This is a genomic window from Rania fehmarnensis (assembly GCF_056494185.1).
Genome location: NZ_CM151398.1, coordinates 6764178 through 6879520, shown reverse-complemented (window position 1 = coordinate 6879520; position 115343 = coordinate 6764178). Strand labels below are relative to the sequence as shown.

The window sequence follows — 115343 nt, the reverse complement described above, 5'->3', positions numbered from 1 at the left end:
ATGGTTGGAAAATCGAAGCGCGCCGGTGGCCTACCACACCAGCCCACAACCAAGTGGTGCTGGAAAACTGGAATGGAGAGGATCGGGCATTCTTTTCTAAAGGACTCATGTAATGCTGAAGCGTTTATTCCTGTCGATCACCTGTTGTGCTTGCGTGGCCATGTTGGCGGCTCCCCTGTCCGCCCAGACCAAACGCGGCAAAGCCAAAGCGGCCCCCGAAATCCTGGAAGAAATTGAGATGTTCCAGGGCATCGAAGAGGGCAAGTTGGAAGTGAAGTTGATTCCAACCGACTCCTCAGTCGGTACCGTCGTCATCAAGAACAAGGGCACCAAGCCCGTCAACGTCAAGCTGCCTAATACCTTCGCAGCCGTGTTACCTCAATTCGGCGGCATGGGCGGCGGAATGATGGGCGGCATGGGTGGTGGAATGGGCGGCGGCATGGGAGGCATGGGCGGTGGAATGATGGGTGGCGGCATGGGAGGAGGCATGGGTGGTGGAATGGGCGGCGGCATGCAAGGCATGGGCGGCGGCATGGGCGGCATGGGTGGTGGAATGGGCGGCGGCATGGGAGGCATGGGCGGCGGAATGATGGGCGGCGGCATGGGTGGAATGGGCGGCATGGGTGGCATGGGCGGCGGCGGCATGTTCCGCGTTGCACCTGAAAAGCCCGGTAAGTTCCGCATCCAAACCGTCTGCCTGGAACACGGCAAGACCGAACCTAACTCCCGCGTGCGCTACGACCTGATTCCAATCGACAAGTTCACCCAAGATCCAGCTGTTGCCAAAGTTTGTGAACTGCTTGGACATGGCCGCATCGGTCAACACACTGCCCAAGCAGCCGCCTGGCACATCGCCAACGGTCTGAGCTGGGAAGAGCTGGCTGTGAAGAATCGTTCGGAATCGCAATACACCGGCAATGTGCCTTACTTCCACACAGCCGAACTGAACGCAGCCATGCAAGTGGTGACCTCGATTCGCTTCGAGCAGCATCAAGCAGCCATGCTGGCGAGTACTGGAGCGGATGGTAAAGGCGGCAGCCTGGCCGACACCAAACCTGCTTCGTACGAAGAAAAGAAGTAGTCTCAGTCGGTAGCCAAAGCTCCGAATTAAAAGTTACAACAGCCCAGCAGTGACCCTGCTGGGCTGTTTTGCTAATGTGGCATAGGCTTCCAGCCCGTGTTACTTCGTCAGAGCCTTCTACGTTCAGAATTGACACAGGCTAGAAGCCTATGCCACGGACACAGGCTGGAAGCCTATGCCACAGGGCGCGGCCCCCTGCGACCAAACGTCGCTAATTGTTGACCCCGGAGGGTGCGGCGTTTATTCTCTGCTACTTCAATATGGTCTCATCACTTGGCGGGGTGGTCATGGCAGGTCGATCGCAAGAGGATCCGCGTACGGTCCGAAATCGATTGATCTTCGAAGACGCCTCTGCTTGGATCGGACGCATCTTTGCCATCATGTTGTTCATGATTGGCCCGGCTGCGCTCGGTTATTGGTTGGACCAGCGAATGCAAACCAAGTTCATGGCGGCGATCGGAGTGATTGTCGGCATGGCCTTGGGGATCACTGCGTTGCTGGTTCTGGTCAGTGTCAAGCGGCCCACGCTCGAGGATCAGGCGGACAGCCGGTTCGAGAGTAAACCTGAGGGCAGCGGTGGCGATGCTGACAAGCCGCGATGAAACACCTGCTGGTAGTCGCCTATGGCGACAATCGGTGGGCCTGCTGATCGTCTTGGCCATGGTGGGCCTGGGCTGCTACGTAACGATGCGACAGCTATCGATCAGTTGTGATGGAGCAAGTGTAGCCATGGCTACACTAGCCGTAGCCGTGGCACTTGTGCCCCCGCTGTGGTTGGAAAAATTGTTTGGGCCGATGGTGGCAGCGCCCTTAGCGACAGTCGCTTGGCGATTGGGGGTTTTGCTGCCGACGATTGTATTGAGTAATCGTTGTGTTGAACCGGTAAGAAATTGTGTGCTTGTGACGTTGCTGGCCTGTTATTTAATGACGTTGCCATTAGAATCATGGCTCCTCATTCGGCAGGCTCCTGCAGATCATCGGCCACGGCGATCGCGAGCCTCGCGAGGCTCTGACCAGAACGACACTGTTGTTCACTGAATCAGGGCGTTAACCCCTCCAAGCTTCTAATCGACTTTTTCTAGAGCACTGGCTTCATGGCCGCTGACATACTACACATTAAAGACGGTTACTACTTCGAGGTGCCGCACGCACTTTACCCAGTGCGCTACACCAAAGCCGAAGAGTTCCGCGATTCTGTTGGTCACTGGTTCGTGCGCAATGACGACGATTATCAGGACTGGGAAGCCGATCATATCATCGCCGGCTTGAGCAAGATCGGCGTCGATGGCGCCGATACTGAGCACCTGGTTGAAAAGTGGCACTCGTGGAAGCATGGCAACGAAATGCGCCATGGCCGTCCGCTGGATCGCTACATCAACGAGAAGATCGCTGGTCTGGAGGCCAAGGCGGCAACTTGGGTCAAGGCTCAAAAGGCCAAGGATCCTAGTATCAATGTTCAGGTTCCGCTTCAGGCCTACATTGCCTCCAATCCAGCGGTGCAAGATGCCTGGATGACGAAGCTAACGCTCGATCCTGAAAAGTCCAAGGCTTGGAAGGCTCTGCAGCGCGATATGGATGCCCACAAGATGGTCGACGACTACGTCGCCTCTGATCGTGGCAAGTGGGGTCAGGAAAAGATCAACGCTTATAACAAGTATTTAGCGGGCAAGGTATTCATACCTCAGCCCTTTGGTGAGATTCGCAACGGCTACGAGCGTGAGTCGGGCTTTGCGATTTCGAAGTTCATGATCATTGAAGTGGTCGTGGCGCTTTTGGTCTTCGTGGCTTTCACCTGGTTGGCCGGTAAGGTCTCCAGTGGTGCAGCCCCGAAGGGTAAGCGATGGAATCTGCTCGAAAGCTTTTTGACGTTCATTCGCAATGACGTGGTGTTGCCCGGTATGGGTGAGCACGACACGGATCGGTTTATGCCGTTCTTTTGGACGATCTTTATGTTCATCTTGGGTTGTAACCTGATGGGCATGTTGCCGTGGGTCGGCGCGCCGTCGGCGTCGTTGGGTATGACTGCAGCCTTGGCGATGATTGTGTTTGTGCTCGGGCTGTTTTTGGGTATCAAGAAATTTGGGGTATTTGGTTATCTCAAGAATCTGATGCCATCGCTGGGTTTGCCTATGTACCTGGCAGTGGTCATCGTGCCGATGGTGTGGGTCATTGAATTTGCTTCGCTGTTTATCAAGCACGGTATCTTGGCGATTCGGTTGCTAGCCAACATGGTCGCTGGTCACATGGTGCTGTTGGGTATTCTTGGCTTGGCTGTCGGTACGCATGCGGTCAGTATGGGGATGGCACAGTGGTCGCTGATCGCTGTGATTTCGGTGCTGGCGACCACCGCGCTGAGTTTCATGGAGTTGTTTGTGGCGTTCTTGCAAGCGTATGTGTTTACGCTCTTGGCTGCCATGTTTATCGGTAGTTCGATTCATCATCACTAAATCACTAAAGTTGCGATTGCAACTGCTGTGTTCGCAAATCAAAGTGTGTTTTCCCTTCCAACATTGGAACAATCGTTAGCCCTTTCCTGCTTGAGGAGATTTGTCAGTGTTTAACATCGCGCGCGTTTGTTTTTGGGCTTTGGCTCTGACCCTGATCAGTGCACTTCCTGCTTCGGCTCAAGACGGCACCGCTGCTTTCAGCATGCCTGCTCAAATTGGCGCTGGTCTGGCTGTTATCGGTGCCGGCATCGGTATCGGTCTGTTGACCAAGGGTGCCGTCGAGGCAACCGCTCGCCAGCCTGAAGCATTCGGCGATATCCGCATGCTTATGATTATTGCTGCCGCTCTGATCGAAGGTGTGGCTCTGTTCGCCGTTATCGTTTGCCAAGGCTAGTTGGCAGGTGCACGCTTTTGTTGCGCCGCTGGGGTGTGCGTATATGACGCGCTTCCTCTGGGTGTGCAGCAGATGCGGTTATTGGCTTGGGTGCAGTTGTGGTTGATAGCCCTCGCTACAGCGCTGGGTGGTGGTTGGTTGAGTGCTTGGTAATCGGAGATTAGGTGCGCTATGTCGCTCTCACGTTTAGTCGCTTGGTCATTGATGCTGGTCGTGTCGCTTGTGGTATCTTCTGCCGGCAATTCGCTGATGGCAGTCGAGCAGCAGGCTGACGCTGGCCATAGTGCCGAGCACGGCGAACACGAAGTTTCCAATCCAGTGCACGGCAACACGAACGATGCAACCTACAACGCTGTAGATTTCCGCGAAGATGTCAATATCTTCACCGCGGTTGTCTTTTTGCTGTTGTTGACTGGTTTGTACTTCGCAGCCTGGCGGCCGATCATGGAAGGTCTCGAAAAACGCGAGAAGACCATCGCCGGCAATATTCAAGCTGCTGAACACGCCAAGGCACAAGCCCAAGCCAAGCTGGTGGAATACGAAGCCAAGCTGGCTGCGGCTTCGGAAGAAGCCACGCGAATCGTCGCCGAAGCCCGCAAGGGTGCCGAATCGGCAGCGGCTCGTATCGAAGCTGAAGCTCAAGAAGAAGCTGCTCGCCATCGCGAACGTACGGCTGTTGAAATTGATGCCGCCAAACGTGTAGCCCTAGGTGAACTGGCAACCAAAAGCACCGATGTCGCTATGGCCTTGGCCCAGCGCATCGTCGGTCGCGAAGTCAAAGCTGCTGATCACCAGAAGCTAATCCAAGACATGCTGTCCCAAATGCCAAGCAAGAATTAAGTTTGAGCTGATGGAAGAACAAAAACTTCATCCGACAGTCTTCGACACCGAAGATCAACAGGTCGCAACCTTGTACAGCAAAGCTCTTATCGGGGCCGCTGGCGAGAAAGTAGATTTGATCGTCGACCAGTTGGAGGCGGTGGTCCGCGACTGCCTGGATCGCAATCCAAAACTGGAGCTGGCTTTGGCCTCGCCCCAGATTAGCGAAGAAGAAAAAGAGGCCATGCTGGGTCGCATCTTCGGTGGCAAGATCGATACAGTGCTACTGAACTTCCTCAAAGTGATGGCTAGGCGTCGGCGTTTAAGTGCGCTGCGGGCTGTACACGCTGCAGTGGCTGTGATGCGCGACGAAGCGCTCGGTCGGCTGCGTGTGAAGGTCTCTTCAGCTCAGCCCCTGACCGATGCGCAGAAGAAGAGTATCTCGACTCAGCTGCAACAGACCTTCGGCAAAGAGCAGGTTGTGCTGGTCGAAAAAGTTGATCCAACGCTGCTGGGTGGCATTGTCCTGCGAATCGGTGATCGCGTTTACGACGGCAGCGTCCAGGGTAAACTGCAAAACCTGCGGCGTGCTGTTAGTAGCGGTGTCGAAAAAGCCATTCGCGATCAGTACTCGTCGTTACTATCGTAGCCAGTTATCCGATGCTCACGCATCGAGCTAACTACTAAACAACCATTTGAATATTTTACGCAACATTTAACGCAAACCTGCTTTCGAGGTGTGGTATGAAGTTCAACTCGGACGAAATTGCCTCGGTCATTCAAAAAGAAATCGAGACGTTCGAGAGCCAGATGGACGTGCGCGAAGTCGGCACGGTGCTGGAAGTCGGTGACGGTATCGCTCGTGTGTATGGCCTCTCTGGCGTCATGGCCGGTGAGATGGTCCAGTTCCCCAGCGGTGCGATCGGCCTGGCATTTAATCTGGAAGAGAACAGCGTCGGTGTGATCATTCTGGGTGACTACCTGACCATTCATGAAGGCGACGAAGTCCGCGCCCTGGGTACCCTGTTGAGCGTGCCAGTTGGTGACGGTGTCATCGGCCGCGTGCTCGATCCGCTGGGCAACCCTCTGGATGGTATGGGCCCGGTTGAATCCAACCAACAACGTCCCGTAGAAGTCATCGCCGCCGGCGTGGCCGAGCGACAGCCTGTTAAGCAGCCGCTGCAAACCGGTATCAAAGCCATCGATGCCATGACCCCAGTTGGTCGTGGCCAACGCGAACTGATCATCGGTGACCGCAAGACGGGTAAGACGGCCGTGGCCATCGATGCGATCATCAATCAAAAGAATACTGGCGTTAAGTGCTTCTACGTGGCGATCGGCCAGAAGGACAGTTCGGTGGCCCTGGTAGTCGAAGCCTTGCGCAAGTACGGCGCGATGGATTACACCACCGTGATCGTGGCTGGTGCCTCCACTCCCGCTCCGTTGCAGTACATCGCTCCTTATTCCGGTACCGCGATGGCTGAACACTTTATGTTCAATGGCCAGCATGCCCTGATCGTGTATGACGACTTGAGCAAGCAAGCTACCGCGTATCGTCAGTTGTCGCTACTGATGCGTCGTCCTCCAGGCCGCGAAGCTTATCCGGGTGACGTGTTCTACTGCCACAGCCGTTTGCTGGAACGTTCGGCCAAGTTGTCCGATGAAATGGGCGGTGGTTCGCTGACCAGTCTTCCGATCATCGAAACGCTCGAAGGCGAAGTTTCCGCATATATCCCGACCAACGTGATTTCGATTACCGACGGTCAAATCTACTTGCAACCTGACTTGTTCTTCTCAGGTGTGCGACCTGCGATGAACGCTGGTATTTCGGTTTCCCGCGTGGGTGGTAATGCTCAAACCAAGGCGATGAAGAAAGTCGCCGGTGGTCTGCGTCTTGACTTGGCCGCTTTCCGCGAACTGGAAGCTTTCGCGCAGTTGGGAACGGAACTGGATCCAGTTACGCAATCGAAACTGGACCGCGGTTACCGAATGGTGGAACTGCTCAAGCAAGCTCAGTACAAGCCGATGAGCGTGACGGATCAAGTGCTGAGCCTGTTTGCTGCTACCCGCGGTTACTTGGACGATGTACCAGTGACTGCCGTACGCCAATGGGAGTTGGACTTCTTGCAATTCATTCATGACCGCAAGACAGAACTTCATACCAAACTTGCTGACGCAGGCGACATCAGTGAAGAAATCGAAAAAGGCATTCGCGCCGCTATCGATGAATTCAAACGCGGTTACAAACCCGGTTAATCCGCTCAGTAGAGTCCAGGCAGTAGACGGCAGAAGAACAGTTGTGCAGTTGAACTAGATCGTAGATAGCAGGATTGAGTTTACATGGCCAATGCACGTGCCCTTGATAAGCGGCGCAAATCAATTCGCAACATCCGCAAAATTACGCGGACGATGGAGCTGATTGCCACTGCGCGTTTCAAGAAAGCCATGGATCGCGCTGCCGCAGCTCAGGATTACACCGACCGCATCACCCAAATTGTTCGCGATTTGGCCAGTGCGGGTTTGGAGGTATCCCATCCCCTACTGGCCGATCGACCCGATCCAAAATCTGCCTCGATGCTCATGCTCACCAGCAATCGTGGACTGTGCGGTGGCTATAACGGTTCGGTGATTCGCGCCGCCATGCTGCGTCGCGCCGAAGTCACTAGCTCGGGTACGAACCTGGCCTTCGAGATCAGTGGCAAACGCGGTATTTCAGCGATGAAATTCCGCCAAGTTGCCATCGACCAGATGTATACCCAGTTTGAAGATAGCCCCAAGTTTGAAGACGTAGCTTTGATCGCTGATCGCTTGATGGAAGAGTTCATCAGCGGCAAGATCGATCGCCTGGATGTGGTCTACACCAAGTTTGTTAGCATCTCCAAGCAGACCGCAGTTTCGGAAACGTTGTTACCTTTTTCTCAGCCTGCGACCAGTCAGTCCACTGACGCTGGCGGTTCGAAAGCCGACTACGAATTCTTGCCCTCGGCAGAGTCGATTTTGGAAGAGGTCGTACCGGCCAGCTTCCGCGTGAAACTGTTCAAGTGTTTCTTGGATGCTGCGGTCAGCGAACAGATCGCCCGCATGGTCGCCATGAAGAGCGCCACCGAAAACGCAGGCGACATCATCAAACAACTTTCGCGCACTTACAACCGGGCTCGTCAATCGCGTATTACCCAAGAGATTATGGAAATCATCGGCGGCGTAGAAGCCTTGGAATCGTAGAAGTTAAAGTTCGAATCTGAATTACTTTCACCTTACACCTAAATCCCTTACACCCTAAAAAAACTCATGTCGACAACAGCCAAGAACATTGGACGCATCACACAGGTTATCGGCTCGACGTTCGATGCTGAATTCACTGCAGAAGCCCTGCCGCCGATTTACAATGCGGTGCGTGTAACCAGCAAAGCCAAAGGCGTGGACATCGATTTGACTGGCGAGATCCAGCAGCACTTGGGTGGCGGACGAGTTCGCTGCGTGGCGCTGGGTAGCACCGAAGGTTTGATGCGTGGACTGGATTGCGTCGACACTGGCAAACCAGTATCGGTGCCCGTAGGTGCCAAGACGCTGGGACGCGTGTTCAATGTGTTGGGCAATCCTGTCGATCGTCGCGGCGACGTGCAAGCTGATGACTACTGGCCAATTCACCGCCATGCACCAGCTCTGGATCAACTGTCGACCAACACGGAAGTGTTTGAGACCGGTATCAAAGTGGTTGACTTGCTGACCCCGTTCGTCCGCGGTGGTAAGGCTGGTCTGTTCGGTGGTGCTGGTCTGGGCAAGACGGTTATTCTGCAAGAGTTGATCGCTCGCGTGGCCAGCACTCACGGTGGTTATTCGGTATTCGCCGGCGTGGGTGAGCGAACTCGCGAAGGCACCGACTTGTGGTTGGAAATGCAAGAAACCGAAATCGGTACCACGGGCCGCAAGGTTATCGAGCAAACGTGCATGGTGTTCGGCCAGATGAACGAGCCACCAGGAGCTCGTCTACGCGTCGCGCTGGCAGCCTTGACGATGGCCGAGTTTTTCCGCGATACGACCGGTAAGGACACGCTGCTGTTCGTCGATAACATCTTCCGCTTCTCACAAGCTGGTTCGGAAGTGTCCGCTCTCTTGGGACGTATGCCCTCTGCCGTAGGTTATCAACCGACGCTGGCCACCGAGATGGGTGCGCTCCAAGAACGCATTACGTCAACCAAGAGTGGTGCTATTACCTCGGTGCAAGCTGTGTATGTTCCGGCTGACGACCCGACCGACCCTGCTCCCGCCACCGCCTTCGGTCAGCTGGATGCGTTCATTTATCTCGAGCGATCGATTTCGGAAAAGGGTATTTACCCTGCTATCGATCCGCTGGCTTCCAACAGTCGTATTCTCGATCCGCAATACGTGGGTGCTCGGCACTATGCGATTGCTCGTCGCGTGCAAACTACGCTTCAACGTTATCGTGAATTGCAAGACATCATCGCCATTCTAGGTATCGACGAACTGAGCGAAACGGACAAGTTGATTGTGCATCGTGCTCGTCGTATCGAACGCTTCTTGTCGCAGCCGTTCTTGGTGGCCGAAGTGTTCTTGGGCATTCCAGGTGAAATTACACCGATGGCCGACACGATTCGCAGTTTTGAAGAAATCTGCGATGGTAAGTGGGATCACCTACCCGAAGCGGCTTTCATGTACGTAGGCTCGATTGAACAAGCCGAAGCCAAAGCCAAGAAGATGGCTACCAAGAGCTAGCGCTCTTTGAAAAGAGTTGATACTAGAGAGTAGTCAGTAGAAAGTAGAGCTATGAGCGATCTACGTTGTGTCATCGTGACGCCCGAACGAACTGAAGTTGACGTGACTGCCTCGGCGGTGACCGTCCCCCTGTTCGATGGCGAGATGGGCATCCTCAAGAATCACAGCCCGCTGGTCGGCCGGTTAGGCTATGGCGTGCTGCGTATCAAGAATGCCACTGGTAACTCTGATCGCTATTTTGTCGAAGGTGGTTTCGTGCAAGTGGCTGAAAACGTGATCTCGGTTTTGACCGATCGCGTGGTCAAGCACGAGACAGTCACCAAGTCTTCAGCGAACGAAGCGCTGCGAGCCGCGCTGGACATGCCCAGCACCACTCCCGAGCAAAGTGCCCTGCGCGACAAAGCCGCAGCCCGCGCCCGCGCCATGCAACGCGTGGCCAAGTAACTCACGTAGCAGCGTCTCTCCGAGACGCTGACTAGCTACTGACAGAGTCTTGCGATGATTCGCGATGCGAGTCTCGGAGAGACTCGGCTACGTGGCACGTAGCAGCGTCACTCCGAGACTGTGAATAAGATCAAGGCGAAGACTAGGATGCTAGTAATCCGAGTCTCGGAGAGACTCGGCTACGTGGTGGTCGCACTACCCACGACCGATGACCAGTAGGCACATATCGTCGGCTTGAGTTGTGCCTTCGATGTATTTCAGCACCGATTCGGTCAAAGTGGTACCGATTTCGTTCACGTCTTGGCTGGCAGCTGACAACAGTTTTTGAATCGCGGGAATACCATACAGGGTACCATCAGCGTTAGGAGCTTCGTTGATGCCGTCGGTGTACAGCACTAATCGTTCGCCGGGTGAAAGTGTCATGGTGGCCAGTTCGTATTCGAAGTCCTCCATGATCCCCAGCGGTACGCCGGCCTGCTCTTCACCTGGTTGTTCGATCGTGCCGTTGCGGCGCCACATGGGAGCCATGTGGCCAGCATTGACGATTTCAATATTGCCGGTGTTGCCATCCAGTACCAGACACAGGAAGGTGATGAACTTCTCAACTCCCAACCCGGCGATATGGTGATTCAGGCGATTGATGGCTTCATTGAGCGTTGGCGCGGAGGCTAGGGCGAATCGTGTTTCGGCAGACAGTTTGGCCATCAACATGGCGGCCGATACGCCGTGGCCCACGACGTCGGCGACGATAATGGCGGTGCGATTATCCGATAGGGGTACGTAGTCGAAGTAGTCACCGCCGATCTGTTGGGCCGGTTGATAGAAGTGATAGAAAGAAAATCCCGGCAAGTCAGGATGTTTGGAAGGCAAGAACGCTTGCTGGACGCGCTGGGCAAGATCCAAGTCTTGTTCCAGTAGCCTTTGTTCGACCAGTTGTTCATGCAATTGCGCATTCTCAATGGCGACGCCTGCTTGGGCAGCCACGGCGGCCAGGATTTCCAAGTCGGATTCTTCGAAGCGGCGGCGTTGATTGAGCGTATCCATTTGAATAGCCCCAATCGCTTCGCCATCGCTGCTCAGGAGCGGAGCGACAATCATCGAACGAATGCGAAAGTCGGCAACACTCTCGGCATATTCAAAGCGTTCATCGCTGGAGGCATCTAACGAGATGAGCGCTTGACGGTTATCCATGACTTCTTTCATCACGGTGCGGCTGATGCGAAACGTTTCTTGCATGTCTGCTTGCCGCGTCTTGAGCCATTTAGGAACCAGGGCTCCTTGGCTATTACGAAGCACAATAAAGCCGCGGTCGGCTTGAACAAAGATGCGAAACAGCGTGTCGAGCACTTTGGGCAAGACATCATCCACCACGACCGCTTTGCCCAAGCTTTGCACAATGTCCAGCACCGCGCCCAATCGCACTTCTGCGGTTGTGGTCAGTTGCGAACCGGCGCCCGCTCCGCGTACATCGATCTTATTGGTCACAGCTCGCGACGAACCATCGGGGTCGTCGACCAAGACCACGCCGAAGGTTGACGAGCCATCTTTGATGACGGTCGAATCGTACAAATTTTGAACTTCGTTGACGTGAAAGGTGAATTCCAAGTCGCAGATGCGTATGTTATCGCCATCGGAGATGCCAGTCGGTTCGGCGATCAACTGGCCGTTCAAATAGGTGCCGTTGCGACTCTTGAGATCTTCCAATAGCAACTCGTCACCGCGGCGTACGATGCGTGCATGCTGGCGCGAGACAGCCGCGGCTTCGAGGATCACGTCGCATTCGGGATGTCGGCCAAGAATTGTCAAAGGTTTGATCAATTCATAGCGAGTACCTTGAGCGGAGCCATTGACTGCGGTCAGGTGCGCCATGGTGCAAACAAATCTCTAGAAAAGTATGTAATGTGTGGGATACCACCCTGTGTGGCATAGGCTTCCAGCCTGTGTGGTAGGTTGGCAATGTTACACAGGCTGGAAGCCTATGCCACATGCCACACAGGCTGGAAGCCTATGCCACATGTTACACAGGCTGGAAGCCTATGCCACAGCACACAGGCTGGAGGCCTATGCCACTACTATTTTACTGAAAGAGCTTGATCGATTAGCCCCCGAAATACTTCGGGCACACTTTTTTCGAAGGGCTCGGTGGGGACTTTCATACCGTCGACAAACTTTTCGGCCCGCGCGAGAAAATCGCGAATATCTTTGGCGGCCAGTTTTTCGTTGATTTCGGGGCCTTGGCCGTCGGGGCGTGTGTGGGTGCACATTTCGAGCATGAACATCAAATCGTTTCTACCCAGCTTGCGCTGGGCGGCGGCATTCAGCAAACGTTGTTTGATATGCTCTCCGGCTTCTATTTCAACTGCGGACAAACCGGCCTCTTCGGCTTTGGCCAGTACGCCTTCGACGGTCCCCCACAGCAGCACTGGATTGTCTTCCAGCACGGTTCGCAAGCGTGTTAGTTGGCGACTGGTTAGTTCGCGCGAACGAACCTTATCTACTACATCGACCAAGTCGCTCAAGATTTGCTGTTTGTAGACGGGTGCCAGGTCGCTTGACTCAACCCAGGGAACCAACATTCTGTTGATCCCTTGTTCGGCCAAGGCCGGCTGATCACGAAAGACGAAGAAGCTGGCGATCGAACAAAAGGCGATGAAGGCGGCCAGAGCCAGAACGATCACCACCAGGCAGGCTGGACCGAGTGATGGTTCTTGTTTTTTTTCTGTCGATTCGCCGTCAGATGTAGGATTGTTGTCGGCCAAGGGACTGGCTACTCCAGGTCACGGTAAGCGATGGAAAGTATTTCGAAACGAAGCTTCCCCTTAGGAACCGGAATTTCTAGCTTGGTGCCAACTTTTTTTCCTAACAAAGCAGCGCCAATTGGGCTACTGGAGAGGATTTTGTTGCTGTCGTAGTCTTCGTCACCCAAGCCGACGATGGTGTATTCTTCTTCATCGCCAAAGTCGAGGTCTTTGACGGTGACGGTCGCTAACAGTCCGACTTCGTCTTTGGGTAGTTTGCCTGGATCGATGATGAAGGCGTTGGCTAGCTTAGCCTTCTTATCATTGATACGAGCCTGCATCAGTCCTTGCCGCTCGCGCTGGCCATGGTACTCGGCGTTCTCTTTCAAATCGCCTTCAGCCCGCGCTTCAGCAATTTTCTCAGCAATATCAGGCATGACCACATTTTCTAAGTGGTCGATCTCCGCCTTAATTGCGTTGTACTTCTCACGGGTCATCGGAACTTGTCCGGACATCCCAGCTACTCCCAGGTTGGACTGTGCAATGAGAACCGATAAAAAATAAGACCTCTTTTCAAACGCGGAAAAGAGGTCAGGCTCGTTAGCGAATCGTTCTCGGCCTTATATGGTTGGAGATTAAGGGCGGATTGTCAAGCGTTTATCGGCCAGCTGTCAATCTTCCAGGCCCGGCAACATTTCTCCGGCAGGTTTGCGTCGACTTGCGCGGGGCTTGGATTCTCCCAGTTTTCGACCTTGGGCCGTCGCGGGGGCGGAAACTCGCGGTTCAGGGGCACCCTCCAACGCATCGCCCACCCCGACCGAATCCAGCCGAGCCAAGCCCAACCGTTGATATTCTTTCGATAGTTCGAAAGATAAAAACTGTCGCCCCAATTTCTTGGCCACTGCCACGGTGGTCGAACTGCCCGAGAATGGATCGATCACGATCTCGCCCGGGTTGGACGAAGCTCGAATGATGCGCCCCAACAGTTGCTCAGGCATCTGGCAGCCATGAAATCCGGCTCGTTCTTTGAACGTGCCAGCTACGCGAGGAAAATACCAAGTGTCTTCTTCGCTGCCAAAACCCTCGCAATCCTGCGGCCGCAGGATCCACGTGTCATCGGGCGTGCGTCCTTTGGGATTGGCTCGCTTGTCGCCATAGACCAGCTGCCGGGCCGAGGGCACGCTGATATCGTCGAAGTTGAAAGTAAAGACCTTAGGGTCTTTGACGAAATAAAACAGATGAGCGTGTGAGCGGGTGAATTTGTGGCTGCAATGCACACCAAAGGTGTAGTACCACACCACCCAGTTGCGACAGTGGAAACCCACTTGTTGAGCTGCGATCTTTAATTCGGCTGCATATTCGTCGCCGATGGCCAGCCAGAAGGTGCCGTTGCTTTTGAGCACGCGATGGACTTGTCCAATCCACTGCGCGCTCCACTGCAGGTACTTCTCGCTCTCCAAGCGGTCATCGTATTCGTCGTATTGATAACCGATGTTAAACGGCGGATCGGCAAAGGCCAGATCAATCGAACCATCAGGCAGCGCAGCCATGCCGGCGATGCAATCTCCCTGATGAATTGTTCCCAGCATTTCTTGCATACAGCCTAACAATCTTATCATACCGACTACGAAATCCGTTTCAGCTTAGAAGGGCTGAAAGCGACCAGCAGCAGTTTACTACTGGCCTGAGCTTGGCGAAAGCCTTGATGGCAACTGGAAAAAATCTGCGGGCAACGATGGAATAAAGTTGGCCCGAGCGGACTCTACTCTTTCTGGATCGATGTACCGCCGGCACCCGCCGCCGGTCAGATACGCTTATTTCTTTCTTGGAGAAGACTCAGATGAAACGCTTTGCACTGTTGGCAGTTCTTGGACTGGGCGCGATGGGATGTGCACCGGCAGCAGCCCCTGCACCATCGAATTCGACCCCGCCGGCCATCGAAACGCCAGCCCCAGCTGACCCAGCCCCAGCCACTCCACCAGCCGACCCAGCCGCTGCCGCGCCTGCCGAAAGCAAGTAGTTCACTGCTTTGTAGAGCGGCTGTCCCCAGCCGCTCTGCACCCGGCAAGTCGTTTGCCTGTAACGCTAGTCGTTGTAGAGCGGCTGTCCCCAGCCGCTCCGAACCCGGCAAGTCGTTTGCCTGTAACGCTAGTCGTTGTAGAGCGGCTGTCCCCAGCCGCTCGGCACCCGGCAAGTCGTTTGCCTGTTACGCTAGTCCTCAGGTTTGATGATACCTCGGTTAGCAGGTTCTGAGCAGCTGAGGACAGCTGCTCTACGCGAGGGTTCTGAGCAGCTGAGGACAGCTGCTCTACGCGAGGGTTCGGAGCAGCTGACGACCGATGCTCTACGTTTAGCTGCTCTACGTTCTACGGCTTTCCGCCGCCCGATCGATACCATAGATTATTAGCTTGCCCGGCTGATCATTTACAATCTATGTTTCAAGGCAACGAGCGATGAGTGGCTCAACGGATTCTCCGTCCAGTGCGGACGAACTTCGCCGACGTTTTGCGGTGTGGACCCTGGCGATGATGGGCACGCTCTCCAGCAGCGGCGCTGTCCAACTCCGCTCGCAGCTGTGGGCTGCGGACGAACCGCCGTCCGGCATGCCCCAAGATGCTGAAAAATCTGCTGCTGAAAAATCTGCTGCTGAGAAATCCGCCGCCGATGCAGCGGCAGAGCTCCCCAAACTCACTCGGCAATCGCTGCAGCAACTCATCACCCAAAAAGACTTCGATACAGCCAAAGCACTGGTTACCGAAGCTCTCCAAAGCGAGCCGACCGACGAGCAGTATTACCTGAGCGTCAATTTGGCATCCGCCCTTTCGCGTCAGAAACCTGACGAAGCCAGAGCGCTGTATGGCGTCATTCTTGATGGCTTGAATACCAAGCTCAATGAAGACAGCTCGGGGCAACTGGTTGCCAGTTTCGTCCTGGCTTCGCAGGGCCAGAGTGTTCTACTAGAAGACGCCGGGCAAGTCGACCAGGCCATCGCCACGCTGCAGTCCTCGATAGCCCGCCTGGCCAACTCGCACAAGGACTCATCGATGAGCAACGCTTTGCCAGTGACGCTGGCACAGCTGTTTGTCGAGCATGACCGCATTGTCGATGCGCGCCAGTTGTTGTCTGATAATGTTCAGCAAGCCAAGACGCGGTTGTCGGAACAATCTACCGCGGCCAATCGTCAGCGACTGGCGACAGCTACCAGCAACTTTGTGCGCATCGTGGGCGAATATCTGGCCGACGAAGCCCGCTCGCTGATGACAGAAGTGCAGCCACAACTGTTGGAAGCAGTTCAGCACGAGGATGCATCGGTAGAGGACTATCGTGCTTATCAATCGTTGCAATTGGCCCTGGCTACGTATGTAGCGGAGTCCGATCCGCAGCAGGCGCTCGACATTCTCGAAGAGCTCAAACCGCTGGCCGATTCGTTAGCCGAGCGCTTGGACGAAGCCCAAACAAAACAGCTCCGAGGCTCGCAATCAACACTTAATAGTGCGCTCACTAGGACCAAGAGCAAGTTGGTTCACCGCCAATTGATTGGCCAACCCGCCCCAGACTTTCAAATCGAAGCCGTTCTCAATACGCCCAAAGTTGATTGGCCGTCACTCAAAGGCAAAGTTGTGCTGATCGATTTCTGGGCTGTCTGGTGTGGCCCATGCATTGCCACCTTTCCGCATTTGAGGCACTTGCACGAGACTTACTCTGACCAAGGTCTCGCCATTATCGGAGTAACGCGTCAGTATGGATATGTCTGGGATAAAGACGCGGGCAGTCAAGTGGCCGACAAAGAAGCCACCTTGGAGCAAGAGCTGGAAATGCTCGAGCAATTTCGACTTAAGCACGAATTGCCTTATGGTCTAGTCGTGACACCCAAAGTCAGCGACTACAATAAGTTGTTCGGTGTCTATGGTATCCCACAAGCTGTGGTGGTTGATCAGCAGGGCAACGTTCAGCTAATCGTTACCGGTTCTGGCCAAAAGACAGCCCAACAAGTTGAAGAGAAGATCAAGAGCCTACTTGAGGCCAGGGAGCCATCGGGAAGTTGAAAAAGAGTTTTACTGTCGACCAGCGCATTCCCCTGCCGGCTCGAAATCTTTTGGCATTGGTTCAGTCCTATTTGAAAGTTCCTAAGGGGATCGCTTCAGAATTGGTCCATGATGGACTGGTGACTGTCAACTCACGCGTGGTGCGTCAGCCACACTGGAAGCTGGAGCCCGGCGATTTTCTCGAGATCGATTACGCCCCACAGCCTGTTGCTACTCCCAGTAAGAAACAAAAGTCTGCGCGTCGCGAGCCGTTCGAGGTTGTCTACGACGACGAGTATGTGATGGTAGTCGTCAAGCCAGCGGGATTGCTCACGGTTCCCACGCCCAAACGCGAGAGCAACACACTGCTGGGCAATATCAACCGCTATCTATCGCGACTGCAGCCCGGCACCGAAGCCTACTGCGTGCATCGACTGGACCGTGGCGTTTCGGGTTTACTGATCTTCGGAAAATCGCTCCCGATGGCGTTGAAACTACGGGATCAGTTTCAAGCTCGCAAGCCGCAGCGCAAATACACGGCCATCGTTATCGGGCAACTCGAAAACCAACGTGGCACCATTCGCAACTACCTGGCCACCGATAAAGACTTGAATCGGTATGCCACCAGCGATCCTGAGGGGGGTGAATTGGCCATCACACATTACGAAGTGCGACAACAACTCAGCGACGTCGCCATTCTCACGGTTCAACTGGAGACCGGCCGGCGCAATCAGATTCGCGTTCACCTGGCAGACTTGGGGCATCCCATTCTCGGCGATCCGCGTTACCACACGGACCAGGCGCAGCATCGCTTTTGGTCGTACTCGCGATTGGCACTGCACGCCGAGACTCTGGGCTTGCAGCATCCCGTTTCTGGTGAGATGCTGCAGTTTGTTGCTCCCTGGCCACAAGAGTTCAGAGACTTTAGAAGACACTTCAAATAAGACACTTCAAATAAGACACTGTTCAAGTATCGATTGTCGGACTCACGATCTCTGAAGGCAAAGAGTGAACCTACGCAGAGGCGTTGGGTAATGATCGCACACAGTAAACAGGAATTCCGCAGTGGGACTCATCGCTGACCAACTTCGTTCCGATCCTCGTATTGCCCAAGCCAAGCAATTGTTGGCCAGCGCCCTGGCAGATGCCCAAGCACACTTGCAGGGTCCACATGGCCCTGACGAGGCGTTGGTTGCCTATTACAAACAACTGCTCGATCGCTTGGCCTTAGCCCGCGGTGGCGCGACCTACTTTCCTTACTTGAGTAGTGGTCTGGGCCATGGACCGCTGGTCGAACTGGCCGATGGTAGTGTCAAGTTCGACTTCATTACTGGCATCGGTGTGCATGGACTGGGCCACAGCCATCCACAGCTATTGGATGCCGCCATCGATGCCGCCCTGGAAGACACGGTCATGCAAGGCAACTTGCAGCAGCACCCGCCGGCCCTGGCGCTAGCTGAGCGCATGCTCAAGTTAGCCAACGGCACCGGTGCCCAGTTGAGCCACTGTCTGCTGTCGACCAGCGGTGCCATGGCCAACGAGAACGCGCTGAAGATCGCTTTTCACAATCGTCACCCCGCTACACGTGTGCTGGCCATCGACAATTGTTTTGCAGGGCGATCGATTGCCACCGCCCAGCTAACGGATCGGCCGCAATATCGCCAAGGGATTCCGACGGCCCTGGCCGTGGATTACTTGCCCATGTTGACGACCGAATCTTCACCGCACCAGATCGAAGCCGGTTTGGCCACGCTAAAAAAACTAGTGGCTCGCTATCCTGGCCAGCATGCGACCGTGTGGCTGGAACTGATCACAGGTGAAGGCGGTTATTACGCAGCCGCGCCCGATTATGTGCGCGGCATTGCCGAGATCGCTCGGCAAGCTGGCATCCTGGTGATCTTTGATGAGGTGCAAACTTTTTCACGTCTGAGCCATCCCTTCGCTTTTCAGCATTTTGGATATGACCAGTACGCCGACATCGTGACCTTCGGCAAGATCACGCAGGTTTGCGGCACGCTGTATCGACCAGAACTGAAGCCCAAGGGACCGCTGCTGAGTCAAACTTTTATTGCTGCCAGCAGCAGTATCGCTGCGGGTTTGCGCGTGCTGGATTGCTTGGAAGCGGCCGAGTGTTTTGGAACAGGTAGCCAGAACATGCAACGTCACGAGGTCTATGCGCAGCGCATGCGCGATTTGTCCGCGCGTTATCCAGGCAAGATTAGTGGTCCTTATGGCTGCGGGATGATGTTTGCCTTTACACCTGGCGATGGTTCCGACGCCTTCGCAGCCCGCATGGTTCACGGGCTATACGAAGCTGGATTGATGAGCTTTGTGGCTGGCCATGATCCGGCGCGGATTCGCTTCTTGCCACCGCCCGGAGTGACTACGATCGAGCACATCCATCAAGCATGCAATATAATTGAGCGTGTAGTTCAAACATATTGAGGTGCCTATGATCATCGTTCGCGCGGCTACGTTAGAAGATGCCGATCAGTTGTGGAAATTGATCAATCAAGCCACCTTTGGCATGACCACGCTGCAAATCACGCGCGAACAACTGAACGAACGCATCGAATGCTCTCACTTTGCCTTCACGCGCAAGACCGAGCGGCCCGGCAGCGACCTGTACGTCTTTGTGATGGAAGATCTGGCCAAACATCAATTGGTGGGCACGTCTTGTATCTTCTCCAAAACGGGCGGATACGAACCCTTTTATAGCTACCGCCGCGTGTTCGAGACCGCACGCTGCGAACTACTGGGTACGAGCCAAGATTTCGAATCGTTGCAATTGCAGAAGATTCACGATGGCCCCACCGAGATTGGCAGCCTGTTTCTCGATCCCCCGTATCGCGGCCGCGGCCGCGGGCGTTTGCTGAGTCTATCGCGATTCATGTTCATTGCCCGCCACCCCAAACGCTTTGCCGATCAAGTCATTGCCGAAATGCGGGGGGTGGTCAACGGCGATGGTACTTGCCCGTTCTGGGAGGCAATTGGAAGGCACTTCTTTGCGATGGAGTTTCCGCAAGCCGACAGTCTTTCGACGATTGACAAGCGGTTCATCGAAGACCTAATGCCGCGGCACCCGATCTATGTGTGCTTGTTGCCACCTGAGGGTCGCGCGGTGATCGGTCAGGTTCATCCGGACACTGAGCCGGCATTAGCCATGCTGCGCGAAGAGGGTTTCAACATTGTTGACATGATCGACATCTTTGATGGCGGCCCGGTTGTGCAGTGTGCACGTGATGAGATTGCCGCTGTCCAGCGCGTCGTAGAAGCCCCCATTATCGAAATCGCGGAGAAACTCGATGCACCTGAGGCAATCTTGGCCAGTCGTCAGGGTGGTTTTCGAGCTATGATTGGTCCAGCCCGGCAGACCGACACCGGGATGATTATCCCCGACCTGGTGGCTCTGACTTTGGGTGTTCGCGAAGGTGATCCGCTGGCGGTGCTCAGTCCAAAAGCAGCGGTTTGAAGCGCGGGCTGAACGAACTTACTAGTCACTTACCTTGACTGCAGCCGCTTATTATACTTAAGCAGCTTTTGAACCTTACCTGTAGACATCTTGAAAAAGAGGCAAGCCAATGGCTGACCGTCGCCGCATAACCGTCTCCGCAGTTGGAGATTTGGCCTTGGTACGATTCCTGGACCGCAAGATCGTTGATCCATCGAACATAGAAGAAGTCGGTGATGAACTGTTCCAGCTGCTGGAAAAAGATAAGTTCAAGAACATCATCCTCAACTTCGATAGCGTCGAGTTCTTGGGGTCCGCTGCGCTGAACAAGCTGATCATGATGGACAAGAAGGTCAAGGCTGGCGGCGGCAAGATGCGACTGTGCTGCCTGCGGGCCGAGATCATGGAGATCTTTACGATCACCAAGCTGAGCCGCGTGTTTGACATCAAGAAAACCGAACCCGATGCCCTCAAGGCGTTTGGTGTGGACATCTAATTCGATCCATTGACGTAACCTCCGCCTCTTGTCTATCGAACCTTTTCTGGAGCGTACGCGATGGCTGATCCAGCCTGGGAGTGGAGTCTGCATGAGCAAATTCCTAGCTCGTCAGACTCTGGCCACGAATTGATTGAGCGCTACGTAAAGGTGCTCGAACAATTTGGATGGGAAGGTCGCGACTTGTTCCATGTTCAGTTGGCAGTCGAAGAAGCGATAGTCAACGCCATCACCCATGGGAACAAAGAATCTCCCGACAAGACTGTCGATGTGGAACTGCACGTTTCGCGCAAAGCCACTTCGCTGCGCATTCGCGATCAAGGCGAGGGCTTCTGTCCCGATACCTTGCCTGACCCAACCGACGACGATCATCTGGAAACCCCCCACGGTCGCGGCGTCATGCTCATGAAACAAATGATGGACGAAGTCGACTACAACGACGTCGGCAACCAAGTCACCATGCTCAAACGTCGCAGCGAATAGTGGTCGTAGAGCGGCTGTCCCCAGCCGCTCAGCACCCTCTAATAAAATTCTCTACCGACCGCGTGACCGGGAGGGCGAAGGGGGCGAAGGTCCTCCTGAGCCAAACACCGTTACGAAGCACGACAACGCACCGGGGATCCACTCGGCTCGCAGGATCGCCATCATGGACATGCGGTGTGAAGAAATTTTGGTTAGCGGGTTCTGAGCAGCTGAGGACAGCTGCTCTACAGCTCAGGAGGACCGTCGCCCTCCCCCGGAACGCTCTACATTACCCATCTTTACACGCTAAAAGCGTTTTAGATTTTTTTCTCGTTGTAGGCTCGCCAAGCTCTATTGCTAGCATTGTTCATTGATTCTTCACAAATCCTTGCAGGCTAGTCAGTTGCAGCGAGCAACGCACTGGACACTCCTCGGTGGGGTAACGATTCAGCTCGCCCCAAGTCCCTATCGAGCCATCACTTGCGACACTCCACCAACAAAGTTTGACATCCCTTGGTGACTCGCTAAGATTCCTCTCGCTGCTACATGTAGTGCTGTCATTTGTTCGTGTACACTATAGGTAGTGGTCAATCCCGTGGTCTCGGCGGTAAATAGGAATCTTTGACAGCGGACGGAAACGCCGCGGTGGCAACGATACACCACGCCCCAGAGCCGGGTTATTTCAGGATGTTTTGCGGGAGCGAACACTTACTGGTTTGTAGCAGTTTTCATGGGGGCCGATCCGCTGTTTTGCGGTGCCTACGTGGGCTGATGACAGACCGAAGGTGTCAGTCGATCCGCGAGACTCCGCAGAATCACTTTTCTAGATTGTTGATCGGTAAGGAGTTTTTCAGGATGGCCACTGTCGAATTGGGACGCAGTCAACGTCGGGCTCGTTTTTCTTCCAAGTTGCGAGGCAATCGCATGGGCTTGCAGATCGATGATCGATTCTGTCCGGCTGGTGCAGTCGACCCCTTTGAGACCGTCGACTGGGAGATTCGCAAAGCAGTTATCAAAGACGAAAGCGGCAAACCGCTGTTCGAGCAAACCGACTGCGAGATCCCGGCCAGCTGGAGTCAGTTGGCGACCAATGTTGTTGTTAGCAAGTATTTCTACGGTGAACCAGGTACCCCGCAACGCGAAAAGAGCGTCCGCCAACTGGTGCATCGCGTTTCGCGCACCATCACCGACTGGGGATTGGAAGACGGTTACTTCGATTCACCAGCTGATGGCGAGCGATTCTATCGTGAACTCTCTTGGTTGTGCCTGCATCAATACGGTTCGTTTAATTCGCCCGTGTGGTTCAACGTAGGCTTGTACCAACAATACGGCGTTGTCGGTGCCAAGTGCACATATCGCTATAACCGCGATACCAAACAAGTCGAACAACCCGATAACCCTTACGAATATCCACAAGGCTCGGCATGCTTCATCCAAAGTGTTGAAGACAACATGGAAGACATCATGCGGCTGGCGGCCAGCGAAGCCAAGCTGTTCAAGTTCGGTAGCGGTACGGGCACCGACTTGTCGACCATTCGCAGCAGCCGTGAAAAGCTCTCGGGTGGCGGCACTCCATCGGGTCCTCTGTCCTTCATGCGCGTCTACGATTCGATCGCTGGCGTCGTCAAGAGCGGTGGCAAAACCCGCCGGGCGGCCAAAATGCAATCTTTGAAGGTCTCGCACCCAGACATCATGGAGTTCATCGAATGCAAGTGGCGCGAAGAGCAAAAGGCTCACGCACTCATTCGTGAAGGCTACGAATCTAACTTTAATGGCGAAGCCTACTCGTCAGTCTGTTTCCAAAACGCCAACTTGTCGGTCCGCGTCAGCGATGCCTTCATGGAAGCGGTGCGGGACAGCCAGAAATGGCAAACCACTTGGGTCAGCGATAAAGCTCGAGGCACTCCACCAGAATATGAAGCTCGCGAGGTCCTGGCCCGCATGGCCGATTGTGCTTGGCACTGTGGCGATCCAGGGGTGCAGTACGATACCACGATCAACAAGTGGCATACCTGCAAGAACTCAGGTCAAATCAACGCCAGCAATCCTTGTTCAGAGTACATGTTCCTGGACAATACGGCTTGCAACCTGGCCAGCATCAACTTGATGAAGTTCCGCCAGGCTGATGGCAAATTCGATGTCGAGGGCTTCACGTCAGCTTGTCGCATCTTCTTTATCGCTCAGGAAATCCTGGTCGACCATGCCAGTTATCCGACCGATCGCATCGCGCACAACAGTCACAAGTTCCGGCCGCTAGGTTTGGGATATTCCAACCTGGGCAGTCTGATCATGACCGCTGGTGCCGCGTACGATTCGGATGAAGCTCGTAGTATTTGCGGTGCGATGACCGCGCTGCTGCATGGTGCTGCCAATCTGACCAGCGCCGAAATCGCAGGTGTAGTCGGTCCATTCGAAGAGTACCAGAACAACTGCGAACCGATGCAAGATGTTATGCACATGCATCGCGACGCAGTCGACTCGATCAACGATTCCGGTCCAGCTTACTTGAAGGAAGCCGCCCGCGATCTGTGGGACAAGGTGCTCGAACTGGGTGAGAAGTACGGTTTCCGCAATGCGCAAGCGACTGTGCTGGCTCCTACCGGTACGATTAGTTTCATGATGGACTGTGATACCACTGGTATCGAACCTGATATCGCCTTGGTCAAGTACAAACAACTTGCTGGCGGTGGCATGATGAAGATCGTCAACCGCTCGGTGGCGCTGGGCTTACAAAACATGGGCTACACGCCCGAGCAGATCAAAGCGATCATCGAGTACGTCGATGCCAACGACACGATCGAAGGCGCACCGTTCCTCAAAGACGAAGACCTGATCGTCTTCGACTGCGCTTTCAAACCAGCCAAGGGTACGCGCAGCATTCCGTGGCAAGCACACGTGCAGATGATGGCTGCCGCGCAGCCGTTCCTCTCTGGTGCCATTTCCAAAACGGTCAATATGCCCAGCGATGTCACTGCCCAAGACATTGCCGACGCTTACTTCTGGGGTTGGGAACTCGGCCTGAAAGCCATCGCCATCTATCGCGACGGTTCCAAGCAGAGCCAGCCACTGTCGACCAAGACCGAAGGCGACAAGGCAGCTGAAAAGACTGTCGAGAAGATCGTTTACAAGCCGCGGCGTGAACGACTGCCCGATACCCGGCAATCGATTACGCACAAGTTCAACATCAGCGGCCACGAAGGCTACTTGAATGTTGGCCTGTACCCCGACGGTCGTCCGGGTGAACTATTCATCACCATGGCCAAGGAAGGGAGTACGGTTGGCGGTCTGATGGACAGCTTCGGCACGGCCATCTCGCTGTCGCTGCAATATGGCGTACCGCTGGAAGTGCTGGTCAACAAGTTCAGCCATACTCGGTTTGAGCCGATGGGTCACACGACCAATCCTGACATTCGCATCGCCAAGAGCATGGTCGATTACATCTTCCGTTGGATGGGAATCAACTTTATCGCTGGCTATCGCGAAGCCATGACCGGCACGCTCAAGAGCGAACCGAGCCACGTAGCCGAGTCTCTCCGAGACTCGGCTACAACGACCACGTCCAAAGCGGAACCCAAACTCGATGCGACAGCGGAACTCAAAGTTGAATCCAAGGCCGAATCCAAAGTCGATGCCAATGTCGATGCTAAAGACACGACCAAGCCAGCAGCCAAAAACTCGCGCGGCAGTTCACTCAGCGGCAAACTCGGTAATGCTCCCGAAGCCAAAGCCGCGGCTGATGCCAAGGCCAAGTCGACCTCGAGCAAGCCTACTGCCAAGAAGGTCGATGGCAATGGCGGGCCTGTGTCCGAAGAAGCGATCACCACCGCCGCTCGCTTCAATCGCAGCTTGACTGTGATTGACAACGAGACCCTCGAGCGGGCTGGGGCCATGTTCAACGAAACCGGCGTCGTTGGTAACAATCGCAATTCGCAATTCGCGCGCTTCCAATCGGACGCGCCGACCTGCGACAACTGCGGTTCGATCACCGTCCGCAATGGCAATTGCTACCTGTGCCACAACTGCGGCAACTCAATGGGCTGCTCGTAAGTCTGGCCTAGGCTTCCAGCCTGTGCCCATGTGGCATAGGCTTCCAGCCTGTGTCTCCTTGTGGCATAGGCTTCCAGCCTGTGTCTTCAAAACGCAAAGACCGCAGAGGATTTTCCTCTGCGGTCTTTTGTTTTTAATCTTCGGCGTTAACTCTATTTCCCGGCTATAAGCCCACAGGCTGGAAGCCTATGCCACAGGCTGGAAGCCTATGCCACAGGAAGACACAGGCTCCTATGCTACGTTTATCCCGCTCGGTCGGCGACGAAGACTTTTAGGCTGCGGTACTGCAGCTCTTCTTGTCGCGAGGCAGCGGCTGGTGGGCCATTGTGCTCTGGGAAAACATCGTTGGGCGAGTCAGCGCCGGTGTCGATCAGTAGGCTCCAGCGCAAGCCGCGGGTGGGTTCAGGAATCACGAACTTGCGATTCTCACCCACACCGTTGAACATCAGCAGCAGATCGCGCCCGGTGCCTTGCGGATCATCGTGTACCGCTGGCGCTGGCAGCCAGCAGCTGAGCGATCCATCGGGGTTATCCCAGTTGACACCAAGACCCAGGTGATTGAACCAATTGACGTCAGGCACACCACGCGAATCAAATGCTCGGCCAGTCAAGAAACGCGTGCGGCGCAAAGTCGGTTGACTCTTGCGAATCTCGATTAGACCTTGCACAAACTTGATTAGGTCTTCGTTGCGTTTCACAAGCGACCAATTGAACCAGGAGATGTCGTTATCCTGGCAATAAGCATTGTTATTACCGCGCTGCGTGCGGCGACATTCGTCGCCCATGACGATCATCGGTACACCTTGGCTGAGCATCATCGTGCTCAGCATGTTCTTGATCTGACGCACGCGCAGTCGCTCGACTGGTTTGCGGCGTGTGGGACCTTCGATGCCGTAGTTATCGCTACAGTTATTGTTGTCACCGTCGCGATTGCCTTCACCATTGACCTCGTTGTGTTTGTCCTTGTAGCTGACCAGGTCGTTCATCGTAAAGCCGTCGTGGCTGGTGATGAAGTTGATACTGCAATAAGGAGCGCGGCCGGCGTGCTCGTACAGGTCGGACGAACCAGCCAAACGAGTTGCCAGCGGACCGGTCATACCACCATCACCGCGCCAGTACCGACGCACGTCATCGCGGTAGCGACCATTCCACTCGGCCCAGCGCAGATCACCGAACGATCCGACTTGATATGCGCCGGCTGCATCCCAAGCTTCCGCAATGATCTTGGTATCAGCCAACATAGGATCTTCGGCGATCTGTTCGACCAAAGGTGGGTTGGGCATCAAGTTGCCATAACGATCGCGCGACAGAATGCTCGCCAGGTCAAAGCGGAATCCATCGACGTGATAGTTGTGAACCCAGTGTCGCAAGCAGTGGAATATCAACTCGCGACAAATCGGGTGGTTGCCATTGAACGTGTTACCGCAACCGGAATAGTTGCTGTAATGGCTACCACCGCTGTTGAGAATGTAATAAACCTGGTTCTCAAGTCCTTTGAACGATAGGACTGGACCAAGTTCATTACCTTCGTTGGTGTGGTTGAACACCACATCCAAAATCACTTCGATCCCAGCCTGGTGCAAGGCCTTGACCATTTGTTTGAACTCGACCACTTGGGCTCCTGGCTCGCCGCTGGCAGCATAACCGCGGTGCGGAGCAAAGAAGGCCATAGGGTCATAGCCCCAATAGTTTGGCCGATCCAACTTGTTTCCATGAATGTCGAAAATCGGGAACTCATGCACCGGCATTAGTTCGACCGCGGTCACCCCCAGCGACTTGAGGTACGGGATTTTTTCGATCACGCCCAGGTAAGTGCCTGGATGTTTGCATTCCGAAGTTTTACTCTTGGTAAAACCGCGCACATGCATTTCATAGATGACCGTGTCGGCCAGTGGCCGACGCAAGTGGCGATCGCCTTCCCAATCGAAGTAGTCATCGACCACGACACACTTGGGCGGCCGCAAAACACCATCGGTGCTCTTTTGAAAGCAGCCAGCCAGCGCTTTGGCAAATGGATCGATCAGACGTGCATTGCCATCGAACCACTGTCCGGATTCAGGGTCGAACGGTCCGTTGGCTTGGAAGTGATACAGTTGGCCAGGGCCAATGCCCGGCACAAAAGCACTCCACACATCGCCCCAGCGATCGGTATCGCGATCAAAGTCGATGATTTCGCTGGGCTCGCGATCATCGACGTGATCGTACAGCAGAACGCGCATAGCGGTAGCGCTGCGGCTGAAGACTACAAACTGCACACCGCGGTCAGTGACCACGGCTCCGAAAGGTAATTTGTAAGCAAATTGTAACTCTGGGTGCGGATGACGCATGAGCATGCTGTCGTGTTTCCTTCTCAGCGCAATATTATCAGTGAGGCCCGGGGACAAAGGAAACATACCACTGCCTTTGTACACGCCGTTCGAATCTGGACCGCCACTGGAGGAATTCCTTCAGCGATCGTGTTCGATAAGCCAGCCAACTAAGGATTGCGGGAAGGTCGGGTTAGTGTGATCCAGTAAGACAATCCAGCCATGCCGGCCACGCACCCCCGCGCACCTCGGAGTTGTGTCACCTGCGTAAACTGAAGCATCTAACTAGTTTAAATCGACATTCGTGAGGGCTAAGTATAGCGATTAACGAAACTCGCGTGGTACCCAATAGCTGATGGCACTCGATCTGCCCGTAGCCGCCTCTGAGGGAAGATAGTCCTCTTTGGAGTGCGGTGCCATGTGGCACCGCTTTGATGTAAGCGAAGTCTCCAGCCGCAGCCTGAGTCACTCTGAAAGTTTGGAGTCACTTGGTTCGAGCAGGCTGCGGTACAGTTGGGTTAGGACATCAAAGCTACGGCTACGCCGCAGCACTCCATATGGAGTGCGGTGTCATCTGGCACCGCTTTGATGTAAGTGAAGACTCCAGCCGCAGCCTGAGTCACTCTGAAGGTTTGGAGTCACTTGGTTCGAGCAGGCTGCGGTACGGTTGGGTTAGGACGTCAAAGCTACGGCTGCGCCGTAGCACTCCATATGGAGTGCGGTGTTATCTGGCACCGCTTTGATGTAAGTGAAGACTCCAGCCGCAGCCTGAGTCACTCTGAAGGTTTGGAGTCACCTAGTTCGAGCAGGCTGCGGTACGGTTGGGTTAGGACGTCAAAGCTACGGCTACGCCGCAGCACTCCAAAGCCGCAGCACTTCGAGGAGCTTATTGCCGCTTAGTGGGGCGCCATTTGGGAGTGGCTTCGCTGGTGGCCTCGGGCAGCGTGGATGAGCTGGGGGGAGTATAAGGTGGTGCAGAGGCGTTGGGGCGCGAAGCGATTTGCGCTGGCCGCCCAGGTAGACTCTGACCGGCTCGAGCGAGCATCTTCTCCGCTTCGCTGTTGCGAGCTTCCAAGAGTGCGATCTTCTCGGCTTGCTGGGCAGCGCGATCGCGCAGAGTGCGATACTCGGAAACCAGTTTGTCGTTCTCGGCCTGCAACTGCTTGACTTGCGAACCACTGAACAGGCCACAGCCCGTGAGAGTAAGCGGCAGCAGCATGCAACACCAAGCCGCTAGCCGAAAGACGCTGGCGGCGAGCTGATATCGGTGTGATGGTGAATGACTAAACTGCCGCACGCCCAATCCTTTGTCGTTTCGGCGAAATGCTTTGGTGCTTGATGTTCTGGCGACGTCGATGACTCTTCGACTCGGAAGAGTAGCAAAAATCAGCCCGGACGCAAAGAGCGAATCCGGGCTGAATTTGATACATGTTGAGAGCCGTAACGTGCGGCCCTCCGAGGCCTATCTACCGCGCTTCGGTTCGCTGTCCAGTTTGTTCCCTGACTGATCGTCATTTGAGTCGCGACGCTCTTTGTCCTGGCGGTAACGAGCCTTGCCTTGTGACTGAGATAGTGCTTCAGATTGCCGCTGCAGTTCTTCAGTCTTTTTTTCGATCGCTTCTAGTCGCGCTCGTGCGCGCAGCAGTTCTGTGTTGACCTTCTCCGTGGATTTGCCTGTGTATTGCTTTTCCAGCTCCTCCATCTCTTGCCTGGCCGCCTCTCGCGTTTGTGACATGAGCTGCAGGTTGTGATTGAGCAGTTCGGCTTGCTGGCGTGTTGCCACCTCATTCGCGGCTCCAAAATCAGGGAAGGCATCGAAGCGTTCGCCCCAATTTTGGTTCTGAAAAAAACGCATGGTCTTAAATGGTTCTCCCAACTGCTCCGATCCTGGATTCCAGTCCAGAGCATCACTTTCGCCTAAGAGAGTTTTGACGCGGCGATCGACGATCTGGTCGGCGTGGGTTTCACGTTGCTTGAGCACTTCACGCAACTCATTCAGCCGGGCCTCCAGCGCTTCGACTTGCTGGCGACGTTTGCTCTCTAGTGCTTCAAACTCGGATTGCACAACTCCTTTGAGCTCGGACTTCAGCTTTTCATATTGAGCAGGATCATTGCGAGCTGCTCTAGCTTTTTGGACCAGGCTGCGACTGCGCTGCTCCAACTCGGATTGCTTTCTAGCTTTCCCCAGCCACGCCTTTTTTACTTGTCCGGGATCGAGCAAGAAGAGATCGTCCGCAGGCAGGGCTTCATCCGGCGGAGCTAATTCGTCCTCCATCGCTTCCGCGGCTTCTTCGTCCACCCCATCTTCCTGTGCTTCGAAAGCGACATCGTCCGCTACAGATTTGAAGACATCTTTGACTATGTCGACAGACACGTCGACTTCAGCTTCCGCCGCGTCGTTGGGATCTTGCGGAACCGTGGCGGGTGGATCATCGCCTGCCCAAGATTGCGATGTAATTAATACAGCTACCGCCAGCAGACCAGTGGCCAGGTAGGGCCAGGTGGATTTGAACACTTGGTTCATCTTTGATTCCCTCGGAATTTACGATTTGAAAGTTACGGTTTGCATTTCACGTTTTTAGCTTCACGTTTTAAGGATCGCGTTTTCAGCTTCACGATTTTGATTTCAAGGTTTACAGGTCATAGCTTGAGCTCTGCTTCCAAAGCAGTGATTTCGCGATCGATGTCTTCGAGGGCCCATTCGATATCGATCGGAGCTACCGGCTTGACGATTGGCGGAGGCTGCGGCGGGATCGGGGCACTCTCGTTAACGACAGGCGGACTTGGCCATAGGGTCATGCCTACCAGTGCGATCAACAACACGCCCACACCTGCTTGTAACCATCGAAGCTGTCGGATCGGTTTGTGTTCACCCAGTCCGATTAGGGCGTCGGGCAAGGCATGTCGTTTGGGATCTTGCCAGTGTGATAAGGCTTCGCGCAGCCAAAGGGCCAGGTCATCGCCCGCTTGCACGCGCTGTGTGGCACTTTTGGCGTGCAGTTTCTCGACTAACGCCACCAGCCAGTTGGGCACATGCGGATGTGTTTCATGAATGGAACGCGGTGTGTCTTCGGACAGTCTGCGCAGAGCGGCAAAGGGTGTGTCGGCGCGAAACGCCGAGCGGCCAACCAGCATCGCATAGATGACACTGCCCAAGCTAAACAAGTCGGTGCGATGATCGATGGCTTCGCCTCGGGCTTGCTCGGGCGACATGTATTCCGGTGTACCGGCGATCGCCCCGCTGCCGGTGACCGTGGCTTCATCCAAAGCCCGCACGACTCCAAAGTCGGTGATCATGGCGCGTTCGGTTCCATGTTCGACCAAGATATTGGCCGGTTTGATGTCGCGATGCACCAGCCCTTGGCGATGCGCGGCGGCCAGGCCATCGGCTACTTGACTAGCCACACGCAGCACGGCGTCGATTTCCATCGCGCCATCGCGATCGATGCGCTCTTGCAGCGATTCGCCCGCAATAAGTGGCATGATCAAAAACGGTGGATCATGTTCGGCGTACACACTATGAATGGGTACGACGTTCGGATGCACGACCGCTGCCGCCGCGCGGGCTTCGCGGATAAAACGTTGACGCGCAATGCCGATAGCGGCCAGGTGGGGATGCATGGCTTTGATGGCGATAGGCCGATGCAACTGCGCATCCCAGCCTTCCATCACGATGCCCATACCGCCGGCACCCACGATTCGCTTGACCAAGAAACGATCGATCAAGCCAAGCGTGTCCGGCTGATGTTGATCCGGACCGACAGGCTTTAGCCAACTCACCAACGAAGCAGGCAGGGAGTTGCTGGCCGGAAGTGCGCCCAACCGCTCTGCATCTTTCTCATCAGTCGTCGCGCTTGCAGTCGCAGTCAGACTCATGCGCACGCTCTCGATCGAACTCTGCCAATCGGCGTCGCTGCGCGAATCATCGTCCAGCAGTTGTCGGCACTTGTCGCAGTGATTCAGATGTTGACTAGTCCAAGTTAGTTCATCAGCGGTTAACTGATCATGGACCAGGCGTTTGAGCAGGGCGTGATTGCACTGGTCGTGCGAAGGGTCTGCGAATCTGTGTTTAGCGATCATGACTTGGACTCCTCCCAACGGGCAGAGTGTTGTTGGACCCAATCGCGAATTTTGGCCAGGGTACGACTACGCGCGACATACACGTTCCCCACATCCATGTTCAACTCTTGGGCTACTTGTTCCGGTGATCTGTTCTCGACCGCAGAGAGCCAAAACGCGGTCCAGGTTTGAGGCTGAATCTGTTTGCGCACATGTTCGGCTGCCATGACAAACAGCTGCTCCTGCCATTGTCGATGCAGCAGTTCCGCTTGACTGATTGCCAAGGGCTCACGGGCACAGAGCTGTTCAGGTTCGACACCGGCCGCTCGCAACCTCTCGTCCAGCGGTTGACGCGTCAGGCGATTGAGCGTCTTGTTTTTGGCAATCGTGCTCAGCCATTTTCGGAACGAACCGGTGCGGGCCCCAATCTGATAGGTATCAATGGCTCGGACGACAGCCATCAAAACATCTTGCACCACTTCTGCCGCATCGGCTCGCTGCAATCCCCGCTGGCGGGCCACGCGCTCGATCAGCGGTGAGTACAAACCGACGAACTCTTCCCACGCCGAAGCATCGTCGCGGTCGCTGAGCCGCAAAATCAAACTGGCTCGAGTTGTTGGAGAGGCGCCCATCGGTCAATTCCAAGGAAAACTGGCTGGTCATCAATGATAACCCTGGGGCGCACCAGATTCTTACACGCGTTCTTGAAATTTAAAGCAGAGCTTCACACTTCGAACTTCACACTTCACCCCTGACCTTTGACGGAGATGAGCATGAGTGTCTCCAGCCAGGCTTTCCAGTTGGGAATTGTTAGCGGTGATAGCACACCTTCGTTGAGCGCGGGAAAGACGGCGTTGCGACCGGATTCGGGATGAAAGATCTGGGTGGTTAGCATGCCACTTTCATCGACCGACAGACGCAACTGCAAAGCGCTTTGCGGTGGTAACCCGGGGAAGGCTTGGCTCAAATCGAGGCTGCCCAGTCGATGCCAGGTCGATTGGCCCACGCCGGTGCTTTCAATCATCTGCAAGACGGGTACTTGTTCGGCAGGCGCACTCCGCAGTGATCGCGACACGGCCGCTGGCAGGCTAGAACCAGCTTGAATCAAGATGCGGGGCTTCGATCTGCCCTGTCCATCGGCGACCAACAAACCCAAATCATAACTAGTGGCCGAGCGCACTTTCGGTAGCGTGGGATTGCTGGCAGCCAAGGGCATCAGATGCTGAGCGTGCAAGGCCGCTCCTTGAGCTATATCTTGTTTCTCGAGATAGGTTACCGATTGGCAGTGGGGAAACATCTGTTTGACTTGACGCTTGAGGGCATCGATGCGCATCAGTCCGCCAGACAGAATGATATGGTCGATCTCAGCCGTTTCAGCTCGGGCCGACGCGCAAGCTTGTTTGATTACTTGTCCAATGGCTTCAACCAGATTTGGCGCTAATTGCAGCAGACCATCTTGAGTAAGGTTTTCGACGATGTTGGCTTGACGCCATTCGAATTTGACTTCGACCTTCGAGCTCTTCATTAACCGTTGCAAGGCCATTTCCACGGTGCGTTGCAAACGAGCCGCTGCGACCATATCTTCGCGCACGTCACGATTATGCAATGCCCGAAAACGCTCGCTGAAAAACTCCGCCAGGCGCGATTGCCATCGCAGTGTACCCAGTTTGATACTGCCACAACTGCCGCGCATCGAGGCAACTAAACCTTGTACATCGATAACGCTGGCCTCCAGGCCCGTGCCGCCCAAATGCACAGTCAGGATAGTGGAGTTGCTGGCCAGGCCACGTGAGCCAGGCGGAGAAAAACGCATTTGTGTATCGATCCACGCAGCCACCGCAGCCAACGGTTTATCCACCAATTGCAACAGTTCCAACCCGGCCACCTGACAAGCGTTATGCATGGCCAGGCGATGCATCTGGTCATAGCTTGCCGGTACGGTCAGCACGACATGCGATGCGCCCGGCACCGCTGTCAACGAACTGTTCACCAAGTAACGCAACATGGCGGCCAACGGAATCTCGGGCGGTACCATGCGGCCACCAAAGGGACGTTCGATTTGCTTTAAACCGATCCAGCGCTGCAAGCAGTGAAAAACTTTGTCGGGTTGCGTTTGCCGAAGTTGCGCGGCTTCGGCGCCGATGACCACGTGTTCGCCATCGCTCCACAGCATATTGCGAACCTGGTTGCCACCGCCAGGCAGCTCGATCGCGGCTGAACCGGTTTTGGAATCATAGTGAGCCACGCTGGATGTCAGCATCCCTAAGTCGATAGCTACTGTGCCCAATGATTTTGAAATCGTTGAATGACTGGTGCCACCGGAAGTCGGTCGATCTGGCAAGACGCGCAAGCCCGATAGTCCCGTCGAGGTGGTTGCAGTTCCACGATCTTTGCTGAGCAAGTTCGAATGGGTGAGGGCTTCTAAAAGTGCGCCGGCTGATGGAAATCGCTCTATGGGCGACTTGGCTACCAGGCGTTGAAAGATGGCATCGATCCGCAAATCGACATCGCCGCGAACTTCGTAGAGCTTCGGAGGAGCTTGACGCAACTGCGCCATCGCGACTTGCATCTGTTCGCCGATAAACATTGGGCGACCGGTCATTAGAAAAAATAGTGTCGCGCCTAAGCTGTATAGATCGCTGCGCGCATCGACTTTGTCGGGATGTTCGACTTGTTCAGGCGACATGTATTCGACAGTGCCCATGAACACGCGATTCGAATCGCTCAGTTCGCGCGGTCGTTCCAGTTGAGCCAGTCCGAAGTCTAGGATCTTGAGCGTACCGGCCGTATTGAGCATCAAGTTGCTGGGCTTGATGTCGCGATGAATGACGCCTTGGCGATGCGCGTACTCCAGCCCCCGCGCAGCTTGAGAGAGAATATCAGTAGCCAATCCAGTGGGCAGTGGGCCTTCGCGCGAGACGCGGCGCGAGAGCAACTCACCTTCGACTAATTCCATTACCAAGTAGTGCATCCCGCCAGCGCTGCCCGCATCGAAGGCTGTCACGACGTTGGGGTGCATCAACTTGGCAACAGCACGAATTTCATGAAAGAATCGCTCGAGCAAATCTGGTCGATCGGCGATGGACCGTGACAAGATCTTCAGCGCGACCTGCCGGTTCATCGTGCGGTGTTCGGCCCGAAACACCTCACCCATACCGCCGGCTCCAATGCGTTCCAGCAGCAAGTACTCGCCGAGAATTCCCAAAGGTCCGCCACCGCTTTGCGAAGCAGGCGTAGATTCCGAATCGAATTCCAGTTCCAACGAATCATCGACTGCCCCATCCAAGCCTGCGAAGCGGGTAAATTCGTCCTCGCTGGAACGTGGCTTTTCCGATGCGTTTGGGTCGGGCGCTTGGTCCGCAGCCATCAAGAGCCTCAAGGGTGGAATATAAAGTTACTGTTAGATTGAAACCGTTGGCGTGGAATCGAAACTGGATTTGGCGGTACCTAATGCTGTGATGCTGATATGTTAGCGGTTTGGTGGCCCCTTTGTGCATACATTGGGGCTAGATTTCGTGCCATTTGTCCGCCCAAGGGGCGGCACTGTGGTAAAGGGGGCACCCGAGGCGTAAACTTGAAGCAAGCACTAGGTTCCCTTTTGGTCAAACCACATAAGGTTGGTAGCTTGGCCGACGCGTCCAGTACGAAAGTTCCGCTCTCCAATCCGCCGCCGACCCTCGGCCGTGCGTCGGCGCAGTTCGCGCACGCCGATAGCAGAATGAACGAGCAACTTCCCGTCGACATCGGCAACTCTACAGTAGCTCACCCGGGCTGGAAAGATGATCCTGACGTCCAGTTGATGCTGCGGGTGCAAGGTGGCGATGCATTTGCCTTCGAGCAATTGATGAAACGATATCATGGACGATTGGTACGTATTTTACGGCATGTTTGCGGCGGGGATGAATCGGCCGAAGACCTGGCTCAAGACGTTTTTCTACGCGTCTTTCGAGCTCGGGCCAGTTATCAACCGTCCGCCAAGTTTTCGACCTGGCTATTCCATATTGCCCACAATGTCGCCAGCAATGCCCTGCGTGATCGGCGTCGCCGCAAAGAATTTCAAATCAGTCCGCCTAGTTCGGGTAGTCAATCGGGCCTGTTATCTTTGGATCAGATGGCGATGGCCTCCAGCGGAGTCATGCCGGCGCGTCGGCTGGATAAAGTAGAACGCGCGGAGATGGTCCAGTTGGCCATCGAAGCCCTTAACGAACGCCAACGCATGGCGCTGCTCTTGTGCAAATATGAAGGACTCAGTTATCAAGAAATTGCAGATGCCATGGAACTGACTGTGCAGGCAGTCAAATCGCTGCTCAGCCGGGCGCGAGTTAACCTCAAAGCAATGTTGGAACCCTACGTCAGTTTAGGTCAGGTAGCAGGTTCGACGATCCAAGAACCACCCGCCGCTGGTGACCTAAACGACCAACCATAACCCACCGTATGAATTCCTCACCTAACGATCCAGGTTCCGCCTCCACCGAGTCGCTAGACAGAGCCGCCCTCGATCCCATGTCGATGGTGCCTGTCTCGGAAGACGACGAGTTGTTGGTAGCGTACCTGGACGGCGAATTAGACGCGACGCTGCGCGACCAGGTTGAATCAAATCTGGCCGCCCAGCCCGCACTGCGTACGCGGCTCGATCAGTTGCGGGCTGCCTGGGATCTGCTGGACGAATTACCTGTCATCCAACCCAGTCCACACTTTACGCAGTCGACCATCGAGATGGTGGCCATGAGTGCGGCCAACCTGCAACCCTCGACGACGGGTGCGAAACTCAAGACCCTGCGGCGCTTTGCCTGGTTACTGTTGTTGCCCATGGCTTTGGTTGTCGGCTACATCGCCACCCGCGCCTGGCAACGTGCCGAAGAACATTGGGCGGTCGCGGAGTTGCACGTCCTGGCCGATTGGGATGCTCTAGAAGATGTGGGCAGTTTCCAGTGGCTCGACAAGATTCACTCCATCCAGAAAGATCTGGTGCGCGTTAGCAAGCGAGCCACCGCGAACTCCAACCTCGGAGTAGGCCTGGTACCGAAATCCACTACCGAGCGCCGCCAGTGGATCAGCAGGCTCAGTTCCACCGACCGAGATCGGCTATCGGCGAACTTGGAGAAGTTCAACGAATATACCCGCAATCATTCTGCACAAGAGCGCCAGAAGATTATTCAATTAGGCAATCGCATCTACGCCAGCGATGATGCTGAAGGCTACCTGGCCAGCGCGCGCAGCTACGCCATCTTCTTGGGCGATATGAACGTCAGCGACCGAACTACGCATCAGGACGAACCAGATCTGGATAAACGCATGCTCGACTTGCAGAGTCGAGTCAATCGCAAGTTGATTGAAGTTTATGCAAGCGACTTGACGCCTGATTCACCCGATCGTCAGGCGGTCGAAGAATGGAAGCGTCAAATGCGGTTGGATTATCGGGGGCAACTACCGCGCGATAGCGTGGAGTTCGACCTGGCGCGCAAGGTGGGCTTCGGCGATTCAATCATTGAGTCGGAAGATCTCGATTTGCTGCTGGAGAGTTTATCGCCCGAGGCTCAAGAGATCCTGGGGCGATTGCCAGATCCAACTTTGCAAGAGATGGCGCTCATCATCTACTTTGCCAATCCATCGCAACAGCGGCGCACAGTAGATCGTACGGCCGCCATTGAACAGTTTCAAAAACTACCGCGCGAGCGTCAGGCTCAATTGGAATTCTTACCGCCTGAACAAGTCCAAGGTCAACTGGGCGTAGGTGCTGACCCACGTCGCCGCACCTTCCGCGGTCAACGCTAAGGCTTGCGTAGCCACCGTCGCCAGACGGTGGACTGAGTTGGCGGCGCCATCCACCCTCTTGGCAGCGGTGGCTATCTAATTAAGGCTTGCGTTTGGCGGTGCCCGTCATGAAGGTCACCCACTTGCCGTCGCTGCCCAGCATCTTGCTGGTCATGATGATTTCATCTTTCGACTTGAATTCGTAGATGTCTTGGAACTTCGTTAACTTACCGCCGCCCATAAAGTTTGGCCCGTCGGCTTCCAGCGTCAAGATCTTGTCGGTCTTGTCGACGCTGCCTTCGTATTTCCACATAAAGTCAGACATTGAATCGACCCAGGTACCTACGTACATCTTTTTGGCCGCATCGTAGCCAATAGTCTGAACGCCAGTCATCGGGGTTCCAGCCATATCGCCTTTCATTTCATTGACGACCCAGAAACCGCCCAGCTTGCGTGAGGACAGCGTGCCTTGGCACTCCATGGCTGGTTGATCGGGACCCATCGAACCCTTGGACTCGGTGGTCCACTGACCTACAAATTTCTCTAACCAGGCGTGCTGAGCGGTGGGCTCGGGCATAGCCGGTCCTTCTTGCGCATAGGCGGCGCTAGAGATTGCCAATAGTGCAAGGGCTAGTGTGTGAACCATAAAGGACTTCATCTGAATTGTCTCCAGTTCTAATGGAATTCGAAGGAACGTTTGATTGGCGCAAGACCTTAAGCCGACTTGCCTGTGCGTGGTCGTGTTTCTACATGTCGAGTAAAGTTATCCAGGATCGCTTGCCAGCCAGCGCGTTGTTGATCTGCAGAATGCTCTTCTTCACCGTCAAAGGTGACGCGTACCGTAGTGCTGTCGGAACCATCAGGGGCCTGATCAAACTCAACGCGTGCCTCCCGATCGCCGAACGAGTACTCGATTAACTTGAGAGGAACGATGTGCGTATAGGTGCCAGCGAAATCAAATCCAAAGCTACCGTCTTTGGCTTCCATACGCGACGAAAACTGCCCGCCGACGCGCAAATCCACTGTAGCCGCTGTCGTATGCCAATCATCCGAGGCTGCGTTCCATTGCTTAATGTCATCGGGGTTGGTGTAGGCCTGCCAGACCTCTTCCACCGGTGCTGCGACCATCGTCTCAACTGTTATTTGCATGTACCTACTCATTCGTTCAAAAATACCGTTGGTGTCAAAATGCACCTGACACATTGTCGCTTCTGCCAAAGATAATTCGACAGCTGCGGAACAATTTTTTGCGAATCGAGGCATCTTTTGATATCAGATTGAGACGCGCGCCCTGGGAGTGCGGTGCCATTTGGCCCCGCTTTGATGTAAGTAAAGTCTTTAGCCGTAGCCTGAGTCACTCTGGAAGTTTGGAGTCACCTAGTTCGTGCAGGCTGCGGTACAGTTGAGTTAGGACATCAAAGCTACGGCTACGCCGCAGCACTCCAAAGCGCAATCCAATGGTTTGCAGATACTTGATTAGAAGGTGCTAAGCGGCTGGGGACAGCCGCTCTACACGAAGGCTTTGATGTAAGTAAAGTCTTTAGCCGCAGCCTGAGTCACTCTGAAAGTTTGGAGTCACCTAGTTGGTGCAGGCTGCGGTACAGTTGAGTTATGACATCAAAGCTACGGCTACGCCGCAGCACTCCAAAGCGCAATCCAATGGTTTGCAGATACTTGATTAGAAGGTGCTGAGCGGCTGGGGACAGCCGCTCTACACGAAGGCTTTGATGTAAGAGAAGTCCTCAGCCGCAGCCTGAGTCGCTCGGACAGTTTGGAGTTACCGAGTTCGTGCAGGCTGCGGCACGGTTGGGTTATCACATCAAAGCTACGGCTGCGCCGCAGCACTCCAAAGGCTGCGCCAAAGCCATCTTTCGAGAAAATCTTTTCCGCTTTGGTGGCTGTGCCGAATCGCTGGCTGGAATAGCTGCATAGCTCTTGTAATTCCGTTGCTGCCCGACAACGTAATACCCAGGATTCTCCTTGCATCGGCCTGACTATGAAAACTGCTCGCAGAAGCGCACGCAAATTGCCCAAGGTTCGCAGGCGTCAACTCCAAGTCGAACTGCTCGAAAAGCGACTGTTATTGGATTGCGATCCGATTGCTTCACCGCTGAATACGGCGCAACGGCAAGCTTTAATCAGCGGCATGAGGGATCTGGCCACCTGGACCTCTCAGCTGGCTTCCACTGGCCAGTTGAATTCTCCGCTAGCGGTGCTCGGCTCGTCGATGGGCCAGGTCGCCAACCCCGCCGACATGCTCAACTTGGGTATTATTGATGCCCTCAATGCAGCTACCGCGTCGGCTACCAACACGACCCAGTTCGTCGACGCGCTGCAGGGGCTCTCGCGCACCAGTGGCAATTTGACGATATCCGTCGATCCTGGCGTGACGGGCGGACTGGTTAGTTGCGCCTCGGCCAACGAACTGCAATTCACCTTCCAGTTCAGCATCGTTAAGCACACCGCCAGCCCGGTACAACTCGACTTTGGGCCTGAAGTCGCCGCGGCTGGGCTGAGCGTGGCAGGTCCGCTACCGACGCCGATTGACAGCCAGCTAGATTTTTCCTTGACCTTCGGCCTCGACTTAACGGCGGGGCTGACCAGTGATCAGTCCTTCTTCATGCGTCCGGCCAGCTTGTCGATTGGAACTGAGGTTGCCGCCAGCAACTTGTCCGCTCCCTCCAAGCTGGGCCTGCTGGCTACACAACTTGTCGGAGGATCGCTGGATCTCGATGCCGGCATCGATGTTTCGTTCACTAATCCGGATTTCGATCCGCTGGGTAATATTACGCTGGCCGAACTCAAGGCGCAGCCAGTTAGCGTCATCGCATTTCAGGGTGTGACCTCGGCCAGTCTGTCCGGCTCGTTGCCTGTTACGGCTACGCTGGGAACGCAAGTCTTCGACGCTGCGCTCCTGGGTTCGACTCCAACTCTCCAACTCAGCTCGAGCAATGTCTTCGCTGGCTCGGCGTTGGTGAAGGCGCAGGCCAACTCGAGCCTGGCTGAGTTGCAGAACTTCAATCATCTGACACCCTCTGGCTTGGTAACGGCCTTGGATCGTACTGGCCGCGCGATTGAGGAGATGGCCACGTCACTAGATGTGAATCCCGATCTCGGTGGCTATGGATACACTGCGGCCCAAGCCAGTCAGGTCGCCGATTTCACCAAGGCCTTTAGTCCTCTGCAGCGATCGTTGTACGATCCAGTGATTACCGCTTCGTCTCCGATGCGCGAGCAGTCGGGTTATAGCTTGATCAACAATGCTGTATTCACCATTAGGATTAACGATGTCGAGTCCCAAGATGTGACTATTGTGCGGGAGAGTCAAGGGTTTCAGGAAAACACCATCTCGTTCATTAATCGATCCTTGCCCACATCGATTCGTAGTCGGATCAACGCTTTTGGAACCACGGGAGTAGGCGGCAGCTACTTGAATTTTCGCGCGGTCGATCCGGCCATTACCAAACTGGAGATCTTGATCAGCGATCGCTCAAGCTCGATCACTTACAACTTGGGTTTTGAGCCAGGGCAAGTTAGTTTGCCCAGCTACAAGTTTGATACAGTTCAAGCCTTCGCGACGCAGTTTGCTGCCTTAACGAACTTAGTCAATATTGTGCCGGAGTATGACCTGGTCAATCATCGCCTGTCCTTCCGCACCAATGTACTGGGCAGTACGCAGAGTCAGACAGTGCCGTTGCAGTTCGACGCTGGCCTGGGCCCCCTGAATTATCTGAAACCATCGACCGCTACTTTTACTGCCACACCAACCTTTGACGGCCGTGTAGCGATCGATCTCGATGAACTGCCTACAGTGTTGACTGGCAGTGGCGATGCACCGGCGGATGGACGGTTATCTGGGCAGGCCCAATTTCAAATATCGCTCGATGGCGCTCTGCCAGTAACGGTGAGTGTAGTTCGTGATGTAAGTAATGTTTCACTGGATGACTTAGTTACCGATTTAAATGTCTCGATTGCACTGACTAGTTTGAAAGGTAAAGTGACGGCCGGTCGCACCGGGGCCAGATTAACTCTTGCGTCAGCCACTGGTACCGGAATGGTAGTTACGGCCGACGGAGCCAACCCCGCAGCCACGCAATTGTTTTTGGTGGGCACGGGCGCTGTTACTCAGTGGAACAAGAGTGTGCACATAGCCAGCGGCGCTCAAGTCCGCCTCAACGGACAGATCACGGCCGATAACTTAACCGGCGCGGCTAGTCTGGGAATCATGCCGCTCTCGCTAACGAGTGGATCACTGAACATTCTGACCGATACCAGCAGTAGTTCTGTGAACCTGCTGTCGCTAGAAGATTTTGCCGATGGCGCGGCCAGCGATTTTCTATTCGCTGCGCCTACGACTTCGCTGAGCGGCAACTTCGTTACCAGCGTGGACCCCGCGCTAGGTGTTAGCCCGTCCAGTCCAGCCAGCTTCACACTCGGCTTGAGTACCGCCAATCAATGGAGCACGCGACTGGTATCCAGTGCAGACGGACCTGCCAATGGTCAACTGCTGGATAGTGCACAACTGCAAATTACCTTAGGCAATGGAGCACCTGTTACGATCGAGGTGCCTGCCGACACCACGAACGCGTCGCTTGAGGATCTGGTTGCCGACATCAATTTTGCAATTGCGGCGACACGTTTGACCGGCAATGTTAGGGCGGTTCGCCAAGCGGATCGAATTGCGATCGAAGCCCTGGGTGCCTTTGCACTGGCGGTTGATGCACCGGCAGATTCGGTGGGCGATACGGTCTTGCATCTGCGTGGTCTGAGTGCGCCGGCGGCTATTGGGGCAACGCTCAATAGCGTCTTTCAAGAGAAGTTGCAGCCGCTGGTTGGGTTTAAGACCGAAGACTTCATTGCTGGCGTTGAAGAACTGGTAAAGCTGTTTGAAGAGGATAATCTACGACATTTGACAGCAGATATTCCTCTCTTGAACCAGAGCCTGGATGATGTGCTGGGTGTAAGTCAACGATTGAATAACTCGATTTTAGAGCTGCGTAGCAAATCTGGTTTAGCGTTGAAGACGGCGACTCAAGCGATTGCTGGAAATCTAAAGAATGCGATCATCGGCTTGCCCACGACCTTGCCTGCTGGGACCACCGACGATCTGAACGCCATCTATACCGTGCTGAAAGTTGCCGCCCAGAATGCCGAGCGCCCCGATGTACCATTCCAAGTCAATTTGGCCAGTGTCATCTTAGCGGCGATTGAGCCACTAACGGCGGCTATTGCCAAGGTGAATCGCCCGGGCGTCGATATGGTACCGCTGAACAACGCGCTCAATCAGCTGAAGGGCGTTACGCCTTCGCTGACGCAACTGGCCGATGTGTTTGGTTCTAGCCTGGGAGTGGGTAGCACGACCAAGACATTTACCAATGCGCAGCCGGGCGGATTCGAACAAGCATTGGTGGTGCGGACCAGCTGGGCTCCCAATACCACTCGCGCTATGCCGCTCAATACGATTAAGCTCCCGAATCTGGGGCCCATGAATTTTGATTCGTCGAGCGTAGTGAATCTGACAGCCGCTGGAGACTTCAAATTCGAGTTCGGCTTCAACTTCAGCGCCGGCAACTCATTTCTGCTCGACACAAGTCGCTTCAACGCGACCGCCTCACTTGCGTCGCCAGTAGCCTCATACCCTGCGACCATTGGTGGTGTGAACGCTACGCTCGGAAACCCCTCGCAGCCAGTCAATCAACGCATCCGCACCAGCAGCGGCAGTGCGCCCGCCACGCTAAATGTCTCCGTCAATCCAACATCGCATACAACCGACATCGGAAACATTCCCTTCAGTAGCGTCGCGTCAGCCCTGAACTATTCGGCCGTCAATGGAGTGCTCGACAATACCTATCCGGTTTATGTTTTGGGAAACCATCAAGGCAATGCGACGGTCAGTTGGAGCTTTCCGGGCGCTCTTCCACCGGCCGATCCCGTGATTGTACCGCCACCCTCGCTCAGCACTGTCCTCGAGAGCCTACCCTTCAACTTTAGTGTGCTGACCGATGGCATCGCGGTGTTCAACGAGGAACTGGAGAAGCTCGTCGAACGTCAGATTCTGGCAAACCTTCCTTTGGTTACCAACGACATCGACATACAAGATGGCTTTGTCAGCAAGCTAAACAATCTGCTGTTGCCTGCAGTCCAGGCGACGATCACAGAACATCCCGTCTATGACCAGGCCTTCCGTGAGGCGCTCTTTGAAAACCTAGAGGCTGCTTTGGGCAGCCTGATTGTGCCGGGTACTTTGAAAGTTGCACCTGGTGCCGTACCTGAGTTTCGTTTGCGCATTTCAGGTCATGATGTCTACCAGTCGGGACTGGATGTCGGATTGCCCGGTCTCAAGTTCCAAGTTAAGGATGGAGGAACGGTCAAGGTTGATTTGGACTTTGACCTGCTGCTGGGCTTTGGCTTGAGCAAGACGGAAGGCTTTTACTTTATCATCGACCATGACGTAGCAGATCCCGGTGCAGCCCAGTTTAAGTTAGACGTGGCTGCGGAACTGGACAAGGCTTCAACGTTTCAGTCTGAGCTGTTTGAGTTAAAGGTATCCGGAAGTCCGAAACTCGATGAGAGCGGTAATAGTCTTACCCGGTTTGGTACATCTCGGATTGATGTCAAGTTAGTCGATCCCGACAATCGTCTGACTATCGATCAGATCGACACTTCCCGGTTCTTGAATGAATTTGACATTCGCTATGGAGTCGGCGGAGCACTCTCCCAAATTAACATTCACTTGAAAGCCAACGATGGCGGTTCATCGTTTGGTGATCGGGATCTCCCAGGCATTGCCACCGATTTGGTAGTCACCCAGCAGTTCGGTGCGGGCTCATCGCTGTTGACCGACAGTGCCAAACCGCGAGTAGAACTCAAGAACATCGGGCTGAGCCTGGGATCGACTTTCGCCAAGATTGTCCAGCCCATCGTCAGCAAGGTCGACCAGTTCATTGCAACCTTCAAACCGTCGTTGTTGGCGTTGGATAAAGAAGTACCCATCATCTCGGCTTTGAGAAAGAAAGCTGGCGGTGAGCGACTGACTTGGATCGAAGCCATTGCCGAGTTCGACGAGGACTTGCGGCCAGTGGCCAAGATCATGCAGAATGCCATCGACATCATCAAGACCCTGGACCAATTGAGCTCAACGGTCAAAAGTTTCATTAACAATGGCAGTGTGATCGTCTTCGGAGACTATGTCTTCAATCCCGACTTCGATCTGAGAACGGAACACGCCGACGGATTGGATCCCAGCGATGAAAGCGTGGGACACTTCGTTCCCAACTCTGCTTTTGCGAGCACTTTTGATGGCACGATCTCGCCCTATATTCGCAGTCTCGACGAAGCCGCCGGGGAATTCTTAAGCGTAGATTTGCACGAAGACGGTTTTCGATTCCCGATCTTTGAAAACCCCAAGAACATGTTGCCGCTGTTGTTCGGCCGCGATATTACCTTCGTGACCTGGGACCTGCCAAAGTTTTCTGCCAAACTAAAATCACCAGAGATTTACATAGGTACGATTCCGGTTGGACCGGTGCCAGTCAGTTTGCATGTCGGCATGCTGTTTCAAGTCAGCGCTTCAATAAGCATGGGCTTCGATACGCGAGGCTTTCGTGATGGACATGATTTTGCCGATGGATTCTTCTTTAAAGACAATGGGCGTTCAGGTCCACCAGTGTTTTCAATTGGCGCTGGCGTGTATGCCAATGCAGCCGCTGGAATTCCTTTCGTAGCCAACGTCGGTATACAGGGCGAGCTAACGGCCAATCTGACGGGCCGCTGGAACAATCGCGACTATGACGACAAGTATCACTTGGATGAAATGCTGGATAACTTGTCAGTAGGTCCGCATTGCCTGGTCAATCTCGGAGGCTCGATCGAAGCCCAATTGTTCTTCTACATCAGTGCCTTATTGTATAGCACCACGATTCCCATCACGCCACGGATAACGCTCTTCGATTTTGGCATCTTCTCTTGCTCACCGTTGGCGGCAACTGAACCTAATTTGGCTCACGTCGTTACGACGCCCGGCACGGAGATGGACTTTGAAAACAACGCGCTAGCCCCCAACACGCTGGTGTTGCATGCTGGCCCGCTAGCCACCCTGCGCGGGCCAGGACAAACCGATACTGGCGAACGTTTTCAGGTCTTCCAAGAATCACCTGGCGTGTTCTCCGTAGCGGCGTTCGGACTAACCAAGAAATTTGGTTCTGCAGAAAACCCAGTGACCAGCATTTACGTCGATGCGGGTCAAGGTGCCAACTTCATCACGATTGATGAGAGCGTAACTGTTCCCGCTACGATTGTCGGTGGTGCCGGGGCCGATACGCTGCGCGGTGGTAGTGGCCGAAATCGTATCGTGGGCCGAGGCGGTCAAGATACTTTGATGGGTGGCGATGACGTCGACACGATCATCATTGGCATAGGCAAAGCGGAAGTTTATGGAGGCTCAGGTGATGACTTGATTACGGCGCTGGGTGGATCGAACTATATCGATGGCGAAGACGGCATCGATACGATCCGCGGTGGCCCGGACCAGGACACCATCTTCGGTGGTCGAGGTGACGACTTCATCTACGGCGGTGGTGGATATGACCGCCTCTTTGGTGAGCAGGGCAATGACCGGATCTTTGGCGAAGGCAGCCACGGAGTATATATCGAAGGCGGCCCAGGCAATAACGTTATCACTGGCAGCCCGGGCAATGACAAAATTTATGCCAGCACACCCAATGCCCTACCGGGAGTGTCTGGAGTAAACATAGTCTACGCCGAAGCAGGCAATGATGAAGTTTGGGGTGGGTCCGATAACACCACCACGATCTATGGCGGATCGGGTGACGATCACATCTATGGTGGCGAAGTCGGGGATTTGATCTTTGCTGGTTCTGGTGTCGATGTGATCCGGGGCTACGGTGGCAACGATACGATTTTTGCCGATTCAGGATCCAATACGATTTTCGGCGGCACCGGCGACGATTTGATTTATGGCAGCAGCGGCGCAACCTCGCGGCCATCCAACTGGCCCAGCCAAACACCTCCCCATTTTGATCCGACGTTCGCCAACAGCGGCTCCGACCTCATTTTGGGTGAAGCCGGCAATGACACGATCTACGCGGGTGTCGGTGGCGGAACTATAGATGGCGGTGCCAATGGCGACTTCATCTATGGCGGCAGCGGCAATCAAACTCTGCGCGGCGGTAACGGTGACGACATCATCTACACGGGCGATGGCAATCAAGTTCTCTCGGGAGATTCGGGCAACGATTTACTAGAACAATACACGACCGCTTCGCAAACGCTTACCGATACCACCCTTTTCGGTAGAGGCAATCATAGTTTCACGACCTTCGAACGCGTACGTTTGGTCGATACTTCGCCAGTAGGTGGCGCCGAATTCGATATTGGTGGCTATCGAGGCACGGCCACGCTGGTGGGTTCCATTGCAGGCAACGATACCGTAAGAGCCATCGTGGATGCCGATGTCATTTTGACCGATGGCAATCTGCGAACTTCGCTGGACGGTAGCTTTCTCCTGCAGAATATTACGCGCGCAACCCTGGGTGGGATCGAACTGGATAATGCGTTCGACGTTTCGCACTGGAGCGGTAGCGGTACGATCGTTGGAGGTAGCGGCATCGATCGAGTAGTCAGCCTGGCGGATGTCGATATGACACTGACTGATACGCTACTGACCCGCACTTCCGGGGCACCGATCGGCCTATCCAATATCAAGGCGGCTACTCTGGCCGGTGGAGCCAGTGATAACAGTCTCGATGCGTCCGGTTTTAGTGGGGCTGTATGGCTGTATGGAGGCAATGGCAACGATACCTTGCGCGGGGGCAGCGGCCATGATTACTTGGATGGAGGACTCGGAAGCGATCATCTATTTGGCGGTGCTGGCGATGACATCATCGTGGCTATTCAGGGCAGCGGCGCAACCATCGCTGCAGGCGCGGGTGACGACGTTGTCTATGGCAGTGCATTGAACGATTCGATCATGGGCGAGGCAGGCCGCGATCGCATCTATGGTCGCGGTGGCGATGACATCATATCTGGTGGTGCAGGTGATGACATCATCGTTGGTGGCGCCGGCAACGATCAGCTGAGCGGCGACCTGGGCAGCGATGTAATTGTAGGTGGTGCGGATAACGATACGCTCTACGCCTACACCTCGACTGGAGTCGGTGATGACGGAGCGGTGAACTATCTATACGGCGACTTTGGAACCGCGGGCGATGAACCGGGGATCGGTAACGATACCCTGATGGCAGGCAGCGGCAGCGATTTGAGCTTCGGTGAAGGTGGAGTCAATTCTTATAGTGGAGGCGGTTCAGGTGCCGTTACCCACGATGGCCGGGCCGCCGGTTTGCGTCCGACCACGCCGCCAGCCGAACCACCTGTTCCAGCACCGACCGCTTGGCCTCCCGTGTTAGCCGGACAACTCACTACTTTTGTCGACGGCGTCACTACGACCGGACGTTGGACAGAGCTGATGGGCTCAGCCAGTGGGCGTGGAATCAGCAATTCACCAGCGACTGCTCAATCACCAGCGCTGGTGATCGGCGATGCTGGTCCTTATGTGGCATGGATTGATGGGAGGATTGGTTCACCGCAAGTTTATGTCGCGCTCAATACCATCGCAGGTTGGCGAGAATTGGCCGGCAGCGCTCATGAAGGTGGCATCAGTCTGTTACCTGGTGCTGCCAATTCCAGCGCAGAAAAGCCAGCGATTGCAGTAGATGCAAGTAGCCAGCCCATCGTCGCTTGGACACAAGTAGTTGGCGCTAATCGCAATATATTTGTGGCCCGCTATGATGTGCTGGCCAACTCGGGCAATGGTGGTTGGGTGTCCCTGGGCAACTCGCTCAGCGTTGGTGGCATCAGTGGTACCGGTCGCGCTGAAGATGCCGCGATTGTGATGACCGCTGCTGGACCAGTGGTGGCCTGGCTGGAAACGACCGGCGGAATCAAGAATGTCTATGCCAAACGTTTCGATGGCACCAACTGGGTCGCTTTGGGTTCGACGGGCGCTAGTGGCAGCGGCATCTCCGCTTCTGCCAGCAGTGTTAACGAATTCGCGATTGCTGCGCAGCAAAATGGAGTTAGCATTGCCTGGACACAATCGCTAGGTGGTCGCAGTCAGATCTATGCCCGCACACTGGTGGGCAACAGTTGGAATGCCATCGGTTCGTCGACCAGTGGCAGTGGAATAAGTGGTACCGCAGGTAATGCCAACAAGCCCAGCTTGGCTTACGCGGGCATCGACCTCTTCGCAGCCTGGCAAGACACGAGCAGTGGGGTGAGCGAGATCTATGCCGCCAGGTTTGATGGAGCCAGTTGGACGGATGCTGGAGAACGGTCTCGCTCTGCAGGTGGTGTCTCAAATACGGGCGGTAGTGCTACTTCTCCTAAGTTGGCAGCCGTGGGCGATGACATCTCCCTGGTTTGGCAAGATGACCGACACGCAGCCGGCACAGGTAACTCAACTGCGCTGTATATCAAACGCTGGAGAGTCAATCAGTTCGTCGAAGAACTGCCTGGTGATGCCCGCGATCGCGGCTTGACATCGCTGGTTGGCTCCCCTGGAACCCACGCGGTCGCCATGGATGCTGCCGGTCATCCGATGGTGGTATGGAGCGATACTGCTTCGGGCAAGTCGGAGATCTACTTGCAAGCCAACAAGTTTGACCTCGGTACCATTCACTATGTGAATGATGCAGACACCACTGCGGAAAGCGTGGCTGTCAATTCATTTAGTACCTTGCCTGGCCAAGATTCCAACGATGGTTTGACACCGCAATCTGCCAAACGCACTCTGCAAGCCGTTATCAACGATGCTGCTCGTCCTCTGAGTGTGGGAGATGTGATTCTAGTCGACGCTGGATCCTATACAGGCGCTACGTTCAGCGGCGCGGCTAGCAATGGCATTTTGCTATTGGGGTCCACCGATGAACCCGCCATTCTGACCGGCCCTGTGAATGTTAACAATGTCTCTAACCTGGCTATCACGGGAGTTCGCAGTTTGTCTGGAATTCGCGTTACCGGTGGTAATCTGGTGACCGTACAGGGCAGCGAGTTCTTTAACGCGGGAATCACCTTGTCAGCTGGTTCCAAGTTGATGGTTGTCGGCAACCAATTCATCAACGCTTCGACGGGCATTGCGTTGGTCAATAACACCTCCGACGCAGCCATAATCGGCAACACGCTGCGCGGTGGCGCTCGCGGCATCGCTCTGCAGCCCGGCAGCACTATCAATGCGACGACGGGGGTCTTGATCCGCCAGAATCAAACGTCAGGTACCAACTGGGGCCTGTCGATTGAAACTGCTGGTCAAGGCAGAATTGAAAACAATCGCTTCGAGAACGCCACAACGGCTATCAACCTGCCGTCGTCTTTTTCCGGCCTCATCACCGATAACCAGGCGATCTACTCACAGACTGGCGTCTACTATGCAGCCGCCAACTTGCTCGATGCCAACTTGATCTATGGAAATGCAACTGGTATTCGAACGATCGTCAATTCCGCCACGACCGGTTTGGGCTACTTTGGTTCTACTCGCCCCAATCGCGTCGTGAAGAATAACACTGGAATTGTATTGCAGAATGCACTCGTTCAGAATCAATATCTAGCATTCAATACCAGTGGTATTGTCGGCACGGGCAACGTGGCACCACTGTCGCTGGAACTAGCCAATCAGATCAATCGCAGCGTTGTCGCCATCGACGTTACGGGTACGATTACCAATAACCGCTTGAGTCGCAACCAAACGGGTATCAAGTCCAAGAGCGGTCAACTGATCACCCACAATGAACTGACCGATAACCTGTTGGGGATCGACGTAACCAGCATCAACGATGCGCGGATCTTCAGCAATACGCTGGTGACAAAGCTTGGCACTAACATACGCGTAACCGGCGCATCCCGGCAGACAGAAATCCGCAGCAACCTGTTGTGGACTGACGATGGCTACAACATTTACGTAGCCGATGACAGCACAACCGGATTTTTCAGCGACTACAACTCGCTGATCGCGGGGCCCGACGGCAAGCTGGTCTACTGGACCAAAGATTTTGTCGACATCCTGGATTGGCAAGAGGATGTCTATCAATTCGATTTGCATTCCACTGGTACCACGGTGGTTGATCCCACTAACGCCCAGCCGCGTTTTGTAGCTCGCTGGCTGAATGATTTACGGGTCTTTGATCAAACGGCCCAGCTACGGTTTACCAGTCCTTCGCTGGATGTAGCGGATCCGCGCAGCGATCAGGGGCGTGCAGCTACATTTATTAATCTGCTTAGCAATCCGAGCTTTGAATCTGGACTCGACGATTGGACGGTGACGCCCAGCGCAGCTACCGCCACGGCCAATCCGCCAGCCTACGACGGCAGCAGTTATTTTACGGCCGCTTCCAATCCCACAACTTCGCTCGAGCAGACAGTGGATTTGATCACCAGTGGTTATGTGCCCGCCGATATTGACGCGCTGAAGTATGCCGTCACTTATGGGGCGCGCGTACGTTCAGCCGCTGAAGATTTGAAAGACCTGGGCAAATTGACGGTGACGTTCGTGGATCAAAACGGCACCACGATTGGTACACCCCAAGTTATCCAGTCCAGCAACGTTAGCGATCGCTGGGAACTGATTGGCGACAGGTCGTACCTGCCGGGTGGTACGCGAAAAATACGCTTCCGCGTCGATGCAGTCAGGCAGACCGGTTCAACCAACGATGTCTATGTCGATCATGCATTCATATCGCTCCTGTCACGCTCTGCAGGCGTCGATGCTGGGCAACAGGGCAATACCGCCAATGACGTTGATACCGCACCGCATTTACGTTTGACAACGCCCGATCTATACAAGGATTGGGAACGCAACAAGCCGATCGATATTCGCTGGGATAGCTTCGGCAATACGCTAGGCTCGCCGGTTTCGATCGATCTGCTGCAGGACACTGCGAGCGGACCACAACTCGTAACGCACATCACCACCGGAACTGTGGATGATGGTGTGTTTACTTGGATTGCCGCCAACAGTGGAATCGAATTCGGCACCCGCGGACTGCGCATCGATATTTCGCTGGCCGCCAATCCCACGGTGCGCGATCGTAGTAGTGAATCTTTTACCGTCCCAGAAGATACGACCACGTACTTTGTTAACGATCCGTCGATCACCGGTGGTGAGTTCACGAGCGTGCCAGGCAACAATCGTAATACGGGCAAGGCAGCATCCGCTCCCAAGCCCTACCCCAACAACGTCTTGCGCATCTATTCGCTGAGCGCGAATGATACCTTGTCTGTGGATACGGGAACCTATCCCCTGCTCTATCCACTTTCCGTGTCCAACATTCTTGGCCTGGGCGACGACGAAGGTTTTATCTTTCAGGGAGCCGTTGAGCATACCACGACCTTTGCCCATGCCAATCCATTTACATCGGCACCCATGTTGGAGCTGAACGACGCGGACTTCATCACTCTCAACAACTTGACTTTATCGGGGGGCACGATCGGTCTGTACGTTCGCAACTCCAGCCAAGGATTGAACGCAGATCGCGTGCGAGTACAGAACTCGACGCAACGCGGCGTTTTGATTGATACTGGTTCATCCGCTCAAGTGCTGAAGCGCCTCGATGTTGATGGTAGTGCGGGGCCGGGATTCAAGATGGTGGGCTCGCTGGTTAGCTTGCAAGATAGTCAATTTCGCAACAATCGTGGCATTGGCTTGGAGTTGCAGGAAACGGGTGCTACAGCCATTGAAGGTAACGAAATCAGCAACAATCGGGGTAACGGCGCTTATGGGGTTTCGATCAGCAATTCAGGTGGTCCAGCCACCTTATTCGGTTCGCCCACGCTCACACCTGGACGCGGTAATGTCGTGCACGATAACTCGCTAGGCATCGTCGCAACTGGAGTTGTACAAGTCGTTGGTAACACCGTGTTCAATCACGTCGGCAACAATGTTTACGGCATTGTCTTATCTTCGGGGTCAACCGCGACTCGCAATGTGGTTTACGACAACACCTTCGGCATCTACACCAACACCGGAGCGGTTACTGAGAACCGCATCTATCACAACGCGCAGGCTGGCATCTCCGTCGATGGCAGTCCTACAATCCAGCGCAATATCATTTATAGCAACGCTATGGGGATTCGAGGCGGCTTCGCCTTTGGAGGCACTATCACTGGCAATATCATTTATGCCAACAGCGATTCCGCGATTTATCTCAGCCGGGCAGCGTACTATAACGGTACGACAAACACGAACATCATCAGTAACACGATCTACCAAACGACGGGCGATGGTGTACGTGTCAATGATTCTTCCCGCAATGTAAGTCTGCGCAACAATATCATCTGGGTAAACGCCGGTTTTGCCCTGAATGTCGCAGCCGATTCGCAAGCAGGTTTTCGCAGTGACTATAACGACTTGTATGCCACGGGCAGTGGTGCGATCGCTTTCTGGCAAGGCATCGCACGGCCAACCCTCGGTGTGTGGCGAACTACTGCTTTCACCGATGCCAATAGTCTGAGTGTCGATCCCAAGTTCGTGAATGTTACCGGTGCTGATGGGGTATTGGGCTACTCAACGCTCACTAGCGACGGTCGGGATGATGACTTCCATTTGCAGAGCCAATATGGCAGCTTCCATAGCATCGCCTTTGCGCCGGTCGCTACCCTCAGTGGTACCGGCGCACCGGTCATGTTGACCGCCGTCGGCAATCCGGTGCTCGACGCAACTACTTCGGCTCTGTTGGATCGTGGCGATTCGGCGGATAGCTTTGCGGGCGAGCCCAAACCGGACGGTTCGTACATCAACATCGGAGCATACGGAGGGACTTCGCAGGCTTCCATCAGTCCGGCTGAGTATGTGACCGTGACCAATCCCGACGGCGGTGAAGTCTGGCCTCAGGATCAAACATTCGCCATCAAGTGGCGTTCGCAGAAGATCATTCCTCCAGGCTATGCCCTGTCGTTCGATGGTGCCAATGACATCGTTAGTATTGGCAATTTGGGCGCGCGACCAACGCAGGGGACGATTGAGTTCTGGATGAACCCGAGCGTGATGGAGAGTTATCGCAACATCCTGACCACCGGTCCCTATACGATCGGTGGCGCTGGCAACCAGGCGATTCGGTTCGAAGAAATCGGCGGACAACTTTACGCCATACTTGGCAGTGATTCAGCCAACGACAACGTCGGATACGCGGGTTACAATTTAACGCCTTCGGGTTCGATACCGATCAATACCTGGACCCACATCGCACTCACTTGGGATTCCGTCGCCGGTACGGTGGTAGGTTATCGCGACGGTGTGGAAGTGTTCAATACGGCCAATCCGTATTGGCCCAGCCAGTTTGGCAATGTTACCCTGGGGGTCGGCTGGTCACCTAGTCGCCCGTATAAAGGCCAACTGGACGAAGTCCGCTTTTGGAATACACAACGCTCGGCCGCTCAGATTCAGAGCAGCATGTCCGCCACCTTGCAGGGCAATGAAGCTGGTTTGACGAACTACTTCACGATGGACGAGGGCTCGGGAACAACGATTGCCAACAGAGTCAGTGGTGGTCCGGCTGGTGTGCTGGGTGGCGGCAACGCTAGTGCTCAACCGACCTGGGTGGACCGGCCGTATGCATCTACTGTGACGTTCACCATCGACTTGATGCAAAGCGACAGTCAAACACCGGTGCTCACTATTACCAACACGGCCGCCGATACGGGACAGTACGTATGGACTGTGCCCAGTTCGATCCCTGAAGCTGATGACTATTTCATTCGCGTCACTCGCAACGATAGTTCCGCAGTTCAGGACACCAGCGATGCTCCGTTTTCGATTCTTCAACCAATCAACATCTACTACGTCAACGACGGTTTGGTTGAATCCGGGGACACGACCACGGCTGCCGGCGACAATGCCAACACAGGTCTAAGTGCGGATCAGCCCAAGGCTTCGATCAGTGCGGTGCTGGCGGCGTATGAAATGAAACCAGGCGATACCATTCTGGTCGATGCTGGGACCTACACGTTATCGACGGCCTTGATTCTGACGGCTGCCGAGAAAGGCATCCGGATCGAAGGCTACTACAATGAGGCTTATCCAACGCGTTCGACAGTGATCGACAGAGCCAACAACTCGTTCAATGCGATCGAGCTGCAAAATGCAGACGACATAACGCTAGATCGTCTGACGTTTAGGAATGCATACCACGCGGTCTACGCAGCCAACGGCTCTGATAGCGATCGACTCACCGTTTCCAATAGCTACTTTGTAAACAACTTCTATTCGGGCTTGTATATTGATCAGTCCAATGATTTTCTGAGTGTGCTCAATAACAACTTCAATATCGGAACGATGTATTACGCCACGCTGTCGTACGGCAGCGATGCGGTGATTAGCTCTAATCGCTTCTTCAACAATGGGTTTTATAGTACGGGAGAAGTGCGCGGACCACGCTCAACGATTGTTAATAACGATTTTTCAAACCTGCGTAACGGGTTGTCGGTCAGTAATCTATCAGGTGCGGCCAGCGATCGCATCGTCGTTCAGGACAATCGGTACACCAATATGCGGGAGTGGGCCATCGCCACTGGCCCGTCGACTACGCTCGTAATTAACAATGACATCACCGGAGCCGGAACAGGCATTACTGGTGCCGGTGTATATCGAAATAATCTGATCCGCGATGGCGGCTCAGGAATCTCTGCCAGTACAGGTTCGATCGTAGAAGGCAATCGTATCTATCACAACGCTAGCTACGGTTTGCTGCTCTACGGCGATGCGGCCAATAGCAACAACAAGATCTACGACAACAATATCGGCATCTACACGGACCTTGGCTACTCTGGGGTAGTCAATAACAACTTTCTGGTAAATAACACGAGCGCAGGCATCCTCGTCGCCGGCACGGGCTACTACGGTGGCGTGCCCAATATTACTCAGAACACGATCATTCAAGATTATGGTGACGCAATTCATGTTGTCGATGGCCGCGCACAAAACGTGCTGGTCAAGAACAACATCTTGCAAGTCAATCGTGGCTATGCCATTAACATCGATAGCGCTTCAGGTCGAGGCTTCCGCAGCGACTACAACGTTATCAACGTGACGGGTACTGGCAAGATCGGTCTGTGGGAGGGTGTTACCTTTACCAGCGCCGCCGACTGGTTTTATGACCTGGGATTTGATCAAAACAGCTACTTCGGTGATCCCCTATTCGAAGATCTAGATGGTCCCGATGACGTTTTGGGATTCAGTCGCGGTCGCGGACTGAGCGTCAGCTATTTTGCGAATAACTCGCTCAGCGGTGCACCTCTGTTGACTCGGTTGGATACCACGATCGGATTTAATGTCGGTGGCGGCAGTCCAGTCACAGGCTTGCCGGCTGACAATTTTAGCGTGCGTTATGAGGGGTACCTCTATGTTCCTACGGCAGGTAGTTACACGTTCTATGAAACATCCGACGATGGAATGCGTTTGTGGCTGAACGATTCTGCCGTGCCAGCGATTGACCAGTGGGACTTCGTCAACAACGTCGAGCGAACCTATTCGACAACCTTTGACGCCGTGGGCTGGATACCTTTCCGTATCGAATACCGTGAGACCATCGGGGCGGCCGCGCTGGCGTTTAACTGGTCTGGCCCCGGATTTACCAAACAAGCTATCTATGGTGAATATCTCAGTGCAGATTTGCTGGCCCTTTATGGCGATCATGGCCTGGACGATAGTTTCGCATTGCAGCCTAATTCGCCGGCCATTGATGCGGGTGATCCCAACGATCTGTATGTTTACGAACCGATGCCCAATGGGGGCCGTGTGAACGCTGGCAGCAGTGGGAACACGCGTCAAGCCGAAGTCAGTCCGCTGCAATCATTGCAGATTCTCAGTCCCAATGGCCTCGAAAAATTCGAACGCGGACAGACCGTGGCCATCAATCTGCGCAGCAATGGCCTGTTACCTGCCCAACCCACAATGTTACTCAACGGTGGCAATCAGCCCGTGGATGCTTGGGCAGCTGGATCAACATTCCAGGTCAGTGGTCTGGTTAGTTCAGTCAACAACGAATTCAATGGCGCGATTATCGACAGATCGGGCGTTGCCAGCCCGCCACCAGAACAAGTTTATCGAAGCTACTTGGGAAGCAACTATGGAGTGGGGGCTACGCTGCGGATGCAGTTGCCAGTGGAAGATGGCAGCTATGCGCTGCGATTGCATTTTATTGAAGGACAGTTGACCACAGCGGGCGGTCGATTGTTTGATATTAAAGTCAACGGTGTCACGGTTCAGACGGGATATGACATCTTCGCAGCAGCCGGTGGTCGGTTTAAGGTCGTGGCGTTATCACTCGATAACTTGACTGCCACATTAGGAGCGGGCTTAACTGTGGAGTTGGTATCGCGCACGGGTAGTTACCAGGCTCAGATAGCAGCTCTGGAACTTTTCACGCCCACGCCTCAAGGTACTGCTTCACCAACAGTAGGCCTCGATTACACCGCCGATGGCGGAGCAACCTGGCAGCCGATCAGTGGAGCCGAGGCGTTGACCCTGGATCGGTGGGGCAGGACGCAATTCAACTGGACTGTGCCCGATGAATTGCCTGAAGGCGGAAACTACTTGATCCGCGCTCGCAGCACGGCTACTACCGGCGAGATCACCGATACATCCAACGGTAAGTTCATCGTCGCCAATTCCGGCCATGATTATTACGTCAATGACAATCAACTATCAGGTGACGTCTTTACAACGGCCGTTGGCAGCAACTATGGCAGTGGCAAATCACCTGACCAACCACTGGCCTCGTTAACCGCCATGTTGAAGGCTTACACCTTCGAGCCGGGGGATGTCATCCACATCGACACCGGCAACTACATCGTCATCAAAACCATCGGACTTAGTTCCAATCACAGTGGCCTGCGCATTGAAGGGCCTACGACGGGTTCGGCAGTTTTGAATCGGAACAACATCAATTTCAATCTGTTTGAACTCAGCAATACCGACGATCTGACATTCGACCGTTTGACCATGCGTGGCGCCTATCACGCGATCTATGCAGCGTATGGATCTGATAGCGACCGCCTGACGGTTACCAACAGTTTATTCACCGCCAATCAGTACTCAGGCCTCTATATCGATCAGCTGAACGAGTTTTTAACCTTAGACCACAATACGTTCGATTTGGTTACAACCGGTTTTGGAACACTGCTGTATGGTGCTGATGCTGTCATCACCTCCAATATATACACTAGCGGTGGAGTCTATGGATCCGGTGAGGTTCGCGGACCTCGGTCATTGATCGCGGAGAACCAATTTACGAACCTGCGCAACGGCCTATCGATCAGCAATCTTTCAGCGGTTCCCAGCGATCGCATCGTGGTTCGCGACAACTCCTACAGCGACATGCGGGAGTGGGCGATAGCAACCAGTGCCAATACACTGGTCACTCGCAATTCAATCGTACGAGCTGGTACCGGTTTGACCGGCAGTGCCTACTTCTTGGAAAACACCATCCGCGATGGCGGTGATGGGATTGTAGGTGGATTTCAAGCCATCATCGAGAACAACCGCGTATTCCATAACCGTGGCGTCGGTGTTTACTTCACCAGCGACTCCGTGGGACGCAATAATCGTATTTATGACAACAACATTGGTGTCTATACAGACTTGGGCTATTCTGGAGTTGTCAGCCACAACTATATCTATAACAATCGCAGTTTCGGGGTCTTAATCGTAGGCACTGGCTACTACGGATCGATCCCAACAATCGCAAATAATACGATCATCCAGCCCACGGGAGACGCGATTCGCATCGTAGATGGACGTGGCTCCAACGTTGTAATCAAGAACAACATCATCCAAGTGGCTGAGGGCTTCGTCTACAATGTCGATGCAGATAGCAATCGGGGCTTCACAGCCGATTACAACCTGATTGACATTGTCGGCAATGGCAAGCTGGCTTATTGGGAGAACACGATCTTCACCGATCGTTATCAGTGGTTCTACGAAGTCGGCCAAGACCAAAATAGCATCTTTGATGATCCACAATTTGTCGATCTGGACGGCAGCGACGATGTGCTGGGATACGGTCAGGGACGTGGCTTGCTTGCGAGTTACTTTGACAATGCCAACCTGTCCGGCACGCCTGTGCTCACGCGCCGCGAAACAACCATTGGATTCAATTATGGTGGTGGCTCGCCGCTGGCGGTTATTCCATCCGACAACTTCAGCATTCGCTGGGAGGGTTACATCTATGTTCCTGCTGCGGGCAGCTACACGTTTTACGAATCATCCGATGACGGATTCCGGCTGTATCTAAACGGCTTGTCGACTCCCGCCATCGATCAGTGGAATTACGAGAATCAAGCGCAACGTACTTACACGACAACCTTTGACCAATCCGGTTGGGTTCCAATTCGGATGGAGTATCGAGAGCTGATCGGCAGCTCGTTACTTTTTTTCCAGTGGTCCGGACCTGGGTTTGGACGTCAAGAAGTCAATGGTGAGTATTTCAACAACGTACCCATCACTAATTCTGGCGATTTTGGACTGGACGACAACTTTGCCTTGCAATCGACTTCGCCGGCCATCGATGGCGGCCATCCACTGGATCCCTACTTCAATGAACCGATGCCCAATGGTGGACGAGTCAATATTGGTGGTAGTGCTAACTATGCCACTGCCGACTTGAGCACATCACAGATCGTGCAAGTTATCTCACCCAATGGCTTGGAAAAATACGAACAAGGCCAAACCGTTAATGTCAGCGTACACACAGCCGGCCTGGCCACCAGCCAACCATTGATGTACTTCAACGCTGGCCCGAACACTGTTTCCAACTGGCTTCCCGGCAGCACCTACACAACCGCCGGCGTGGTCAGCTCGACCAACACCGAACTCTCGTCAGCAGTCATCGATCGCACGGCTGTGTCCGATCCAGCTCCCGAGTCGCTCTATCGCACTTATATCTATAACAATGGTGTGGGTTCGAAGGTCGGGATGCAGTTGCCAGTGGTCGATGGCAACTATGCCATTCGCCTGCACTTCATCGAAGGCAGTCTCACCGCTCCCGGCGGACGGCGTTTCGACATCAAGATCAACGGCACGACCGTGTTGGCAAACTACGACATCTATGCTGCGGCCGGTGCGCGCTACAAAGCGGTCGCCGAGGAGTTCTCGAACCTGGTAGCCACATTGGGACAAGGCCTGTTAGTGGAGCTGGTGAGCTTAACGGGGACTGGACCGGTGTTGGCAGGTATCGAAATTCTGCGGGCGACACCAGCGGGCACAGCCGCACCGACAGTGGCACTCGAGTATTGGGACAGCGCTGATTCCAGTTGGACTCCAATTCCGGGCGCAAATGCTGTACCGCTGAATCGCTGGGGCGATGCCACGTTCGCGTGGAGTATACCCAGCGATCTAGCGCCAGGTTCGGACTATCGAATTCGGGCGGTCGCCACCACGACCAGTGGCACAATCAGCGACGACTCCAACCTCGATTTTCTGGTGACCAATAGTGGGAGCGACTATTTTGTCAGTCCTACTGGCGACAATCGCAATAGTGGCAAGCAAAGCGATCAACCAGTGCGGTCACTCTTTGGCCTGGTCAATTCCTATGATCTCGATGCGGGTGACATTGTTAATGTCTTGGGAGGTACGTATCGCACCTATCGCAATGTGGTGCTGACCTCCAACGATTCGGGCGCGACCTTCTACTCGGCCCCAGATAGTCCGGCGATCGTCAATCGCGGCAACATCAATAGCCGTCAACGCGCATTTGAACTGGCCGGGGCAACTGACATTACCCTCGATGGCTTGCGTTTGACCGGGGGTGAAACTGGGCTCTTGGCTATTGATAACAGCGATTCAGATCGCATCACGCTGCAGAATTCCTACTTCTTTGGCAATAGCCAGCAGGGGATTTACATTGGAGCTGGCAATGACAACTGGAACATACTCAACAACAAGATCTATGGTCTACCCGCTGGCACGACTGCCGACGATCAGCGGATGGGAATTTTCTACAACTACAATACGATCAGTCGGGCACAACTGATCTCCGGTAATGAGATTTATGACCACGCTGATACTGGTATCTATGGGATCACTTACGATTCGATCGTGACGGAAAACGATATTCATGGCAATCGCTTCGGCATCTATTCCCAGTTCCAAATTGGGGCTAACGTTCCACGGTTGCAAATCGTAGGTAACCGTGTTCGTGACAATCAAGACTGGGGTATCTATGCCAACTCTAATCAATCCCGGGCAATCTTGGTGTCCGACAATGACATCTATGGTCAGTCGGGAGCCGGTGATGTAGCCGTCTATGCTTATGGAGGAACCGAAGTCGTCGGCAATCGCATCTTCAACAACTACTACGGATTACGCAGCCATTCGCACGATCTGAATCCTCCTACGACGGTAATCAACAATCGTTTCTTTGGAAACAGCTTTATCGCCATCCAGGTTGATGGTTCCGTTCAAGTGGAAGCCAACTACGTCTATTCCAACTCGATCGGCATCAATACGACAGGCAATTATTGGGGCACGGTTGGTCGCAATTTGATCTATGCCAATACCAATCGCGGTATCTCGATTCAGAACAGTGCCACCGGTGAGGTCGGTGCCAAGTTTCTGAACAATACGATCTATCAGCAAGTTGGCGATGGCATTCGTCTGGACGGATCGACTCGCAACAATGTGATTTCCAACAACATTGTGTGGGTTTTGTCTGGGTATGCTTTATATGTAGAGAATGACAGTCAAGCGGGACTGCGAAGCGACTACAACTTGCTGACCGCGGGCACAGACCCCAATTCCAATGTCGCCTATTGGGGCGGCGCTGCCCGGAAAACACTAGCCGATTTTCAAGCCGCGTCGGGTCGAGATTTGAATAGCGTCTCGAGCTTACCTGGCTTTGTGGATATCGATGGTGCCGACAATGTCCTGGGTTATGTGACTACATCCAGTGGCAACATTGATGGCGGACTGGACGATAACTTCTATCGCGTGCGCAACTCGCCCGCCATCGATCGCGCATCGACCTGGATCGCGACGCGCACCGACATCGAGAACTTTGGCCGCTACGATGACCCAGGCACCGTTGATGCGGGTGGGCCTCGCTATGCACAGGGATCTCAAGCACCGACAGTTTATGGACCAGCTTCTCTTGGAGTTGCGCAAGGGTGGCACGCGGATGATGCAGCCTGGCTACTCACCTTGCCATTCACATTCAGCTTCGCCGATGCAGACTGGTCGAGCGTGTACGTTTCGTCCAACGGTCTACTGCAGTTTGGCAGTTCTACCGGCGCGGAAAGTCCGGATAACAGCACGGCCCTGCTGAACCAGGCTCCGAGAATTGCGCCGTTGTGGGACGATCTGACGACGCTGGGTGCAGATGATGATGTCTTTGTAGATACGTCGGTAGCCGATCAAGTGACCATTCGTTGGAATGCAACATCAAAGTCAACGGGTGGCAATGTACAGTTCGCCGTTATGCTGCACAGGGACGGCACGTACCGCTACCACTACGGCAACGCCAATACTGGTTTGACTCCGACGATCGGTGCCGGCTCGCCAAATATGACTGCCACGTATGTGTCAAGTTACGACAGTCGCACTTCGCTCGACAGTTTGAATTCGTTGTCGATCGCTCGGGTCGCCCCGGTAAGTGGTCAGTGGGCCTCGTCGGTGGTGGCCTTTAGTTCGCAGTTTTCAACCGGCAATTGGAGCGCGGCCCAAGTGCTGGGCGCGCCCAATACACCTGGCTATGGTGACTATCCAACTTCATGGGCCTCCGCCAACCAGAACGGCACAACGGAGTTCATCACCGTGGCCTACGCCAATCCCGTCTGGGCCACCGGCGTCACCATTCGTGAAACTCTCGGCAATGGCTTTGTGACCCGGGTTGATTTGTTGGATATCGACGGACAGTATCACACAGCTTGGACCGGAGTAGACCCAAGTACACCTGGGGCGGCTCAAGATTTCGCCATCGATTTCGAACAGACGAGCTACCTGGTTCGCGGTGTCAAAGTCTACGTCAATACGAACACATCGTCGGGTTGGGAAGAAATCGATGCTATCCAACTGAGAGGCCTGATCGGTCTGCAATACAACGAGACCGTGACCACGACCGCCAGTTTTTATAACTACCAGACTCAAGGGGTCGCGCAAAACTGGCGCGATGACGAAAACGTCTGGCAATTGAACTTGCCGTATAGTTTTCCATTCTACGGAGCCAACTATACAACCGCGTACGTCAGCAGCAACGGATTTGTTCAGTTTGGTGTTAACACCAATGCCTGGCAAGGTAGTAACTCGACTAGTGGTCTGTTGCAGTATCCGCGAATCGCTCCGCTGTGGGATGATCTGACGACCGCAGGCGTTGGCGATAACATTTTTGTAGATAATTCAACTCCTGGTGCAACAACGATACGCTGGAATGCGACCAACAAGGCTGATGGCAGTGATGTGCAGATGGCCTTGACTCTGGGTGCAGATGGCCGCATTTGGATGCATTATGGTCCCGGCAACAAGAATCTGACTCCAACCGCCGGCATCTCGAGAGGTGATGGCATTGATTACGAGTTGGTTGTCGGCATCAACGGTGTAGCTAACTTGCCAGGCGTTCAAACGGTCACCTATCCAACCATTCCAGGCTTTTACGATATCGGTGCCTATGAGTTTCGTGGTAACAGTAACGACGCGGTTTCGCCCACGGTGGTTGGCTCGTCACCTGCCATCGTTCATGCAACCGGTGTCACGACGCTAGGGCTATCGAGTCTCGCTTTGGAGTTTAGCGAAGAGATCAATCCGATCGATGCCCGCTCGCCTGCGGCTTACGAACTGCGCGGGGCCGGAGCTAACAACCTATTCGATGACTCCGATGACATCGTTTATCCGCTGCGTCCACAGTATTCGCCGGGACAGAACAGCGTTCAGTTAGCTATCGGCTCGCTTGACGGCGGAGCGGGGTCAGCGACTCTGCCTACAGGGCGTTATCGCGTGACGGTATTGGGGACGGCCAGTACGTCCATATTTGACCTGTCGGGCAATCGCTTTGATGGCGATGCCGATGGCGGTGCGGGCGGCAACTATGTGCGAACCTTCAAGGTCATCAGCAATGCAGCTCCGCAACTCTTTGGTGCTAACCCACTGCCAACGATCAAGAACAATATCACCGATGCGCTAAATACTGGTATCACGGTGGCGGACTTGATTGCCAGCCAAATTGTCGACAGCGATGGCCCGTCGCAGGGCATTGCCGTGGTCAGTGCCGGGACGCTTTCGGGCTCGTGGCAATATGCACTCGATGGCACGACCTTTGTGGCCATCGCGCCACAATTGACCGATGGTCGGCGGTTGTTGTTGGCTGCTGATGCCGATACTCGAATTCGTTTTGTGCCCAACCCGGGATCTTCTGGGTTGATAACAGATCTGATGATTCAAGCTTGGGACCAGGCCGATGAATTGCCGGAAGGGACGAGTATTGCCCCCGCTTCGCTCTCGGCCAATTCATTTAGCCTCGATACTTATCCAGTGGCGATTCAGGTCCAAGCGCCTCAACCCCCGAGCATCTCGGCCCAATCGTCTACAGTTACCGGCAATGTGCTCAGTCCACTGGCTAACAGCGGTTTGTATAGCGGCGAAGATCTGGAATCCATAACTCTGGCAGCCTCGTTGGGAACGGTCGTCAAGCACGTCGATGGTACCTGGAGCTGGAGCTATACTCCTCAAACGCGCCTCGAAAATCTGGAGGTAACCATCACCGCGACCGATGCCGATGGTCAATCCAGCGTTAGTTTTACGGTCAACGCGCAAGTAACCGTGAGCGGTGGATATGTCTTCTATAAGGGCTCGGCCTACGGCGCGGCCATTGACACGCAGAAGGTCGTGGTACAGTCGGGCGCTACGCCGCGCACGCTAAGCGCTGCCAACTTGATCAATGCGTCGCGAGGTCTGAATGGACTACTGTTCGACATTCCTGGGCTTTCAAGTAGTTCGCTGACGAGCGATGATTTTGTCTTCCGCATGAGTCCCACAGGCTACTTCAACGAAGCGGCCAATCCGCCCAGCAGTTGGGCCAGTGCACCTGCTCCCACGGCGATCGACGTAACAGCAGGCAGCGCCGGCACCGCGGCGCGATTGAAACTGGAGTGGACAGATGGTGCCATCGCCAATCGCTGGTTGCAGATCATCGTGCGAGCCAATCCCAATACCGGGCTGACAACACCGGCGGTTCTCTATGTGGGACATCTCAAGGGCGAGATCAACGGACAAATAGTGGCTGGTGCCTACATCGTTTCCAATGCCGACCTGGCCATGTTGCCACCGATTGGCGGCGGACCGGTGACGGTAACTTCTGCGCGCGATGTCAACAAGGATGGCTTTGTGCTCAACTCCGATGGGGTTGAAGTGCGCTCTGCAATTATCGCTTCTTTGGTATTGCGCAACATTACGATACCGGTCGCAGGCTCGGCCGCCGAAGGAGCGCCGACTCCGACTAGCGCAGGTGGCAGCAGTCGTTTGCGTTCGCGCTTCGCCGGTGGTGCAGGCTCGCCGTTGATTCCAAGCGTGTCTACTTCGGCTGTGCCAGCGCCGCCACCAACGTCGTCTGCCTGGCAAGCCGCCGAGGTGTTTAATACGCCGGAGCAGTTGAAGCTGGCAGTTCAGTCGCCAGGCATGGACAACGTAAATACTCAGGCGTCCACAGCAGTCGCAGACAGCGGATCAGCATTGTCGAAGGTGAGCTCATCCAATTCCGATGGACTGGGAACGCCGATCGATACGAATGCCAAGCCAGGCGTAAACCACATTGATGATTTCTTCTCGAACTACTGGGGCAACATTGATGACGACCGGAAGTAACGCATGGTGGCTGACGTTAGCGTGTTGTATGGGGGTGGTGAATTTTCTGAGCGCGGGTTCTGCCAACGGCGATTGCATACTCACGCTCGAGCAAGTTACACCCGGTGCAATTTATGTTGACTCGGAGCAGTTGTTTCGCGTGTCGATTCGGTCCAATGCTGGACCACTTGCCGATGTTGCGGGCATTGACTTCATCATCAGCGCCAACGATCCAGCGGCAGTTGGTGATGTGACCGAGGGTGGTCAGTTCATTTCGGGCACCAATGAACTCTTTCCCATCGCCAACTACAGTTTGCCCTTTCCATCGTCCGTGTTGGTCTTCACCAGCGTGGGCGATAGTGTGGGTATCACGACTTCCGATCAGACGCTGGCCTATTTTACGTTGAGCACGATGGGTGCACTGCCGGGTACCTACGACATGCAGTTGCTCAGCTCGCTCGTGATCCGTGACATGTTTGACACATATACTGTGCTGCCAGGCAACCCGAGCGGCATTTTGCAGTACACCATAGTGCCAGTGCCCGAACCAAGTTTTGCTCTGCTGTGGTTGTTATTGAGCGGGGGCGCCATGAAGTTGGGTCGACGAAGAGCGCCTACTGCGTGTCCAGTACCGCGCGAACTTCAGCTGCTAGCAGATAACCCAATTTCAGACGCAGTGTCTTCTCTGCGATCCTCTGCGTCTCTGCGTTTTAAATCAAGAACCCTCTAACCGTCCGCATCACATCCATAGAATTCCGCTCAGCTCTGACTTGGTCAGTCGGCGTCGGCGACGATCGTCTTCTAGTGGCGCATCGATGGAGCGATTCGAACGCCGCAAATCGATGATCTTGCCTTGAGCGTCATCCAGGCGAACGATGGGGCGCACAGGGTCGGTCACCGAACTGCGAATAATTCGCCCGGTGCTATAATTGTCCAGCATCACTTTGGTGCCGATGCCATACATGGAGGTGGCTTTCAAAAATGCCCGCATGCATTCTGGATCGAAACGACCCAGCGACGTCTGACTAACCAGGTATGCGATCGTATCGGCACGCGTAATCTTAGTTGGCCCCAAGACGTCGGTCATGGTCAGATATGCATCCACCAGATTCAGGATCTTGCCGGCCGATGTGAGATGTTCGGCTGTTAAACCACGGGGGTAACCTGAGCCGTCCACTTGTTCATGTACTTGCGTCATGGCTACGCGCGAAGGCTGGTTGATCGCTGGGCAGGCGGCCACAAGCTCAACTCCCAATAGCGAATGTTGTCGCATGATCGCGGCCGCATCGACTATGCCCTGCTTGGCACGCAGCAGGTTTCGCGATTCGGTGTACAAGCTGATGTCATGCAAGACTCCAGCCATCGCTATGTCGGCACATTCTGCTGCGCTGAGTCCCAAGCTGACCGCAGTTGTGGCCGCCAGTGTGCCCAGCGCAACACTGCGAAAGGCCAACGCATCGTCAGCCGATAGTTGATCATTGGCGAAGTCCGCCTCCAGCGACCAAATCACTGAATCGGAATCGGTGCGGACTGCGCTCAGCAAGCGAGCGAAGATCGACTGGAGAACGCCTAAATCGACCTCCGACGAACTAGCCAAACCTTTGGCCGCCGAGGCAACCGCTTTACTGGCCAAGGAACTGGATTGACTGACCGCTTGGATCAGCGCCTCATCGAGTGGTTGTTCATACGGTTCAGCTGCGCCCGTGCGCATCAAGACTTTCACAAACCCGGACTGAATCCATAAATCGACGAGATTCTGTTCCAGAGTTCGTCCTTGTTTCACGATCACCTGCCCAGCCGGCGTGAGCAAATCACCGGGCAAAGGCGTATCGATGGGCAAATCACTAATGGCAATTTCTTGCAAATCGTCGGCCACAGAATCCCTCACTGCTTATCATGTTGCGCACTTGCGAAAACGTTGCCAGCAGCTCTAGCTTGCCGTCGGATTCACGTGAGGGGTGTAATCCAACTGCTATCAGCCTGGACTGGTTTACGTAATAAAACCTTGGAGCAAAACCGATCGAGTAATGGCGGGCTACCGATGTGCTTGCTTAGAAAACGAACTTAGCTTTCTCACAGATTTCAATCAATGTTGTTTAAGCAAGTTTGGCGTAAACGCGCACCACTGCTGCAGTATTGACCTGGTGCTTGCTTTTCCGCATTTCAGAAAAATGCCTCAGATCGACACGGTTTAACCAGATGCACAAAGTCGTTGCCAATCATCAGGCGTCAGCAAAGCTGATCGCGGTATGTGAAAAAGTTGAGCGTGCATCTCGAAGACAATCATGTCTTCCGTCTGCTGAGTGACGCGCAGAATACTGCGAGGCATGCGCATGCCAGAATACCAATTGCAAGTTGCAAACTCATCATCCGAGAGCCAGCCGTACTGCGTTACTTCTTGCGAATCAGGCGCAGCACTTCCTCTTCTGAACCAAGGCAGCATGGCCAGTAAGTTGAAACCCAAATACAGCAAAATGCCCACTACCAGCCACACGCCCACGTTACGCCACGCATAGATCGCCAGGCCCAGTAAGACCATATGGCTCACTATCGACGAGATCGCATTTTTCAGATTCGCCCGTTGTGGCATAGGCTTCCAGCCTGTGTCCTGTGATATAGGCTTCGAGCCTGTGTCCTGTGGCATAGGCTTCCAGCCTGTGTCCTGTGGCATAGGTGCCACGGTGAATGAGTAGCGAAAATGAATGGCATTTTCGGGTGCTTGTCCGATCCGATTCCACATCGGCCACGACGCGGGATCCTGGCTGACCTGATAGTCTCGCCAATTCGACTTCAGCAACTCGCCGATTGGCAGGTTGTAGTGATTCAGGATCCTCGTCGTTATGGCCAGGTATCGAAATGGATCGTCATCTAGCTGCACCGCGATTCCAGCGTCGGATACTCGGGCCACCGACACGATGGAGGGGCTGAACCAGTACTGGTGTAAACCATCATGAAACAGCATGCCGTCGGCTGAAAATTCGCCTTGGGCTATGCTCAGCAAATCTGGATGTTGTTTCAGTTTGCGACCGGCGATGGCTCGAAGGTTAATGCGACCCTGGATGTAAAAGAGCGTAAAAATGGTGCCGGCTAGAAAGGCGCTGGCCACCATCATGCCAGTGTAATCACGCTCGTAAATGGACATGGTCAAAACGAGTACGAAGAGCGGCACTACAACCAGAAGCAGCAGCCCGGCCAATATGATCCACAGCCAACGTTCGTAATGTTTGATTGGCAGAAGTCGCAGGTAATCGTCCTCGGTCATTTCGCCGTCAAAGGTCAAGCGGCCATCGAATTTCGCAGTAGCAGGGCCGGCTGTGGGCGGCTGATACGGATTCTCGTCTGCCGTCATGGACGCACTGTTTCTAGAAATCACTTAACTTTGCAGGCTGTGGATGGCTTGGACTGCAATTTTAGTAAGAGCCGCAGCGGAAATCATCGCCCAAGCGGGCTCTTGTCCGTTTAGCGGATTACCCCTTGCAGTTATTGTTCTCGGAAAGCAAACGAAAATGTGGAAGCCACCCATCGCGATCTCGGGCAATTTATTGATCGTTATTGTGCTGTGCCTACTGACCAGTCATCCAGCTCAGTGCCGGGCCGATATCGTCTATGGTGCCGAATTTGGCACGGATTCGCTATTTCGCGTTGACGCACTGGGCAATCGAGTCAACTTCGGTGAAACCTCGAATTTGTCGGGACCGACAGGCATGGCAGTTGATGCTGCTGGCAATATTTTTGTGGCCAGTACCAACACAGGGGCGGTCCGCAAGTTTTCCTCGTCTCTGGACGATCTCGGGGACTTCATCGTCGCGCCGGACTTTGATATAAGCGGTCTGGCTGTCGATGCGTCAGGCAATTTGTACGTGGGCTGCTTTTCTGGTCCCAATTTTAATCAAGATGGATCCATCAGACGGTACGCTCCCAATGGTGACTACCTGGGCATTTTCACGACTCTGGTGATAGATAATTTGCCATTTGAGTTTGGCCCCTCGTCTTATTTTTCAATGAACTTCGACAGTCAAGGAAATCTCTGGGCAATCGACGATTTCTTCGGCAAGCTCTACAAGTTTGCTCCCAATGGAGACAACTTGCTCAGCATTAGCGTAATCGGTGCATTGGCGTTAGCCAATGCACCAAGCGGCGACGTCTACGTGAGCGATTACTTTGAGTCGGCACCCGGTGTCCTCACTAATGGTATACATCGATTTTCATCGACGGGCGATGATTTGGGTTACGTGGCGATCGATACGCCGTTCATGATTGGTATGAGCTTTGATAGTGACGGCCACATCATTGCCAGCTTGCCCGACTTCGGCGAGGTGCGTCGCTTTTCAGTCACTGGTCAAGATCTCGGAGCGCTGGTGTCGGGTTTGACTTTTCCGACAGGCGTGGCCGTTGGCATCAGCGCCGTTCCCGAACCCACTTCGCTGGCCCTATGTGGGCTGGTCGTGGCTGCCTGCGCGGGCACACGCAGACTCAAGCGCCGCCGTTAGGCAGCTGAGCCAAACACCGCAAATGTAGAGCGGCTGTCCTCAGCCGCTCAGCACCCGCTAACCAGATCTTCTACCGACCGTTTGCCCGTGGACCTTCGCCCTCCCTGGACACGCGGTCGGTCGAGAATTTGGTTAGCGGGTTCTGAGCGGCTGGGGACAGCCGCTCTACGTGGGAGGATTGGGCTATGATAAATGGAACGAACGAAAATCATCAGACGGACATAGGACATCTGGGATACGCATATGTCGGGGATAGTTGTGCCGGATGACAAGCCGGTTATCGCCTTTCGAACGCCAGTCTTGTTTGAAAGCTGGTTAGACGAGCATCACAGCGAACATAGTGGTCTTTGGATCCACTTTTTCAAAGTGAATAGTGGCAAGCCAAGTATCACCTACGCCCAAGCGCTGGATATTGCCTTGTGCTACGGCTGGATCGATGGCCCAGTTCGACCGGGAAACCATGAGTCTTGGGTTCACAAGTTCACACCTCGCGGCAAGAAAAGCGTCTGGTCACAAAAGAATAAAACTCATATCGACCGATTGATCAAAGAGGGACGAATGAAGTCACCAGGGCTAGCAGTCGTAGAAGCCGCCAAAGCCGATGGAAGATGGGAGGCCGCCTATGCCTCTTCTTCTACCTTCGTCGAATCTCCAGATTTTTTAGCAGCCCTAAAGAAATCCAAGCGCGCAACCCAGTTCTACGAGACTCTCTCAAAAGCTAATCGATACGCGTTTTACTATCGCTTGCATACCGCGAAGAAACCCGAGACTAAAATACGGAAGATTGCGGAATTCATCGCCATGCTCGAACGCGGTGAAACGTTTCACTAGTACTTCCAAACGGAAATGAGGCTGACATCGATGGACCCTCTCGAATTGCAAGCGACGCTGCCATGAATTGCCTGCTTACTAGACTGCCAATTGTTTACCTGGTGGGCCAATTGTTACTGCCTATCCTCGCGAACGAGCTGGTTGCAACCGAACCAGTTGAGTTTAATCGCGATGTGCGGCCGATCCTGGCCGACAATTGCTTTGCTTGTCACGGTCCCGATGCGTCTCATCGCCAAGCGGAATTGCGATTGGATGTGCGCGATGTAGCGCTCGAGCGCGGCGCGATTGTTCCCGGCAAGGTGAGCGAAAGCGAACTAGTCCAACGCATCACCACGGAGGATGCCGAGGCGATCATGCCTCCGCCTCAGTCGCATAAGATACTAAGTCAACAAGAGCGTGATGTGCTGCAACGTTGGATTGAACAAGGTGCTGCATATCAGAAACATTGGTCCTACGAACTCCCAGTAAAAATCGCCACCGGCGAAAATGAACATCCGATCGATTACCTGGTTCGAAAAAGATTGCATGCAACCGGACTGGTCGAATCGCCTAGCGCCGATCGTCGCACACTTGCGCGGCGACTGCATTTCGATTTGTTAGGTCTGCCACCGACGCCGGCCAGCGTTCGGGCATTCGTGGAGGACTCTGCCGAAGATGCCTATGACAAACAAGTCGACAAGCTGTTGGCTAGTCCGCACTTTGGAGAACGCCTGGCGATCGGTTGGCTAGATGTCGTGCGATTTGCCGATACGATTGGTTATCACAGCGACAACCCGCGCAATGTTTGGCCGTATCGCGATTGGGTTATCCGCAGCTTCAATGATAACAAGCCGTTTGATCGATTTACGCGCGAGCAGCTAGCCGGTGACTTACTGCCCGACGCTAATCAAGAGTCGCGTGTCGGTTCAGCTTTCAATCGCTTGCTGCTGTCGACCGAAGAAGGTGGTGCTCAGCCCAAGGACTACGAGGCGCGCATGTTGACCGATCGCGTGCGTGCCGTCGGTGCTGCCTGGCTCGGGCAAACGACCGGCTGCGCACAGTGTCATGATCACAAGTTCGACCCGTTTACGATGCACGACTTCTATTCATTAGGTGCCTTCTTCGCAGACATTAAGGAAGCGGCCGTTGGCCGACGGGAAGAAGGCATGCCTCTGGTCAACAGCGATCAGCAACTCGAGCTGGAGCGACTGCACGCCGCGCTGAACAGCTGCAAAGAGAAGTTGAAAGAACTTGCCGAAGATGAAGCAGCTAAGCATGAGTTGCAGGAGGCCGAAGCAGCTGTCAAGAAATTCGAAAGCCAGTTACCCCATTGCCTGGTCAGCCTCAGTTCATCGCAGAAACGCGTCGTGCGCATCCTGCCGCGGGGAAATTGGATGGACGAAAGCGGACCACAAGTCCGCCCTGCTCTGCCCGCCTTTCTCACCACTGCCCCGGTGACCGATCGAGAACTCACGCGACTCGACTTGGCTGACTGGTTAGTCTCGCGTGATAACCCGCTGACGGCCCGCGTGGTGATGAATCGTTTGTGGAAACAATTTTTCGGAGCCGGCTTATCGCGCGTGCTGGAAGATTTAGGAGCGCAAGGTGAACCGCCCACCCATCCTGAACTGCTCGATTGGCTGGCGTGCGAGTTCATCGATAGTGGCTGGAACATCAAGCATATGGTGCGACTGATCGTGACCAGTGAAACCTATCGCCAGTCATCGAGCGCATCACCCGAACTGCGCGCGGCAGATCCCAACAATCGCTGGTTGGCGCGACAGAGCGCCTTTCGCCTGGAGGCGGAATTAGTACGCGACAACGCGCTAGCGGTTAGTGGACTGCTGGTGCCCGATATTGGCGGACCAAGCGTTAAACCGTATCAGCCTGAAGGTTACTGGGAGAATTTGAATTTTCCACCGCGCGAATATCAGGCAGATCAAGGGCCGGCGCAGTATCGACGCGGGTTGTATATCTGGTGGCAGCGCAGCTTCTTGCATCCCAGTTTGTTAGCCTTCGATGCCCCCAGTCGCGAAGAGTGTTCTGCTGATCGCAATCGATCCAACTTGCCGCAGCAGGCTCTCATCTTGCTGAATGATCCAACCTACGTGGAAGCGGCCCGCGCGTTGGCTGTGCGCTGCTTGACCCAGCCAGTCACACGCCCCGATGGAAGTGAGGACTTGCAACGCATCGCCTGGGCCTGGCAGCAAGTCGTGCAGCGTGATCCCAGCGACCTCGAACTCCAGCAGGCGTTGGAGTTGCTGGCGAAACACGAGGCCCTATATAGGAATGATCCATCAGAGGCCGAAAAGTTACTGGAAATCGGACAGTCTCCACGCCCGGCTGACCTTGATCCTGTCGAATTGGCCACGTGGACTCACCTGGCCCGCGTGCTGTTAAACCTGCACGAGACCATAACACGTAATTGATTTTAGGTAGCCACCGCTGCCAAGCGGTGGCTACCCAGATCCACCGTCTGGTGACGGTGGCTACCAACTGCGACTAGGAAATTACCATGCTCCTCCGCCGACCGTTCCTGTCAAAAAGTTTGGGTGCTGTAGCGCTGGCCTCTCTGCTCAACTCGCGCACTGATGCGGGCGTGGACGGGATGGCCGATCCATTGCCGTCGGACGAGTCTCGGAGAGACTCGGCTACGTGTGCGAAAGCCAAACGTGTTATTTGGTTAACGATGGCTGGTGGACCATCGCAGTTTGAATTGTTTGATCCCAAACCCAAGCTGGCCGAACTGGATGGCCAGGCGATGCCGGAGAGTCTTACTCAAGGCCAACAACTGGCCCAGCTGCAAGGCCAAAAACTTGTCTGTCTGGGACCGCAGTTTAAGTTCGCCAAGTACGGCCAGCAGCAAACGGAGATCAGTGAGCTGCTGCCGCATATCGGTTCGATCGTCGACGATATTTGCCTGATCCGCTCGATGACGACCGAAGCCATCAACCATGATCCTGCTCATATGTTTATGAACACCGGTACACAGATCGCCGGTCGTCCTAGCATGGGCGCTTGGGTAACTTATGGACTTGGTAGTGAATCAGAAAACTTGCCAGGGTTCGTTGTCATGGTCTCAACCGGCAAGGGCCGCTCGCCGCAACCCATTGCAGCCCGACAATGGAGTAGCGGATTCTTGCCCAGCAAACATCAGGGAGTGCAGTTGCGTGGCCAAGGTGAAGCTGTTTTGTACTTGAGCAATCCACCGGGCATTTCGCGAGGGCAGCAACAGGCTGACATCGAATTAATCAATGTACTGAATACCCAACACGCTGCTGAAGTGAACGATCCAGAAATCGCCACCCGCATCGCGCAGTACGAGTTGGCCTTTAAGATGCAGGCCAGCGTGCCCGAGTTGATGGATGTGCGCGCTGAGGATCCACGCACGATCGAGTTATACGGTTGCCAACCAGGCGACGGTTCGTTTGCTTCCAACTGCTTACTAGCGCGACGTTTGGCTGAGCGCGGTACGCGGTTTATTCAGCTGTATCATCGCGATTGGGATCATCACAGTTTGCTTCGTGCAGAGTTGCCCTTGCGAGCTGCAGAAGTGGATCGGGCCTGCGCTGCCCTGATCACCGATTTGAAGCAGCGCAATATGTTCGACGATACGCTGGTGGTTTGGTCCGGCGAGTTCGGCCGCACGCCCATGTCGCAGTCGAACAAAGGTCCGGTCGGTCGCGACCATCACAATCAATCGATGTCCATGTGGCTAGCGGGCGCTGGCGTTCGCGGCGGTATGGTGTATGGAGCGACTGATGATCTGGGTTATCGCGCAGTCGAGAACGTATGCACCGTGCATGATTTGCATGCCACCATGTTGCACCTGCTGGGTATCGAACACAGCGCTTTCAGCGTAAAGTTCCAAGGACTCGACTGGCGACTAACCGGCGTCGAACCCGCTAAGGTGCTGGAGGAGATTTTAGATTGATGATTTTAGATTGATGAGTGATAGGACTTCATCGTTTAACCCGTAGCCGCCAGGCGAGGTGCACCCTCTAACCAACTTTGCTTCACACAGTTGTTGATCGCTACCCTTGTTGATCGCTACACTGGGTGCGCCTCGCCTGGCGGCTACGGGTTAAACGATGGAGTCCAACAACTCATATGCGTCGCTGGATTCACCTACGCCAGCCAGCGTCTCATCCAGCTTTCAAACATCAGCAGATTCCACAAGCGATAGCTGTGGTTGACGCGACCGCTGGTGTGTTGGTCGAACAGCTGCTGGATGTACTCGGGCCGGAAATAGGTGTGGCAACGAGCGTCGGTGCCGAGCAGTCTCGCATGTGTCAGCTCGCGAAGTTCGCGACGGAACCAGATTCCCAGTGGTACTCCAAACCCCATCTTGCGGCGATCCCATATCTGTCTGGGCAACAAGCGATCGTACGTATCTCGCAGCAGACGCTTGCCTTTGCCGAAGCGAAACTTCAATTTCGATGGCAGGCTGGCAGCAAATTCCACCAGGCGATAATCGAGAAACGGCTGTCGAACTTCCAGGCTATGTGCCATGGAGGCAATATCGACTTTGGTCATCAGATCGCAAGGCAGATAGGTCACCAGGTCGGAGAGCGACGCTTGTGAAACTAAATCGCGGCCGCGGGTTTCCGTCCATGCGCCTTCGAAGAATTCGAACGGATCTTCATTAGGCAATTGCTCGACAAACGCCGGTTGATACAACTCAGCTCGCATCTTCTCAGGGAAGATCTGCAACCAATTCATATACCGCCGCGCCATGGGTTGATTCAGGGCTGCGCCAAATCGTTGCAGTCGACGCACGAAGGAACGCTGGCGATTGGAGGTTGGCAGTTTTTGAATGAGTGGGCTGCCGAGCATCGATCGCAAGCCAAATGCATGCTCCATCCAGCGACTGAGCCACAACGCGCGATAGCGATCGTAGCCGGCAAACAGTTCATCGCCACCGTCACCGCTGAGAGCGACGGTCACATGCTGCCTGGTCATTTGGCACAAGTGCCAGGTGGGAATGGCTGAACTATCGCCAAACGGCTCGTCATAGTGATACGCCAATTGATCCAGAATGCTGACCGCATCAGGGGTAACTTTGAATTCGCGGTGTTCAGTCCGAGCCCAACTGGCAACCTGGCGCGCATAAGCGGTTTCATCAAAATCTGCTTCCGTAAATCCGATGCTGAAACTCTTCAGCGGTTGATCGAGTTGCTGCTGCGCCAAGGTAACGATCAGCGATGAATCGATTCCCCCCGACAAAAATGCGCCCAGCGGCACATCGCTGCGCAAACGCAAGCGAATCGAATCATCTAACAGTTCACTCAACTTGCAAGCAGCTTCCGCGCGGGAGATGTCATGTTCGTAGCGCCAATCGACGTGCCAGTACTTGCTGACCTTGATATGACCATCGCTGACGACCGCATAGTGACCCGGTGGCACTTTATGCACGTGCTGGTAGATGGTGTGTGGATGAGGAATGTATTGATAAGTCAGAAACTGATCGATGGCCCCGGCAGATATCTGGCGTTGGAACGAGGGGGCTAAAGCCAGAGACTTCAGTTCGCTGCCGAAGAGTACCTGTGAGCCGGTGGCTTGATAGTAAAGCGGCTTCTTGCCTAAGCGATCGCGACCTAAAACAAGTTGGCGTTTGTTTTGATCCCAGATCGCGATTGCAAACATGCCATTGAGAGCTTGGAAACAATCTGCCCCCATATCTTCGTACAGGTGCACAATCGTTTCGGTGTCGCTATCGGTAACAAAGCGATGGCCGGAGCCTTCCAAACGTCGCCGCAACTCGCGATAGTTATAGATCTCGCCGTTGAAGACGATGATCACGCTGCCATCTTCGTTGGTCATCGGCTGGTGGCCACCCGCCACATCGATGATGGCCAGCCGTCGGAAACCCAGGGCGACTCCGGGCGTAATACCCGTCACGTCGCGCTGTACCGCGTGAATGTAGGTCCCGCGATCATCTGGTCCGCGATGCGTCAGGGCATCGGTCATCGCATCGAACGTCGCCGGTGCAATTGCCGAGGTTTCATCGAACCAAACCGCACCAGTGATTCCGCACATACCTGGACTTTCTCAGTCGGATTAAGGCTTAGAATCCGCGACATCCTTTAATCGTATCAAAATCTCTGAGCTCATATCCGATGCCGACGTAGTCTAGCACGCGGCATAGTCCACGCATGGCCACACCGAAACCATCTGGTCCGCTGAAGCCGCCAAACTGGCCACCGCCTTTGACATGCGGTTCGAGATCAAAGATCACTCCCGGCGCGCCGCGCTTGCGCATGCGTTTGTCGATCTTAGGCAACTCGGTAGCCAAGTCGCGCAAGATCGCCTCGTGGCCCGTATCTCCACAATCGGCCGGTACAAAGTTCTTCAGCGACGCTTCGTCGACATGTTCCAATCGACCAGTCGGTGTAGGATGGCGATAGTCCTTGATGTGAATCCATCCCAGGCCTGGCTTCATCGCCAGGTACTCAGCATAGACTTCATCGGGCGTCATACCTTGGCACACCAGGTTCGCACCATCGAAGATGGTAACCAGCGCGGGATGTTTGGCTTTGCGATGTATTTCCGCTAACAGCTTGCCGGTCTGACCAACCAGGTTGGCTTCGACTTCTAGTCCGAAGGTTAGTCCATGCTTGTCGCATTCATCGGCAATCTTGCCCAGTTGATCGATCACCTGGCTGAGGTGATCTTCGGGGCGTGTACCGACGGGATGATAGAACGAGAAACCGCGAATCAGTTTGGTACCTAGTTCGTTAGCGACATGGCAAGCGTGTTTCACGTCTTTTGATAGATACTGCTTGAAGGGTACGAAACGATTGCCGGTGCCATCGTCGACGTCCATCAATTTCACCTTGCCGATGGGCGAGCCGATGGTGGCGACGCTCAGACCGTAGTCGGTCTGCATCTGCTTGACCTTCTTCAGTTCCGCGGGCGAGAGCAGCATCACATTCTTGATACCGTCGCCCACGTCGATGAAGCGAATCGAGTAGTACTTCAGTCCCAGTGCCGCGAAGGCCGCGAACTGCTGCACGGCCAATTTGTCATTGGCAGCTTCGTCACCAAAACCACTCAGGATTACGCAAGGTGTTTCGCTCATGCTACTGACTCTCTTGATCGTAAGATACCGTCACGATGCTCGTGATACCGCCGCGAGCTCCCCAATCACTTTCCAAAGTCACGTGACGCGGCTTCACAACGGCCACAAAATCGTCCAGAATGCGATTGGTCACGTTTTCGTAGAAGATACCTTCGTTACGAAAACGTTGCAGATAGAGTTTGAGACTCTTGAGTTCCACGCACAAGCGATCCGGCACGTAACGGAAAGTCAGCACGCCAAAATCGGGTTGGCCCGTCATGGGGCAGACCGAGGTAAATTCGGGGCAAGTGATCTCGATCGTATATTCGCGATTTGGATAAGAGTTCTCGAAGGTTTCGAGCGTTTCTTGGAACGGAGTGGTCACAGCTAATGTTTCCTGCTGGCTGAGAAAAACAATGGTTAACGTGGGCAGTATGAGAGCTGAAAGCCAAGAGCGAAAGGGGGGCACCGCCGACCCGACTCGCCTACGTATTGCGGAAATTTACGCTAGCCGTCAAGGTGAGGGCCAGTGGACTGGCGAGCCGAGCGTTTTCCTGCGCACCAGTGGCTGCAATCTACGCTGTTGGTTCTGCGATACACCGTTTGCCTCTTGGCATCCCGAAGGTGAATTGCTCTCGATTGATCAAATCCTCCAACGGACGCTCTCGTTTGCCGAAAACGATGTGGTCATTACCGGCGGCGAACCGCTGTTGTTCACCGGTATCGCTGAAGTTACCGCGCGACTGCAGGCGGCTGGACGACGAATCACGATCGAGACCGCTGGCACCATCGATCAAGAGTTCACGTGCGACCTGCTATCGATCAGTCCGAAACTAGCCAGCTCCGCACCGGATCAACAGCAACATCCCACGTGGTTTCAAAATCACCATGCGCGGCGCTATCAACCCGATTTTGTACGCCGATGGCTGACGCAGTATCATTGCCAACTAAAGTTTGTGGTGGGCAGTGCGCCGGATTGCCAGGAAGTGCTGGACTATTTGAAGCTGCTCGAACATGCCTCGCCCGCTCAAGTATGGATTATGCCCGAAGGCACCTCCGTTGAAACGCTCGACCAGCGAGCCACGTGGCTGCAACCTTGGTGCGCAGAACATGGATTCCACTTTTGCCAGCGACAACACATCTACTGGTACGGCAACCGCCGCGGCACGTAGTCACCTCTCCAAGGCTTCGCCTTGGGGAGGTCGAATCGAGGCTTTGCGAGATTCGGGAGGGGCCTGGGCAGTAAAGGTGGTTAGTACCGCAGGAGTCTTGCTTGGTGCAGTGCCCCCTCCCGCAGACGAAGGCTGAACGCCTCGTCTGCGACCTCCCCCGCTTCGCGGGAGAGGTGACAGTCACCTCTCCAAGGCTTCGCCTTGGGGAGGTCGAATCGAGCCTTAGCGAGATTCGGGAGGGGTCTTGGAAGTAAAGGTAGTTAGTACCGCAGGAGTCTTGCTTGGTGCAGTGCCCCCTCCCGCAGACGAAGGCTGAACGCCTCGTCTGCGACCTCCCCCGCTTCGCGGGAGAGGTGACAGTCACCTCTCCATGCGCAGCATGGGGAGGTCGAATCGAGGCTTTGCGAGATTCGGGAGGGGTCTTGGAAGTAAAGGTAGTTAGTACCGCGGGAGTCTTGCTTGGTGCAGTGCCCCCTCCCGCAGACGAAGGCTGAACGCCTCGTCTGTGACCTCCCCCGCTTCGCGGGAGAGGTAACAGTCACCTCTCCATGCGCAGCATGGGGAGGTCGAATCGAGGCTTTGCGAGATTCGGGAGGGGTCTGGGAAGTAAAGGTAGTTAGTACCGCGGGAGTCTTGCTTGGTGCAGTGCCCCCTCCCGCAGACGAAGGCTGAACGCCTCGTCTGCGACCTCGCCCGGCGAAGCTGGTGTTGCTGGCTACGAGCTGCATGAGAGCATCGAACAGCCCGCGCGGTTGCGAGCCCAATCGGGGCGACGAGCGGCGTAGTGTTCGTGCTCGGGCTGGTCGTCATACGGATGGCGAAGTACGTCCAGCAGTTCATGGATCAATGATGCATCACCAGCTTCGGCTTTGTCGATGGCCAGCTGAGCTAGATAGTTGCGCAGGACATATTTGGGATTCATTCGGCGCATCAGTTCAGATCGCTGCGCGCGATCAAAGCCGTTTGACTCCAAGCGCTGAACATAGCGGCGCATCCAGGCCGCCAGCGGTTCGATCGCCTGGTCGGTCAATTGATCAGGTACATAGAACGCCTGGGCGATCGGCTCTACCAATTGACGGTTGTCGGCGCCAGTCAGATGAACATCGACATTCTCAAGCTGCCGAAAGAAGATCGTCATGTCGGTTTCGACGCTCATCAAAGCTTTGAACAAATCATCGATCAGCGGGCGGTCGCTGTCGATGTCGTAGTGCGACAAGCCCAACTTTTGCGATACCATCTTGGGCCATAAGCGATTGTAGTCTTCGGCGTAATCATCGATGGCCGATTGCAGCGGCTGGGGATCTGGAAAGATCGCAGCTAATGTGTTGGCCAGTTGCACCAGGTTCCACATGGCGATGTGTGGCTGCTGGGCAAAACAATAGCGACGTCCCATCGCGTCGGTTGTGTTCGGCGTCCACGATGGCTCATAGTTCTCCAGCCATCCATAAGGTCCGTAGTCGATCGTCAAACCGAGGATCGACATATTGTCGGTATTCATCACGCCATGAACAAAGCCCACACGCATCCAGTGGACGATCATTTCGGCCGTGCGTCGTGAGACTTCTGCAAACCACTTGGCCATAACGTCCATCGACGCATGCTCTTCATCCTGTGCGTTCCACAACTCTGGAAAGTCGTGACGGATGGTAAAGTCGACCAGGCGTCGGAGGTTTTCGACATCGCCGCGCGACGCAAAGATTTGAAAGTTGCCAAACCTCGTGAACGATGGTGCCACGCGACAGACCACCGCGCCGGGTTCTGCTTCGGGATGGCCATCGTAGAACATGTCCCGCACAACTTGTTCGCCGGTCGACACCAGGCACAGAGCTCGCGTGGTGGGTACACCGAGGTGATGCATGGCTTCGCTGCACAGAAACTCACGGACCGACGATCGCAATACGGCCAGTCCGTCAGCAGTGCGTGAGTACGGCGTGGGACCAGCTCCCTTCAGCTGCAGCGTCCAATACTGGCCCCGCGAGTTGCGGACTTCGCCCAAGTTGATGGCGCGGCCATCGCCCAGCTGACCTGCCCAATTGCCAAACTGATGCCCACCATAACACATCGCAAACGGATCCATGCCGGGGGCCAAGCGATTGCCCCCAAAGACCTCGGCGAACTCTGGCGTCTCGTAGGGATCAAAATCGATATCGATCAATTCTCCAACTTCGCGGGCATAGGCGAGCAGCTTGGGTGCTGCCACTGGCGTGGGCATCACGCGCGAATAGGCTGCACCCACTACCGGTCTGCGGAAGTTTTTCGCTTCTGGATCTGCAGGCAGTTCACGAACAAAGCGATTATCGAAGCTGAGGTTGAACACTTTTGATCTTTGAATTCAAAGCTATACAGCGGGTTCGTCTGGCTTCTCTATCGTAGGCGCAACCGGTTTACTGGCAAACACTACGGGCACGATGAACAGAGCTAGCAAGTGCAGGAAGCAGGCCAAGAAGAAAGGGGCGCCGATCAAGATGGTCCCATGCGTTTTGCTCAGTTCTACCGCGCCGTCAAAAACATTGGTGAAAATGCCTGGACCAATCATGCCCGCGATACCCATCAGCGAACTATTCACACCCTGCAGTTGCCCTTGCTGATCCACTCCGACGCGCTTGGTCATCATGCTCTGAATGGCAGGTGAAAAGAAACCCACTAAGGCAAATACGGGAATGCCACACCAAAACCAACTCTCGCTGGGTGCCATTCCATAGATCGCATAACCCGCTGCGCCGAAGACCAATCCCAGAACTAGCATTGTGCGATCGCTTAGTAGTGCCGACGCGCGGCGCACCAGCATGGCTTGCACGATGATACTGGCGATCCCCACGCTCATCAGCGTCAAACCAACTTTGCTTTCCGTCCAAGAATATCGGTAGGTCGAATAAAATACGAAGACACTCTGCAGTACCTGGTGGGCCAGTTGATATAGCAGAATGATCGCAGCCAGGCTAAGCAGCCCGGTATGCGCCCGCAACATGCGTAGCGAGCCCAGCGGATTGGCACGAGCCCATGAGAACGGTCTACGATTCTCCGGCTTGAGCGACTCGGGCAAAACAAAAAAGCCATAACAGGCATTCAGCAGTGTCAAGCAAGCGGCTAACCAAAATGGCCAACGCAGATCGATACTGCCTAGCCACCCACCGACGGCCGGTCCCAGCACGAATCCCAATCCCCAAGCCGCTCCAAAGAGTGCGAAACTGGCTGCGCGTTTCTCTGGCGGCGTCACGTCGGCAATATATGCTGCGGCTGTTGAAAAACTGGCGGCAGTAATGCCCGATATCACGCGGCCAATAAACAACCATGCTAAGTTGGGGGCCATGGCCATCAGGATGTAATCCAGTCCCAGACCAAAACATGACAGCAGTAGTACTGGTCGTCTACCAAAGCGATCGCTGAGCGCACCCAAGATCGGCGCAAAGAAAAACTGCATCGCAGCCCAGGCGGTCGCGAACCAGCCATAGTAGGGCGCCGCAGCTTGCTCATCGCCGGGAATAAAGCTGTCCACCAGGCTGGGTAGAACTGGGATAATCACACCCAACGACAGCACGTCCAACACGACCGTGATGAAGATAAAGGCTATCGCGGCACGTTTGGGTGAAGTCACGCTGGGTATTTGCAGTGAGAGTTTGGTCGGAGGGCGGGTTGGGAGCTGCCATGCAGCTCCTTAGTGGTGAGACTACAATTCAAGCGACAGTTGCCGCGCTTGTGCGCACAACTCTTGAGCTTGTGCAACAGAGGGGGCTTCCGCAATTAAACGCACAATCGGTTCGGTGTTGCTGCCTCGAACCAACAACCAGCGGTCATCCCAGTCTAATCGCAAGCCATCCAAGCGATTCTCGCTGTGAGCTGCCATGCGGCTGCTTAGTTTATCCAATAACAGCGGCAACTTGGAAGCAGGCAGGTTAATCTTATCCTTAACCATCGCCAAGGGCGGCAGGGAAGCAACCAGCTGACTTACAGTCGTGCGCTCGCGGGCCATTAACTCCAGAATTAATGCCATGCCTACGAAGCTATCACGCACATATCCCACGCGTGGATCGATGGGCCCGCCATTACCTTCACCTCCGAATACAGCCCGGCGCGACAGCATCTCGTCGACCACGTTGGCTTCACCCACTGCCGATTGGTGATACGGCAAGTTGAAGCGTCCAGCCAGGTGTTTCGACAAACTGCTCGTGGCACAATTGGTGACCACCGGCCCGCTGAGCTTGGGCAATACGTTCATCAAACACAAGGCTAAGGTCAATTCTTCGCCGATATACTGACCGTGCTCGTCGATAATAGCTAGCCGATCCGCGTCGGGATCTTGGCAAAAGGTGACATCGGCTTTGGCACGCACGGCTGCCTGGCCGACATCTTGTAAGTTCTCAGCCAATGGCTCGGCCCCATGTTCGAACTGGCCATCGGGTACATCACCCAGAGCGGTTACCTGGCAGCCCAGTTGATGCAGCAAGCGAAGTCCTAGCAAACTGCCCGCCCCGTGATTGGAGTCGAGCACGACTCGAAATGCGCGATTGCGAATCAAGTCGGCATCAATGGTGGCCAGCACGGCATCGAGATGGTGTTTGTGAGGATCGTCCACCGACACTTGCTTGCCCAAATGATCGATGCCTTGCCAGCGATTGCGGCCCTCGTGGTAACCGGTCAGCACACGTTCGCCCGACGACTTGCTGAGCACTCGGCCGCTACCACCGAATAGCTTCAACCCGTTATACTGTCGCGGATTATGGCTAGCCGAGATCTGGATGCCAGCGATGGCTCCGTATTGGCGAACGGCGATACCGACAGTGGGCGTCGAGGCGACACCCAGATCGATCACCGTCATTCCATGGCCCTGCAGCGTACTGGAGATAGCTTGCAACAGCATCTCACCACTACTACGACCATCTCGCGACACCACAACTTCACCAGATCCTAAATTGGCGGCCAAGGCGGCCACGTACCGCATAGCGACCAGCGGCGTCAACTGGTCGCCTACAATACCGCGCAATCCACTAACACTAATAATTGGTTCCGACACGTCGGGCCTGCTGAATCAATTTTTGTTTGTTCCGGAGGGGTAGATTGGCGAACGTTCCAATCTCGGAATGGGAAATTGTAGCCGCGCAACCCCAGAGTTAAAGTGCCCCGCTCGTCCGCAGAGGGGCTTCCCTGTGCCTTAAATGGGGTTTATTCGCCAAGCTACTCAGTCGTCACGGCCAGCGCATTGTTACCCAATTGATCGCCCAAACTACCCATTACCAAGGATGAGAACCAAGTATGCCTGCAAGTCGTCCCATTGGCTCTGTTTCATTTGATAATAAAGGTCGCGTTGTCTTGGTTACAGGTGGCGCCGGCGGCATCGGCCTGGCCATTTGCCAGGCATTCGCTAGCAGCGGCGCGACGGTGGTGGCCGCCGATGTGGTCGAAACGAGTGAATCACTTCCGGCAAGCGTTATTCTCCGGCGCACCGACACGGGAGTTGAATCTGATTGCCAGGCAGTGGTGCAATGGACAGTTGAACAATTTGGTGCACTGGACGTACTAGTCAACAACGCCGCGATCCAGCCGCCCACTTCGTATACGCCCGTTGATCAACTCGATTCGACCCTTGCGCAGCGGATGGTCGATATCAACTTCATGGGCTACACCAACATGGCCAAATATGCACTGCGGGTGATGAAGCAACAAGGCTCGGGAGTTGTGATCAACATCGCCAGTGGTCAAGGGGATCGAACCACGCGCGGCGTACCCATTTACGGACCGATCAAGGCGGCCAATATGCTCCAAGCCATGCAGTGGGCCGTCGAATATGCGCGTCAAGGCATTCGCGTGATGTCGGTTTCACCCGGCGCGATCGAGACAGCTTTGGTAAAGGCCACGCTGGCCGAACAAGGCGGTGCAGCTCAGCTCGCCAACCGTCATCCACTGGGTCGCATCGGCCAACCCGAAGAAATCGCAGCCGCAGTCTTGTGGCTATCCAGCCCAGGTGCCTCGTTCATAACCGGAACCGACGTAGTAGTCGACGGAGGCCTGAGCGCATTTGGAGCGTTTGCTGAACCCTATTAGCTCTATCGGACTGGACGTCTCTCTGCGTTAAAAATGTATTTAAAACGCAGAGGCCGCAGAGCGCGCAGAGAAAACGTAGAGTCTCTAGGATTCGCGAAAGTTATTTACGATGCGGTGAAGGCCGTCTTTCAATACGAGTTCGTGAAAGTTCATGAGCAGTCCGACATTCAGTCTAAGGAGTCGAAGATGAGAAAGGACTTGTGCTTTGTCGATCCGATGGAGCTCTGATTTTGCCTTGGCTTCCACGACCACGAGAGAGTTGACCAGCAAGTCGGCGCGATATCCACATTCCAGATGGACACTATCGTATATGACGGGAACAGGGAATTCTTCGAGTACGTCGAAGCCGCGTTTTCTCAATTCATACGCCAAGCATTTTCGGTATGCAGACTCAAGTAATCCTGGGCCAAGACGACGGTGAACCTCGATACTCGCTCCGATTATCCCAGAAGTTAGTTCTGTCATGCGCATAGTTTTAATCTCCCGAAATTAAATCACTTTCTGAAACTTCCCGACTTTTCTTCTCTGCGATTCTCAGCGTCTCAGCGTTTTAAAAATGCATTTAAAACGCAGAGTGCGTAGAGCCCGCAGAGGAAACGCCGAGGGCCGCAGCTTCCAACTACTACTTGTTATAGGAGGCCTTTCAAGGCCTGAACCGAATTTTCTTCTCTGCGATTCTCGGTGTCTTTGCGTTTCAAAAATGCATTTTAAAACGCAGAGTGCGCAGAGCCCGCGGAGGAAACGCCGAGGGCCGCAGCTTCCAACTGCTACTTGTTATAGGAGGCCTTTCAAGGCCTGACCGACTTTTCTTCTCTGCGATTCTCGGTGTCTTTGCGTTTCAAAAATGCATTTTAAAACGCAGAGTGCGCAGAGCCCGCAGAGGAAACGCCGAGGGCCGCAGCTTCCAACTACTACTTGTTATAGGAGGCCTTTCAAGGCCTGAACCGAATTTTCTTCTCAGCGATTCTCAGCGTCTCAGCGTTTCAAAAATGCATTTAAAACGCAGAGTGCGCAGAGCCCGCAGAGGAAACGCCGAGGGCCGGAGCTTCCAGCTACTACTTGTTATAGGAGGCCTTTCAAGGCCTGAACCGAATTTTCTTCTCAGCGATTCTCAGCGTCTCAGCGTTTCAAAAATGCATTTTAAAACGCAGAGTGCGCAGAGCCCGCAGAAGAAACGTCGAGGGCCGCAGCTTCCAACTACTACTTGTTATAGGAGGCCTTTCAAGGCCTGAACCGACTTTTCTTCTCTGCGATTCTCGGTGTCTTTGCGTTTCAAAAATGCATTTAAAACGCAAAGCAGTTGGGGGCAGTTGCTCGACCAGTGAGCAGCGATCTCTTAAGTTCGCTCACGGTTTAACTTGCGACTTAGGGTTTTGCGGTCGACGCCTAAGATGCGGGCGGCTTGGGTTTGATTGCTGTCGGTGGCTTTGAGCACATGTTGAATGTAGCGTCGCTCAATCTCTTCCAGGGGTGCCAACTCGGTGGGATCGTCACCGGCGAGCATTGTCTGGGCTGATTTAAACTCTTGAATCTTGCTCGGTAGATCGCTAACCAGAATCTTGTCGGAGCGCGTGAGCGCAACCGCGCGCTCGATGACATTGCGCAGCTCGCGGACATTGCCGGGCCAACTATAACTGAGCAGCCGCTCGGCGGTGGCCGAGTCGAGCCCACCGACCGGCTTCTGCATGCGCTGAGCAAACTGGATGACGTAGTGCTGTGCGATCAGCAGAATATCCGAGCCGCGCTGCTTAAGAGGCGGCAGTTCGATCTGAATGACGTTGATGCGATAAAACAGATCTTCGCGAAACGTATGTTCTTCGACCGCGGACTCCAAGTCGCGATTGGTGGCGGATATTAAACGCACATCGATAGGGATCTCGCGATCGCTACCGACCGGCCGAACCGAACGCTGTTCCAACACCCGCAGTAGTTTCACTTGCATGCTCAGAGGCAGCTCGCCGATTTCATCCAAAAACAAGGTGCCGCCGTGGGCTTCGACAAATAGTCCTTTGCGCTCGCCGCGCGCATCGGTGAATGCACCTTTGGTGTGACCAAATAGTTCACTTTCCAAGAGTGCTTCCGGCAGCGCCGCGCAGTTGACAGCCACCAGCTGCGCAGAGGCTCGACGACTGCGACGATGAATACTGCGAGCCACCAATTCTTTACCGGTTCCACTTTGGCCAGTAATGAGCACCGAAGTATCGGTCTCTGCCAACTGTGCCAGTTGAGCATAGATCTCTTGCATGGCGGGACTATCGCCAAGCAATTCACCGAAGTGGCGATTGTGATCGACCGTCTCGCTCAGTCGGCGCACAGTCTCTTGCAACCGATGGTGTTTGATCGCGCGATCGATGGCCGCGGCCAGCAAATCAGACTCAATGGGCTTAGTCAGAAAATCGTAGGCTCCGCTGCGCAAAGCTGCTACCGCTGTATCCATACTGCCAAAGGCCGTCATGACAATCACCGGCAACTGCGGATGCAGTTTGCTCAGTTGAGCACACAACTCAATCCCGCCGGTACCTGGCATGCGTACATCGGTAATCAAACAGTCGACTGGGTGAGTCTTGATGTACTCGATCGCCGGTGCTGCGGCAGTAAATGCCGTGGAGTTATAACCCCGCAATCGCAGATCGGTAACCAGCAGCTCACCCATCGACTTTTCATCATCGACGATAACGACATTTCCAAGCGTCATATAGTTCAGACTAAGCGAATCTATTGAGGGAGTACTGGCAGCGACACATGGCTAGGCAAGTCACGTGAGTACAGTAGTTTGTGTGTAGCCGTAATAAAGTCTTCTTCTTTGGCCATGAAGATATTGGGTACAAACTTTTGCGGATTGCGATCGATAAACGGGAACCACGTACTTTGGACTTGGATCATCACGCGATGGCCTGGTCTGAAGGTATGCATGATGTCGCTCAAGCTAAAGCGAATGCGCGTAGGTTCACCGGGCTTCATGGCCACAGGTTTATCAAAGCTCTCGCGGAAGCGTCCGCGCAGGACTCCCGCCCGCACAAGCTCTTGTCGGCCACTCAAGATTGGCTCACCTGGCCCCTCGTTGTACTTCGAACCATCGATGGGTTCGCCTGGGAACTCGTCGATCAGTTTGACGATCCAATCTGCATCGCTGCCGGTGCTGGCCACCCACATGTCGACTTCGACTGCGCCAGCGATCGTTTGATGTTCGGTTAATACTTGGCCGCGGTAGACTAGCACATCGGGGCGCCAGGCGGCAAACCGCTGATCTTCGGTCACGTACTCGCGAGCCCAACGCGTGGTGATCTCTTGCGTGTAGGGTACAGGTTTGCTGGGATCGCTGATGAAGGCATCTTCACCGGCTTGGGCCACCGGTTCAGTGGCCAAGGTGCCTTTGCCGCTGAAGAAGAACTTGGTTGGTGCGCTAGCCTTGGGCGGCCATTGATCGAACTGTCGCCAGCGGTTGGCACCGGTTTCGAAGACCGTAGCCTCCGCCAGGCCCAGTGAGCCTTTTTGTTTCAAGTGATATTCAAAGAATGGAAACTGAACCTGGTCGCGAAACCATTGTCCGGTCGGGAAACCAAAGTCGGCGGTGCCCAGTTTGCGGGCTTCATCGCGCGACCAGGCGCCGTGATACCACGGTCCCATGATCAGACGATTTTCCGTATTGGGATTCTGAGCTTCGATCGCTGCATAGGTTGCTAAGGGGCCATACAAGTCTTCCGTGTCGTACCAACCACCAACGGTCAGCACGGCACAACCCACTTTCTTCAAGTGCGGCAAGATGTTGCGTGATTGCCAGAAGTTATCGTAGTTGGGATGGGATTCAATATCGTTCCAGAAACTGACCTCATCGTGAAAGTACTGGCGATCAATGTTGCTCAAGGGACCGAGATCGAGATAAAACTGGTAGCCATCGCGGGTCTTCAGTTCAGGTCCCTTAGCCGACACGGGAGTCGGTTCCGGCCGCGGTTGGCCAAATCCACCAAAGAATCCAAAGCCCATCGGCAGCACAAAGGCGCCATTGCGATGGAAGTCATCAAAGAACCAGTCGGCGATCGGTGCTTGCGGCGAGGCAGCCACCAGAGCCGGATGGGAATCGATCGTGCCAGCGGAGGTGTAGAAACCGGGGTACGAAATACCATACATGCCCACGCGGCTATTGTTGCGTGGCACGTTCTTGACCAGCCAGTCAATCGTGTCATAGGTATCGCTGCTCTCATCGATCTCCTTACCTTGTTTGGCCGGGATATGGGGGCGCATGTTCACGAATTCCCCTTCGCTCATATAGCGCCCGCGCACATCCTGAAACGCGAAGATATAGCCACTCTTTTCGAACTCGGGGCTCGGTCCGATGGCTGCTTTGTACTTGCTAGCTCCGTAGGGAGCCACGCTGTAGGGTGTGCGATTCAGTAAAATGGGGTACGTCTTAGTGGCATCCAGATCGTTGGGAATATAGATCGAAGTGAACAGATGTTTGCCATCACGCATGGGGATGCGAGCTTCGAGCTTGGTGTAATGAGCTCGCACATAGTCGCTGCGTTCGTCTGCCTGCAGAGAAGGGCCAATTGAAAAGCTGACCCAACAGGCCAGGGAAAGTAAGAGGGCTTTTTGAAGATCTCGCATGTTCGTCTCTCGAAGGTGAATCATCGGCATTGCACGTGGACCATTTTAAACCACTGTACACCCATTCACACCCGCAAATCGCGCCTAATTGGACTGGGGAATCAGCCAATGAAACCCGTAGCGGAAGCCGTCAAGGCTTTCGAGATCGTGGCGCGAAGTCGGACGCGAATCGCTGGGCACGTTCCGTTACGCGTGCACGACGCACATTAACTTCGCTATACTTTTTAACCACAGCAATTGAACAACCTTTTTGACGGAGAAACCATAAATGTCCAATGACCCCACTTCGGGCGGAAATCCCAAGGACCAGTTTCTCGAGGCGGCCGGCCAACGCGCGGCGGCTTCGGCACCTTCTTCGGCTGAACGCAGCTTGTGGAAAGGTGGATACTCGGCCAAAGCCATGTATGGAACGTGGCTGATTTCGGCTATTGTGACGGTCGCGGCGCTGGTGGCTCTGTCAATGTTTGGCAATCAACATCCCGCTCTTTGGCCGGCGGGCGGAGCCGCAATTATCTTGTGGTGGTGTTTTGCGATTGGCACTTATGTCTACCGCCGGATGTCGGTGCACTATGAGCTGACCAGCCAGCGATTTATCCATCAACGTGGCATCCTCGTACGACGTACCGATCGCATTGAAGTGATCGACATCGACGATGTGAGCTTTGTCCAAGGGCTCGTGCAACGCATGCTGGGCGTCGGTACGATCACCGTCACCAGCAGCGATCGCAGCGATCCGATGCTGAAGCTGTCGGGGATCGACCAGGTGGCAGTCGTCAGCAACATGATCGATGATGTCCGCCGCGACGAACGCCGCAAACGTAGCCTGCATATCGAATCGATTTAGAGCAGTAAACCGTAGAGCAGCTGTCCTCAGCTGCTCAGCACCCTCTAACCAAATCATCTACCGACTTTCGCCCTCCCGGGCGCGAGGTCGGTAGGCGCATGGGTTAGAGGGTGCTGAGCGGCTGGGGACAGCCGCTCTACAGAATCGCTTTACTGTTGTTCGATTACATGTAGCTGGTCGAGGGCCAGGTTCTCGACAAGTTGTTTCTTGCCGCCGGGCCACTCGATTTCAATGCTGACGGGTTTGTCAGCTGTGCCCAAGCCGAAGGTCACTGGCAGCTCACATTGGCTCAAGTAGCTGCGAGTGGCGGTCACGCAGCGCGTTTGTTTCACACCATTGGCGGTCAGTCGTACTTGAGCTCCAATGGCATCGCGGTTGCATTCATTGCCTTTCAGCTTGACTCGCAACCAGTGATGACCAAGTTGTTGATTATTGCGCAAGACCTTTGGCAAACCGCCGTTAGAGACTAGCACGATATCCAGATCGCCATCGCCATCCAGGTCACCGTAAGCGGCGCCGCGACCCACGATTGGTTGCGATGCAGCTTTGCCTAGTTGTTCTTCTTCCCAACGCACCAGTTCACTGCCGCCTTGCGAGCCGGCGTTCCAGAAGTAGAGCGGCGACTGTTCGTAGTGTTGATTGGGCTGGACTTTGGCAATCTCTTGTTCCAAGTGACCGTTGGCGCATACAACGTCCATGCGACCATCCAAATCCAAATCAGCAAAGAACATGCCGAAGGTCAGACTTAACCGAGTCACGGGGCCAAGGCCGCTGGGCATGGCTTCATCCAGGAATGGCTCACCTTTATTGGATACATACAGCGAACATGGTTCGTTGGCAAAGTTGCCGATGGCCACGCCTAACACATCACCATTGCGGAAACAAGCGGAATCGATACCCATCGCCCCTGTGGCTTCACCGTTGCGATCAAAGGCGATACCTTGAGGAATACCTTCTTCCTTAAACGTGCCATTCTGTTGATTGACGAACAAGTACTTGCGAACTGTATCATTGGCGACAATCAAGTCCAGCCAACCATCTTGATTGACATCGGTGGCCGTCACCCCTAGGGCTTTGCCTTCTGGCACTGGCGTGTTGGGGTTATTGATTTGGAATCCGGCTACCTGCGAGACATCCGTGAATTTGCCTTCACCATCGTTGTGGAACAGGTACGAGTGCATGCCGGTAAAATTCGTGGGCTGGCCATATGCTCGACCTACCCCGGTCAATGAAAAACCGAGCGTCAAATCCAGCTCGCGATTCCACAACACGTAATTGCCAATATACAGGTCCAAACGCGAATCGTTGTCGTAATCAAACCACACTGCGCACGTAGTCCAGTCCTGCGGCTTGCCAGCCAGGCCGGCATCTGCTGTGACATCGGTGAACTTGCCGTTCTGATTTCGGAACAAGCGGTTGCCTCCCACACCCGTTACCAGCAAATCCACCCACCCATCGTTGTCGTAGTCACCAACCGTACCGCCCATGGCTTGCATGCGAATTTGGAGTCCAACCTCCTCCGTGACATTGGTGAACTTGGCCGAACCGTCATTAGCATACAGGCAAAGCGATCGTGGATTACCAAAGACAGATCGCGCCCAACTCCACGATTCGCCGCCGACAAACAGAATGTCCTGATCGCCATCGTTATCAAAGTCGAAGATCGACACGCCACCCCCCATGGTCTCCGGTAACAGTTTCTCGCCTTCCATCGCATTGAAATGTTTCCAATCGATGCCGGAACTGGCAGTGATATCTTCCAGCGGCAAGTTGGGTTTGGCGACCGTAGGTGCTTTGCGTTTGATTGGCAGCACGAGTTCGGTTTCCTTGACCTCAACCGGCTTGCGACCCCACCAGGCGACGGCGGCGATGCCTAGCACCAGGCAACCAAAGGCGGCCGCAAGTCCCAACGAGATGCGCAGCGCGCGTCCGATGATGGCGTCGTCCTGCACATCTTCGCGATCGAGATTCTCGTCGAATTGTGGTGTCTTGGATTTAGTAGATTTCGACATTGATGGACAGCCTTTATGGAATTGAATGAAGATCGCACTACTTGGCCGTAGCCAGGCCGTAGGCTTCGGCTCGATTGAGAGAGTAGATAACCAGTGGTTCAGCAGCATGGTCAGCGGCCGGGTATTTGCGGCGCGCGTTGGGGCGAGCCACATCGCTGGCGTTGTCGTCTGCCTTGTATCGCAGGTGCAGCTCTTCGTGTTTGGCAGCCAGCGCGTCATTACCTTGTCGTTTGTACACTGCGGCCAGACTAGCATGGGCGGTCAAGTTTTCTGAATCATCTGCCAGCGCTCGCTTGAACTCTGTTTCCGCTTGCTGCAGATACTCGCTTGCCAACTCGGCATCCTGACGATTGGCCGCTTGAGCCGCCAGGTCGATCAAGGTCAGTCCAAGCGTATTGTGGATGCGATAGTCGCGACTGAAATCGAACTGACGATCCCGTCGCTCCTGCGTATCGTCATACAGTACGCTACGAAAGTTTTCGGCGGCCGTTTCGAAATTACCTTGCTCGCGATTGATTTCGCCACTCAGCCAGGCGGCCGTCCAAGCCGGTGGCGGTGGATCCATCGTTGCCGCGCGACTCAAGGCCAGCGTGGCTCCATCTAAATCGCCTTCCGCCCATAAAACTCGGGCAAGATTGATTGGCCCATCGTAGCGACCGAGCTTCTCGACTTCGGCAAAGGCCTCAGCCGCTTGCAACAGCTGTGTCCTGCCGGACAGCAACATGCCGATACCATAATCGTTCCAGCGTTCCCAAGTCGGTGGAACTTTGCGGTCCGCGTTGGCTTGGGCCGAGACGGCTACAACTTGTCCATCCATCTTCTTGACGGGCAGCACAAGGCGATCCGAACACATCGTGACGATAGGCAACTTGTTAGGGGCTACGCCGGCTGGGCCTTGTTCTTTAAATTCAATGTCACCAGGACGCCGTATCGAATTCATAAAGTCCACATAGCCCTTATCGAACTTGCGATACTTCAGGGCGACTTCGATTTCGATCGGCGCATCAGCCCACTCGGGGATTGACAATGCATAGTGCACCGTTTGCCCAGCCCCAGGCGGGATTTGATGGTTGTAGAGGGGCACGAAGATATCTTGAGCATTGCGGCGGGCGATGCGATTGCCATTGCGATCCAGCATGAACACGTTGACGAAGTGTGACCAGGGATCGACTTCGCCCTGACCATCCATCCCACCGCTCTTGCCGATCAGTTTATCGCCGCACTTGGCCGTGACTTCGACCCACAGTTCATTTGAATCCACGGTGCCTTGCGTCAAGTGATGACCAAGTTTCAGCGTGCGTATCACCGTTTCAATCAACACGTCTTGGCCGGCAGTAAGCGTAGGCAGATCCTTTTCGAGCGGCGCGCTCAGTTTGCCTTCGATCGTACCCCCTTCACGCACACCGAAGATATCGATCCGCGTGGTGCCCTTCAGCAGGGCTTGGGACCTTTCAATCACCTCGTCATCTCCGCGCCACCAAGGCAGAGCCGTATTGGCACCTGGGAAGAAGTGGTCGTGCACCGCATTCTTGCCCAGCTTGGGATCAAACTTGGAGGCGAAGTCATTGGAGACTTGCCCGGGCATGTGACAACCATTGCAATTGGTTTCGGCAATCTTGGGGTAATAGAAGCTCTGCGCGCCGTGCCCCGATACTCCACTGAGCAAGAAACTGTCGTAGTGATTCTGACCGCGAACGAAGTCCTTGTACTGCGTGACTTCTTTGGGCAAGTGAACCTTGTGGCACGAACTGCAGAACTCTGCGGTCTTGTGGAATGGTTTGAGAAAGGTCTTTTTGTGAAAGCTCGGTTTGGCCTTGATCAGCAGTTCGTTAATCTTCTGTAGGGCAGGTGATTCCGAATAAGTAAACGGATACTGAATCGGTTCTTCGATGACATAGTTGGCATTGCCCACGTAGCGTTTGTCGTGCGGATCGCCACCGACGTTGGTGATGGCGTGACAAGCGGTACATGTAATCCCGGCTTGCGATGTCGGATCCTTGACATCGTCATAGTCGGGTTTATCGAAGGCACCGCTGAAGAACGGCACGGGGTCATGGCAACCTGCGCACCAGCGCGACGCCTGGACGCTACCGTCGCGCTCTTGCACGACTTTGCGAGTCTCACGAATGGATGCCAGGTAAGCTGGATTGTTGAACGAGCTGAAGTGGTGGGCACTGTGAAACCAACTGTTGTAAACATCTTGGTGACACTTCATGCAGTATTCATCGTTTTGAATGGCTTTGGCAGGAATGAAATTGCCTGTCGAAGTGCGGGCGAGCGAAGGCTGGAAGTATTTTTCGCCATCTTTAGGACCAGCCACATTCCAGTCGCGCGGATCTTGCATCTGCACAAAGACCATCAGCCCCACCACCACCGCGGTAGCCAAACCAATGCGCCGCGCGACATACCATTTGATACGCGGTCCGACCAGGCGATGGAGCCAATACAACCAGATGGCCAGCAGTGGACAAGCGATGTGTGCCCAGTAAACCACGTCACGCGCCGTGGCCCGCAGCTCGATGCCAAAGGACCGCATGAGCAATACGCCGCTGACCAGCACAGCAATCGAGATCGCGAACAGTGCGTAACCGATACGCACAGCTCGCTTGTTCCGCCGGTTGCGGGCGTTCAGCAAGTGAATGATGCCGAAGATGATCACAGGGGCGACAATGATTATGCCCAGGACCAAGTGCACGCCAAACATGATCTGGTAGAAGAAGTCTTCATAGACTTGACCAGTAAAATGTTGCAGCCACGTAATGGCAAACAGATAAATTCCGTTTGCACCTAGCAGCGAAAATAGGGCTAGGACGACCACCAGCAAGATGCGCAAACGCGGTCCAATAACACGCTTGGGCTTGGGCATCGGCTTGGGAGAAGTGGCTGGTACTTCCGCACTACTCATCGTTGGCTCCAAAAACATGCTCTAGTGGCAGAGGCTTGAATGGCTGTGGGACGCTGGCGCGTAACCCGTCGGGCTGGCGAGGGATTAACTCGGCCATCGCGACTTGATCGACGCCTGATGTAAACCCATCGAGAAGCACCGAGGGCACTCTGCGTCTAAAACTTGGGTTACGACTGGGTGTAGCAGCAAAATACTGCGGCTACAAATAAATCAATTTGCATTCATCAAGAGACATGTGCACGTGGCCTCCCCAAGGCTTTGTCTTGGGGAGGAGACAGTGCACCCGCGTTACGCAAATTGTGGTGGTCGCAGCAGACCATCCAGAGTTGGTGAGCCAGGCAAAAATCTAATGCCAACTGTCACATCTTCGGACTGCGGTCGGTCCGTCGTGAGAGAGAATTCACCCTGGGCAAACGGAACCAACTTCGGGGCATTGGTCGGCACAGTCGACATTTGATTGGCCGGCTGCGGAGCGGATTTGCACTGGGGACCATCGCACTCCACGGGCAGCGGATGGAACAAGAAATAGCTCTGGCCAGCCACGTATTGCCATTTGCCCAGCAGCGATGGTTCGAGGCCGTCGACGACCTGAACCTCGTTAGCTCGCACTCCATGTTCGCAACCGGCAAAGGCCGACGGAGCGGTCACCGTACCGAGGACCAGTATCAGCAGGCAGCCAACCAATGGGCGCACGGCTGCCCAATTTGAGCAGATAGATCGTCGCCTTGGCCACAAAAACGAGTTCACGGCAGGAACCTGCAGGATAAGTAGAACGGCAAGTAATCTATAGTATCGCCCTGATTCAGGAATGTCCACCACTTAGATTTGCCGCGGGGGTAGCCGATCTCGCCAGAGATTGGAAATCGATGGGTGACGCATCCAAAGTCTGGCGACGTCGGCTACAGGTCATCCTTGCACCTGGGAAGACATGGAAACGCAGAGTCCGCAGAGGATCGCAGAGAAAACACTGAAGATGAGTCGACCCGGCCCTTGGTCTTCTCTGCGATTCTCGGCGTCTCTGCGTTTTTAAAAAAATGTCTGGCGCCTTCGGCTACAGGGAGCGGCATGTTCGGTTTGGCAGGGCACTGCCCCTCCAAATGTCAAATTTAGGGCGGGTTTCTTTTGCAATCCATTGCCAAATGAAACAAACTGAAAGGGATAGGCCCGGTGTGTCCGTTTCTGGTTTGGAGTGCCCTAAGCGTGATTGCTGTATCGATTCGTGGCTTACCAACGTTTGCCTATGTGGCGGCACTAGCTCTGGTGTGCTTGCCAAACCCCGCGTGGGCTCAGCGCAAAAAGACTGAGAAGGCTAAAGACGAAACGCCGCCAGCGGTGGAGATGGTCACCTACGCCAACCCCCGCGTGATCGAAGCCAATATCGGATTGAAGATTACGACCCGCAGCGGTCAGTTGGGCGAAACGGTGGGCACGACCGCCTTTCCGGCTGAATGGCCCGAGCAGAAGGTTGAGATCCTGCAAGCCAGCGTACCGCCCGGCATTCGCCAGACCTTGCGCGATCTGCCCGGTGGCAGCCGGCAACTGGTCATGATGGCACCGCAGATTCCGGCTCAACAGACGCTCGAAGTTATCGTCAAGGTGCGCATCACCAAAAGCCACGTCGTAGGACCAACCGATCCCAGTTCATTGGTGATTCCCAAGCCCAATAAATTGCCGCGCGAAATCAAGCTGTTCATGGGCAACAGTCCGAACATCGATGCAACCAGTGGCCAGATCAAACGCATCGCACGCGACCTGGCAGATAAAAAACCCGAGGACGCGTGGCAACATGTGCGGCTGATCTACGATTGGACGCGCGAGAACATCAAGTACACACGTGGCGATATCAAGGAGACTTTGAAGACCCTCAAAGAGAAAGAGGGTGACTGCGAAGATATGTCGGGCGTATTTATTGCGATTTGCCGCGCCAGTGGTATTCCGGCTCGCGTCGTCTGGATCCCAGGTCATTCGTATCCAGAGTTTTATCTGGAAGATGCCGATGGTCATGGTTTCTGGTTTCCCTGCCAGGTGGCCGGCAGCGAGAGCTTTGGTTCCATGGCCGATCACATGCCGATCTTGCAGAAAGGCGATCGTTTCAAGTTGCCTGAGAAACCCGAATCGCAACGTTACCTGGTCGACTTCTTCACCAGCAAGAAGATAGTCGGTGATCAGAAACCTCGCATTGAGTTCGTACGACAATTGCTCGGTGATGCCGCCAACTTGAAAGTTGCCGATGAGCTAGTGGTCTCCAAAGAACTGGCCAGCGATGCGAAACCAACCGAAGCGGCCGAGGCTGAGGAAGCTGACAAGCCTGAGGAACCTGAAGCGGAGTGAGGTCACTCGTAGAGCAGCTGTCCTCAGCTGCTCAGCACCCACTAACCCAACCATCTACCGACCGAGTGACTAGCACATGGTAGAGCGGCCCTGGAGAGCCGATCTACGTGAGACTAATATTACAGGCAAACGACTTGCCGGGTGCGGAGCGGCTGGGGACAGCCGCTCTACAGGTTCGCTCTAGCGACCGAATCGATAGCCGCGGAGGCGAAAGGGTTGGCAGGCAATCCAAACAGCTACGCCCGCCGAGAGAATGCTGCGCGCCTGCACGGTTTCGCTCCAGAGGTAATGTAATGGTATGTCGGAGGCAAAACTGTAAACGGCTTCGACAACCAGGACCACACCACACAATATCTGCAACACACTGATCACGACAAACCACGTTGATCGCCGCGCAAAACAACCGGCGGCGATCAGCGTTACCCAGGCTACGCCGCCGGTAAAGATCAAGATGTCCTTCGTGCTCAGATAGATTGGCAGCTTGATCAACCCACTGAGCGTGGAACCTGCGGCGGCCATCACCAGCGCAACGGCAATCGTCAACAAAAACAGATCGCTCAAGCGCATTCGCCCCCGCAGGCCGAGTGATTCGTCGCTTGTGTTTTCTCGTCGCCAGCGGACGCCGATGACGGCCAGCGCGATCAAGGGTATCAACAGCATCACTGCAGGGATATTGACGTTCAACATGCCGACTTCGATCAGTAGATGTATCGAGCCGAAGATCAAGCGGAAATCGACTAGCAGCGCAGCCTCCAAAAACAGCAGCGGTAACACGCGAATCGGCCAGCGATACTTGCTCAGGATCAACCACAAGCAACACGGCAGCGTCATTCCCAAGGCCAGGCCTAAAGCGTAACTGAACGTGGGACGGGCCAAGTCCCAAACTGGTCCCATCGCAGCTCGCCACGACAACATGGCCAGCGGCACACCGACGATCAACATCACATCCAGCCATACCCAAGTGTCCGACACGACCGAGGCTCGCAGCCAGAGCACACACCAGACCACAAATATCGCCAGCAGTATCACAGTCGAATACGGAGCGTGAACAAACGGGGCGTAGGTCCGTATCCAACGACCGGTTGCATTGTCGTAGAAATGAAAGCTCGCTCCGTAACGGGTATCTAAGACTACAGTCCTATCGCGATCAAGAACCTCAACGGCGTTGGCCACGCTGTCGGGTAACGTAAAGAGAACTCGGTTTTGTTCTTCGTCGAAGACGATTTTGTCGCGGTTGCCGACCAGGAACACGGCCAGATTTGTTTTAAGAGAGCGCGAGAGCATTTCGCTGCGGCTGTCGGGCGAATGCAACCAACGCCCCACGCGCATATCGTAGTAGCTCCACGCGTTCTTCTTTTCAATAGCCAACAATTCACCGCGAAGTTGCCACTGGTTTTCAATGACCAAGGCAGACCAGTTCGGTTTGGGATACAGATCGAGTGGAAAATTGATAACTCGCACAATACTGCCGTCACGTTTATCGCGAATCTCGATGTCGCCCAGTTTAGGATTGACAGTGGCCACATACTGATCAAAACCGGACGCTTCACCTTGCAACGTCTGCCACTGTGCAACCTCTTGTGGGACTCCTTGATCGTTGAATCGAAAGAGGGCGACGTCGCTGGCAGCAGGCAAACTTCGAATGGCCAGAAACGAGCCATCATTCAAATCGACCACCCGGTTAAAGGGCTTGGCCTTGACCGGCGCGCGATACTCAGAACTCGATGGTTGTATCGAGCCCAGACCCGGCGTGCCTGCCGGTTGCAGCACCGGCAGGATCGAGTCTGCGAGCGGTTGCAATTCAGAATCAGGGCGATCGAGGTCCAGCCACTGAATGCCATCTTTTATGATCAGTAGATAACGGCCATTTAGGAAGCCCGCGAATTCTCCTTCGATGTTCAGCTCGCGCTTAGCCAGGAGTTGATTCGAGGTGGAATCGCGTTGCTCGAAAGTGTGTGGATTAATACAGGTGATCGACCAGTAGCTGGGTGGCTGCACTGCGCCAGCCTGGAACAGGCTACGATCGATTGCATCACTTATCGACCAACGATTCTGGTCGAGGTCAAAGGCCAGCCAGTATCCCCAATACTCTTGGTTACCGAATATGCTCGTTGAGGCACAATAGCAAATGCTTCGATCTTGATTCCATTCAATCGCAGATCGATACCCCATCACTGGAAGCGCCCGCGACGCTACGATCCATATCGCCACTTGTATGGCGAGTGCGATGAGAAGGACCAATCGGTTTGTATAATACGGACGCATAGTCAGGAGTGCCCTACTGCCGAATCCGACGTATCGACTTGCTTAGGTTCCAGTGAGGTGTTTCTGCACCAACGATAGCCGCGCATGCGATGCGGTAAGAACGCAGCCACACTGGATGCAGTAATCGCTAACAATAGCATTCCGATGCGGTCATAGGAACTGAAGTCTGGCAGCCACAGACCGACGAACATCTGTAAGGCTAGAACTGCAGACAACATCCCTAAGCAGGTCCACGCAACAGTGGCTGCCAGGGCAAACCAGGTTGGTCGCCTGGCCAAAGCCATGTGCATCATCAACACCTGACTGACCAAGATGATCAGCACGGCTAGTTCTATGGGCCGCATACTACGCCCTACATTCTCCCGCGGCGAGAGTGGCGCGCTCAGCAGGCCCAAGAGTAACGCTACCAGCATGGTGATTACAAAGTAATCCATTAAGGTAACTCGCGCTCGTTCATCTATCTGGTTTGCGGGCTTCACACTCGAGTGGACCAATCGAAAACCCAGCATGCGCAGGATCTGCAGATAGTTCAAAGTAAGGAGCATGGCCAGAGCCAGCACTTGCATCAACCGGCTGGCGATGGAATGTTCACTCAGCATGACTGCCATGGCTGCCAAGACGGTTAAGCCTAGTGGAAACGCCGAGCGGAGTCTGACACTTAGCGGTGTGTCGCCAAGAACCAACCATGCGCTCAGCAGCAATACCAAACTGTAACACAGCGCCAAAGCGATTTGAAAGGCTGGCCGATCGGAATCTATCGAACCGCGCGTAGCCAGCCTGTAACTGCATAACAACAGTGGCACCGCAATAATTAGCATGACATCGAGCCACACATTATTCCGCAGGCTCGTACCTTGAGCAATCGCGCTGCCAGGCATGGTCGTCGAGACCGAGCTTCGCAAGATCCCAACCGGTAATGCTCCGATCCAGGCCAGGCTCCACAGCACATACAACGCGCTCAGCCCCCAACAGCCCCAAGTGGCCCATAGAAACGGCCGATAGGTCTCGACGACGCGCTGACTTGCATGATCGAGTTTAAAAAAACTCAATCCGTACATGCGATCAACAAGCGTGGTCGATTGCTGGTCACGCAAATAAACACGGCTGTGGCTGTGTGCTGGCGCTGTCCAAACCGTTCGATCGCGCGCGGGATCGAAGATGGCATACTGCCCACTTAGCAACTGAAACAGCAGCAGCTTGTGCCCAGGCAGACTGTCAATCAAATCTATGGCACGGGCTGGCTGCGCCAAATACGCGCCTGCCTCAATATCGTAAAACGCCGACGAATGGCCCCAAACGCGAAACACAGGTGTAGAAGCGGTGTCGTTGCGCAACACCCAGTCTACGGCGCTGAACCCCACGGGTAATTCTGTCCGCCAGAGTATTTGGCCATCAACTTGCGAACGGACTTCGATTTGGTTTCGTCCAGGTTCAATACTGGCAACTTTATCCTGCCAGGTGACCACCGACTGCGTCATTTCCGCGATGTTCCACTGACTGACCAAACGCAGTTGGCCAGTGGCGTCGATGCGATAGAGTTCGACGCCAGTCGGCGCTGTGAGATGCGGCGCTGAACGCACCGAATTCGCAATCCATAGCGAGGGGCGTGCCACTCCGTCAACGCTTATGATGATATGTGAAAAATGTTTGGATGCGATGCGGGGAAGAGTACTGACCGTTAGTAGTGGCTCCGTCTCCAGGTCCACGTAGTCGATCGCCGTCTCAGTTACTTGAATGACCCAGCGATTGCCCACGATGCGCGGTGAGTCGACTGCATTCACTTGAAAATCGGTAAACGGCAACTGGCGACGTTTGAGTACCGCGAGTGTATGCCGATCGAACTGCTCGGCACCGTAATTTTGCTGACCCCCGCGTGGACTGGTCAGTTGCCAGAAAGCTGGCACATGCCGAAGTTCAGCATCTTCTGCGAACATCTGGCGGCGATTTAGGGATTGCCAGGCACGATTGACGAGATCGAATCGCAGATACTCTTCTTTGTAAATAGGTGTGCCATCCAATGATTTAAACAAAGTTGTCCGTTCCGCACCGGGCCACACGCTTGTATGATTGCCGGTACCCAAGTACGGCAACTGCGCATGCAACCACCACCAGCCCGCTAGCTGCAGCAACAGCATCAGAATCAGCAGGTGACGACCGGGCATTCTCAAGGCATCATTTGGTGGCTAGTTGTCTAAATGAAGAGCATGAACCCCACATGGTTTTTCTCTGCGTTCTTCGCGTACTCTGCGTTTTATAAGCGAATTACGCGAGCAGTGGGTGTAACACGTGTGACGATAAATATAGCTAGCGACCTTATGCCTGGCTAAGACTTTTTTTTGATGCAATCTGTCCATGTCGGTCGAAAGTCCACCGATGAGGCTGTGGACTGTGAGATTGCGGAGCCAGGTTTGCCACCGACTGGCAGTAAGCAATCTGAACAAAAGTACACAGAGCTGGTTGGTGCGGGTCATGGATGATCCTGCAGAGCATAACGCGGCGTTATGGCTTTGCGCTAGGAGTCGCGGTGGACATGACCATACGTTGATGAGCGAACCCAGACAAGTCAAATTTGACGTTGAAGCCACAGTACTGGCAGCCATCTGCTTGTTTCTGTGGGTGAGTCTGCTCAGCTATGATCCGGCTGATCCGGTCGGCCCGCTGGTGGCCCCGCTGAATCAATTCTATCAGCCCAGCGAAAGCGTTTATCCTCCGAACGCCACCTGTACCAATTGGTGCGGTTGGGCTGGCGCGCTAGCCGCACAAATGCTGGTCGAGGGTCTCGGTATCGGCGCCATACCGCTAGTCGCGGCGATGACGGCGCTGACCTGCTGGATGTTCCGCGTGCAGAGCAACTTTGTGGCTCCTTCGCGTCAATTCGGTTGGTTGTTAGTTGTGCTGGCGTTCACTACCTTTGCCACACTTCTAAAAATTGAAACGCGTAACTCGCCAGCCATTGGAGCCGGTGGATATCTGGGTGCGCTCACGACCACGTGGCTCAATCATCATTTTGCGACCATCGGCGGATTCATTTTGACCACCGCGGTGATGGTGGCAGGTTTGTTGTTGAGTACCGACTATGTGGTACTGCGCTGGTTGGGATGGTTTGTCGCTGGTGGAGCCACGGTCGCGACCAGCACGGCACTAGCTAGTCGTCGCGGGCTGCGCAGCCTCAACCCCTTTGCGCCACTGGGGCCATACCTGCGTGGCCGGCAAATCGATGTGGAGAAAGTTGTGCTGCCCGGTGAGGGCGTGGATAACGTATCGATCCGCATTCGCGGTCAGACCATCGATGGTAAATCGCTGCCACCGGACCCCGCACCCACAGCCGCTGTCGCCGCGACGGCGGCCGCTACCAAAGCCAGTAGTGGCAAAGCAGCTGAGTCGATCATTGCCGGCGTAGCTGCCGCCGCCACCAATTTGCTATCCAGCAAGTTAAAGACGGAAGCGCCTGCAGATGTCGATGCCGAAGCGAATGAACTAGTCGAAGAGGAAGACGACGTAGGCGAAGAAGCCGGTGCCGACGAAGAAGGTGCCGAATCTACCACCGATGAAGTCATTGCCGAAGACGAAGGTCCGCGCGTCCGTCGCAAGAAGAAAGGCGCAGCCGCCGCCGCTAAGCAAACCGATAACTCGCTCGAGCATCTCGACGATACCAGTTTGCCCGAAGGCACCGAAGAGTATGTGCTGCCCGGTACCGACCTGCTGACCGAGAGCGATGACATCAACTTCGAAGACCAGGCAATCGAAGTTCGGCGCAAAGCCAAGATCCTGGAAAAGACGTTTGGTGACTTTGGTTTCAATGTGCGCGTGGTGGAAATTGAAACCGGCCCGGTGATCGCGCAGTACGAAGTTGAACTCGAAGCCGGTTTACGCCTGTCGAAGATCACCAGCCTGGCGGACGATTTGGCCATTGCCCTGCGCGTGCCCAGTGTGCGCATCGTGGCCCCTATACCCGGCAAGAACACGGTTGGTATCGAAGTACCCAATGAGACGCGACAAGTGGTGCGTTTGCGTGAAGTGATCGAAGAAGGCACCGCGGCTAGCAAGAAAGCCAAGATCCCGTTGTTCCTGGGCAAAGATGTTTCCGGAAATGCGCTGACCGTCGACCTGGCTTCGCTGCCTCACTTGTTGATCGCTGGTCGAACCGGTACGGGTAAGTCGGTGTGTTTGAATGCAATCATCGCTTCGATCCTGATGACCAAACGACCCGATGAAGTGCGCATGCTGATGATCGACCCCAAGATGGTGGAACTGAGTGGATATGCGCGATTGCCGCACCTCATGCACCCGGTGGTCACCGACATGAAGAAAGCCGAAGCCATTTTGGCCTGGGCCGTCGACAAGATGGAAGAACGTTATTCGCTGCTCGCCCGCGCCGGTGTGCGTCACTTGGTCAACTACAACCAGTTGGGGCGCGAAGAGTTGGTCGAAAGGTTGAAACCTGAATCGGCTGAAGAAGAAGATGCGATTCCCGATCACTTGCCGTTTATCGTAATCGTGGCTGACGAAATGGCTGACTTGATGATGACTGCCGGTAAAGAAGTTGAGCAGCACATCATTCGCCTGGCTCAAAAGAGTCGTGCGGTCGGCATTCACTTGATACTCGCTACGCAGAAACCCACGGTCGATGTTATCACCGGTCTAATCAAGAGCAACTTGCCCGCACGTATCTCGTTCCAAGTGGCCAGCCGTACGGACAGCCGCGTTGTGTTGGATGAAATGGGTGCTGATAAACTGCTCGGCAACGGTGACATGCTGTTCCTGTGGCCCGGTACCAGTACGCTGCTGCGCGGTCAAGGCACATACCTGAGTGATGAAGAGATCAACCGAGTGGTCGATCACTGCAGCACGGGTGAGCAGAACTTTGTGCATGAGTTGGTCAATCTGCAGGTTAAGGCGGAAGAAGGCGAAGAGGGCGACGGCAAGACACCGGGCTTCCGGAAACGCGATGATTTATATGAAGCCGCAGTCGAAGTGGTGGTGCGCGAAGGTCGAGGCAGTGTGTCGCTGTTGCAACGTGCGCTGGGCATTGGATATGGCCGCGGTGCCCGCTTGATCGACTTCATGGCCGAAGATGGCATCGTCGGTCAATATAACGGTTCGCAGGCGCGGGAAGTAATCATCTCGATGGCGCAGTGGGAAGCGATGAAGAGCGGTGGTGGAGCCGAAGCAGCGGAACCCAAGCCCAAGGAGACCCGCCGCAATCGTATTCGCCGTGACGAAGGCTGGGATAACGATGAAGAAACTCCGCGTTCGCACGCGCCTGGAATTGCCACAGCCACCCAGCTCAAGAAGGTAGAAGTGCCGCTGGACGAGGAAGATGTCGACTGGGATGAAGACGAAGAGTCGGACGAGTTGGAATCGCTGGATCACTTGGACGACGACGATTTGGAATCGTAAGCCCGAAAATCGCGAACTAGACCCTCGCAACTGCCAACTTCGACTACCATATTCTCCACTGGACCTAAACCCAAAGCATCCAGCGGATGTGTTTCCGCGATTCGATGCGAGACATATGGTAGAAATGCCTTTCGCGGAGCGAAAGGAGACATTGGCATAGGGAGAGATGATTGCTCCGACAGCGACTACTTTCGGCCTTCATTATTATTTCGTGCTCGCTCGGCTTTGTGACGCTTGATTCACGTCTGCCTGTGGGTAATAGCCACGGGTTTTGGATGTCCGTGCTGGCCGTGATTCTCTATGGCGGAAGTGCGTTGGAGTGCGCGCGGATGCTGAAAGCCCGCCGAGCTGGATTTGCGATAGCTCCGTGCATTATTGGCTGCAGCGGCATTATGCTGGCCACGCTGATTCCCCTTCTATATGGCGTGGTCGGTTGGACGTACCCGGCCAACTGTCCACTTGGTCCGCTCGGATTACCTCTGGCCGCGGCGCTGATCGCTTTGGTTGCCTGTTTTGTGTGGATCATGCCCAACTATGTACCCGGAACCCAAGCCCTGGAGCGCGCGGTTATCAGCGGTTGGGTAGCGGTCTACTTCGGTATCGGCTTTGCATTCTGGGTGGCCTTGCGTCAGAACGGCAGTGATGGTTGGGGCCTGGCCTCCGTGGTGGGCATGATTGTAGTAACCAAGTTCACCGATGCCGGCGCTTATTTTACTGGACGCGCGTTTGGCCGAACAAAACTCTGTCCCGCAGTCAGTCCAGGCAAGACGATCGAAGGTTTGTTAGGCGGTATGCTGGTAGGCACGCTTGTCAGTTGGATTTACTTTGTGCCGTTTGTCAGTTGGTTATTTGGTGCCCGTGTGAACCCAAATTGGTTGGGACCTATCCTGGCTGGTATTGTCTTGACCTTGGCCGGAGTAGCGGGTGACTTGTTGGAATCGTTGGTCAAACGCGAAACCGAGTTCAAGGACAGCTCCCAAGTCTTGCCGGGCTTGGGTGGATTGTGGGATGTGACCGATTCGTTGTTGCCTGCCGGACTGTTCGGGTATTTACTTGTAGCGGCCGACTTTATTCGACCGCCAGCATAGAGGACTCCCTATAGCGGAAGCCGTCAAGGCTTTTGAAAGTGAATTGTGCTAAAGTCAAAGTGAGTTACGAAATGCTTGACGCATTCCGCTACGAGTGATGAGTTACGAAGTGCTTGACGCATTCCGCTACGAGTGATCAAGGGTGACTAAAAGGAAGTGCAGATGTCTGAAGCCAATCTGACTGTGGCCGATCCGGCGATTGTGCTGTGTTTGTTTGGTCCTCAAGATCAATACCTGCGGATGGTCCGCAATCACTATGGTGTGGCTATTACGCATCGCGATGGCAAAGTGCGCATTGTGGGGGACGAAGAGGCGGTCCGCTTGGCGACTTCGGCGATGGAATCGCTGCGGGAGCGAGCAGCCAAGCGCGGCCAATTGACGTTAACGGAAGTTCAAGCCGTGCTGGGAGTGGCTGCGGGTGAGGGGATCGAATCTTCCGTGGCCGCCGCCGAACCTGCCCGAGCTTCGAGCAATTATTCTGTAACCTCTTCCACGCGGCTGCAGGGCCCCAAGCTAGACTTGACTGAGTCCAATGTCGAAGTGGATCTCTCGCACCAGCATCGGAAAATTAAGCCGCGAACCGCTGGTCAGGCGAGCTACGTTTCGGCGATTCGGGCTCATGACCTGACATTTTGTCGTGGTCCGGCTGGCTGCGGTAAGACGTACCTGGCGGTAGCCTTGGCCGTTGAAGCCCTAAAATCCCGCGGGGCTCGGAAAATAGTTTTGGTGCGGCCGGCGGTTGAAGCAGGCGAAAGTTTGGGGTTTTTGCCAGGGGATTTGCAAGCAAAACTGAATCCCTACCTTCGTCCGCTGCTGGACGCATTAAACGAAATGCTGGATTATGATCAGGTAAAATACTTGATGGAGCATGACGTAATCGAAGTGATACCCCTCGCCTATATGCGTGGGCGCACCCTCAATGATGCGTTTATAATCCTGGACGAAGCCCAAAATACGACCATGGCGCAGATGAAGATGTTTTTGACGCGCATGGGCGAAGGCTCTAAGATCGTGGTCTCGGGCGATATGACGCAAGTCGATTTGCCCGGCGGAGTCCTCAGCGGCATGCGTGACGCCTGGCGCCGACTGCAAGGTTTGGAAAATGTGGCGTTTGTAACTTTGGCTCAACAAGATATCGTAAGGCATCGACTGGTACAGTTGATTGTTGGACGGTACGAGCAGCAAGCCGGCGGACAAGCTTCCGGCGATGCGGCTGAGCCCGGGTTCGGGCACTGAAATAGGAGACTAGCGAGCTCAAAACTCGCAACACACTGCCGTATGGCTACCACCCCATCTCGACGCACGCGTAGTGAGCGCGTGGCATCGCTCCAGTTGGAACCGTCCTCGCTGAAGCTTTGGTTTCAAGGACTTTACTCACCACCATCGATCATGCGGCTGGGCATCGCCTTGGCCGCTATGCTGGCCCTTCTGGTCATTCTCGAAGGATGGAAGCCGCCGTTTTCTTATCGGGAAGGCTTCGTGCCGTCGCGAGCCATTATGGCGCGCGTCGCCTTTGAAATGCCCGACGCCGAAAAGACCGAGCGTGAGCGCGCCATCAAACGACAAGAGACGCTGTGCTACTACGAAAACAACCCGGTGCCCCTGAATCAACTCAGCAGCACTATCATCGGATTGCTTACCCAACTGGTGCCCGAAAAGCGCTTCGAAGAACTCGATAGTAAGCAACGCGCCGCGCTGGATTCACTCTTGCCTGGCAGAGATGGTGAACTGGAGATCACACCCGAACAAGCCCTGGTAGCCATTCGCAGTTTATTAGGACCGCCCAATCAAACGGAGAAACTGACGCGGGCAGTTCGCGTCACCTTTGAACCGCTCGTCGACTTTGGTGTGTTACAAAGCGTCAGCCATGCGATCGAAGATGGTAATCAACGCTTGATTTACATCTTCCAAAAGGGCCAGCCTGAGCAAGCCGCCGCTGCCATCGAAGTCATGCGCGTGCGTATTGCCGAACTGACCGAAGAGCTACCCAAACGCACGCTGAGTGTGTTTCAACAAGAGTTTGGCAAGCCCGAAGCCATTTTGGTCGCCAAGATGGTCAACGCTTATCTGATCTCGAATTTGCCGGTCACGCTGACCTATCGCCAAGATTTGAGCGAAGAGTCGCGGCGGCGCAATGAAGAAGCGATCAAACCTGCGATGGTGGTCTATTCGCCTTCGACCAGTGTGCTGGCTCGACCGGGGTATCCACTGTCTTTAGAAAATGACTTGCCGCTGCTGCGCGCCGAGTACGAGGCATGGATCTTACAGTTGGGTTGGAAAGAGAAACTGCTGCGAGCCCTGGCCTTTCTGGGCATGGTGGCGGCGCTCTTTTTATTATGTGGCATCTACCTGTACTACCAGATCGATCCGACCTTTCTCTTGGATGTGCGACGGCTGTGTAGCTTGCTGGGCCTGGTGTTGATAACCGCCTTATTGAGTTATGTGCTGTCGGCTGACCCTTGGCGCGCCGAAGTTGCCGTGTTGGTCCTTTGCGCAGTGACAGCCACCATTGCCTACGGCCGGCAGTTGGCCATGTTGATTTGCAACTGCATGGCGCTGGCCATTACGTTGTCGCTGGGCATGAACTTGGGTGAGTTCGTCATCCTTTCCAGTGCGGCTTGTTCGGCGGTGTTGTTGCTGGGCCGCGTTCGTTCGCGCACTAAGCTGATTTACGTAGGACTGGCCGCGGGGTGCATCGTGGCCCTGACGCATTTGGGTGTCGACATCATGTTGGGGCAAGTCGACGTAGCTATGCCGACCACCGTGAGTGGCTCTGTCAATGGCCCGCTGACTTGGCAAGCCTTGCTCAACAATCTCGCTTTTGAATCCAGCCGCTTTGGCTTGTATGCCCTGATCGCTTGTGCCCTGATGACTAGCGTGCTGCCATTTGTCGAATGGTTCTTTGGTGTACAGACCGATTCGAGTTTGTTGGAGCTGGGTGATGCCAGCCATCCATTGCTCCGTCAGCTAGCGCAGCGAGCCCCGGGCACCTACAATCACTCGATCAATGTGGCAGCTATTGCCGAAGCCGCCGCCGATGCTATCGGAGCCCATGGTTTGCTGACACGCGTGGGCGCGTACTTTCATGATATCGGCAAGATCTTCAAGCCTAACTACTTCGTCGAGAATCAAGGCCAGGGTGGCAATCGGCACGAATCGCTGCAACCGGCGATGAGCACGCTGGTGATCATCGCTCACGTCAAAGATGGCGCCGACTTAGCGCGGCAACACAAACTGCCCAAACCAATTATCGATTTCATCGAGCAACACCACGGTACAACGCTAGTTGAGTACTTTTTCCGCGAAGCCACCAAACGCAGCCAGCAAGACCCGCACGGGGAAGAGGTGTCCGAGACCACGTTCCGCTATCCAGGGCCCAAGCCGCAGACGCTAGAGGCCGCCGTGTTGATGCTAGCCGATGCCGTCGAGAGCGCCAGTCGCTCTTTGGTCGAACCCACTTCGTCGCGCATTCAAAACCTGGTCGATGATATCGCCATGAAGAAATTGCTGGATCGCCAGTTCGATGAATGCGGTCTGACCCTCAAGCAACTCGACCAAATCAAAGCCTCGCTAGTCAAATCGCTCAACGCCATCTACCACGGACGCGTCAAGTATCCCGGCCAGCAAACGGCGTGATGGGATTGATGATTGGCGATTGATGATTGCCGATTGATGATTGGGGATTGGGGATTGGGGATTGGGGATTGGGGATTGGGGATTGCAGAACATTGCTTACACCTTACTCCTTACTCCTTCTATTCGTTGAACCACTGGTCCCAGGTGGTGTTAAGCTGACGATTGGCTTCGGCTAGCGGCAGAGCTATCAATCGGTCATCGCAGATGCGCACGATCCCGAGATGAATCAGGTCGCGAATCGCGCCTTCGATATCAAAGTCGACGTGAATGCCGGTAGCTTCCAGGACAACTTCTTCGGCCGCCTGGTCGAGCTGGTCGATCATCCAACCTTGCTCGGCGGTTGGTCCATATCGCGAGGGCAATAGGACCGCGGCGATGAAGTAGGCCAGTACGCTTTCACATGCCTCTTGTTGTTCACCTTCTTCTAATAACCTCAACATGGCCCCGGCGTTGTTGTCCAGCGATTGATAGTAGAGGTTTTGAGCGACGTTCAAATGGTAGCGACGTCGCGTGTTGATGGTCGACGTGAACATGGCTTTGACACCATACAAGAACGCGACCATTACTAGAGCGATCAGCGCGGCGGTTTTGAACAAACCGGCTAGCGTCAGCAGCACAGCGTAGCGCAGGGCTTTCCACAGAGTAGAAACTAACGCGTACAGTGATGGCAAGACGATGCTGGAGTGATCGAGCCAAGTAAACTTGATGCGCGTAGCTGGTAGGACCATATCGACATCTTGTTGCGGAATATTCTTGAACATCCGCAGGTATAGTCGTCGCCAATCGAAGCGCGGATCACGACCTTCGGAGGTGGTGCGAAAGATCACGACCAGGCGTTGGTAGAGCTGCACATCGATCGTAGTTTGGCGATACAATCGCCGCCAGCTGCGGAAACTCTTCTGGGTCAGCACGTTGCCGCGCGCATAGACTTCGATTGTCTTGAGAGCGTCGAAGTTGACGCGCATGCGCACGCCCCAGCGACTGGCTGCATCCATCGCTTGTTGGATTTCCGCTTGGGACAAGCGATGATAGTTGGCCCGGCGCAGCACATCGGCTAAACGCTGCAGCATCTGGTCGCACAATTTTTCGCGTTCCTCGATTAGCGGCACACTCAGTAGCAGTGTGTCTCGATCGGGATCCAGGGGCGCGTAGAGGTAGGTCAGCTGTTCATGTCGCCTCCGGTAGACGTGATGCAACAGTGCGAGTATAAGGCTAGCCAGGTGACGAAACTCGGCTTGCTGCTGCCCGCGCAAGGTTGGATGCTGGGACAGAAAATCGACCAGGTCTGTGGTGTGCAGTGGCACGAATGTTTCGCGACGCGACTCGATGCGGTCGCTAATGGGTTCCTCTGGTTTTGGCATGAGAACATGATAACTGAAAATGAGTCACCGCTTGCCTGGCACAGCCCGATCGAAGCGATTGCCTTCGATATGGATGGACTGCTGATCAATACGGAGGAACTGTACTTCGAGGTCTTTGAAGAACTGATGCAGCGTCGTGGCCAGCACTACACACATGAGTTGCGGCGCAGCATGATGGGCTTGCCCAGTCCGCAAGCCTTTGAGGTACTGATTGGACAAGCCAGGCTGAACGAGAGCATTGATCAACTGGAACAAGAGTGCGAAGAGATATTTTCAGGCGTCTTGCCTGATCGACTGGCAGTCATGCCCGGCGTGGTCGAGCTACTGGACCGGATCGAGCGTTTGGGACTGGCGCATTGCGTGGCTACGAGCAGTCGACGGACTTTTGCCGACGATTGCCTGGCGGCAGTAGGTGTACTCGAGCGATTCGACTTTATTGTCACAGCCGCAGAAGTGGCTCGAGGCAAACCGTTTCCCGACATTTACTTGGAGGCCGCCAAACGCATGGGCGTTGCGGCCAGTGGCATGTTGGTGTTGGAAGATAGCCAGAACGGAGCGCGGGCTGGCGTGGCCGCTGGTGCTTGCACGATAGCCGTGCCCGGCGATCATAGTCGCGATCATGATTTCAGTGGCACGTTTGGCATTGCCACATCGCTAGCCGATCCGAGAATCGCCAAGCTGTTGAAGTGAGAATGTCTCCTTTTGCTCCGCAAAAGGAAGTTGCGTTAAGCCGATTGCTCAGCCTGGAATTATGTTTCGGCCACTGATCTGCCGATTGCCTTTCGCGGAGCGAAAGGAGACACAAAAATGGGCGAGGCCTCCTGGAGGCTCGCCCTTCGTGAATTTTGTTCGGGTGGAGGTTGAAATTAATCGCCAACCATTTCTTTCAGCTTCTTCAAAGCGCGGACGCGAACAGCCACCGAGGCTTTCTTGGCGTCAGCCCAAATCATTTCGCCGGTAGCCGGGTTGCGAACTTGTCGCTTCGGCTTAGCTGGGCGAACCACTGCTACGATCTTGCACAAGTTTGGGATTTGGAAAACGCCAGGCCCCTTCTTGCTGAGGCTTCGAGCAATTTCTTCGCTCAGTGCATCGAAGACGGCCGCGACCTGCTTCTTGGTCAATTCAGTCTTCTCGGCGATGCTCGTGAACACTTCGGTTTTCGATGGAGCTTTCTTCTTCGCTGCGGCCTTCGCCATGCTTTCAATCCCTTTCCAGTAAGTAAAATATTGGTACACCACAGACCTACGTCTGCACGTCAGTCGTGACCATTAAAAACGGATGAGCACAAATTTCAACTAGGAGATGAGCAAAAAAACGCTGAAAAAGGCAAGGAAATTCACATTTTCTGCCTTTGTTCACCCCCGCAAGGGCGCTGAACCGCTTTCGCAGGTGCCAATCGCGACAATATTGGACGCGCCCACGGCGGCCAACTCATAGAGCTTCTCCGTCCTCCAGAGCGCTACTTCGCTGACCATTGATGTCGGTTCCGCGGAGCGCGCAGTTTGAGGAAAAATCTCTTTCAGCCGCAGCCAGTGTTTCTCAAATAAGTGCCAACTGCACCAGGCCAAGCCGACCGTCAGACAGAACATTCCAGCCAGATACACCAGGCTTCCCACCAATCCAGTTGGAGCGACTTGCTCCCAACCTAGGAGCATGCCGACCCAAGTCACCAGCGGTATCAAAGGGCACTGAAATACGTACATGCCATAGCTGAGTTGACCCAACTTACGCAACCATTTCAGATCCAGCCCGCGCGCCAGAGGGCTGCTGGTGCGACTGGTTACCAACCACATCATCAACGCCGACCAACCTAACGTCCAACTAATGGAGCCGGCCATTAGCACGCGTCGCTGACTACAGCTCAAGGCAAAGCCAATCAGCAAAAACACCGTGCATGCGGTAATGGCCCAGTTGCGATACTGTCGCACCTTTAGGGACGATTGACGAAGGGACGGTTGACGCACAATCACCGCCAGTGCCGCGCCCAACAGCAGGCCATCACAGCGCATGATCGTCAGCACTTCAGCCGCTGTGGCTGAGCTACCGCTGGCCAACCAACACGTGCGTCCCATCACTACGGCGATCGCACCCACAATCGCGATGCGCAATAATCGACCAGGTAAACACAGCACGACGATCAGCGGCCACACCAAATAAAAATGCTCCTCGACCGCTAATGACCAGAAATGATCCAGCGGACCAAAACACCAACTTCCCACCAGACTCATGTGAATGTTGGTTAGATAAAACCATAAGTAGATTTGCTGCTGATAGGCGGGGCGAAATTGTTCGACCAGCCATTGCCCCTGATCGACGTTACCAAGGATGGATAGGACTATCGTCATCGTGGCCAACGTGCCCACATACAGGGGCAGAATTCGCAAACAACGACGAACGAAGAAGTTTCGCAGCTGCCCAGGTGCGCCACGCGAATCGAGCAAAATGCCAGTGATCAAAAAGCCGGACAGTACAAAGAACAGCTCAACGCCATATTGACCAGCATGAAAAAGTTGAGCCAGCCAGCGTCCCTGCCAACTCTCCGACGGAAGGTCTTTGCCAAAGCGATAGAGAGTTACTAACAAGATAGCCAACCCCCGCAAGCCATCCAACTGCGGGATGTGGCGGCCAGGCTGGTAGAGGGCAAACGTGGGCTCTATTGCTTTGTGATTCAAACCGTCCAAAACGCCTCTCTCCCCAGCGGCCCCAAACAATTGGCGCAAGCGTATCTAAACGGTACGTCATAGAGCCTCGACAAGCTGCTTTGCACGACGGCCAGGGGGCACATTGACGCAGGGACTCGATGTTTGTTCCGGTTGTAGCAGTCGTAGCCGATCTCGCCAGAGATTGGAGATAGATCGATGATGCATCCAAAGTCTGGCGACTTCGGCTACGCAACAAAAAAAGCCTGAGCAATGGCTCAGGCTTTTCTTGTTTTCTGACTGACAGCCAATTCGACTACCAGAGGTATTCAGCACCTAGAGTAAAACCGGAGTACTTGGCGACTCCGTCTACATCGATAAACGGTGCTCGGTTTGGTCCAAAGGCAAAGCCTGTGTTGTTGTTGCCTAGTCCAGCAGTGTTGAAGTTGCGGGGGGCCAAGGCAACATTGTCGACTCGCAGGTAGTTGTACGATGCGCGGAAGGTCCAGGAGTACGACAATCGATAGAGACCGCCGACTTGGAATTCGCCCAGGTAAGCTGTTTCACCGTCGCCGCGATGCTCACTGGCTTGAGCAACTGAGTTGGCTACGATGTGTGAGTCAACTTCTGCATGGTTGCCGTAGACGCCATACTTGCCTTCCATACCGAACATTAATCCAGGTACGACCGTGACCCAACCATCGCTACCGAGTTGGAAACCGACTAGCTCGTTGCGAGCCAGTGTATCCAGGTTGAAGAAGCGCGGGGTCAAGCCAGCACCATTGTTGACCAGGCCAACCGTTTGATAACCAAACTTTTCATCTAAGTCAAAGTAGCGTACGCCGGCTAACCACGAACCTTGAACCCAACGCGATGGAGCGACCCAACGGCGACGGAAGTTCAATTCAGCATTGTGAATGGCTGAGTCATAGGCGAGCGACTGACTGATCGATCGGTCCGTATCATCAAAGCCGTTGTTGGGATTGGTACCAAAGGCACTGATCACCGAGAACAGATCGGCATTACCCGATTCGGCAGTTGCCGATGAGTGCCACTTGTTCAATCCAAAGTAGGTCAACTCAACATTGCTGCCTGGACCTGTTTGCAGGGCCAAGGTGGTTAACAAACCGAACTCGAGTTGATCGATACCCGGATCGCTAGTACGCAGTACTGGTACCCCGTTGATACCTTGCGTAGTGATAACTCGGCTCGCAATATCATCGGTTCGCTTCAGAGCGATGGTTCCGATGTGCGCGTCGAACCAGCGCTGCGATTGCGCGCCTTCGGCATAGGGAGCAAAGCGTCCCAATAGCCCGCAGAGGTAACCTGGCAGCATGGCGTTATTGCCCCACCCACAGGCGTAGCAACCATCGGAGCCCATGCCGCGCGAGCCCAGTCCGGCTCCGCGAATCATGTCACGTAGTGGTGCGCGGCCCAGTCGGCAGGGGTAGGTGCCGCAAATGGCACAGCCACCACCATCACCGCCATCGCCCATCATCATGCCACCCATGCTGTCGCAGCCCATGCCTGTATCACAGGCACCTTCGCAACATGCACAGCCCGAACCGCCGAATCCGGCAGGCATGACAGCTGAGGACAT

General features: G+C 54.7%; 67 protein-coding genes (1 of these 67 only partly in view). 35 read left to right on the top strand and 32 right to left on the bottom strand.

Annotated elements, in window-relative coordinates:
- Nucleotides 1-112: 112 nt before the first annotated feature.
- The 10 genes from SH573x_RS23340 to atpC all read left to right on the top strand — a co-directional run bounded on the left by SH573x_RS23340 (nucleotide 113) and on the right by atpC (nucleotide 9919).
- Nucleotides 113-1081, top strand: a complete 969-nt coding sequence (locus tag SH573x_RS23340; RefSeq protein ID WP_479350281.1) for a hypothetical protein — start codon at nucleotides 113-115, stop codon at nucleotides 1079-1081.
- Between the two features lie 260 nt (nucleotides 1082-1341).
- Nucleotides 1342-1683: a hypothetical protein gene (locus tag SH573x_RS23335; protein ID WP_479350279.1), complete on the top strand. Its 342-nt coding sequence runs from the start codon at nucleotides 1342-1344 to the stop codon at nucleotides 1681-1683.
- Between the two features lie 492 nt (nucleotides 1684-2175).
- Nucleotides 2176-3528: a F0F1 ATP synthase subunit A gene (gene atpB, locus SH573x_RS23330; RefSeq protein WP_479350278.1), complete on the top strand. Its 1353-nt coding sequence runs from the start codon at nucleotides 2176-2178 to the stop codon at nucleotides 3526-3528.
- A gap of 106 nt (nucleotides 3529-3634) precedes the next feature.
- Nucleotides 3635-3922, top strand: a complete 288-nt coding sequence (atpE, locus tag SH573x_RS23325) for an ATP synthase F0 subunit C (RefSeq protein ID WP_479350276.1) — start codon at nucleotides 3635-3637, stop codon at nucleotides 3920-3922.
- A gap of 171 nt (nucleotides 3923-4093) precedes the next feature.
- Nucleotides 4094-4762: a F0F1 ATP synthase subunit B gene (gene atpF / locus SH573x_RS23320; protein WP_479350274.1), complete on the top strand. Its 669-nt coding sequence runs from the start codon at nucleotides 4094-4096 to the stop codon at nucleotides 4760-4762.
- 10 nt (nucleotides 4763-4772) lie between these two features.
- Nucleotides 4773-5390, top strand: a complete 618-nt coding sequence (atpH, locus tag SH573x_RS23315) for an ATP synthase F1 subunit delta (protein ID WP_479350272.1) — start codon at nucleotides 4773-4775, stop codon at nucleotides 5388-5390.
- 95 nt (nucleotides 5391-5485) lie between these two features.
- The gene (atpA, locus tag SH573x_RS23310) at nucleotides 5486-6997 is read left to right on the top strand and encodes a F0F1 ATP synthase subunit alpha (RefSeq protein WP_479350271.1); all 1512 of its coding nucleotides are present in this window, start codon (nucleotides 5486-5488) and stop codon (nucleotides 6995-6997) included.
- Between the two features lie 84 nt (nucleotides 6998-7081).
- A complete protein-coding gene (gene atpG, locus SH573x_RS23305) occupies nucleotides 7082-7963 on the top strand; it encodes an ATP synthase F1 subunit gamma (RefSeq protein ID WP_479350269.1) in 882 nt (293 codons plus the stop codon).
- 66 nt (nucleotides 7964-8029) lie between these two features.
- Nucleotides 8030-9475: a F0F1 ATP synthase subunit beta gene (gene atpD / locus SH573x_RS23300; RefSeq protein WP_479350267.1), complete on the top strand. Its 1446-nt coding sequence runs from the start codon at nucleotides 8030-8032 to the stop codon at nucleotides 9473-9475.
- Between the two features lie 51 nt (nucleotides 9476-9526).
- A complete protein-coding gene (gene atpC / locus SH573x_RS23295; protein WP_479350265.1) occupies nucleotides 9527-9919 on the top strand; it encodes an ATP synthase F1 subunit epsilon in 393 nt (130 codons plus the stop codon).
- A 195-nt stretch (nucleotides 9920-10114) separates the two neighbouring features.
- On the opposite strand, the gene SH573x_RS23290 is transcribed toward atpC, so the two are convergent.
- From SH573x_RS23290 to SH573x_RS23275, 4 genes are all read right to left on the bottom strand, one after another.
- Nucleotides 10115-11788 (bottom strand): SpoIIE family protein phosphatase, encoded by a 1674-nt coding sequence (locus SH573x_RS23290; protein WP_479350264.1) that lies wholly within the window; start codon nucleotides 11786-11788, stop codon nucleotides 10115-10117.
- Nucleotides 11789-11991: 203 nt separating this feature from the next.
- Nucleotides 11992-12678 (bottom strand): hypothetical protein, encoded by a 687-nt coding sequence (locus SH573x_RS23285; protein WP_479350263.1) that lies wholly within the window; start codon nucleotides 12676-12678, stop codon nucleotides 11992-11994.
- 8 nt (nucleotides 12679-12686) lie between these two features.
- Nucleotides 12687-13172, bottom strand: coding sequence for a transcription elongation factor GreA (gene greA, locus SH573x_RS23280; protein WP_479350261.1), 486 nt, complete (start codon nucleotides 13170-13172; stop codon nucleotides 12687-12689).
- A gap of 156 nt (nucleotides 13173-13328) precedes the next feature.
- A complete protein-coding gene (locus tag SH573x_RS23275) occupies nucleotides 13329-14276 on the bottom strand; it encodes a DNA-methyltransferase (RefSeq protein ID WP_479350259.1) in 948 nt (315 codons plus the stop codon).
- 221 nt (nucleotides 14277-14497) lie between these two features.
- On the opposite strand from SH573x_RS23275, the gene SH573x_RS23270 reads away from it, so the two are divergent.
- The 8 genes from SH573x_RS23270 (at nucleotide 14498) to SH573x_RS23235 (ending at nucleotide 25138) form a co-directional block, all read left to right on the top strand.
- Nucleotides 14498-14677: a hypothetical protein gene (locus tag SH573x_RS23270; RefSeq protein ID WP_479350258.1), complete on the top strand. Its 180-nt coding sequence runs from the start codon at nucleotides 14498-14500 to the stop codon at nucleotides 14675-14677.
- A gap of 433 nt (nucleotides 14678-15110) precedes the next feature.
- A complete protein-coding gene (locus tag SH573x_RS23265) occupies nucleotides 15111-16703 on the top strand; it encodes a TlpA disulfide reductase family protein (protein ID WP_479350256.1) in 1593 nt (530 codons plus the stop codon).
- Nucleotides 16700-17626 (top strand): RluA family pseudouridine synthase, encoded by a 927-nt coding sequence (locus SH573x_RS23260; protein ID WP_479350254.1) that lies wholly within the window; start codon nucleotides 16700-16702, stop codon nucleotides 17624-17626. Before SH573x_RS23265 ends, SH573x_RS23260 begins: the two co-directional genes overlap by 4 nt.
- A gap of 121 nt (nucleotides 17627-17747) precedes the next feature.
- On the top strand, nucleotides 17748-19127 hold the full coding sequence (locus SH573x_RS23255; RefSeq protein ID WP_479350253.1) for an aminotransferase class III-fold pyridoxal phosphate-dependent enzyme: 1380 nt from the start codon (nucleotides 17748-17750) through the stop codon (nucleotides 19125-19127).
- 7 nt (nucleotides 19128-19134) lie between these two features.
- Nucleotides 19135-20154, top strand: coding sequence for an arginine N-succinyltransferase (locus tag SH573x_RS23250; protein ID WP_479350251.1), 1020 nt, complete (start codon nucleotides 19135-19137; stop codon nucleotides 20152-20154).
- A 109-nt stretch (nucleotides 20155-20263) separates the two neighbouring features.
- Nucleotides 20264-20629 (top strand): STAS domain-containing protein, encoded by a 366-nt coding sequence (locus SH573x_RS23245; protein ID WP_479350249.1) that lies wholly within the window; start codon nucleotides 20264-20266, stop codon nucleotides 20627-20629.
- A 60-nt stretch (nucleotides 20630-20689) separates the two neighbouring features.
- Nucleotides 20690-21112 carry an ATP-binding protein gene (locus SH573x_RS23240; RefSeq protein ID WP_479350247.1) on the top strand — a complete coding sequence of 141 codons (423 nt, stop codon included), beginning with the start codon at nucleotides 20690-20692 and terminating at the stop codon, nucleotides 21110-21112.
- 750 nt (nucleotides 21113-21862) lie between these two features.
- Nucleotides 21863-25138, top strand: a complete 3276-nt coding sequence (locus SH573x_RS23235) for a vitamin B12-dependent ribonucleotide reductase (RefSeq protein ID WP_479350245.1) — start codon at nucleotides 21863-21865, stop codon at nucleotides 25136-25138.
- Nucleotides 25139-25380: 242 nt separating this feature from the next.
- Here SH573x_RS23235 and glgX read toward each other — a convergent pair whose 3' ends face one another.
- The 6 genes from glgX to SH573x_RS23205 form a co-directional block, all read right to left on the bottom strand.
- Entirely contained in the window at nucleotides 25381-27471 is a 2091-nt protein-coding gene (gene glgX, locus SH573x_RS23230) for a glycogen debranching protein GlgX (RefSeq protein ID WP_479350244.1), read from the bottom strand.
- Nucleotides 27472-28330: 859 nt separating this feature from the next.
- Entirely contained in the window at nucleotides 28331-28663 is a 333-nt protein-coding gene (locus tag SH573x_RS23225) for a hypothetical protein (protein ID WP_479350242.1), read from the bottom strand.
- 243 nt (nucleotides 28664-28906) lie between these two features.
- Entirely contained in the window at nucleotides 28907-29968 is a 1062-nt protein-coding gene (locus tag SH573x_RS23220; protein WP_479350241.1) for a hypothetical protein, read from the bottom strand.
- A 116-nt stretch (nucleotides 29969-30084) separates the two neighbouring features.
- Nucleotides 30085-31524: a serine/threonine-protein kinase gene (locus tag SH573x_RS23215; protein ID WP_479350240.1), complete on the bottom strand. Its 1440-nt coding sequence runs from the start codon at nucleotides 31522-31524 to the stop codon at nucleotides 30085-30087.
- Complete coding sequence (locus SH573x_RS23210) at nucleotides 31521-32135, bottom strand: RNA polymerase sigma factor (RefSeq protein WP_479350238.1); 615 nt, start codon at nucleotides 32133-32135, stop codon at nucleotides 31521-31523. Before SH573x_RS23210 ends, SH573x_RS23215 begins: the two co-directional genes overlap by 4 nt.
- A 113-nt stretch (nucleotides 32136-32248) precedes the next feature.
- A complete protein-coding gene (locus SH573x_RS23205) occupies nucleotides 32249-34870 on the bottom strand; it encodes a protein kinase domain-containing protein (RefSeq protein WP_479350237.1) in 2622 nt (873 codons plus the stop codon).
- A 351-nt stretch (nucleotides 34871-35221) separates the two neighbouring features.
- Between SH573x_RS23205 and SH573x_RS23200 the strand changes: the two genes are divergently transcribed.
- The gene (locus SH573x_RS23200; RefSeq protein WP_479350235.1) at nucleotides 35222-35929 is read left to right on the top strand and encodes an RNA polymerase sigma factor; all 708 of its coding nucleotides are present in this window, start codon (nucleotides 35222-35224) and stop codon (nucleotides 35927-35929) included.
- Nucleotides 35930-35937: 8 nt separating this feature from the next.
- Nucleotides 35938-37278: an anti-sigma factor family protein gene (locus tag SH573x_RS23195; protein ID WP_479350233.1), complete on the top strand. Its 1341-nt coding sequence runs from the start codon at nucleotides 35938-35940 to the stop codon at nucleotides 37276-37278.
- Nucleotides 37279-37357: 79 nt separating this feature from the next.
- Here the strand turns inward: SH573x_RS23195 and SH573x_RS23190 are convergent, their stop codons facing one another.
- Nucleotides 37358-37915, bottom strand: a complete 558-nt coding sequence (locus SH573x_RS23190) for a DUF1579 domain-containing protein (RefSeq protein ID WP_479350231.1) — start codon at nucleotides 37913-37915, stop codon at nucleotides 37358-37360.
- 56 nt (nucleotides 37916-37971) lie between these two features.
- Nucleotides 37972-38406, bottom strand: coding sequence for an SRPBCC family protein (locus SH573x_RS23185; RefSeq protein ID WP_479350229.1), 435 nt, complete (start codon nucleotides 38404-38406; stop codon nucleotides 37972-37974).
- 847 nt (nucleotides 38407-39253) lie between these two features.
- Between SH573x_RS23185 and SH573x_RS23180 the strand changes: the two genes are divergently transcribed.
- Together SH573x_RS23180 and SH573x_RS23175 are read left to right on the top strand one after the other, a co-directional pair.
- Nucleotides 39254-65107, top strand: coding sequence for a right-handed parallel beta-helix repeat-containing protein (locus SH573x_RS23180; RefSeq protein ID WP_479350227.1), 25854 nt, complete (start codon nucleotides 39254-39256; stop codon nucleotides 65105-65107).
- Complete coding sequence (locus tag SH573x_RS23175; RefSeq protein WP_479350226.1) at nucleotides 65091-65816, top strand: hypothetical protein; 726 nt, start codon at nucleotides 65091-65093, stop codon at nucleotides 65814-65816. The genes SH573x_RS23180 and SH573x_RS23175 overlap by 17 nt, the downstream gene beginning before the upstream one ends.
- A gap of 9 nt (nucleotides 65817-65825) precedes the next feature.
- Here SH573x_RS23175 and SH573x_RS23170 read toward each other — a convergent pair whose 3' ends face one another.
- On the bottom strand, nucleotides 65826-66962 hold the full coding sequence (locus tag SH573x_RS23170; protein WP_479350224.1) for an HD-GYP domain-containing protein: 1137 nt from the start codon (nucleotides 66960-66962) through the stop codon (nucleotides 65826-65828).
- Between the two features lie 315 nt (nucleotides 66963-67277).
- Nucleotides 67278-68435, bottom strand: a complete 1158-nt coding sequence (locus tag SH573x_RS23165; RefSeq protein ID WP_479350223.1) for a hypothetical protein — start codon at nucleotides 68433-68435, stop codon at nucleotides 67278-67280.
- A 157-nt stretch (nucleotides 68436-68592) separates the two neighbouring features.
- Here SH573x_RS23165 and SH573x_RS23160 point away from each other — a divergent pair, with 157 nt between their 5' ends.
- The 4 genes from SH573x_RS23160 to SH573x_RS23145 all read left to right on the top strand — a co-directional run bounded on the left by SH573x_RS23160 (nucleotide 68593) and on the right by SH573x_RS23145 (nucleotide 74320).
- Entirely contained in the window at nucleotides 68593-69576 is a 984-nt protein-coding gene (locus SH573x_RS23160; RefSeq protein ID WP_479350221.1) for a PEP-CTERM sorting domain-containing protein, read from the top strand.
- Between the two features lie 243 nt (nucleotides 69577-69819).
- On the top strand, nucleotides 69820-70407 hold the full coding sequence (locus SH573x_RS23155; RefSeq protein WP_494485603.1) for a YdeI/OmpD-associated family protein: 588 nt from the start codon (nucleotides 69820-69822) through the stop codon (nucleotides 70405-70407).
- Between the two features lie 62 nt (nucleotides 70408-70469).
- Entirely contained in the window at nucleotides 70470-72815 is a 2346-nt protein-coding gene (locus SH573x_RS23150; RefSeq protein ID WP_479350219.1) for a PSD1 and planctomycete cytochrome C domain-containing protein, read from the top strand.
- Between the two features lie 86 nt (nucleotides 72816-72901).
- Nucleotides 72902-74320 carry a DUF1501 domain-containing protein gene (locus SH573x_RS23145; RefSeq protein ID WP_479350218.1) on the top strand — a complete coding sequence of 473 codons (1419 nt, stop codon included), beginning with the start codon at nucleotides 72902-72904 and terminating at the stop codon, nucleotides 74318-74320.
- A 194-nt stretch (nucleotides 74321-74514) separates the two neighbouring features.
- Here the strand turns inward: SH573x_RS23145 and asnB are convergent, their stop codons facing one another.
- From asnB to queF, 3 genes are read right to left on the bottom strand one after another with little or no spacing between them, the layout of a single operon-like run.
- Nucleotides 74515-76425, bottom strand: a complete 1911-nt coding sequence (gene asnB / locus SH573x_RS23140) for an asparagine synthase (glutamine-hydrolyzing) (RefSeq protein WP_479350216.1) — start codon at nucleotides 76423-76425, stop codon at nucleotides 74515-74517.
- A gap of 28 nt (nucleotides 76426-76453) precedes the next feature.
- Nucleotides 76454-77467 carry a sugar phosphate isomerase/epimerase family protein gene (locus SH573x_RS23135; protein ID WP_479350214.1) on the bottom strand — a complete coding sequence of 338 codons (1014 nt, stop codon included), beginning with the start codon at nucleotides 77465-77467 and terminating at the stop codon, nucleotides 76454-76456.
- 1 nt (nucleotide 77468) lies between these two features.
- Nucleotides 77469-77831 (bottom strand): preQ(1) synthase, encoded by a 363-nt coding sequence (gene queF / locus SH573x_RS23130; protein ID WP_479350212.1) that lies wholly within the window; start codon nucleotides 77829-77831, stop codon nucleotides 77469-77471.
- 49 nt (nucleotides 77832-77880) lie between these two features.
- Here queF and SH573x_RS23125 point away from each other — a divergent pair, with 49 nt between their 5' ends.
- Nucleotides 77881-78618 carry a 7-carboxy-7-deazaguanine synthase QueE gene (locus SH573x_RS23125; protein WP_479350210.1) on the top strand — a complete coding sequence of 246 codons (738 nt, stop codon included), beginning with the start codon at nucleotides 77881-77883 and terminating at the stop codon, nucleotides 78616-78618.
- 715 nt (nucleotides 78619-79333) lie between these two features.
- On the opposite strand, the gene SH573x_RS23120 is transcribed toward SH573x_RS23125, so the two are convergent.
- The 3 genes from SH573x_RS23120 to glmM all read right to left on the bottom strand — a co-directional run bounded on the left by SH573x_RS23120 (nucleotide 79334) and on the right by glmM (nucleotide 83629).
- Nucleotides 79334-80935, bottom strand: a complete 1602-nt coding sequence (locus SH573x_RS23120; RefSeq protein ID WP_479350208.1) for a protein adenylyltransferase SelO — start codon at nucleotides 80933-80935, stop codon at nucleotides 79334-79336.
- Nucleotides 80936-80956: 21 nt separating this feature from the next.
- Nucleotides 80957-82213 carry a TCR/Tet family MFS transporter gene (locus SH573x_RS23115; RefSeq protein ID WP_479350207.1) on the bottom strand — a complete coding sequence of 419 codons (1257 nt, stop codon included), beginning with the start codon at nucleotides 82211-82213 and terminating at the stop codon, nucleotides 80957-80959.
- A 72-nt stretch (nucleotides 82214-82285) separates the two neighbouring features.
- Complete coding sequence (gene glmM / locus SH573x_RS23110) at nucleotides 82286-83629, bottom strand: phosphoglucosamine mutase (protein WP_479350206.1); 1344 nt, start codon at nucleotides 83627-83629, stop codon at nucleotides 82286-82288.
- A 239-nt stretch (nucleotides 83630-83868) separates the two neighbouring features.
- Between glmM and SH573x_RS23105 the strand changes: the two genes are divergently transcribed.
- Nucleotides 83869-84657 (top strand): SDR family NAD(P)-dependent oxidoreductase, encoded by a 789-nt coding sequence (locus SH573x_RS23105; RefSeq protein WP_479350205.1) that lies wholly within the window; start codon nucleotides 83869-83871, stop codon nucleotides 84655-84657.
- A gap of 84 nt (nucleotides 84658-84741) precedes the next feature.
- Here the strand turns inward: SH573x_RS23105 and SH573x_RS23100 are convergent, their stop codons facing one another.
- The 3 genes from SH573x_RS23100 to SH573x_RS23090 all read right to left on the bottom strand — a co-directional run bounded on the left by SH573x_RS23100 (nucleotide 84742) and on the right by SH573x_RS23090 (nucleotide 89262).
- Complete coding sequence (locus SH573x_RS23100) at nucleotides 84742-85128, bottom strand: GxxExxY protein (protein ID WP_479350204.1); 387 nt, start codon at nucleotides 85126-85128, stop codon at nucleotides 84742-84744.
- 865 nt (nucleotides 85129-85993) lie between these two features.
- On the bottom strand, nucleotides 85994-87352 hold the full coding sequence (locus SH573x_RS23095; protein ID WP_479350203.1) for a sigma-54-dependent transcriptional regulator: 1359 nt from the start codon (nucleotides 87350-87352) through the stop codon (nucleotides 85994-85996).
- 20 nt (nucleotides 87353-87372) lie between these two features.
- The gene (locus SH573x_RS23090; protein ID WP_479350202.1) at nucleotides 87373-89262 is read right to left on the bottom strand and encodes a CocE/NonD family hydrolase; all 1890 of its coding nucleotides are present in this window, start codon (nucleotides 89260-89262) and stop codon (nucleotides 87373-87375) included.
- Nucleotides 89263-89530: 268 nt separating this feature from the next.
- On the opposite strand from SH573x_RS23090, the gene SH573x_RS23085 reads away from it, so the two are divergent.
- Complete coding sequence (locus tag SH573x_RS23085) at nucleotides 89531-90106, top strand: PH domain-containing protein (protein WP_479350201.1); 576 nt, start codon at nucleotides 89531-89533, stop codon at nucleotides 90104-90106.
- Between the two features lie 149 nt (nucleotides 90107-90255).
- On the opposite strand, the gene SH573x_RS23080 is transcribed toward SH573x_RS23085, so the two are convergent.
- From SH573x_RS23080 to SH573x_RS23070, 3 genes are all read right to left on the bottom strand, one after another.
- Entirely contained in the window at nucleotides 90256-92118 is a 1863-nt protein-coding gene (locus SH573x_RS23080) for a CRTAC1 family protein (RefSeq protein WP_479350199.1), read from the bottom strand.
- Nucleotides 92119-92155: 37 nt separating this feature from the next.
- A complete protein-coding gene (locus SH573x_RS23075) occupies nucleotides 92156-95023 on the bottom strand; it encodes a multiheme c-type cytochrome (protein WP_479350198.1) in 2868 nt (955 codons plus the stop codon).
- A 288-nt stretch (nucleotides 95024-95311) separates the two neighbouring features.
- A complete protein-coding gene (locus SH573x_RS23070) occupies nucleotides 95312-95716 on the bottom strand; it encodes a hypothetical protein (RefSeq protein WP_479350197.1) in 405 nt (134 codons plus the stop codon).
- A gap of 507 nt (nucleotides 95717-96223) precedes the next feature.
- On the opposite strand from SH573x_RS23070, the gene SH573x_RS23065 reads away from it, so the two are divergent.
- The gene (locus SH573x_RS23065; protein ID WP_479350196.1) at nucleotides 96224-97354 is read left to right on the top strand and encodes a transglutaminase-like domain-containing protein; all 1131 of its coding nucleotides are present in this window, start codon (nucleotides 96224-96226) and stop codon (nucleotides 97352-97354) included.
- Nucleotides 97355-97534: 180 nt separating this feature from the next.
- Here SH573x_RS23065 and SH573x_RS23060 read toward each other — a convergent pair whose 3' ends face one another.
- Nucleotides 97535-99526 (bottom strand): hypothetical protein, encoded by a 1992-nt coding sequence (locus SH573x_RS23060; RefSeq protein WP_479350195.1) that lies wholly within the window; start codon nucleotides 99524-99526, stop codon nucleotides 97535-97537.
- A gap of 95 nt (nucleotides 99527-99621) precedes the next feature.
- The gene (locus SH573x_RS23055) at nucleotides 99622-101781 is read right to left on the bottom strand and encodes a hypothetical protein (RefSeq protein WP_479350193.1); all 2160 of its coding nucleotides are present in this window, start codon (nucleotides 101779-101781) and stop codon (nucleotides 99622-99624) included.
- Between the two features lie 382 nt (nucleotides 101782-102163).
- Between SH573x_RS23055 and SH573x_RS23050 the strand changes: the two genes are divergently transcribed.
- The 4 genes from SH573x_RS23050 (at nucleotide 102164) to SH573x_RS23035 (ending at nucleotide 109743) form a co-directional block, all read left to right on the top strand.
- Nucleotides 102164-105019: an FtsK/SpoIIIE family DNA translocase gene (locus SH573x_RS23050; RefSeq protein WP_479350192.1), complete on the top strand. Its 2856-nt coding sequence runs from the start codon at nucleotides 102164-102166 to the stop codon at nucleotides 105017-105019.
- A 170-nt stretch (nucleotides 105020-105189) separates the two neighbouring features.
- Nucleotides 105190-106107, top strand: a complete 918-nt coding sequence (locus SH573x_RS23045) for a phosphatidate cytidylyltransferase (protein ID WP_479350191.1) — start codon at nucleotides 105190-105192, stop codon at nucleotides 106105-106107.
- 162 nt (nucleotides 106108-106269) lie between these two features.
- Entirely contained in the window at nucleotides 106270-107343 is a 1074-nt protein-coding gene (locus SH573x_RS23040) for a PhoH family protein (protein WP_479350190.1), read from the top strand.
- 42 nt (nucleotides 107344-107385) lie between these two features.
- Complete coding sequence (locus tag SH573x_RS23035; RefSeq protein WP_479350189.1) at nucleotides 107386-109743, top strand: HD family phosphohydrolase; 2358 nt, start codon at nucleotides 107386-107388, stop codon at nucleotides 109741-109743.
- A gap of 119 nt (nucleotides 109744-109862) precedes the next feature.
- On the opposite strand, the gene SH573x_RS23030 is transcribed toward SH573x_RS23035, so the two are convergent.
- Complete coding sequence (locus SH573x_RS23030) at nucleotides 109863-111104, bottom strand: DUF3754 domain-containing protein (protein ID WP_479350188.1); 1242 nt, start codon at nucleotides 111102-111104, stop codon at nucleotides 109863-109865.
- A 6-nt stretch (nucleotides 111105-111110) separates the two neighbouring features.
- Between SH573x_RS23030 and SH573x_RS23025 the strand changes: the two genes are divergently transcribed.
- Entirely contained in the window at nucleotides 111111-111794 is a 684-nt protein-coding gene (locus SH573x_RS23025) for an HAD family hydrolase (protein WP_479350187.1), read from the top strand.
- A 176-nt stretch (nucleotides 111795-111970) separates the two neighbouring features.
- Here the strand turns inward: SH573x_RS23025 and SH573x_RS23020 are convergent, their stop codons facing one another.
- From SH573x_RS23020 to SH573x_RS23010, 3 genes are all read right to left on the bottom strand, one after another.
- On the bottom strand, nucleotides 111971-112300 hold the full coding sequence (locus SH573x_RS23020) for an HU family DNA-binding protein (protein WP_479350186.1): 330 nt from the start codon (nucleotides 112298-112300) through the stop codon (nucleotides 111971-111973).
- A 159-nt stretch (nucleotides 112301-112459) separates the two neighbouring features.
- Nucleotides 112460-113785, bottom strand: a complete 1326-nt coding sequence (locus tag SH573x_RS23015) for an acyltransferase family protein (RefSeq protein ID WP_479350185.1) — start codon at nucleotides 113783-113785, stop codon at nucleotides 112460-112462.
- 274 nt (nucleotides 113786-114059) lie between these two features.
- A protein-coding gene (locus SH573x_RS23010) for a hypothetical protein (RefSeq protein ID WP_479350183.1) crosses the window boundary here: on the bottom strand, nucleotides 114060-115343 show its 3' portion. Its footprint extends 234 nt past the window's final position; only the last 1284 of its 1518 coding nucleotides appear in the window; its start codon lies off the right edge, out of view — the gene reads right to left on this strand; its stop codon occupies nucleotides 114060-114062.

Coding starts and splice junctions, on each gene's coding strand:
- SH573x_RS23340 (WP_479350281.1), top strand. CDS start 113: ATGCTGAAGCGTTTATTCCTGTCGATCACCTGTTGTGCTTGCGTGGCC.
- SH573x_RS23335 (WP_479350279.1), top strand. CDS start 1,342: ATGGTCTCATCACTTGGCGGGGTGGTCATGGCAGGTCGATCGCAAGAG.
- atpB (WP_479350278.1), top strand. CDS start 2,176: ATGGCCGCTGACATACTACACATTAAAGACGGTTACTACTTCGAGGTG.
- atpF (WP_479350274.1), top strand. CDS start 4,094: ATGTCGCTCTCACGTTTAGTCGCTTGGTCATTGATGCTGGTCGTGTCG.
- atpH (WP_479350272.1), top strand. CDS start 4,773: ATGGAAGAACAAAAACTTCATCCGACAGTCTTCGACACCGAAGATCAA.
- atpA (WP_479350271.1), top strand. CDS start 5,486: ATGAAGTTCAACTCGGACGAAATTGCCTCGGTCATTCAAAAAGAAATC.
- atpG (WP_479350269.1), top strand. CDS start 7,082: ATGGCCAATGCACGTGCCCTTGATAAGCGGCGCAAATCAATTCGCAAC.
- atpD (WP_479350267.1), top strand. CDS start 8,030: ATGTCGACAACAGCCAAGAACATTGGACGCATCACACAGGTTATCGGC.
- atpC (WP_479350265.1), top strand. CDS start 9,527: ATGAGCGATCTACGTTGTGTCATCGTGACGCCCGAACGAACTGAAGTT.
- SH573x_RS23290 (WP_479350264.1), bottom strand. CDS start 11,788: ATGGCGCACCTGACCGCAGTCAATGGCTCCGCTCAAGGTACTCGCTAT.
- greA (WP_479350261.1), bottom strand. CDS start 13,172: ATGTCCGGACAAGTTCCGATGACCCGTGAGAAGTACAACGCAATTAAG.
- SH573x_RS23275 (WP_479350259.1), bottom strand. CDS start 14,276: ATGATAAGATTGTTAGGCTGTATGCAAGAAATGCTGGGAACAATTCAT.
- SH573x_RS23270 (WP_479350258.1), top strand. CDS start 14,498: ATGAAACGCTTTGCACTGTTGGCAGTTCTTGGACTGGGCGCGATGGGA.
- SH573x_RS23265 (WP_479350256.1), top strand. CDS start 15,111: ATGAGTGGCTCAACGGATTCTCCGTCCAGTGCGGACGAACTTCGCCGA.
- SH573x_RS23250 (WP_479350251.1), top strand. CDS start 19,135: ATGATCATCGTTCGCGCGGCTACGTTAGAAGATGCCGATCAGTTGTGG.
- SH573x_RS23245 (WP_479350249.1), top strand. CDS start 20,264: ATGGCTGACCGTCGCCGCATAACCGTCTCCGCAGTTGGAGATTTGGCC.
- SH573x_RS23240 (WP_479350247.1), top strand. CDS start 20,690: ATGGCTGATCCAGCCTGGGAGTGGAGTCTGCATGAGCAAATTCCTAGC.
- SH573x_RS23235 (WP_479350245.1), top strand. CDS start 21,863: ATGACAGACCGAAGGTGTCAGTCGATCCGCGAGACTCCGCAGAATCAC.
- glgX (WP_479350244.1), bottom strand. CDS start 27,471: ATGCTCATGCGTCATCCGCACCCAGAGTTACAATTTGCTTACAAATTA.
- SH573x_RS23225 (WP_479350242.1), bottom strand. CDS start 28,663: ATGCTGCTGCCGCTTACTCTCACGGGCTGTGGCCTGTTCAGTGGTTCG.
- SH573x_RS23220 (WP_479350241.1), bottom strand. CDS start 29,968: ATGAACCAAGTGTTCAAATCCACCTGGCCCTACCTGGCCACTGGTCTG.
- SH573x_RS23215 (WP_479350240.1), bottom strand. CDS start 31,524: ATGATCGCTAAACACAGATTCGCAGACCCTTCGCACGACCAGTGCAAT.
- SH573x_RS23210 (WP_479350238.1), bottom strand. CDS start 32,135: ATGGGCGCCTCTCCAACAACTCGAGCCAGTTTGATTTTGCGGCTCAGC.
- SH573x_RS23205 (WP_479350237.1), bottom strand. CDS start 34,870: ATGGCTGCGGACCAAGCGCCCGACCCAAACGCATCGGAAAAGCCACGT.
- SH573x_RS23200 (WP_479350235.1), top strand. CDS start 35,222: ATGAACGAGCAACTTCCCGTCGACATCGGCAACTCTACAGTAGCTCAC.
- SH573x_RS23195 (WP_479350233.1), top strand. CDS start 35,938: ATGAATTCCTCACCTAACGATCCAGGTTCCGCCTCCACCGAGTCGCTA.
- SH573x_RS23190 (WP_479350231.1), bottom strand. CDS start 37,915: ATGAAGTCCTTTATGGTTCACACACTAGCCCTTGCACTATTGGCAATC.
- SH573x_RS23185 (WP_479350229.1), bottom strand. CDS start 38,406: ATGCAAATAACAGTTGAGACGATGGTCGCAGCACCGGTGGAAGAGGTC.
- SH573x_RS23180 (WP_479350227.1), top strand. CDS start 39,254: ATGAAAACTGCTCGCAGAAGCGCACGCAAATTGCCCAAGGTTCGCAGG.
- SH573x_RS23175 (WP_479350226.1), top strand. CDS start 65,091: ATGACGACCGGAAGTAACGCATGGTGGCTGACGTTAGCGTGTTGTATG.
- SH573x_RS23165 (WP_479350223.1), bottom strand. CDS start 68,435: ATGACGGCAGACGAGAATCCGTATCAGCCGCCCACAGCCGGCCCTGCT.
- SH573x_RS23160 (WP_479350221.1), top strand. CDS start 68,593: ATGTGGAAGCCACCCATCGCGATCTCGGGCAATTTATTGATCGTTATT.
- SH573x_RS23155 (WP_494485603.1), top strand. CDS start 69,820: ATGTCGGGGATAGTTGTGCCGGATGACAAGCCGGTTATCGCCTTTCGA.
- SH573x_RS23150 (WP_479350219.1), top strand. CDS start 70,470: ATGAATTGCCTGCTTACTAGACTGCCAATTGTTTACCTGGTGGGCCAA.
- SH573x_RS23145 (WP_479350218.1), top strand. CDS start 72,902: ATGCTCCTCCGCCGACCGTTCCTGTCAAAAAGTTTGGGTGCTGTAGCG.
- asnB (WP_479350216.1), bottom strand. CDS start 76,425: ATGTGCGGAATCACTGGTGCGGTTTGGTTCGATGAAACCTCGGCAATT.
- SH573x_RS23135 (WP_479350214.1), bottom strand. CDS start 77,467: ATGAGCGAAACACCTTGCGTAATCCTGAGTGGTTTTGGTGACGAAGCT.
- SH573x_RS23125 (WP_479350210.1), top strand. CDS start 77,881: ATGAGAGCTGAAAGCCAAGAGCGAAAGGGGGGCACCGCCGACCCGACT.
- SH573x_RS23105 (WP_479350205.1), top strand. CDS start 83,869: ATGCCTGCAAGTCGTCCCATTGGCTCTGTTTCATTTGATAATAAAGGT.
- SH573x_RS23100 (WP_479350204.1), bottom strand. CDS start 85,128: ATGCGCATGACAGAACTAACTTCTGGGATAATCGGAGCGAGTATCGAG.
- SH573x_RS23095 (WP_479350203.1), bottom strand. CDS start 87,352: ATGACGCTTGGAAATGTCGTTATCGTCGATGATGAAAAGTCGATGGGT.
- SH573x_RS23090 (WP_479350202.1), bottom strand. CDS start 89,262: ATGCGAGATCTTCAAAAAGCCCTCTTACTTTCCCTGGCCTGTTGGGTC.
- SH573x_RS23085 (WP_479350201.1), top strand. CDS start 89,531: ATGTCCAATGACCCCACTTCGGGCGGAAATCCCAAGGACCAGTTTCTC.
- SH573x_RS23080 (WP_479350199.1), bottom strand. CDS start 92,118: ATGTCGAAATCTACTAAATCCAAGACACCACAATTCGACGAGAATCTC.
- SH573x_RS23075 (WP_479350198.1), bottom strand. CDS start 95,023: ATGAGTAGTGCGGAAGTACCAGCCACTTCTCCCAAGCCGATGCCCAAG.
- SH573x_RS23060 (WP_479350195.1), bottom strand. CDS start 99,526: ATGGGGTATCGATCTGCGATTGAATGGAATCAAGATCGAAGCATTTGC.
- SH573x_RS23055 (WP_479350193.1), bottom strand. CDS start 101,781: ATGCCCGGTCGTCACCTGCTGATTCTGATGCTGTTGCTGCAGCTAGCG.
- SH573x_RS23050 (WP_479350192.1), top strand. CDS start 102,164: ATGAGCGAACCCAGACAAGTCAAATTTGACGTTGAAGCCACAGTACTG.
- SH573x_RS23040 (WP_479350190.1), top strand. CDS start 106,270: ATGTCTGAAGCCAATCTGACTGTGGCCGATCCGGCGATTGTGCTGTGT.
- SH573x_RS23035 (WP_479350189.1), top strand. CDS start 107,386: ATGGCTACCACCCCATCTCGACGCACGCGTAGTGAGCGCGTGGCATCG.
- SH573x_RS23030 (WP_479350188.1), bottom strand. CDS start 111,104: ATGCCAAAACCAGAGGAACCCATTAGCGACCGCATCGAGTCGCGTCGC.
- SH573x_RS23025 (WP_479350187.1), top strand. CDS start 111,111: ATGATAACTGAAAATGAGTCACCGCTTGCCTGGCACAGCCCGATCGAA.
- SH573x_RS23020 (WP_479350186.1), bottom strand. CDS start 112,300: ATGGCGAAGGCCGCAGCGAAGAAGAAAGCTCCATCGAAAACCGAAGTG.